103 protein-coding genes (2 of these 103 running past the window's edge) are annotated in these 114,522 nt (G+C 60.5%); 52 read left to right on the forward strand and 51 right to left on the reverse strand.

From position 1 onward, the window contains the following. The 5 genes from epd to fba form a co-directional block, all read left to right on the forward strand. Positions 1-506, forward strand: partial view of an erythrose-4-phosphate dehydrogenase gene (epd, locus tag HBO23_RS05975; protein WP_017139397.1) — the 3' portion only. It extends 550 nt beyond the left edge of the window; the window shows 506 of its 1,056 coding nt (coding positions 551-1,056); its start codon lies beyond the left edge, outside the window; the stop codon is at positions 504-506. Between the two features lie 17 nt (positions 507-523). Then, positions 524-1,687, forward strand: a complete 1,164-nt coding sequence (locus HBO23_RS05980) for a phosphoglycerate kinase (RefSeq protein ID WP_099550363.1) — start codon at positions 524-526, stop codon at positions 1,685-1,687. A 29-nt stretch (positions 1,688-1,716) separates the two neighbouring features. Next, on the forward strand, positions 1,717-1,944 hold the full coding sequence (locus tag HBO23_RS05985; RefSeq protein WP_099550364.1) for a hypothetical protein: 228 nt from the start codon (positions 1,717-1,719) through the stop codon (positions 1,942-1,944). A gap of 62 nt (positions 1,945-2,006) precedes the next feature. Further along, positions 2,007-2,342: an MliC family protein gene (locus HBO23_RS05990; protein WP_099550365.1), complete on the forward strand. Its 336-nt coding sequence runs from the start codon at positions 2,007-2,009 to the stop codon at positions 2,340-2,342. 292 nt (positions 2,343-2,634) lie between these two features. Further along, positions 2,635-3,699: a class II fructose-bisphosphate aldolase gene (gene fba, locus HBO23_RS05995; RefSeq protein WP_003177554.1), complete on the forward strand. Its 1,065-nt coding sequence runs from the start codon at positions 2,635-2,637 to the stop codon at positions 3,697-3,699. A 60-nt stretch (positions 3,700-3,759) separates the two neighbouring features. Here the strand turns inward: fba and HBO23_RS06000 are convergent, their stop codons facing one another. Continuing rightward, positions 3,760-4,047, reverse strand: coding sequence for a hypothetical protein (locus HBO23_RS06000; protein ID WP_017139393.1), 288 nt, complete (start codon positions 4,045-4,047; stop codon positions 3,760-3,762). Positions 4,048-4,699: 652 nt separating this feature from the next. Between HBO23_RS06000 and HBO23_RS06005 the strand changes: the two genes are divergently transcribed. After that, positions 4,700-5,101, forward strand: coding sequence for a hypothetical protein (locus HBO23_RS06005; protein ID WP_099550439.1), 402 nt, complete (start codon positions 4,700-4,702; stop codon positions 5,099-5,101). A gap of 43 nt (positions 5,102-5,144) precedes the next feature. Here the strand turns inward: HBO23_RS06005 and HBO23_RS06010 are convergent, their stop codons facing one another. Further along, the gene (locus HBO23_RS06010; protein WP_017139391.1) at positions 5,145-5,810 is read right to left on the reverse strand and encodes a polysaccharide lyase family 7 protein; all 666 of its coding nucleotides are present in this window, start codon (positions 5,808-5,810) and stop codon (positions 5,145-5,147) included. A 310-nt stretch (positions 5,811-6,120) separates the two neighbouring features. Between HBO23_RS06010 and HBO23_RS06015 the strand changes: the two genes are divergently transcribed. From HBO23_RS06015 to HBO23_RS06025, 3 genes are read left to right on the forward strand one after another with little or no spacing between them, the layout of a single operon-like run. Further along, positions 6,121-8,226 carry an EAL domain-containing protein gene (locus HBO23_RS06015; RefSeq protein ID WP_170036847.1) on the forward strand — a complete coding sequence of 702 codons (2,106 nt, stop codon included), beginning with the start codon at positions 6,121-6,123 and terminating at the stop codon, positions 8,224-8,226. A 42-nt stretch (positions 8,227-8,268) separates the two neighbouring features. Beyond that, positions 8,269-8,769 (forward strand): M48 family metallopeptidase, encoded by a 501-nt coding sequence (locus HBO23_RS06020; protein WP_017139389.1) that lies wholly within the window; start codon positions 8,269-8,271, stop codon positions 8,767-8,769. 18 nt (positions 8,770-8,787) lie between these two features. Beyond that, the gene (locus HBO23_RS06025; RefSeq protein ID WP_017139388.1) at positions 8,788-9,084 is read left to right on the forward strand and encodes a winged helix-turn-helix domain-containing protein; all 297 of its coding nucleotides are present in this window, start codon (positions 8,788-8,790) and stop codon (positions 9,082-9,084) included. A gap of 103 nt (positions 9,085-9,187) precedes the next feature. On the opposite strand, the gene HBO23_RS06030 is transcribed toward HBO23_RS06025, so the two are convergent. Further along, positions 9,188-9,640 carry a GNAT family N-acetyltransferase gene (locus HBO23_RS06030; protein WP_170036849.1) on the reverse strand — a complete coding sequence of 151 codons (453 nt, stop codon included), beginning with the start codon at positions 9,638-9,640 and terminating at the stop codon, positions 9,188-9,190. A gap of 198 nt (positions 9,641-9,838) precedes the next feature. On the opposite strand from HBO23_RS06030, the gene HBO23_RS06035 reads away from it, so the two are divergent. Next, positions 9,839-10,576 (forward strand): transporter substrate-binding domain-containing protein, encoded by a 738-nt coding sequence (locus tag HBO23_RS06035; protein WP_017139386.1) that lies wholly within the window; start codon positions 9,839-9,841, stop codon positions 10,574-10,576. 94 nt (positions 10,577-10,670) lie between these two features. On the opposite strand, the gene yccS is transcribed toward HBO23_RS06035, so the two are convergent. The 10 genes from yccS to betI form a co-directional block, all read right to left on the reverse strand. Continuing rightward, a complete protein-coding gene (gene yccS / locus HBO23_RS06040) occupies positions 10,671-12,854 on the reverse strand; it encodes a YccS family putative transporter (RefSeq protein WP_138451593.1) in 2,184 nt (727 codons plus the stop codon). A 232-nt stretch (positions 12,855-13,086) separates the two neighbouring features. Next, complete coding sequence (locus tag HBO23_RS06045) at positions 13,087-14,265, reverse strand: NAD(P)/FAD-dependent oxidoreductase (protein ID WP_099550370.1); 1,179 nt, start codon at positions 14,263-14,265, stop codon at positions 13,087-13,089. A 136-nt stretch (positions 14,266-14,401) separates the two neighbouring features. Beyond that, positions 14,402-15,739 (reverse strand): ATP-dependent RNA helicase DbpA, encoded by a 1,338-nt coding sequence (gene dbpA, locus HBO23_RS06050; RefSeq protein ID WP_262378161.1) that lies wholly within the window; start codon positions 15,737-15,739, stop codon positions 14,402-14,404. A 130-nt stretch (positions 15,740-15,869) separates the two neighbouring features. Then, on the reverse strand, positions 15,870-17,297 hold the full coding sequence (gene mdtD / locus HBO23_RS06055; protein ID WP_017139382.1) for a multidrug transporter subunit MdtD: 1,428 nt from the start codon (positions 17,295-17,297) through the stop codon (positions 15,870-15,872). 35 nt (positions 17,298-17,332) lie between these two features. Next, positions 17,333-18,223, reverse strand: a complete 891-nt coding sequence (locus tag HBO23_RS06060; protein ID WP_170036853.1) for an alpha/beta hydrolase — start codon at positions 18,221-18,223, stop codon at positions 17,333-17,335. Positions 18,224-18,522: 299 nt separating this feature from the next. After that, positions 18,523-19,839 carry a TldD/PmbA family protein gene (locus HBO23_RS06065; RefSeq protein WP_170036855.1) on the reverse strand — a complete coding sequence of 439 codons (1,317 nt, stop codon included), beginning with the start codon at positions 19,837-19,839 and terminating at the stop codon, positions 18,523-18,525. After that, complete coding sequence (locus HBO23_RS06070) at positions 19,839-21,281, reverse strand: TldD/PmbA family protein (protein ID WP_017139379.1); 1,443 nt, start codon at positions 21,279-21,281, stop codon at positions 19,839-19,841. The genes HBO23_RS06065 and HBO23_RS06070 overlap by 1 nt, the downstream gene beginning before the upstream one ends. 165 nt (positions 21,282-21,446) lie before the next feature. Continuing rightward, a complete protein-coding gene (gene betA, locus HBO23_RS06075) occupies positions 21,447-23,150 on the reverse strand; it encodes a choline dehydrogenase (RefSeq protein WP_017139378.1) in 1,704 nt (567 codons plus the stop codon). 144 nt (positions 23,151-23,294) lie between these two features. Beyond that, complete coding sequence (gene betB / locus HBO23_RS06080) at positions 23,295-24,767, reverse strand: betaine-aldehyde dehydrogenase (protein WP_017139377.1); 1,473 nt, start codon at positions 24,765-24,767, stop codon at positions 23,295-23,297. A 109-nt stretch (positions 24,768-24,876) separates the two neighbouring features. After that, complete coding sequence (gene betI / locus HBO23_RS06085; RefSeq protein WP_010207128.1) at positions 24,877-25,470, reverse strand: transcriptional regulator BetI; 594 nt, start codon at positions 25,468-25,470, stop codon at positions 24,877-24,879. A gap of 391 nt (positions 25,471-25,861) precedes the next feature. Between betI and HBO23_RS06090 the strand changes: the two genes are divergently transcribed. Beyond that, positions 25,862-27,796: a BCCT family transporter gene (locus HBO23_RS06090; protein WP_236447278.1), complete on the forward strand. Its 1,935-nt coding sequence runs from the start codon at positions 25,862-25,864 to the stop codon at positions 27,794-27,796. A gap of 168 nt (positions 27,797-27,964) precedes the next feature. On the opposite strand, the gene choV is transcribed toward HBO23_RS06090, so the two are convergent. The 3 genes from choV to HBO23_RS06105 all read right to left on the reverse strand — a co-directional run bounded on the left by choV (position 27,965) and on the right by HBO23_RS06105 (position 30,999). Beyond that, a complete protein-coding gene (gene choV, locus HBO23_RS06095) occupies positions 27,965-29,143 on the reverse strand; it encodes a choline ABC transporter ATP-binding protein (protein ID WP_170036859.1) in 1,179 nt (392 codons plus the stop codon). After that, positions 29,140-29,985 (reverse strand): choline ABC transporter permease subunit, encoded by an 846-nt coding sequence (gene choW, locus HBO23_RS06100; protein WP_017139374.1) that lies wholly within the window; start codon positions 29,983-29,985, stop codon positions 29,140-29,142. Before choW ends, choV begins: the two co-directional genes overlap by 4 nt. Before the next feature lie 66 nt (positions 29,986-30,051). Next, positions 30,052-30,999, reverse strand: a complete 948-nt coding sequence (locus HBO23_RS06105; protein ID WP_099550374.1) for a choline ABC transporter substrate-binding protein — start codon at positions 30,997-30,999, stop codon at positions 30,052-30,054. 414 nt (positions 31,000-31,413) lie between these two features. Between HBO23_RS06105 and HBO23_RS06110 the strand changes: the two genes are divergently transcribed. Further along, a complete protein-coding gene (locus tag HBO23_RS06110) occupies positions 31,414-32,790 on the forward strand; it encodes an L-serine ammonia-lyase (RefSeq protein WP_099550375.1) in 1,377 nt (458 codons plus the stop codon). Between the two features lie 501 nt (positions 32,791-33,291). Further along, a complete protein-coding gene (locus tag HBO23_RS06115; protein ID WP_005792167.1) occupies positions 33,292-34,395 on the forward strand; it encodes a GlxA family transcriptional regulator in 1,104 nt (367 codons plus the stop codon). A 109-nt stretch (positions 34,396-34,504) separates the two neighbouring features. Here the strand turns inward: HBO23_RS06115 and HBO23_RS06120 are convergent, their stop codons facing one another. From HBO23_RS06120 to HBO23_RS06145, 6 genes are all read right to left on the reverse strand, one after another. Then, positions 34,505-34,768, reverse strand: a complete 264-nt coding sequence (locus HBO23_RS06120; protein ID WP_017139371.1) for a hypothetical protein — start codon at positions 34,766-34,768, stop codon at positions 34,505-34,507. 296 nt (positions 34,769-35,064) lie between these two features. Further along, entirely contained in the window at positions 35,065-36,225 is a 1,161-nt protein-coding gene (locus HBO23_RS06125; RefSeq protein WP_170036861.1) for a gamma-butyrobetaine dioxygenase, read from the reverse strand. Positions 36,226-36,234: 9 nt separating this feature from the next. Beyond that, positions 36,235-36,714, reverse strand: a complete 480-nt coding sequence (locus tag HBO23_RS06130; RefSeq protein ID WP_170036870.1) for a thioesterase family protein — start codon at positions 36,712-36,714, stop codon at positions 36,235-36,237. A 117-nt stretch (positions 36,715-36,831) separates the two neighbouring features. Then, positions 36,832-37,797 (reverse strand): L-carnitine dehydrogenase, encoded by a 966-nt coding sequence (locus HBO23_RS06135; protein ID WP_170036872.1) that lies wholly within the window; start codon positions 37,795-37,797, stop codon positions 36,832-36,834. Between the two features lie 155 nt (positions 37,798-37,952). Beyond that, the gene (locus tag HBO23_RS06140) at positions 37,953-38,840 is read right to left on the reverse strand and encodes a 3-keto-5-aminohexanoate cleavage protein (RefSeq protein ID WP_017139368.1); all 888 of its coding nucleotides are present in this window, start codon (positions 38,838-38,840) and stop codon (positions 37,953-37,955) included. Positions 38,841-38,917: 77 nt separating this feature from the next. Next, positions 38,918-39,862, reverse strand: coding sequence for a choline ABC transporter substrate-binding protein (locus HBO23_RS06145; protein WP_017139367.1), 945 nt, complete (start codon positions 39,860-39,862; stop codon positions 38,918-38,920). 194 nt (positions 39,863-40,056) lie between these two features. Between HBO23_RS06145 and HBO23_RS06150 the strand changes: the two genes are divergently transcribed. Both HBO23_RS06150 and HBO23_RS06155 read left to right on the forward strand, forming a co-directional pair. Continuing rightward, positions 40,057-41,001 (forward strand): GlxA family transcriptional regulator, encoded by a 945-nt coding sequence (locus tag HBO23_RS06150; protein WP_099550379.1) that lies wholly within the window; start codon positions 40,057-40,059, stop codon positions 40,999-41,001. A 68-nt stretch (positions 41,002-41,069) separates the two neighbouring features. Further along, the gene (locus tag HBO23_RS06155) at positions 41,070-42,260 is read left to right on the forward strand and encodes an AAA family ATPase (RefSeq protein ID WP_017139365.1); all 1,191 of its coding nucleotides are present in this window, start codon (positions 41,070-41,072) and stop codon (positions 42,258-42,260) included. A 113-nt stretch (positions 42,261-42,373) separates the two neighbouring features. Here the strand turns inward: HBO23_RS06155 and HBO23_RS06160 are convergent, their stop codons facing one another. Together HBO23_RS06160 and HBO23_RS06165 are read right to left on the reverse strand one after the other, a co-directional pair. Continuing rightward, positions 42,374-42,790 (reverse strand): DUF3010 family protein, encoded by a 417-nt coding sequence (locus HBO23_RS06160; RefSeq protein WP_138451718.1) that lies wholly within the window; start codon positions 42,788-42,790, stop codon positions 42,374-42,376. 40 nt (positions 42,791-42,830) lie between these two features. Then, on the reverse strand, positions 42,831-43,232 hold the full coding sequence (locus HBO23_RS06165; protein WP_017139363.1) for a lysozyme inhibitor LprI family protein: 402 nt from the start codon (positions 43,230-43,232) through the stop codon (positions 42,831-42,833). Between the two features lie 219 nt (positions 43,233-43,451). On the opposite strand from HBO23_RS06165, the gene HBO23_RS06170 reads away from it, so the two are divergent. From HBO23_RS06170 to HBO23_RS06195, 6 genes are all read left to right on the forward strand, one after another. Further along, positions 43,452-44,429 carry a dipeptidase gene (locus tag HBO23_RS06170; RefSeq protein ID WP_014720245.1) on the forward strand — a complete coding sequence of 326 codons (978 nt, stop codon included), beginning with the start codon at positions 43,452-43,454 and terminating at the stop codon, positions 44,427-44,429. Between the two features lie 67 nt (positions 44,430-44,496). Then, the gene (locus HBO23_RS06175) at positions 44,497-45,027 is read left to right on the forward strand and encodes a DUF5943 domain-containing protein (RefSeq protein WP_008033249.1); all 531 of its coding nucleotides are present in this window, start codon (positions 44,497-44,499) and stop codon (positions 45,025-45,027) included. 16 nt (positions 45,028-45,043) lie between these two features. Beyond that, the gene (dgcA, locus tag HBO23_RS06180) at positions 45,044-47,104 is read left to right on the forward strand and encodes a dimethylglycine demethylation protein DgcA (protein ID WP_099550382.1); all 2,061 of its coding nucleotides are present in this window, start codon (positions 45,044-45,046) and stop codon (positions 47,102-47,104) included. 167 nt (positions 47,105-47,271) lie between these two features. Then, on the forward strand, positions 47,272-49,215 hold the full coding sequence (dgcB, locus tag HBO23_RS06185) for a dimethylglycine demethylation protein DgcB (protein WP_170036874.1): 1,944 nt from the start codon (positions 47,272-47,274) through the stop codon (positions 49,213-49,215). After that, the gene (locus HBO23_RS06190) at positions 49,215-50,435 is read left to right on the forward strand and encodes an electron transfer flavoprotein subunit alpha/FixB family protein (protein WP_170036876.1); all 1,221 of its coding nucleotides are present in this window, start codon (positions 49,215-49,217) and stop codon (positions 50,433-50,435) included. Before dgcB ends, HBO23_RS06190 begins: the two co-directional genes overlap by 1 nt. Positions 50,436-50,445: 10 nt before the next feature. Then, positions 50,446-51,216 carry an electron transfer flavoprotein subunit beta gene (locus HBO23_RS06195; RefSeq protein WP_017139361.1) on the forward strand — a complete coding sequence of 257 codons (771 nt, stop codon included), beginning with the start codon at positions 50,446-50,448 and terminating at the stop codon, positions 51,214-51,216. An 830-nt stretch (positions 51,217-52,046) separates the two neighbouring features. On the opposite strand, the gene gbcA is transcribed toward HBO23_RS06195, so the two are convergent. Continuing rightward, on the reverse strand, positions 52,047-53,342 hold the full coding sequence (gene gbcA / locus HBO23_RS06200) for a glycine-betaine demethylase subunit GbcA (RefSeq protein WP_017139360.1): 1,296 nt from the start codon (positions 53,340-53,342) through the stop codon (positions 52,047-52,049). A 283-nt stretch (positions 53,343-53,625) separates the two neighbouring features. Here gbcA and gbcB point away from each other — a divergent pair, with 283 nt between their 5' ends. After that, positions 53,626-54,726 (forward strand): glycine-betaine demethylase subunit GbcB, encoded by a 1,101-nt coding sequence (gene gbcB, locus HBO23_RS06205; RefSeq protein ID WP_017139359.1) that lies wholly within the window; start codon positions 53,626-53,628, stop codon positions 54,724-54,726. 515 nt (positions 54,727-55,241) lie between these two features. Here gbcB and HBO23_RS06210 read toward each other — a convergent pair. From HBO23_RS06210 to HBO23_RS06220, 3 genes are all read right to left on the reverse strand, one after another. Beyond that, the gene (locus HBO23_RS06210; protein ID WP_026013773.1) at positions 55,242-55,775 is read right to left on the reverse strand and encodes a hypothetical protein; all 534 of its coding nucleotides are present in this window, start codon (positions 55,773-55,775) and stop codon (positions 55,242-55,244) included. A gap of 135 nt (positions 55,776-55,910) precedes the next feature. Continuing rightward, complete coding sequence (locus HBO23_RS06215; protein ID WP_017137985.1) at positions 55,911-56,111, reverse strand: hypothetical protein; 201 nt, start codon at positions 56,109-56,111, stop codon at positions 55,911-55,913. 183 nt (positions 56,112-56,294) lie between these two features. Beyond that, complete coding sequence (locus tag HBO23_RS06220) at positions 56,295-57,335, reverse strand: low specificity L-threonine aldolase (protein ID WP_017137986.1); 1,041 nt, start codon at positions 57,333-57,335, stop codon at positions 56,295-56,297. Positions 57,336-57,425: 90 nt separating this feature from the next. Between HBO23_RS06220 and HBO23_RS06225 the strand changes: the two genes are divergently transcribed. Next, entirely contained in the window at positions 57,426-58,154 is a 729-nt protein-coding gene (locus HBO23_RS06225) for a TraX family protein (RefSeq protein WP_169987519.1), read from the forward strand. Here the strand turns inward: HBO23_RS06225 and HBO23_RS06230 are convergent. Then, positions 58,119-59,645 (reverse strand): NAD(P)/FAD-dependent oxidoreductase, encoded by a 1,527-nt coding sequence (locus HBO23_RS06230; RefSeq protein WP_346343054.1) that lies wholly within the window; start codon positions 59,643-59,645, stop codon positions 58,119-58,121. The two genes, HBO23_RS06225 and HBO23_RS06230, sit on opposite strands and share 36 nt — an antisense overlap. A gap of 445 nt (positions 59,646-60,090) precedes the next feature. Here HBO23_RS06230 and glyA point away from each other — a divergent pair, with 445 nt between their 5' ends. The 7 genes from glyA (at position 60,091) to fdhA (ending at position 69,070) form a co-directional block, all read left to right on the forward strand. Further along, positions 60,091-61,344, forward strand: coding sequence for a serine hydroxymethyltransferase (glyA, locus tag HBO23_RS06235; protein WP_099550385.1), 1,254 nt, complete (start codon positions 60,091-60,093; stop codon positions 61,342-61,344). 22 nt (positions 61,345-61,366) lie between these two features. Continuing rightward, positions 61,367-62,617 (forward strand): sarcosine oxidase subunit beta, encoded by a 1,251-nt coding sequence (locus tag HBO23_RS06240; protein WP_010207084.1) that lies wholly within the window; start codon positions 61,367-61,369, stop codon positions 62,615-62,617. Positions 62,618-62,632: 15 nt separating this feature from the next. Beyond that, a complete protein-coding gene (locus HBO23_RS06245; RefSeq protein ID WP_015886243.1) occupies positions 62,633-62,935 on the forward strand; it encodes a sarcosine oxidase subunit delta in 303 nt (100 codons plus the stop codon). Next, a complete protein-coding gene (locus HBO23_RS06250; RefSeq protein ID WP_099550386.1) occupies positions 62,932-65,949 on the forward strand; it encodes a sarcosine oxidase subunit alpha in 3,018 nt (1,005 codons plus the stop codon). Before HBO23_RS06245 ends, HBO23_RS06250 begins: the two co-directional genes overlap by 4 nt. Positions 65,950-66,073: 124 nt before the next feature. Next, positions 66,074-66,706: a sarcosine oxidase subunit gamma family protein gene (soxG, locus tag HBO23_RS06255; RefSeq protein ID WP_099550387.1), complete on the forward strand. Its 633-nt coding sequence runs from the start codon at positions 66,074-66,076 to the stop codon at positions 66,704-66,706. Between the two features lie 123 nt (positions 66,707-66,829). After that, positions 66,830-67,687 carry a formyltetrahydrofolate deformylase gene (gene purU / locus HBO23_RS06260; RefSeq protein WP_056857793.1) on the forward strand — a complete coding sequence of 286 codons (858 nt, stop codon included), beginning with the start codon at positions 66,830-66,832 and terminating at the stop codon, positions 67,685-67,687. A 183-nt stretch (positions 67,688-67,870) separates the two neighbouring features. Then, positions 67,871-69,070, forward strand: coding sequence for a formaldehyde dehydrogenase, glutathione-independent (fdhA, locus tag HBO23_RS06265; RefSeq protein ID WP_017137993.1), 1,200 nt, complete (start codon positions 67,871-67,873; stop codon positions 69,068-69,070). Between the two features lie 54 nt (positions 69,071-69,124). Here fdhA and HBO23_RS06270 read toward each other — a convergent pair whose 3' ends face one another. The 3 genes from HBO23_RS06270 to HBO23_RS06280 form a co-directional block, all read right to left on the reverse strand. Next, positions 69,125-69,373, reverse strand: a complete 249-nt coding sequence (locus HBO23_RS06270) for a hypothetical protein (RefSeq protein WP_032865770.1) — start codon at positions 69,371-69,373, stop codon at positions 69,125-69,127. A gap of 415 nt (positions 69,374-69,788) precedes the next feature. Continuing rightward, positions 69,789-70,466, reverse strand: a complete 678-nt coding sequence (locus HBO23_RS06275; RefSeq protein ID WP_017137998.1) for an anti-sigma factor — start codon at positions 70,464-70,466, stop codon at positions 69,789-69,791. Next, positions 70,463-71,089 carry a sigma-70 family RNA polymerase sigma factor gene (locus HBO23_RS06280; RefSeq protein WP_017137999.1) on the reverse strand — a complete coding sequence of 209 codons (627 nt, stop codon included), beginning with the start codon at positions 71,087-71,089 and terminating at the stop codon, positions 70,463-70,465. The genes HBO23_RS06275 and HBO23_RS06280 overlap by 4 nt, the downstream gene beginning before the upstream one ends. A gap of 151 nt (positions 71,090-71,240) precedes the next feature. Between HBO23_RS06280 and HBO23_RS06285 the strand changes: the two genes are divergently transcribed. After that, positions 71,241-71,813 carry a DUF2780 domain-containing protein gene (locus tag HBO23_RS06285; protein ID WP_017138000.1) on the forward strand — a complete coding sequence of 191 codons (573 nt, stop codon included), beginning with the start codon at positions 71,241-71,243 and terminating at the stop codon, positions 71,811-71,813. On the opposite strand, the gene HBO23_RS06290 is transcribed toward HBO23_RS06285, so the two are convergent. Next, positions 71,810-72,697: an acyltransferase gene (locus tag HBO23_RS06290; protein WP_017138001.1), complete on the reverse strand. Its 888-nt coding sequence runs from the start codon at positions 72,695-72,697 to the stop codon at positions 71,810-71,812. The genes HBO23_RS06285 and HBO23_RS06290 overlap by 4 nt on opposite strands. Before the next feature lie 196 nt (positions 72,698-72,893). Between HBO23_RS06290 and HBO23_RS06295 the strand changes: the two genes are divergently transcribed. From HBO23_RS06295 to creD, 4 genes are read left to right on the forward strand one after another with little or no spacing between them, the layout of a single operon-like run. Continuing rightward, the gene (locus HBO23_RS06295) at positions 72,894-73,394 is read left to right on the forward strand and encodes an ATP-dependent zinc protease (RefSeq protein ID WP_138452293.1); all 501 of its coding nucleotides are present in this window, start codon (positions 72,894-72,896) and stop codon (positions 73,392-73,394) included. Positions 73,395-73,402: 8 nt separating this feature from the next. Beyond that, entirely contained in the window at positions 73,403-74,071 is a 669-nt protein-coding gene (gene creB / locus HBO23_RS06300) for a two-component system response regulator CreB (RefSeq protein WP_017138003.1), read from the forward strand. Further along, the gene (creC, locus tag HBO23_RS06305; protein WP_170036878.1) at positions 74,071-75,510 is read left to right on the forward strand and encodes a two-component system sensor histidine kinase CreC; all 1,440 of its coding nucleotides are present in this window, start codon (positions 74,071-74,073) and stop codon (positions 75,508-75,510) included. The genes creB and creC overlap by 1 nt, the downstream gene beginning before the upstream one ends. A gap of 51 nt (positions 75,511-75,561) precedes the next feature. Further along, positions 75,562-76,914, forward strand: coding sequence for a cell envelope integrity protein CreD (gene creD / locus HBO23_RS06310; protein WP_170036880.1), 1,353 nt, complete (start codon positions 75,562-75,564; stop codon positions 76,912-76,914). A 237-nt stretch (positions 76,915-77,151) separates the two neighbouring features. Here creD and HBO23_RS06315 read toward each other — a convergent pair whose 3' ends face one another. The 8 genes from HBO23_RS06315 to HBO23_RS06350 form a co-directional block, all read right to left on the reverse strand. Next, a complete protein-coding gene (locus tag HBO23_RS06315) occupies positions 77,152-77,781 on the reverse strand; it encodes a glutathione S-transferase family protein (RefSeq protein WP_170036882.1) in 630 nt (209 codons plus the stop codon). A 155-nt stretch (positions 77,782-77,936) separates the two neighbouring features. After that, positions 77,937-78,119: a hypothetical protein gene (locus HBO23_RS06320; RefSeq protein ID WP_170036884.1), complete on the reverse strand. Its 183-nt coding sequence runs from the start codon at positions 78,117-78,119 to the stop codon at positions 77,937-77,939. Further along, positions 78,116-79,219 (reverse strand): PepSY-associated TM helix domain-containing protein, encoded by a 1,104-nt coding sequence (locus HBO23_RS06325; RefSeq protein ID WP_058420528.1) that lies wholly within the window; start codon positions 79,217-79,219, stop codon positions 78,116-78,118. Before HBO23_RS06325 ends, HBO23_RS06320 begins: the two co-directional genes overlap by 4 nt. Positions 79,220-79,282: 63 nt before the next feature. Continuing rightward, positions 79,283-81,691, reverse strand: coding sequence for a TonB-dependent siderophore receptor (locus tag HBO23_RS06330; RefSeq protein ID WP_170036886.1), 2,409 nt, complete (start codon positions 81,689-81,691; stop codon positions 79,283-79,285). A 206-nt stretch (positions 81,692-81,897) separates the two neighbouring features. Continuing rightward, positions 81,898-82,860 (reverse strand): FecR family protein, encoded by a 963-nt coding sequence (locus tag HBO23_RS06335; protein WP_170036888.1) that lies wholly within the window; start codon positions 82,858-82,860, stop codon positions 81,898-81,900. Next, positions 82,857-83,375, reverse strand: coding sequence for an RNA polymerase sigma factor (locus tag HBO23_RS06340; RefSeq protein WP_017138011.1), 519 nt, complete (start codon positions 83,373-83,375; stop codon positions 82,857-82,859). The genes HBO23_RS06335 and HBO23_RS06340 overlap by 4 nt, the downstream gene beginning before the upstream one ends. 145 nt (positions 83,376-83,520) lie before the next feature. Continuing rightward, positions 83,521-84,228: a 3'-5' exonuclease gene (locus tag HBO23_RS06345; protein WP_170036890.1), complete on the reverse strand. Its 708-nt coding sequence runs from the start codon at positions 84,226-84,228 to the stop codon at positions 83,521-83,523. Further along, on the reverse strand, positions 84,225-86,147 hold the full coding sequence (locus HBO23_RS06350; RefSeq protein WP_170036892.1) for a putative nucleotidyltransferase substrate binding domain-containing protein: 1,923 nt from the start codon (positions 86,145-86,147) through the stop codon (positions 84,225-84,227). Before HBO23_RS06350 ends, HBO23_RS06345 begins: the two co-directional genes overlap by 4 nt. A gap of 247 nt (positions 86,148-86,394) precedes the next feature. Here HBO23_RS06350 and HBO23_RS06355 point away from each other — a divergent pair, with 247 nt between their 5' ends. Then, positions 86,395-86,841 (forward strand): response regulator, encoded by a 447-nt coding sequence (locus HBO23_RS06355; protein WP_017138015.1) that lies wholly within the window; start codon positions 86,395-86,397, stop codon positions 86,839-86,841. Positions 86,842-86,969: 128 nt separating this feature from the next. Beyond that, positions 86,970-87,374: a hypothetical protein gene (locus HBO23_RS06360; RefSeq protein WP_170036893.1), complete on the forward strand. Its 405-nt coding sequence runs from the start codon at positions 86,970-86,972 to the stop codon at positions 87,372-87,374. A 249-nt stretch (positions 87,375-87,623) separates the two neighbouring features. Here the strand turns inward: HBO23_RS06360 and HBO23_RS06365 are convergent, their stop codons facing one another. Continuing rightward, positions 87,624-89,801, reverse strand: a complete 2,178-nt coding sequence (locus HBO23_RS06365; RefSeq protein ID WP_170036894.1) for a malate synthase G — start codon at positions 89,799-89,801, stop codon at positions 87,624-87,626. A 584-nt stretch (positions 89,802-90,385) separates the two neighbouring features. Here HBO23_RS06365 and HBO23_RS06370 point away from each other — a divergent pair. Then, complete coding sequence (locus tag HBO23_RS06370) at positions 90,386-90,898, forward strand: ACT domain-containing protein (RefSeq protein ID WP_017138018.1); 513 nt, start codon at positions 90,386-90,388, stop codon at positions 90,896-90,898. Between the two features lie 223 nt (positions 90,899-91,121). Here the strand turns inward: HBO23_RS06370 and rarD are convergent, their stop codons facing one another. The 5 genes from rarD to HBO23_RS06395 all read right to left on the reverse strand — a co-directional run bounded on the left by rarD (position 91,122) and on the right by HBO23_RS06395 (position 96,864). Continuing rightward, positions 91,122-92,006: an EamA family transporter RarD gene (rarD, locus tag HBO23_RS06375; protein ID WP_017138019.1), complete on the reverse strand. Its 885-nt coding sequence runs from the start codon at positions 92,004-92,006 to the stop codon at positions 91,122-91,124. Between the two features lie 178 nt (positions 92,007-92,184). Then, positions 92,185-93,159 carry a serine/threonine protein kinase gene (locus HBO23_RS06380; RefSeq protein ID WP_056857817.1) on the reverse strand — a complete coding sequence of 325 codons (975 nt, stop codon included), beginning with the start codon at positions 93,157-93,159 and terminating at the stop codon, positions 92,185-92,187. Between the two features lie 167 nt (positions 93,160-93,326). Further along, positions 93,327-95,225: a PhoX family phosphatase gene (locus HBO23_RS06385; RefSeq protein WP_017138021.1), complete on the reverse strand. Its 1,899-nt coding sequence runs from the start codon at positions 95,223-95,225 to the stop codon at positions 93,327-93,329. A gap of 79 nt (positions 95,226-95,304) precedes the next feature. Continuing rightward, the gene (locus tag HBO23_RS06390; RefSeq protein WP_017138022.1) at positions 95,305-96,069 is read right to left on the reverse strand and encodes a TOBE domain-containing protein; all 765 of its coding nucleotides are present in this window, start codon (positions 96,067-96,069) and stop codon (positions 95,305-95,307) included. Between the two features lie 57 nt (positions 96,070-96,126). After that, the gene (locus tag HBO23_RS06395) at positions 96,127-96,864 is read right to left on the reverse strand and encodes a ComF family protein (protein ID WP_138451640.1); all 738 of its coding nucleotides are present in this window, start codon (positions 96,862-96,864) and stop codon (positions 96,127-96,129) included. A 114-nt stretch (positions 96,865-96,978) separates the two neighbouring features. Between HBO23_RS06395 and bioB the strand changes: the two genes are divergently transcribed. The 10 genes from bioB (at position 96,979) to HBO23_RS06445 (ending at position 109,514) form a co-directional block, all read left to right on the forward strand. Further along, positions 96,979-98,034 (forward strand): biotin synthase BioB, encoded by a 1,056-nt coding sequence (gene bioB, locus HBO23_RS06400; RefSeq protein ID WP_017138024.1) that lies wholly within the window; start codon positions 96,979-96,981, stop codon positions 98,032-98,034. A gap of 156 nt (positions 98,035-98,190) precedes the next feature. After that, the gene (bioF, locus tag HBO23_RS06405; protein ID WP_170036895.1) at positions 98,191-99,372 is read left to right on the forward strand and encodes an 8-amino-7-oxononanoate synthase; all 1,182 of its coding nucleotides are present in this window, start codon (positions 98,191-98,193) and stop codon (positions 99,370-99,372) included. After that, the gene (locus tag HBO23_RS06410; RefSeq protein ID WP_170036896.1) at positions 99,365-100,096 is read left to right on the forward strand and encodes an alpha/beta fold hydrolase; all 732 of its coding nucleotides are present in this window, start codon (positions 99,365-99,367) and stop codon (positions 100,094-100,096) included. The genes bioF and HBO23_RS06410 overlap by 8 nt, the downstream gene beginning before the upstream one ends. Continuing rightward, a complete protein-coding gene (bioC, locus tag HBO23_RS06415; protein ID WP_170036897.1) occupies positions 100,089-100,901 on the forward strand; it encodes a malonyl-ACP O-methyltransferase BioC in 813 nt (270 codons plus the stop codon). The genes HBO23_RS06410 and bioC overlap by 8 nt, the downstream gene beginning before the upstream one ends. After that, the gene (gene bioD, locus HBO23_RS06420; RefSeq protein WP_017138028.1) at positions 100,898-101,578 is read left to right on the forward strand and encodes a dethiobiotin synthase; all 681 of its coding nucleotides are present in this window, start codon (positions 100,898-100,900) and stop codon (positions 101,576-101,578) included. Before bioC ends, bioD begins: the two co-directional genes overlap by 4 nt. Positions 101,579-101,684: 106 nt before the next feature. Further along, the gene (locus HBO23_RS06425; protein WP_017138029.1) at positions 101,685-101,966 is read left to right on the forward strand and encodes a hypothetical protein; all 282 of its coding nucleotides are present in this window, start codon (positions 101,685-101,687) and stop codon (positions 101,964-101,966) included. Between the two features lie 349 nt (positions 101,967-102,315). Then, on the forward strand, positions 102,316-104,121 hold the full coding sequence (locus HBO23_RS06430) for a phenylacyl-CoA dehydrogenase (RefSeq protein ID WP_017138032.1): 1,806 nt from the start codon (positions 102,316-102,318) through the stop codon (positions 104,119-104,121). A 206-nt stretch (positions 104,122-104,327) separates the two neighbouring features. Beyond that, positions 104,328-105,617, forward strand: coding sequence for a GGDEF domain-containing protein (locus HBO23_RS06435; protein ID WP_170036898.1), 1,290 nt, complete (start codon positions 104,328-104,330; stop codon positions 105,615-105,617). Between the two features lie 90 nt (positions 105,618-105,707). After that, positions 105,708-107,477, forward strand: a complete 1,770-nt coding sequence (locus HBO23_RS06440) for an acyl-CoA dehydrogenase C-terminal domain-containing protein (RefSeq protein WP_170036899.1) — start codon at positions 105,708-105,710, stop codon at positions 107,475-107,477. A gap of 258 nt (positions 107,478-107,735) precedes the next feature. After that, positions 107,736-109,514 (forward strand): acyl-CoA dehydrogenase C-terminal domain-containing protein, encoded by a 1,779-nt coding sequence (locus HBO23_RS06445; RefSeq protein ID WP_169987495.1) that lies wholly within the window; start codon positions 107,736-107,738, stop codon positions 109,512-109,514. A 226-nt stretch (positions 109,515-109,740) separates the two neighbouring features. Here HBO23_RS06445 and HBO23_RS06450 read toward each other — a convergent pair whose 3' ends face one another. Beyond that, positions 109,741-110,640, reverse strand: coding sequence for a LysR family transcriptional regulator (locus tag HBO23_RS06450; RefSeq protein ID WP_017138036.1), 900 nt, complete (start codon positions 110,638-110,640; stop codon positions 109,741-109,743). Positions 110,641-110,849: 209 nt separating this feature from the next. Here HBO23_RS06450 and HBO23_RS06455 point away from each other — a divergent pair, with 209 nt between their 5' ends. From HBO23_RS06455 to HBO23_RS06470, 4 genes are all read left to right on the forward strand, one after another. Then, positions 110,850-112,109, forward strand: a complete 1,260-nt coding sequence (locus HBO23_RS06455; protein WP_170036900.1) for an aminotransferase class III-fold pyridoxal phosphate-dependent enzyme — start codon at positions 110,850-110,852, stop codon at positions 112,107-112,109. A 105-nt stretch (positions 112,110-112,214) separates the two neighbouring features. Beyond that, positions 112,215-112,370, forward strand: coding sequence for a hypothetical protein (locus HBO23_RS06460; RefSeq protein ID WP_157786506.1), 156 nt, complete (start codon positions 112,215-112,217; stop codon positions 112,368-112,370). Then, a complete protein-coding gene (locus HBO23_RS06465; RefSeq protein WP_017138039.1) occupies positions 112,354-112,674 on the forward strand; it encodes a DNA-binding transcriptional regulator in 321 nt (106 codons plus the stop codon). The genes HBO23_RS06460 and HBO23_RS06465 overlap by 17 nt, the downstream gene beginning before the upstream one ends. Positions 112,675-112,768: 94 nt before the next feature. After that, positions 112,769-112,927, forward strand: a complete 159-nt coding sequence (locus HBO23_RS06470; RefSeq protein WP_003194776.1) for a YqaE/Pmp3 family membrane protein — start codon at positions 112,769-112,771, stop codon at positions 112,925-112,927. A gap of 5 nt (positions 112,928-112,932) precedes the next feature. Here the strand turns inward: HBO23_RS06470 and pqqE are convergent, their stop codons facing one another. The 3 genes in view from pqqE to pqqC are tightly spaced (each overlapping or abutting the next) and all read right to left on the reverse strand, a layout consistent with a single transcriptional unit that may run on beyond the window. Continuing rightward, on the reverse strand, positions 112,933-114,084 hold the full coding sequence (gene pqqE / locus HBO23_RS06475; RefSeq protein ID WP_026013776.1) for a pyrroloquinoline quinone biosynthesis protein PqqE: 1,152 nt from the start codon (positions 114,082-114,084) through the stop codon (positions 112,933-112,935). Further along, positions 114,056-114,331 (reverse strand): pyrroloquinoline quinone biosynthesis peptide chaperone PqqD, encoded by a 276-nt coding sequence (gene pqqD / locus HBO23_RS06480; protein ID WP_099550412.1) that lies wholly within the window; start codon positions 114,329-114,331, stop codon positions 114,056-114,058. Before pqqD ends, pqqE begins: the two co-directional genes overlap by 29 nt. After that, positions 114,328-114,522: the final stretch of a pyrroloquinoline-quinone synthase PqqC gene (gene pqqC, locus HBO23_RS06485; RefSeq protein WP_017138042.1), read on the reverse strand. The gene runs 558 nt beyond the window's last position; the window shows 195 of its 753 coding nt (coding positions 559-753); its start codon lies off the right edge, out of view; it ends in the stop codon at positions 114,328-114,330. The genes pqqD and pqqC overlap by 4 nt, the downstream gene beginning before the upstream one ends.

Below are 114,522 nucleotides of genomic sequence, written 5' to 3' on the forward strand. Positions count from 1 at the left end.
TCACCACGATTCACTCGGCGATGAACGACCAGCCGGTGATCGACGCCTATCATCATGAAGACCTGCGCCGCACGCGCTCGGCGTTCCAGTCGGTGATTCCGGTGTCTACCGGCCTGGCCCGTGGCATCGAGCGACTGTTGCCGGAACTTGCCGGGCGAATCCAGGCCAAAGCCGTACGGGTGCCGACGGTGAATGTGTCCTGTCTGGACATCACCATGCAAACCGTCAGCGACACTGACGCGACGGAGGTCAACCGGATCTTGCGCGACGCCGCCACCAGCGGCCCGCTCAAAGGCCTGCTGGCCTACACCGAGTTGCCGCACGCCAGTTGTGATTTCAACCATGACCCGCATTCGGCGATTGTGGATGCCAGCCAGACCCGTGTTTCCGGCCCCAGGCTGGTGAACATCCTGGCGTGGTTCGACAACGAATGGGGTTTTGCCAACCGCATGCTGGATGTGGCAGAGCACTATCTGCACATCGCTTCTAAACAACCTCAACAGTAATTCAGGAACTGCGACCCATGACCGTGTTGAAGATGACCGACCTCGATCTGCAAGGTAAGCGCGTACTGATTCGCGAAGACCTCAACGTCCCAGTCAAGGACGGTGTTGTCACCAGCGATGCGCGAATCCTGGCCTCGCTGCCGACCATCAAGCTGGCCCTGGAAAAAGGCGCGGCCGTGATGGTCTGCTCCCACCTGGGTCGCCCGACCGAAGGTGAGTTCAGCGCCGAAAACAGCCTCAAGCCTGTAGCCGACTACCTGAGCAAGGCCCTGGGCCGCGACGTGCCGCTGGTAGCCGACTACCTGGGCGGCGTTTCTGTTGCGCCTGGCGATATCGTGCTGTTCGAAAACGTGCGCTTTAACAAAGGCGAGAAAAAGAACAGCGACGAACTGGCCCAGCAATACGCGGCCCTGTGCGACGTGTTTGTGATGGACGCTTTCGGCACCGCGCACCGCGCCGAAGGCTCGACCCACGGCGTGGCCAAGTTCGCTAAAGTTGCCGCGGCTGGCCCATTGCTGGCTGCTGAGCTGGATGCATTGGGCAAGGCGCTGGGTGCTCCGGCACAACCGATGGCTGCCATCGTGGCCGGCTCCAAAGTGTCGACCAAGCTGGACGTGCTCAACAGCCTCAGCCAGATCTGCAACCAGCTGATCGTCGGCGGCGGCATCGCCAACACCTTCCTGGCCGCAGCCGGGCACCCGGTGGGCAAGTCGCTGTACGAGCCAGACCTGCTCGACACTGCCCGCGCCATCGCCGCCAAAGTCAGCGTGCCGCTGCCGGTGGACGTGGTGGTTGCCAAGGAATTCGCTGAAAGCGCCGAAGCCACCGTCAAGCTGATTGCTGACGTGGCGGCTGACGACATGATCCTGGATATCGGCCCGCAAACGGCGGCTAACTTTGCGCAACTGCTGAAAGCCTCCCAGACCATTCTGTGGAACGGCCCGGTTGGCGTGTTTGAGTTCGACCAGTTCGGCAACGGCACCAAAGTGCTGGCCAAGGCGATTGCCGAAAGCTCGGCATTCTCCATCGCCGGCGGCGGTGACACCCTGGCCGCCATCGATAAATATGGCGTTGCTGACCAGATCTCCTACATTTCTACCGGTGGCGGCGCATTCCTCGAATTCGTCGAAGGCAAAGTGTTGCCGGCCGTTGAAGTGCTGGAAACCCGAGCCAAAGGTTAAGGCTCGTGATCCGGAAAAGGAGCATTCCCATGATCAAGTCGTTGGCACTGGTGATCGCAGCGGGCCTGTTGGCCGGCTGCGGCAGCACGCCAAGCGCTGTGCCCGAGGCGCAAGCGCCTGGGGCTGCGCCGAAAAAAAGCTGCTACCAGGCCGACTGGCAGGCCGAAACCATGCCGGTGATCAACAAGCGCATCGGCAATGAACGGCTGGAACAATACGACGCCGCGCCCAACGGTCAGGAACAGGGTTGCCCATGACGGGTCTGATCAACTAACCGACAGCAGTGGCGGCCCTTGGGGTCGTCGTTCGAGGAGTGGCAATGAAAGGCGTTTTCGCCCTCGCAGCCCTGGCCTTGTTGGCCGGTTGCAGCAGCATGAACATGTTCAACAAGGCCGCAGAACCGGCAGACAAATGGACCACCTGGACCTGCGACAGCAAGGCCGAGGTCAACTGGCGCTTTACCAATGCGGCCCGTTCCGAAGTGGATGTACGCCTCGGTGGTTCGGACCAGGTTTATCGCCTTAAACAAGAGGTTGCCGCCTCGGGCGTGCTGTACAGCGACGGCCAGCTGGCGTTTCACACAAAAGGTGAGGAAGGCCTGGTTTACTGGGTCGCCACCGATGATTTGATTGGGCGTGGCTGTAAGGCCCAGTAAGAAGATCGAATGGGAGAGCAGATTGTGTGGCGAGGGAGCTTGCTCCCGCTGGAGTGCGAAGCGCTCCTGAAAACTTGGGGCCGCTGCGCAGCCCAGCGGGAGCAAGCTCCCTCGCCACATCAAGCCAGCTCCCACATTGATCCGGTTCCAAAGTCACTTATGTGCGAACCGGACACTGCAATAACGATTCAGCAGCTCAAGCTTAACCCCTTGATCTGCAATAACTTGAATAGCAGCCGCCGCTACGGCAGGCTTGCACGATTAACGACCCTCGACCGGGAGAGACAACACAATGGCACTTATCAGCATGCGTCAAATGCTGGACCACGCAGCCGAGTTCGGCTACGGCGTCCCAGCCTTTAACGTCAACAACCTTGAGCAGATGCGCGCCATCATGGAAGCCGCTGACAAGACCGACTCCCCCGTGATCGTCCAGGCTTCGGCCGGTGCGCGCAAATACGCCGGCGCCCCGTTCCTGCGTCACCTGATCCTCGCCGCTATCGAAGAATTCCCGCACATCCCGGTGTGCATGCACCAGGACCACGGCACCAGCCCTGACGTGTGCCAGCGCTCCATCCAACTGGGTTTCAGCTCGGTAATGATGGACGGCTCCCTGGGCGAAGACGGCAAGACCCCAACCGACTACGAGTACAACGTGCGCGTAACCCAGCAAACCGTGGCCATGGCTCACGCCTGTGGGGTTTCGGTTGAAGGCGAGCTGGGCTGCCTGGGTTCCCTGGAAACCGGTATGGCCGGCGAAGAAGACGGCATCGGCGCCGAAGGCGTGCTGGATCACAGCCAGATGCTGACCGACCCGGAAGAAGCCGCTGACTTCGTGAAAAAGACCCAAGTGGACGCCCTGGCCATCGCCATCGGCACCAGCCACGGCGCCTACAAGTTCACCAAGCCACCTACCGGTGACGTGTTGGCTATCGACCGCATCAAGGAAATCCACAAACGCATTCCGAACACCCACCTGGTGATGCACGGCTCTTCCTCGGTCCCGCAAGAATGGTTGGCGATCATCAACCAGTACGGCGGCGACATCAAAGAAACCTACGGCGTGCCGGTTGAAGAAATCGTCGAAGGCATCAAGTACGGCGTGCGCAAGGTCAACATCGACACCGACCTGCGCCTGGCGTCCACCGGCGCAATGCGTCGCCTGATGGCTACCAACCCGAGCGAATTTGACCCGCGTAAATTCTTCGGCGCTACCGTGACCGCGATGCGTGATGTGTGTATCGCTCGCTACGAAGCGTTTGGTACTGCCGGTAATGCTTCGAAGATCAAGCCGATCTCGTTGGAAGCGATGTACCAGCGTTACCTGAAAGGTGAGTTGAACGCCAAGGTGAACTGAGCCTTAAGCGTTTAAAAAGAAGCCCGCAGCGATGCGGGCTTTTTTGTGGCCGGGATTTGATCAGGCAGCGGTATCGAAACCTCGGTGCTCAATGACGCGGAACACGTCGCTCACGTCCTGCACCAGAATACGTGCGGTATTGGCCACGTTATTCAGGTCGCGCTCGGCGAAGTCCGGGAGGCTGGAGCAGGCCATCAGGTTGAGGTGTTCGAGGGCGGCGTTGAGGCGTTCGCGCAGGCAGGCGTGGAGGTCGGGCAGTGGGGCGGCGCTGTCGATCAAGAGCACCGGTGAATCGGTGGCGGATTCGGTGCAGGGGTAGAAGCGGCGGGGCGGTAATGGGTCGGTCATGGTGAATCCTTAACTCAAAAGAAGAATGACCACCGTTTGCTGCGAAACAAATTAGGTGGCAGCTGTACGCGGGTTCGCAGACCGAGGAGTTAAGACCCGGCAGACCCGAAGGTCTCCCACGCACAGCCGCCATAACAAGGACGGCCGTCGGCGGAGCGCCGGGGCCGTTTGTGACGGGTGCAGTATTAACTCGGTAGGGCTGCGAAACCCTATCGCTGTTCTCAGCGACGGGGCGAACTATAAGCGGCGATCTGTCCGCCCGCAACGGTCGTGTAGGACCAACCTCGATCCCCGAACCGATGGAGATCCAATGTGGGAGCCGGGCTTGCCCGCGATGGCGGTGTGTCAGGAACTGCTGATGGTGGCTGATACACCGCCATCGCGGGCAAGCCCGGCTCCCACAGAGTCAGGTGATGAGTTTAAGTGGTTGGATTAATCTGAGAATAGTCTTTGTGCCTGTCGGAGTTTGCCTACGAATAGTGGCGACTCAACAGTTGTTTGCGATCGGAAGCATCCTAAAGCCGGTCAGTAGAACGCACAGTGTCTTGATGGTTTTTCTGTTTTATTTGTACACCATTGAAAGTGCGCTTTTATCGCCTTCGAATCATTTAAGGTTGGGCTTTGAAATGTATTCGATGAGAGAGAAGTGATAATGAACTTTATTAAAGCTGCTGGCATTTTCATTGCATTGATGGCAGTGGGCTCTGCTGCGTCGGTCTATGGGAAAGGCAGGGTATATACAGCGTCTGTTGACGATAAGGGAACGGTCTATGCGCAATCGCCCACGTGGATTAAAGAAGTAAAATTGACTGCGCAACCTGACTACTTTTCAGAGTATAAAGTTAGATTCGTGCCCGGTGTTTTTAAAGAGGTGCCGAGCTTCTGTACGGTGTCGGTGACGGATGTGTACTCTAATGAACGTATCTTCTATGGTCACGCCAAGTTGGGTGGGCTGCCGGCGATCAATTACATTAATGTATTGACACTCATGGTTGGCGATAACAAACCCGCCGGCGATTCTTCAATGGGCTTTATGCTGATGTGCGTTGATTAAACCCACTAAGAGGCCCCGTTACTAACGGGGCTTCTTTCACGCTCTACTCGTGATCAATATCCAACTTGGCAAACGTCACCCGTGCGCCTTCCTTGCTGTCGCCGCTGTTGTCCTGCACATACACCCCTGCCTTGAAGTACAGCGGTTTCGCACCCCACGCGGCGCCTATGCGCTCGTTCCATTCGCCATCTGCGGCATACACATTGAGCAGCCCGGCTTTATTGAGGTTGATCACGTAGGTAAAGCTCTTGTTGAGTGGCACATTGGAGGCGACGGTGACCACGCGCCCCTCACCATCATCCGGGCGCATGCGCACCTTGGCGACGATGTTGCCGGTCTGGGTTTTTTCCTTGAATTGATACTCCAGTTTGATCAGCGGTTTCTGGCTGTCATACGCGTGGATCTGGCCGATGACCACTTTGCCGCTGGAGGGCACCTGGTTGACGGCCACGGTGGCGCGCAGGAAGTTGTTGGCTTCGTTGTAAGTCCAGTTGCGCAGGCGCCCATCGGCGTAGGTTTCGCGTAACTCGCTGCGTGGGTAGATGGCGTTTTCGGTGCGGGTGCCGGTCACGGGTGTCCAGAATTGCACGTTGCTGCCTTCGGCCTGGAAGTACTGGTCCTTGAAGCCGCTCAGCAGCTTGGGGGTGTCGATGGTCGTGGGCGGGGAGCCGACCGGGATGCTGAGGTTCCAGGTGGAAAGGTCGATCATGGTGTTGGCCTTTTACAGAGGGTGAAGGCTTTAGCCCGAGGGCTGTACAGGTTCTTTATAGGCGGTGGTTGTCCGGTTGTTAAACAGTTTGTGGCAAATTATTGGCGTCAGCTAAATGCCAAAAAGCCATGTTTCCCACAGGCCGTGGGCTGTAGGGCTTGACCGTTAGTCGGCTTCCTGAGCTTTGGCGCAATGATGGCATCCACGTCACTTCTGCTTTTTTTAAAGCGGGGCTAGAGTGAGCCCTCAGTGTTTGTCCGGTTTTTGTAGCAGAAGTGACCGGTGCAGCCCCTCAAGGAAGAGACGTAGCATGGATTGCGCTCCACACCCCGGCGATGGCAGTTCGGTTCTTTTGGTCGTCGATGACTACCCGGAAAACCTCATCAGCATGCGTGCGCTTTTGCAGCGTGAAGACTGGCACGTGATCACGGCCGCTTCCGGGCTGGAAGCCTTGGAGTTGCTGCTTGCCCACGAGGTCGACCTGGTCTTGCTGGATGTGCGCATGCCCGGCATGGACGGCTTTGAAGTCGCACGCCTGATGCGTGGCAGCCAGCGCACACGCATGACGCCGATTATCTTTCTGACGGCCCACGCACAATCGCCCGCCGCCGTGCAGGAGGGCTATGCCAGCGGCGCGATCGACTATCTGTTCAAACCCTTTGACCCGCATGTCCTCAAGCCCAAGGTCCAGGCCCTGCTGGAGCAGCAGCGCAACCGCCGCGCCTTGCAGCGCCTGAGCCACGACCTGGAGTTGGCGCGTGCCTTCAACGCCTCGGTGCTCGACAACGCCGCCGAAGGCCTGTTGGTGGTGGGCGAGGGCAGTGTGATCGAGTACGCCAACCCGGCGATTTCACGCTTGCTGAACGCCACCATGGCCGAGTTGCAGGGCGAGAGCTTCTTGAGTTTCCTGCAAAAGCCCCATGTGCCTGCGTGGTTGAGTTTCCCGATGTACGAGGCATACCGCCGGGGTGAAACGTGGCGTCAGCACGACGCGATTTTGCGCACCGGCCGTGGTCAGCAGGTGCCCGTGGCGTTGTCCTGTGCACCGCTGCCCGCCGAGCAGAAGGCCATGGTGGTGACCGTGCTGGACATGTCCGAGGTACGCCATCTGCATCAGCAGTTGGAGTTCCAGGCCGTGACCGATCCGTTGACGGGGCTGTTGAACCGGCGTGGCTTTCACCAGGCGGTGGAGAACATCTTGCTGCGCAGCGAGCGTAACGAGCAGTCGCTGGTGTTGCTGTATCTGGACCTGGACGGTTTCAAGCGGGTCAATGACTCGTTGGGCCACGACGCGGGTGACCGCGTGCTGCGCTGGGTCTCGGAGCAGATGCAGGCCTGCTTGCGCTCCTGCGACATTCTCGGGCGTATGGGCGGGGATGAGTTCACCGCATTGCTGGAGTTGGAGTGCCCGGAGCAGGCCGCCAAGATTTCGGAAAAACTGATCGAAAGAGTGTCTGTGTGCCAGCAAGTGGACGGTTTGGAGGTGATGCTCGGCGTCAGCATCGGCATCGCGACGTTCCCGGACTGCGGCTCCGACCTGAGCGGCCTGTTGCGTGCGGCGGATATCGCCATGTACGAAGCCAAGCGCGCGGGCCGTCAGCAATATCGCTATTACGATCAGGAAATGAACGGCCGCGCCCGTTCGCGGTTGATGCTGGAAGACAGCGTGCGCACCGCGATTCACAACAAGGACTTCACCCTGGTCTACCAGCCCCAGGTCTCGTTGGAAGACGGGCGCTTGCGCGGTGTCGAGGCGCTGCTGCGCTGGCAGCACCCCAGCGTCGGCGATGTGCCGCCGGGCTTATTCTTGCCGCTGCTTGAAGAGGCGCGGCTGATCAGCCAGTTGAGCGCCTGGATCTACCAGCAAGTCGCTGCCCAGCGCCAAGCCTGGCAAGCCACCTTCGATCAAGAGTTGGTGCTGAGCGTGAGCTTGAGTGCCAGCCAGTTCAATATGCCCAACCTCGCCAGCCAACTGCAGCAGGTCCTTGAACGACATGGGTTGCAGGGGCGCCAGCTGGAGGTGGAAATCAGCGAAGACAGCCTGATGAGTAACCTGGAAGAGACCCATAAGCAGCTCAAGTTATTGCGCCAGATTGGCGTGCGCATTGCCTTGGATGACTTCGGCCTGGGCCAATGCTCCCTGGCCCACCTTCGGGACCTGGAGTTCGATACGCTCAAGCTCGACCCGCAACTGGTGGCGCGCCTGCCAGGCTCGGTACGGGACGCGGCAATGGCGCGCAGTATCATCCAGTTATGCGCACATTTTGAGGTGTTGGTGATCGCCGAGGGTGTGGAAACCCTCGAGCAGTCAACGTGGCTCAAGGCCAATGGCTGCGCATTTATTCAGGGGCCGTTGGCTGCCCAACCGTTGGTGGCGGAGGAAGTGGCTGCCTGGTCCCACCCTCGTCTGCTGTGAATTCGCTACACTGGCGGCCTTCAAACCCTGTTGCAGAACCCCATGACCGCGCTGAAATACCTCCAGGCCTACCCCGCAGCGCTCCAGGAGCAAGTGCGCCAATTGATCGCCAAGGACCAATTGGGCGCCTACCTGGAGCAACGCTACCCCGAGCGCCACGGCGTGCAGAGCGACAAGGCGTTGTACAGCTATGCCCTGGCGTTGAAGCAGGAACACCTGCGCAACGCGCCGGCCATCGACAAAGTGCTGTTCGACAACCGCCTGGACCTCACCCACCGCGCCCTGGGCCTGCACACCACGATTTCACGGGTGCAGGGCGGCAACCTCAAAGCCAAGAAAGAAATCCGCATTGCGGCGCTGTTCAAGGAAGCCGCACCGGAGTTTCTGCGCATGATCGTGGTGCACGAGCTGGCGCACTTCAAGGAATCGGACCACAACAAGGCGTTTTATAAACTCTGTGAGTACATGATGCCGGGCTACCATCAGGTGGAGTTCGACCTGCGGGTGTACCTCACGTATCGCGACTTGCAGGGCAAGCCCTAACTTCAAAAGGCGTCGAGCATGGATGTGAGCAAGACCAAAAGCAGTTTCTACCGCCGCCTGTATGTGGCCTACCTGATCGACAGCGGCCAGGCCAGCAGCGTGCCGGCACTCACCGACGCCACCGGGATGCCACGGCGCACGGCGCAGGACACGATTGCGGCGTTGGCTGATCTGGATATTGTGTGTGAGTTTGAGCAGGAGGACGGCGCGCGCAATCATGCCGGGCGTTATCGGATTCGTAGCTGGGGCGCGATTGATCGGCGCTGGATCGAGGCGAACCTTGCGGCGGTCAAGCAGGTGTTGGGTTATCCCTGAACCGGGTGCTTGCAGCTCTGGCCTCATCGCAGGCAAGCCAGCTCCCACACTTGAAGTATTCGCAATTCAACGTGTGGGAGCTGGCTTGCCTGCGATGGCGTCCTTACTGGCGCCGCATACCAATATGGGGAATGTCATCCTCCAGGTATTCCTCACCCGCCACTTCAAACCCATACTTGCCGTAATACCCCTGCAAATGCGTCTGGGCTGACAGATAGATCGGCGTCTGCGGCCAGATGTCTTCAATGCGCTTGAGGGCTTCTTCCATCATCTGGTGCCCCAGGCCGGTACCGCGTGCCACCGGCGCGACGATCACCCGGCCAATCACCACATCACCGCCCTGGGATTCCGGGTCCAGCAGGCGCAGGTAGGCCACCAGCACGTCATCTTGCCAGGCCATCAAGTGGTGGGTATCGCCCGAAAGATCCTGCCCGTCGAGGTCTTGATAAACGCATTTTTGCTCGACGACAAACACCTCATTGCGCAGACGCATAATGGTGTACAGCTGCTCTTTGCCGAGGTCTTCGTGATGTTTGCAGACCCATTCAACCGTCATGGCGTTTTCCCTTATTAATGTCTGTGGCCGATAGTAAGCGCCGCCGCCCGTCCTGTCTAAATTGAGCATTTTTGTGAATGGCGTCAATTTGCCATCATTCAGTCCGATCGCCACAGGCTTCTTTGTGTAATCTGCAATACAGGCTCATTGATGAGCTACTGTTATCAGGCCAATGCCTGCCCGCCAAGGACTTTGAGCATGCCGCGATTTTCTCGTGCCGTTGCTTTAATAGGAGTGTTGCTGCTGGCTCAGCCGGCGGTGGCGCAGCGCCTGCGACTGGTAGCGGATGTATGGCCACCGTTTACCGATTCGACCTTGATCAACGGCGGCCTGGCCACTGATATTGTCAGTACGGCGCTGGCCCGAGCAGGCTATGCCAGTGATTTCGAACAAGTGCCATGGGCGCGGGCGCTGATGGGCGTGGGCGATGGCCGTTATGACGTGTTGATCAACGCCTGGTACGACGATGCCCGCACCAAGCTGGGCCAGTTTTCCGGCGAATACCTGATGAATCGCGTGCGGTTTATCAAGCGCCGCGACGACCCCATCGATTATCAGAACCTGGAGCAACTGCACGACGATCCCATCGCCGTGGTGCGCGGCTACGCCTATTCGGCGGCGTTCGACCAGGATGCGCAGTTGCAGAAAGTGCCGGTGCATAACTTCGCCATGGCGGTGCGTATGCTCGCGGCCAAACGCGTCAAGCTGACGCTGGAAGATGAGTTTGTGGCCCGCTATTACCTGGCGCGGGAGTCGCCACGGGTGCGCAACGCGGTGGAGTTTTTACCCAAGCCGTTGAGCGAGAACAGCCTGCATATTCTGGTGAGCCTGAAGAACCCGGAGCATGAACAGATCGTGGCCAGCTTTGATCGGGAGATTGCGCGGATGAAGGCAGATGGCAGTTATGCGCGGTTGATGAAGGAGCATGGGATGTAGTGTTTCTGCTGGCCCCATCGCAGGCAAGCCAGCTCCCACATTTTGAATGGCGAACACCTTCAAAGGTGGGAGCCGGCTTGCCTGCGATGGCGGTCTACGCTGCGCTGGTATCTTTGATCAAATGCGCCGCCAACGTGCGCAACGGCCCCAACTGCCGGCAAATCAACGCCAGTTGCGTCTGCACCAGCCGCTGCCCTTCATCGATCTCATCGGGCATCTGCTCCAGGTCCGCCGCCAACGCTTCCTCGGCATCACTCTGAATCGCGATGGGCTGCTTGTTGGCCAGCCCCGTGGCGATTTCGTCGATACTCGCCGCCAGGCTGTTACCGGCGCCGTCGATCAGATGTTCACGCACGTCGGCCGGTAATTGAGTCTCCCGATGCGCACCCAGCCCGGAAAGGTAACTGAGCAAGGTGTGCGACAGCACCAGAAAGCGGAAGCCCACATCGGCTTCCTTACGGAAATGCCCAGGTTCCATGAGCATATTCGCCAGCGTGGTCGACAGCGCCGCGTCGGCGTTGTGCGCATTGCGCCGCGCCAGCCGGTAGGCCAGGTCGTCGCGCTTGCCGGCGGCGTATTGCTGCATGATCTGGCGCAGGTAAATGCTGTTGCAGGTCAGGGTGTTGGCCAGCACTTTGTTCAGGCGCCGACCTTGCCAGTCCGGCAGGAACAGGAACACCGCCAGGCCTGCAATCAAGCTGCCCAGCAAGGTATCGAACAGGCGTGGCAGGAACAGCCCGTAACCGTCGCCCACCTGGTTGAAGCAGAACAGCACCATCAGGGTGATCGCCGCGGTGGCCAACGTGTAGCGGGTGGTGCGGTTGATAAAGAACACCAGGCCTGCGGCGATGGCGAACATCGACTGCACCAAAGGGTTTGGGAACAGATCAAACAGCGCCCAGGCCACGGTCAGGCCGATGGCGGTGCCGATGATCCGCTGGCCCAGCTTGCGCCGCGTGGCGCCGTAGTTGGGTTGGCACACGAACAGGGTGGTGAGGATGATCCAGTAGCCTTGGGACGGGTGGATCAAGTGCACCATCCAATAGCCGATACTCAGTGCCAGCGGCAGGCGCAGGGCGTGACGGAACAGCAGTGACGTCGGCGTCAGTTGCGTGCGCAGGCGCGTCCACATTTCCTTGAGGTTGCGCGGGGCACGGTCCAGCAGGCTGCTGTCGGTGGCGTCGGCCAGGGAGTCGGGGTTGCTGGCATCGCCGAGCAGGCGGTCGAGGGTGGACAGGTTGGCGGCCAACGCACGCAACGAGCGCAACAGGCCACGCCAGGCCGGGTTGCTCTGGATGCGCAGGTGTTCCAGGGAGGCGTTCAGGTCGCCCAGGGCTTCAGCGAAGCTGTCGTCATAAATGAACGGCTGGCGCAGCTGGATCGATTCGGCCAGGGCCTGGCAGGCCTTGCCTTGCTGGCGCAACAGGCGCTGGCAGCGGAACAGCACGTCGCTGTGGAAGAAGGCTTCAGCCAGGGCGTTGTAAGGGTAGTGGGACGAGCTGGCGCGTTCGTGGATATCCTGGGCCAGAAAGTACAGCTTCAGGTAACGGCTGACTTTTGAGCCGGGGCGGCCATTGCCTACGCGGTGCAGGATGATTTCTTTCGCGGCATTCAGCGCCGCCACCACCCGGCCGTTTTGCTGGGCCAGTTCCAGGCGGCGCGCTTCCACATCCAGTTGGCGGATCGGCTCGAACAGCGACGATTTAAGCTTGAGGTAACGCCCCAGCTCCCGAAACAACCGCGCCAGGCTTTGCTGCACCGGCTGGTTGGAAAACAGTGCCTGCCACAGCACCGACAGCGCGCCATACCACGCGGCGCCGGCCACCAGCAGCAACGGCTCGTGCCAGAAGTCGGTGACGGCGCCACCGCGCTGGTCCACGCCGATCATGGTGTACACCGACAGAATCAACGTCGCTGAAGCAATCGCGCCATACCGTTCGCCCAACGCGCCGAGCATGGTCAGGCAGAAGCTGGCCAGGGCCAGGGCGATGGCGAAGATCCACGGATAAGGGAACAGCAGTTCAACCGACAGTGCGGCGACACTGAAACACACCAGCGTTACCGCCAACGCATTCAGGCGGCCCTGCCAACTGTCATCGGTCTCGGCCAGGGCGCTGGCGATAATCCCCAGGAATAGCGGGATCAGCAGGGTCATTTCGTTTTGATACCAGCACAGCGCCATGCTGCCGGTGAGGGCGATGAATACCCGAACGCTGTAACTGAATTTATCCAGCGCCCACAGGCGCCGCATGGACTGCTTGAACGAGGTCGATGACATGAAGTCTGGAGTCTTCCGGGACGATGCCGCTAAATTGAGCCAGTAATGACGCCACGGCAAGCGTGGCGATCACATGTAACAGCAAAATTTATTCCAGCCAACATCCTAAGAACACCACGAAACTACTGTGGGAGCTGGCTTGCCTGCGATAGCGGCGGTGAATCCAACACCGCTATCGCAGCGGTGCGACGATTCGACGAGCCAGCTCCCACCTGTTGACTGTGTACATTCTTCAGGCGTATTGGGCGGCTGCGTAACCGGAAGCCCATGCCCACTGGAAGTTGAACCCACCCAGGTGACCGGTCACATCCAGCACTTCACCGATAAAGTACAAGCCCGGGCTTTTCAGCGACTCCATGGTCTTGGACGACACTTCCCGCGTGTCCACGCCACCCAGCGTCACCTCGGCCGTGCGATAGCCTTCGGTGCCCGCCGGTACCAACTGCCAGCTCGACAGCTTTTGCGCGATGTCGGCCACTTCGGCGTGGGTGTATTGCTTCATCGGCTTGGACACAAACCAGATCTGCGCCAACAGATTGGCCATCTTCTTGGTGAAGATCTCACCCAGCAGGGTTTTCAGCTCGCTGTTGGGGTGCTCGACCTGTTGCTGTTGCAGCCAGGTGTGCGCGTCGTGGTCGGGCAGCAGGTTGATTTCAACCGTGTCACCGGTCTCCCAGTAGGAAGAGATCTGCAAAATCGCCGGGCCACTGAGGCCACGGTGGGTAAACAAGATGTTCTCGCGAAAGCTCTGGTCGTTGCAGCTCACCAGGCAATCCACGGACGTACCGGACAACTCGCCGCACAACTCCTTGAGCTGGTCGGTGATGGTGAACGGCACCAAGCCTGCGCGGGTCGGCAGCAGTTCGTGGCCAAACTGCTTGGCCACCTGGTAACCAAAACCGGTGGCGCCCAGGGTCGGGATCGACAGGCCGCCGGTGGCGATCACCAGGGATTCGCAGCGCAGTTCACCCAAGGTGGTTTGCAGTTGATAGCCGCCGTCGACTTTGGCGATTTCCTCGATGGAGGTGTCCAGGTGCAGGCTCACGCCGGTCTGGATGCATTCATCGAGCAGCATGCCGAGGATGTCGCTGGACTTGTTATCGCAGAACAGCTGGCCGAGCTTTTTCTCGTGGTACGGCACGCCGTGCTTGGCCACCAGCCCGATGAAATCCCACTGGGTGTAGCGGGCCAGGGCCGACTTGCAGAAATGCGCGTTGTGCGAGAGGAAGTTGGCCGGCTCGGTGTACATGTTGGTGAAATTGCAGCGGCCACCGCCGGACATCAGGATCTTTTTGCCGGCCTTGTTGGCGTGGTCGATCAGCATCACCTTGCGCCCACGCCCGGCGGCGGTCAGCGCGCACATCAAGCCTGCGGCGCCGGCGCCAATGATCACAACTTCGGTCGAGCGCAAAACAGTTTCCTCATGTTCATCAGATCAGATCGTTCCCACGCTCTGCGTGGGAACGCATCCCGTGACGCTCTGCGTCACAAAGCGGACGCAGAGCGTCCATGGCGGCATTCCCACGCGGAGCGTGGGAACGATCAGGTCAGAGGATCCGCACGCGCAACGAGCGGCCTTTGATCTTGCCGTCATTCAAACGCTGCAACGCCTGCTTGGCGATCCCGCGCTCAACGGCCACGAACGCCTGGAAATCAAAGATCGCGATCTTGCCGACCTGGGCACCCGGAATCCCGGCGTCACCGGTCAGTGCGCCAAGGATGTCGCCTGGGCGCACCTTGTCTTTACGGCCGGCGGCGATGCACAACGTGCTCATCTGCGGCAGCAACGGGCCACCGCTTTGCGGCTTGAGGTTGTCCAGTTGGTCCCAGTTCAGCGGCGACTTTTGCAGTTGCTCGATGGCCTGGGCACGGTGGGCTTCGGACGGCGCCACCAGGCTGATCGCAATACCGGTCTCACCGGCGCGACCGGTACGGCCTACGCGGTGGATGTGGATTTCCGAGTCGCGGGCCAGTTCGACGTTGATCACCATGTCCAGGGAGTCAATGTCCAGGCCACGGGCGGCGACGTCGGTCGCCACCAGCACCGAAGTGCTGCGGTTGGCGAACATCGCCAGTACCTGGTCACGGTCGCGCTGCTCCAGGTCGCCATGCAGGCCGACGGCGGAAATGCCCTTGGCGGTCAGGTGATCCACAGTTTCCTGCACTTGCTGCTTGGTAAAGCAGAACGCCACGCACGACGCCGGGCGGAAGTGCGCCAGTACCTTGGTCACCGCGTCCATGCGCTCTTCCGGCGAGATCTCGTAGAAACGCTGCTCGATCTGGTCGTCGGAGTGGAAGGCTTCGGCCTTCACCTGCTGCGGCGCACGCATGAATTTGGAGGCCAGCTGCTTGATGCTCACCGGGTAGGTGGCCGAGAACAGCAGGGTTTGGCGGCGTGGCGGGGTCTTGCTGATGATGTCTTCGATGGCGTCGTAGAAGCCCATGTCGAGCATGCGGTCGGCTTCGTCGAGGATCAGCGTGTTCAAGCCGTCCAGCACCAGCGAACCTTTGCGCAGGTGTTGCTGGATACGGCCTGGCGTGCCGACGATGACGTGGGCGCCGTGTTCCAGCGAGGCGATCTGCGGGCCGAGGGACACGCCGCCACACAGGGTCAGTACCTTGATGTTGTCTTCGGCACGCGCCAGGCGACGGATTTCCTTGGCGACCTGGTCGGCCAGCTCACGCGTCGGGCACATCACCAGTGCCTGGCAGCCGAAGTAACGCGAGTTGATCGGGTTCAACAGGCCGATGCCGAAGGCGGCGGTCTTGCCGCTGCCGGTCTTGGCTTGGGCGATCAGGTCCAGCCCCTTGAGGATCACCGGCAAGCTTTGCGCCTGGATCTGCGTCATCTCGACGTAACCCAGCGAGTCGAGGTTAGCCAGCATGGCGGCGGACAGGGGCAAAGTATTAAAAGCGGTGGCGATGGTAGTCACGGGACTGGCTCTGCAAAACAAAATGTCGCGCAGTGTACCAGCCCTGTGGGATTTTCCCTGCAAGTTCTAGACGAGAAGCCTGTTAATGCTCAAGGTCGTGCTCGCGGCTGACCACCCGTTTGCCGTCTTTTGGCGACAGTTGCAGGAAGATCGCCGCCGCCAGCATGGCCATGATGCCCACGGTGAGGAAGGTCAGTTGGAACGCGCCCAGCACGCTTTCCACGCCGTCATTGCCCGCTTCGGCAGTAAAGCCGCCGAGCAGGGCACCGGCACAGGCTACGCCCAGGCTCAAGGACAATTGCGCCACCACCGAGAGCAAACTGTTGCCGCTGCTGGCCTGGGCGTCGTCGAGGTCGATCAGGGTGACGGTGTTCATCGCGGTAAATTGCAGCGAGTTGATCGCGCCCAGCACCGCCAGCATGCACAGCAGCAGCGGGTAGGGCGTGTGTTCGCTGACCAGGCCCATACTGGCCAGCATGATGCCCAGCGCCAGCGTGTTGCCGGTGAGCACAATGCGATAGCCCAGCCGCTCGATCAGTGGCCGGGCGATGGACTTGGCAAACATCGCCGCCGCCGCCAGGGGCAACATGCTCATACCGGCTTCGGAGGGCGAGTAACCCAGTGCCACCTGCAGCAGCAACGGCACCAGAAACGGCAGCGCGCCGCTGCCCAGCCGGGCGAACAGGTTGCCGAGGATGCCCACGGCAAAGGTGCGGGTCTTGAACAGTACCGGCGAGAACAGTGGGTTGTCGATATGCCCGGCACGCAGCCAGTACGCGGCCAGGCAGGCGAGCCCGCCGAACAGCAGCAACATCACCCGCAGGTGCGGCAGGTGCAGTTCGCCCAGGCCTTCCATGGCGATGGTAATCAGCACCATCGCCGCGCCAAACAGCACAAACCCTACACTGTCAAAGCGCGTGCGTTCGCTGCCGCGCAGGTCGGGGATGAGTTTCCACACGGCGTAGCAACCGACCATGCCCACAGGCAGGTTGATCAGGAAGATCCAGTGCCAGGTCAGGTATTGCACCATCCAGCCGCCCATGGTCGGGCCGAGCAAGGGGCCGAGCAGGCCGGGAATGGTGATGAAGCCCATGATACGTACGAGTTCGGAGCGCGGATAAGCACGCAAGACCACCAGCCGCCCGACCGGCAGCATCAGCGCGCCGCCCAAACCCTGGATGACCCGCGCGCCCACCAGCATGGTCAAGGTGCTCGACAAGGCGCACAGCAAGGAGCCAATGCTGAACAGCATGATCGCGCCGAAGAAGATTTTTTTGGTACCGAAGCGGTCGGCCACCCAGCCCGAAGCCGGGATCAGCAAGGCGACGGTGAGCATGTAGGCGATCACCACCCCTTGCATGCGCAGCGGGTTTTCCGCCAAGTCCCGCGCCATGGCCGGCAGGGCGGTGTTGAGAATCGTCCCGTCCAGCGACTGCATGAAGAAGGCAATCGCTACCACCCAGGGTAGCCAGCGGGCGGTCTTGGCATCGAGAGGGGCGCGATTCGGCATGTGAACCCTTTTATTAGCAGGCTATGTGTTGGCGATTATGCGCCATCCGTCGCCCCTTTTCCCACTGGCGGTTCGTCTAATTCCGACAGTGTTGCATGCTCTCCCACCAGGAAATCCAACAGCGCACGGTGCACCGACATGGCCGCTTCGCGCGACTCCAGGTCGAGCAGATGGCCGGTGTGTTCGGCGACCGCAAAGCTGCTGCGGCCGACATAGCGCTTGAACAACCGGGCCTCGGCCGCCGGCGTGTATTCATCCAGTGCGCCATTGAGGAAGTGCACCGGGGTTTCGATCCGGGTCAGCGCCGGCAGGTAATTACCATCGCCCAAGGCCAGCACCTGATGGATATGGAAACGCGCCTGGCGGTACTCGGTGGTGGCCATGCTCGACAGGTGCCGATGGTTGTTGCGCTTGAGGCGCGGCGACAGGTATTTGCCGACGGTCTCATTGAGCAAGTGGCCGACGGCGGATTTGTCATCGGCCTCGATCAACACGCGCACGCGCTCCACGTAGTCGAGCATCGCCTGGTTGAGGTTGGGCGCCAGGGCCATCACTACCGAGCTTTGGATGGAGGGTGGGTTGTGGGCCAGGGTCAGCAAGGTGGAGATGCCGCCCCAGGAGGCCGACACCAGATGGTTGACCTCGAAGCGCTCCACCAGGGCGCGCAGGATTTGCACCTCGTCGTCCTTGGTCACAAGCTCGAGGTCGGTGTTGTGCTCGCGCGAATAGCCGGAGAACGGCAGGTCGAACAGCAGCACATTGAAATGCTCCGCCAGGCATTTACTGGTTCGTGCGAAAGAGCGTGTGGTGGACAGCGCGCCGTTGACCATCAAGACAGTCTTTTTTTCCGAATCGTTTCCTAGCTGCTCAACATGAACGTTGTAGTGCTTGAACAGCTTCTCTATGACAAAACTTCCATGGTTCATGTCAACGCTCCAGCTTGCCCTTCCCGGGCAAGGTCATGCTCTCGTGGGGTGGGTGGCGGGATGCCACTAACCGTTATAACGAGGTTTTTTGCGGGCGACAACAGGCCGCACGGGGAGAAGTGTTAGATGGGATTTTGCGGTAGGAAGGGATGAAACGAGGTGTCTGAAATCAATACAAGCCTATGTGGGAGCTGGCTTGCCTGCGATGGCATCACTGCGGTGTGACTGACACACCGAGGTGACTGCATCGCAGGCAAGCCAGCTCCCACACAAGCCCGCTCCCACAGGGGCAATTGTATTTACAGCGTTAGCGTCAGGCGCTTGACCAGCGCCCCCGGCAGCAGGTTGGAGGAGGTATTGCGCTGGCTGTACGTACTCGCCGACAGCAGCAGTTCCCGTTCCGAGGTCAGCGCTTCAAGCTGCGAACCGAGCAGGCTGTAGACACTGTCATCAAACCGCATGGTGCTCACCGGCGCCTTGATCTCACCGTCTTCGACCCAGAACGTGGCAAAGCGCGTCATGCCGGTCAGGCGTGCCGCCGGCAAGTCCGAGTAGTTCAGATACCACAGGTTGCTGATGTACAAGCCAGTGCCCAATTGCTTGAGGATATCGGCCTGGGGCAGGTTACCTGCGGCCATCTGCAAGGCGCTGGGCGACTCGTCGCTGCTGGCGCCGTTGGTGCTCAGGCCATATTCGGCCGCGCTGCGCGAGTTGATCAGTTGGCCTTCGGCTTTGCCGGCGTTGATCAGGGTGACGTCGCCGCGTGGGTAACCTTCGGTGGAAAACGCCTGGCTCAGGGAGCCGCTGATCTGCTCATCGACCTTCACCAGTGGGCTCAGCGACTGCTCACCCGTGTAGAGCTTTTGCAAGCAACTGCCTTTGCTGGCGATGGCCTGGGCGGAAAATCCGCCCCACGTGACAATGCTGAAGATTTCTTCCAACGCCGCCGGGGCCAGGTAGGCGCGGTATTGGCCGGGAGGCAGCTTGTGCAGCGGGCGGCCAAGAAACTCCAGCTGCTCACGCGCCCGCTGGAAACGCTCAGTGAACTCGGCGCTGTCCCAGGTGTGCCCGGCGTAGCTGGCTTTCACCGCTTCGCCGTTGGCGTGGAACAGGCTGAAATCGAAGTTGAAGCTATTGGCCTGATGCCAGCCGAACGCGCCGTCGGAACTGGCAAAGCCACGGCTGATGGGGCCGGCAGCGTAGAAGCCCACCAGGTCCACACCTTCAGCGGCCTGACTGATATCTGCCAGCACCTGGGCCAGTTCCGGCAGCGGTCGCAGTTGTTCGTTGTGGTTTTGCCAGGCGTTGTGGTTCAGCAGCAGGTACGGATCCTGCGGCAACAATGGCAAGGTTTCGCGCAGTTGTTGCAGGCCGTCGACCAGGCGCTGGCGATCCAGCGCCGGCTCACCGGCAAGGGTGATACCGAGGTCGGCGTGACGGCCATCGTTGATCAGCTTGAGGTTGAGGCTGGCCTGTTGCACCTGGCCCGCTTGACGCACCTTGGCGTGGTTGAAGCGCACGAACTCGGACGACTCGTCAGCGTAGCCCAGGTGAAACTGTTCCTTGTCGGTGACGGCTTGCTTGAGCCAACCCACCAGTGCCTTGAAGTTATTCATCAGGCATCTCCCCCGAACACGTCGATATCACTGAACACACACGCCGGTGAAGCGTGGCCCACGCGGATCACCTGGTTGGGTTCGCCTTTGCCGCAGTTGGGCGTGCCCAACACCTGGAAGGTGCTGGCGTCGCCGACGGCGCTGAGGTTGCGCCAGAACTGCGCGGAGATGGCGCGGTAGTTGGGGTTTTTGACCACGCCCTTGAGTTCGCCGTTTTCGATCAGTTGGCCCCACTCGCAGCCGAACTGGAATTTATTGCGTGCGTCATCGATGGACCAGGAGCGGTTGGTGCTCATCAGAATGCCGTGCTCGATGCCGCTGACCAGCTCAGCCTGGGTCTTGTCGCCGGCCTCGATATTGAGGTTGGCCATGCGGTCGATGGGCGGCCGATTCCAGCCGCACGCGCGGCTGTTGGCCACGCCTGGCAAGTTCGCGCGAAATTGCGACAGCGCGCCACCCAAGGGCTTGAGCAGCAGGCCATCGCGAATCAGGAACTGCTTGCTGGCGGCCGTGCCGTCGTCGTCATGCCCATAGCTGGCGAGCTGTTCGGGGATGTCCGGGTCGAAGGTCACGTTGAGCAAGGGCGAGCCGTATTGCAGGTGGCCGAAGTCGCTGGCCTTCACAAAACTGGTGCCGGCGTAGTTACGCTCATCGCCCAGGATGCGGTCCAGTTCCAGCGGGTGGCCGATGGACTCGTGGATCTGCAGGATCATCTGGTCGGGCATCAGCAGCAGGTCACGCGGGCCATGGGGCGTGTTCGGCGCGAGCAGCAGTTGCAGGGCTTCATCGGCGACTGTGCGGGCGGCGCCGGCCAGGCCGAAGCGGCGAATCACGTTCGCACTGCCTTGCTGGCCGAAGTTGGTGCCGCCCAGGGTGCGGGTCTGGCTGTCGTTGCCGTCGAAGGCGGTGACGCTCAGGCCCGGAAAGACGAAACGCTGAGCCTGGCGCAGCTCGGCACCGGCGCTGTTGAGGTAGATCTGTTCAACCCGCGTGGTGCCCAGGCTGACTTCCCAACTGACCAGGCGCTCATCCTTGGGCACGCTGGCGGATTCATCGCCGAGCAGTTGGTAGCAGTCGCTCAGGGATGGGAAGGGCTGGTCGAGGTCGGGCGACAGGTAGTCGGCCACGTCACTGGAGACCTGTTGTGTGTGCAAGTCGAGCAGGGCATGGGGCGAAATCTGCCGGGCTTGCTGTTCGGCGCGCTCAAGGGCTGCTTGCAGGCCGGCGAGGGAAATGTCGTTGGTTGCTGCATAAGCTTCCACGCCGTTGAGGCGCACGGTGAGCATGGCGCCCTCGTCGTGGCTAAGGTGTGGCGGCTCGGCGACGTTCTTGCGTACCGACAGGTACTGGCCGGATTCGCGCACATAACGCAACGAGAAGAATTCGGCGCGGGTGCGCAGGGCACTGAAGTGTTGTTTGAGGGTGGGGTGGGCGTCGAACATCGGGACCTCCTTGAGGGCAGCGCAGTCCCAGAGGCTAGCATAGGTGATCGTTCCCACGCTCTGCGTGGGAATGCCGCCTTGGACGCTCTGCGTCCGCTTTTGAAGGTCGTGACGCAGAGCGTCACAGGATGCATTCCCACGCAGAGCGTGGGAACGATCAACGGGTTACTGCGCAGTAGGGCCGACTTCACGCATCGGCTTGCCACGCACCGGCGCATCGCCTGCGACGTAGTAGTCGGCAGTGCTGCGCGGCAGTGGCTTGCGGCCACGGATCTTGTCGGCGATTTTCTCGGCGATCATGATCGTCGGCGCGTTGAGGTTGCCGGTGGTGATGATCGGCATGATCGACGCATCCACAACACGCAGCCCCTGCATGCCATGCACGCGGCCTTCGGCATCCACTACAGCCATCTCGTCGGTGCCCATTTTGCACGAGCAGGACGGGTGGAACGCAGTTTCGGCGTGCTCGCGGATGAACTTGTCCAACTGCTCATCGGTTTGCACGTCAATACCCGGGCTGATTTCACGGCCACGGTATTGGTCCAGTGCCGGCTGCTGCATGATTTCGCGGGTCAGGCGGATGCCGTCACGGAATTCCTGCCAGTCCTGCTCGGTGGCCATGTAGTTGAAGAGGATGCTCGGGTAGTCCCGAGGGTTCTTCGACTTCAATTGCACGCGGCCACGGCTCGGCGAACGCATGGAACCCATGTGCGCCTGGAAACCGTGCTCTTTCACACCGTTGCTGCCGTTGTAGTTAATCGCGACCGGCAGGAAGTGGTACTGGATGTTCGGCCAATCGAAGTCTTCACGGGTGCGGATAAAACCGCCCGCTTCGAACTGGTTGCTGGCGCCGATACCGGTGCCGTTGAACAGCCATTCGGCACCAATGGCCGGCTGGTTGTACCAGAGCAGCGATGGGTACAGCGACACTGGCTGAGTGCAGGCGTATTGCAGGTACAGCTCAAGGTGGTCCTGCAGGTTTTCGCCGACGCCGGGCAGGTCGTGGACCACCGGGATGTCGAGGCTTTCCAGCAGTTTGGCCGGGCCCACACCGGAGCGTTGCAGCAGTTGCGGCGAAGCGATTGCACCGCTGCACACCAGTACTTCTTTACGCGCACGGGCTTCAACACGTTCTTCAGCCGCGCCGATCAGGTAACGCACGCCTACGGCACGCTTGCCTTCAAACAATACTTTGTCGGTGAGGGCGTGGGTGACGATGGTCAGCGTCGAGCGCTTCTTGGCCGTGTCCAGGTAACCGCGTGCGGTGCTGGCGCGACGGCCTTTAGGCGTGACGGTACGGTCCATCGGGCCGAAGCCTTCTTGCTGGTAGCCGTTCAGGTCGTCGGTACGCGGGTAACCGGCCTGTACGCCGGCTTCAACCATCGCGTGGAACAGCGGGTTGTTGCCGGCTTTAGGCGTGGTCACGCTGACCGGGCCGTCGCCACCGTGGTAGTCGTTGGGGCCGATGTCGCGGGTTTCGGCTTTACGGAAGTACGGCAGGCAGTCGAGGTAGGTCCAGTTTTCCAGACCTGGCAGTTTTGCCCAGTTGTCGTAGTCCATGGCGTTGCCACGGATGTAGCACATGCCGTTGATCAGCGAAGAACCGCCCAGGCCCTTGCCGCGACCGCATTCCATCCGGCGGCCGTCCATGTGTGGCTCAGGGTCGGTTTCGTAGGCCCAGTTGTAGCGACGGCCTTGAAGCGGGAACGCCAGCGCGGCAGGCATTTGGGTACGGAAGTCAAAACGGTAGTCCGGGCCGCCGGCTTCCAGCAGCAGGACGGTGACGCCTTCGTCTTCGGTCAGACGGGTCGCCAGGGTGTTACCGGCGGAGCCGGCACCCACAATGATGTAATCGTATTCTTGGGACATTGGATGCACCCTCTTTTGAGATGGTCAGGTCGGGCCTCATCGCAGGCAAGCCAGCTCCCACATTTTATTGGGTTAACACAGCACAAAATGTGGGAGCCGGGCTTGCCCGCGATGGCGGCCTCGCGGGCAGTACAGCGCTCGGATTTAGAACACCGAGGCGTAGTCGCCCAGCTCAACCTGTACCGATTTGATGCGGGTGAAGTTGTTCAGCGAGCTGATGCCGTTCTCACGGCCAACACCGGATTGCTTGTAACCACCGACCGGCATCTTGGCGTCGGATTCGCCCCAGGCGTTGATCCAGCAGATACCCGCTTCCAGCTGATGAATCACGCGGTGGGCGCGGTTCAGGTCCTTGGTCACAAGGCCAGCGGCCAGGCCGAAATCGGTGTCGTTGGCGCGGCGGATCACTTCTTCTTCGGTCTCGTAAGTGAGGATGCTCATCACTGGGCCGAAGATTTCTTCACGGACGATGGTCATTTCGTCGGTGCAGTCGGTGAACACAGTCGGGGCCACATAGGCGCCTTTGGCGAATTCGCCGTCGGTCAGGCGGTCGCCGCCGCACAGGACGCGGGCGCCTTCTTCCTTGCCTTTGGCGATGTAGCCGAGCACGCTTTCCATGTGGGCGAAGCTGACCAGCGGGCCGAAGTTGGTGTTTTCGTCTTGTGGGTTGCCAACACGAATGCGCGCAACACGCTCAACGATCTTGGCTTCGAACGCCGCTTGCAGGTGTTTCGGCACGAACACGCGAGTGCCGTTGGTGCAGACCTGACCGGAGCTGTAGAAGTTGGCCATCATGGCGATGTCGGCGGCGCGATCCAGGTCGGCATCTTCGAACACGATCAGCGGCGACTTGCCGCCCAGTTCCATGGTCACTTCTTTGAGCGAGGAGCTCGAAGCGCTTGCCATAACTTTTTTGCCGGTGTCGGTGCCGCCGGTGAACGAGACTTTCTCGATGCGCGGGTGCTCGGTCAGCCAGGTGCCGACTTCACGGCCGCTGCCGGTCAACACGTTGAACACGCCTGCCGGAACGCCGGCTTCGGTGTAGATCTCGGCCAGTTTCAGGGTGGTCAGCGAAGTGACTTCGCTTGGCTTGAAGATCATCGCGTTACCCGCCGCCAGGGCCGGTGCGGATTTCCACAGGGCGATCTGGATCGGGTAGTTCCACGCGCCGATACCGGCTACTACGCCCAGCGGCTCGCGGCGGGTGTAGACGAACGAAGTGTCGCGCAACGGGATCTGCTCGCCTTCGATGGCTGGCACCAGGCCTGCGTAGTATTCCAGCACGTCGGCGCCGGTGACGATGTCGACGTATTGGGTTTCGGAGAAGGCTTTACCGGTGTCCAGGGTTTCCAGGGCGGCCAGCTCATCGTTGCGCTCGCGCAGGATGTCGACGGCACGGCGCAGGATGCGCGAACGCTCCATGGCGGTCATGGCAGCCCAGATTTTCTGGCCTTTTTCGGCGCTGACCACGGCGCGTTCCACGTCTTCCTTGGTGGCGCGTTGCACTTGGGCGAGAACTTCACCGTTAGCCGGGTTGATGGCTTCGAAGGTGGCATCGCTGCCAGCGTCGCTGTAGCCGCCGTCAATGTAGAGTTTTTGCAGTTCGAAACGGGCCATAAAGTCCTCGCAAGTGCATAAGTGGTTGGCGTTACCTGCCGCCAGTGGGCCATGGGGTTGTGGCAACACTGAGCGGCAGACGTTCAGGGGTTGAGCGTTTATGTGTGCTCTAACTCACCTGCTTGGCCAATTGGAAATCCATGTATTCGTAAGCGATCCGTTGCGCCTGCTCCGTGTCGAAAGCGTCTCCCGACAGGGCGCCGCGCAACCACAAACCGTCGATCAGGGCCGCCAGGCCTCTGGCTGCTTTGCGTGCGTGCGGCAGCGGTAGCACTCGGCGGAACTGGCAGCACAGGTTGGAATACAGACGTTGATCGTTGATCCGCTGCAACCTGTGCAATGACGGGTGGTGCATGCTGGTGGCCCAGAAGGCCAGCCAGGTTTTCATTGCCGGTCCGTTGACCTGGCTGGCGTCGAAGTTGCCCTCGATGATCACCCGAAGGTGCGCCCGTGGGCTGTCGTCCTTCAGCGCAAGCCTGCGTTCGTGGACGTTCTCGATCAGCACATTCATCAAGTACCGCATCGTTGCGGCGATCAGGCCGTTCTTGTCCTGAAAGTAGTGACTGATGATGCCGTTCGAGACGCCGGCCAAACGGGCGATCAGCGCAATGCTGGCATCTCCCATTCCAACCTGATCGATGGCCGTCAAGGTGGCTTCGATCAACTGCTGGCGGCGTATGGGTTGCATACCGACCTTGGGCATGTAGCACCTCTCCTTAGGCCTGCCGTTGGGCGTTAAACGTCCGTCGGCTTGATGGCCAGTCTATTTTGTTTTGATTGAACGTTCAATCAACAAAGAATAAGATCTGCGACAAATGGTCGCTGCCTACAGATTTTTCCTACCTGTGAGCAACGTCCTCTGACACCTGCAAAAACCCTTGAAACAGGCCGTATCAGGGCCTGGCCACTGCCTAGGCGCGGCTCAAGAATTTTCGGGGTGTCTTTATAACACCCGTCCGTCGACTGCCGAAAAATCGATGTCCCGGGATAACCGTTGCCTTGTGTTTCTCTCTCGCACTGCCCGGAGCATCTGCGCCATGAGTTCTGCCTCTCTTATAAAGACCCCGCCGGAAAAGGTCAGGGTCAACGGTTGGGTGTTTTACACCTCCACCGCGCTCATTCTGTTGTTGACCGCCATTCTGATCATCGCCCCGCAGGAGGCCGGGCGCATGCTCGGCGTAGCCCAGGCGTGGCTGTCGAAAAGCTTCGGTTGGTACTACATGGTGGTCATCGCGGCCTACCTGGTGTTTGTGGTCGGCCTGGCGTTTTCGTCCTACGGTAAATTGAAACTGGGCAGCAAGGACGACACCCCGGACTTCAGCTACGGCGCCTGGGCCGGCATGTTGTTCTCGTCGGGCATCGGCATCTCGCTGCTGTACTTCGGTGCTTCCGAGCCTTTGGATCACTACTTCAACCCGCCCGAAGGCGCCGCCGCCAGCAATGGCGCAGCCCGCCAGGCGTTGCAGTTGACGTTCCTGCACTGGGGCCTGCACGGCTGGGCGATTTATGCGCTGGTCGGCCTGGCCGTGGCGTACTTCGCGTACCGTCATAACCAGCCGTTGGCCTTGCGTTCGGCGCTGTACCCGCTGGTGGGCGAGCGTTGGGTCAAAGGCGCGGCCGGCCACGCGGTGGACGGCTTCGGCATGTTCGTGACCCTGCTGGGCCTGGTGACGAACCTGGGGATTGGTTCGATGCAAGTGTCGTCGGGGCTTGAAAACCTGTTCGGCATGCAGCACAGCAACACTAACCTGCTGATCGTGATCATCGTGATGAGCACCGTGGCGACCATCGCTGCCGTGTCGGGTGTGGAAAACGGCATTCGCCGCCTGTCCAACCTCAACATTGTGCTGTTCAGCGGCTTGCTGATCTTTGTGCTGTTGTTTGGCCCGACCTTGCACCTGCTCAATGGCCTGGTGCAGAACACCGGTGACTACCTCAACGGTATCGTGCTGAAAACCTTCGACCTGTATGTGTACGAAGGCGACGCCGACAAGACTGAACGCTGGATGGGCCTGTGGACCCTGTTCTACTGGGCCTGGTGGATTTCCTGGGCGCCATTTGTAGGCATGTTCATCGCGCGTATCTCCCGTGGTCGCACGGTGCGTGAACTGGTGGCCGGCGTGCTGCTGATCCCGCTGGGCTTCACCCTGGCGTGGTTGTCGATCTTCGGTAACTCGGCGCTGGACCTGGTGCTGAACCACGGCGCAGTGGAGTTGGGCAAGACGGCGCTGGAGCAACCGTCGATGGCCATCTACCAGCTGCTTGAGCATTACCCGGCGTCGAAAATCGTGATCGGCGTGTCGATCTTCGTGGGCTTTGTGCTGTTCCTGACCCCGGCGGATTCCGGCGCGGTGATGATGGCCAACCTTTCGTGCAAGGGCGGCAATGTGGATGAAGATGCGCCGCACTGGCTGCGGATCTTCTGGTCGGCGGTGATCACCCTGGTGACCATCGGCCTGCTGTTCGCGGGTAACTTCGAAGCCATGCAAACCATGGTGGTGCTGGCGGGGCTGCCGTTCTCGGTGGTGCTGATTCTGTTTATGTTCGGTTTGCACAAGGCGATGCGCCAGGATGTGGCCATCGAACAGGAGCAGGCGCAATTGGCCGAACGTGGTCGTCGTGGTTTCAGCGAGCGTTTGACCGCCTTGGACCTGCAACCGAGCCAGGGCACGGTACAGCGCTTTATGGACAAACACGTTACGCCTGCGTTGGAAGAAGCGGCGAGTGTGCTGCGTGACCAAGGGCTGGAAGTGCAGACGCTGCTGGGTAAATCCAAGCGCTGCATCGGTGTGCGTATCGAGATGGAAGAGGGTAACCCGTTTGTCTATGAAGTGAGCCTGGATGCTTACTCCTCGGCACCGAGCGACCTGCCCGAAGAAGAGCGCACCCGTTACTACCGGGCCGAGGTCTACCTGCACAACGGACCTCAGGAGTATGACCTGATGGGCTTCGCCCAGGAACAGATCACCCGGGACGTGCTCGATCAGTTTGAAAGCCATCGGCAGCTCCTTGGCCGTGTCTATAGCTGATAGTTGAGCCGAGCGGCGCCGTCACTGGCGCCGCTGTTCCAGGCTTGGAATGAGGTCAAATGTGGGAGCTGGCTTGCCTGCGATAGCGGTGGTGAATTCACAAAAGCTATCGCAGGCAAGCCAGCTCCCACATTGACCCAGTTTCTTCAGTTGGTTTTGCGGTGCCGACTAGCCCAGGTTCTTGCCCAGCAGGGCATGGTACAGCTCGCTATCCCCCAGAATCCCCACCACCTGGTTGTTGTTATGCAACACCAGCTTGTTCCCCGTGTGATACCGGATCTGCAACGCATCGCGCATGCCGATATTGGAATCCACCAGCGTCGGTACCCGGCCCAAACCTTCCACCGGTTGCCCCGGCGCCCAGTTCTGCAGGTTCAACGGCGTGCCGTTCTGGCGTGCGCCCTTGATCACATTGCCTTCGGCCAGGTCCAGCCACGAATCGCCGCCCGGGTCCAGGCTGATGGAGCCGTTGACGTGGGTGCAGTTCGCTACGGTACGCATCAGGCTGCGCCCGCACAGCACGTTCAGCGGGTTGGTATGGGCGACGAAGGTGCGCACATAGTCGTCCGCCGGGTTCAGCACAATCTCTTCCGGCACGCTGTACTGGATGATCTTGCCGTCTTTCATGATCGCGATGCGGCTGCCTAGTTTCAGCGCCTCATCCAGGTCGTGGCTCACGAACACGATGGTCTTGCTCAGCTTGCGTTGCAGCTCCAGCAGCTCATCTTGCAGGCCCTGGCGGATCAGCGGGTCGAGGGCCGAGAAGGGTTCGTCCATCAGCAGGATATCGGCGTCCATCGCCAACGCGCGGGCCAGGCCGACGCGCTGCTGCATGCCGCCGGAGAGCTCGTCGGGCTTCTTGTTACGCCATTGGGCCAGGCCCACCAGTTCAAGTTTTTCATCCACCAGCGCGCGCCGTTCTTTCTCCGGGCGGCCCTGCATCTCCAAGCCAAAGCTGATGTTCTCGCGCACCGTCAGCCACGGCATCAGCGCGAACTTCTGGAACACCATGGCGATGCGCTTGGTGCGCATCATTTTCAGCTCGGCGGGCGTGCAGGACGCAATGTCGATCTGGCGGCCTTCGTGCTCCACAAACAGCTGGCCGCGGCTTACGGTGTTGAGGCCGTTGATGCAGCGCAGCAGGCTCGACTTGCCGGAGCCGGACAGGCCCATCAGCACGCAGATCTCGCCCTTCTCAATGTCCAGGCTGGCTTTTTCAACGCCGACGATCTGCCCGGTCTTTTTCAGAATCTCGTTACGGCTCATGCCCTGGTCCAGCAGCTTGAGCGCTTCGCGTGGGTCTTTGGAGAAGATCACGTCGACATTGTCGAATCGGATAATGCTCATGCATCACCCCCTACTTTGGCGTCGGGTTGTTTGCAGATGCGGTCGAGCATGATGGCCAGCAATACGATTGCCAGGCCGGCTTCAAAGCCCAGGGCAATGTCGGCGGTGTTGAGTGCGTTGACCACCGGCTTGCCGAGGCCGTCGGCGCCCACCAGGGCCGCGATCACCACCATCGACAACGACAGCATGATGCATTGGGTAATGCCGGCGGCAATGCTCGGCATGGCGTGGGGCAGTTCAATGCGTGAGAGCAACTGACGGCGCGAGCAGCCAAAGGCCTTGCCGGCGTCCATCAACTCTTGCGGTACATCGCGGATACCCAGGTAGGTCAGGCGGATAGGCGCGGCAATCGCGAACACCACCGTGGAGATCAAGCCAGGCACCACACCCAGCCCGAAGAGGGTCAGGGTAGGGATGAGGTAGACGAAGGTCGGTACGGTCTGCATCAGATCGAGCACCGGCCGCATCATGGTGTAGAACAGCGGTTTGTGTGCGGCAACAATGCCCAGCGGCACACCGATGACCACGCAGACCAGGGTGGCGAACAACACCTGCGCGAGGGTCTCCATGGTTTCCTGCCAGTACCCCAGGTTGAGGATCAGCAGGAAGGAGGCGATGACAAAAACGGTCAGGCCCCATTTACGTTGAATAAAGTGAGCCAGCAGCGCAATCAGACCGATCAATGCCAGCGGATTGAACCAGGTCAGCGCGAACGTCACGCCGTGGATCATCGTTTCCAGGGTCGATGCGATGGCGTCGAAGTAGTTGGCACCATGTTTGGTCAACCATTCGACGAAGGCAGCGATGTACTGGCCTAGTGGGATTTTCTGTTCAGTCAGCATGGTAGTGAATGTCCACATGCGAAGGGGAAAACATCCCGGGGCAGCGCACCGCCCCGGGGTCAGCACTTACTTGGCGAGGTATTCCTTGACGGCCTCCAGACCGGGTTTGCCATCAACCGTGGTCACACCGGCGAGCCAGGTGTCGAGCACTTGCGGGTTCTTCTTCAGCCAGGCTTTGGCTGCGGCGTCGGGCTTCATCTTGTCGTCGAGGACGTTACCCATCAGGGTGCTTTCCATGTTCAAGGTGAACGACAGGTTTTTCAGCAACTGGCCGACGTTGCTGCATTCCTGGGTGTAGCCCTTGCGAACGTTGGTGTAGATGGTGGCCTGGCCGTAGTTGGGGCCGAACGAGTCGTCTCCGCCGGTCAGGTACTTCATCTTGAAGCGGGTGTTCATCGGGTGCGGTTCCCAGCCCAGGAACACGATGGCCTGGTCACGCTTGGAGGCGCGTTCCACCTGCGAGAGCATCCCGGCTTCGCTGGACTCAACCACTTTGAAACCCGCGGTTTTCAGGCCGAAGGCGTCTTTGTCGATGAGGGTCTGGATAGTGCGGTTGCCGTCGTTACCCGGCTCGATGCCGTAGATCTTGCCGCCCAGCTCATCCTTGAATTTGGCGATGTCGGCGAAGTCTTTGAGGCCCTTGTTGTACAGCGCCTCCGGGACCGCCAGGGTGTACTTGGCGTTTTCCAGGTTGGCGCGCACGGTTTCCACGGTGCCGGCATCACGGTATTGCTTGATGTCGTTTTCCATGGTCGGCATCCAGTTGCCGAGGAAGATGTCCATGTTCTTGCCGTCGGCCAGGGACTTGTAGGTCACCGGTACCGAAATCATCGTGGTGCGCGGTTTATAGCCAAGGCCCTTGAGGACTTCGCTGGTGGTCGCGGTGGTGACAGTGATGTCGGTCCAGCCGACATCGGAGAAGTTAACGGTCTTGCACTGTTCCGGTTCTGCAGCGTGTGCCAGGACTGGCAGACTCAGCATGGCGGCCAACAACAACGAGGGTGAACCTTTCATCGGGGTAGACTCCTGTGTCTTTTCTGGCGGCATTCGCCGCGCTTTATAAGTGTTGCGGTTGGGGCGTGCATCGAGGCGACGGCACGGTGCCTTGCAAACGAGTCGAGACTGATCATGTACCAGTGAAAATCTGACGCCTACAGGGGGCGTCGTATCCAGTACAGGGATGGTCGTATCCAGTGTCGGTGACGTCGCTTACAGATTTTTCCAATGGCAAAACCGCAGTTTTTACCGATCTGAACCGCTAAAAACGGCCAAAATGCCCGATCACACGAGAGCGGCGTTGTTGAGCATGGTTACGTCGGTGTGAGACGCCGTGAAGGCAAGCAAAAGCTTGATGATGCCGCCATCTGGGCGATCTGAGCGTAGCACCTCGTTCAAGCCTGGCCGTGCTTATCGAGGAGTTCTACCGCAATGGCTATCAGTGTTTTCGACCTGTTCAAGATCGGCATCGGGCCTTCTAGTTCTCACACCGTCGGCCCCATGCGCGCCGCAGCGTTGTTCGTTCAGCACTTGCGTGAACGTGGAGTGTTGGAACAAGTACGTCGCGTTGAAGTTCAGCTATATGGCTCGTTGTCGGCCACCGGCATCGGCCATGGCAGCGACACGGCGACCATCATGGGCCTGATGGGCGAGTGGCCGGACGCAATCGACCCGGCGCAAATCGGCCTGCGTATTCACACCCTGCGCGAGACCGACACGCTCTTGCTCGACGGCCGCCTGCCGGTGCCCTTCGTCTGGGCACGCGATATGCGCCTGCTCGACGAAAACCTGCCGTTCCACCCCAACGCCATGACCCTGGTGGTGTTCGATGATGACGGCGAACTGCACCGCGGCACCTACTATTCAGTCGGTGGTGGTTTTGTGGTGGACGAGGCCCAGGCGCAGAGCGGCGTGGCCGATATGGACCGTACCGAACTGCCGTATGATTTTTCCAGTGCTGTGGAGCTGTTGCAGTTGTGCAAGACCCACAACCTGCGCGTCGCCGAACTAATGTTGGCCAACGAAAAAACCTGGCGCAGCGAAGACGAAATCCGCAGTGGCCTGATGAAGCTCTGGCGCGCCATGCAAGACTGCGTGGAGCAGGGCCTCAAGCACGAAGGCATCCTGCCCGGTGGCCTGAATGTGCGTCGCCGCGCCGCCAAGTTGCACCGCAGTTTGCAGGAGCTGGGCAAACCGAACGTGATTGGCTCGACCTTGAGCGCCATGGAGTGGGTCAACCTCTTCGCCCTGGCGGTCAATGAAGAAAACGCCGCCGGTGGGCGCATGGTCACCGCCCCCACCAATGGCGCGGCGGGGATTATTCCTGCGGTGCTGCACTACTTTATGAAGTTCAGCGAAGAAGTCACCGAAGCCAACGTGGTCGACTATTTGCTGAGCGCTGCGGCCGTCGGGATTCTGTGCAAGAAAAACGCCTCGATTTCCGGCGCCGAAGTCGGCTGCCAGGGTGAAGTCGGTTCAGCCTGTGCCATGGCCGCTGCGGGACTTGCCGAGATCCTCGGCGCCACGCCGGAGCAACTGTGCAACGCCGCCGAAATTGGCCTGGAACATAACCTCGGCCTGACCTGCGACCCGGTCGGCGGGCTGGTGCAAGTGCCGTGCATCGAGCGCAACGCGATTGCGGCGGTGAAGGCGATCAACGCCGCGCAGATGGCGCTGCGCGGTGATGGTCAGCACTTCATTTCCCTTGACCGGGTGATCCGCACCATGCGCGATACCGGCGCGGATATGCATGACAAGTACAAAGAGACTTCGCGGGGTGGTTTGGCCGTCAGCGCAGTAGAGTGTTGATTCACTAATGCCGCCATCGCAGGCAAGCCAGCGCCCACATTTGGAATGCATTCCCCTGTGGGAGCTGGCTTGCCTGCGATGGCGGTAGTTGCAGCACCACTGCTCATAAAGTGAACACCGGAACCCAAAAGCGCCACCTTTTAGCGCGTCGCAAATAGATAAGTAGCTTGCGAACGATTCCGTGCCTCACCACTCGTCACCCGTGCGTGCGGTGACAGACTTTTCCCACGCCCGCAAAGCGCCTTCCCACAAGTGCTACCGATCTGCTCACACCCCAGAGCAGGGCCGGTCTGACGTCCATTTCTGGCCATATTCCGCACTCCCCGCGCGGGCTTATATAGACGCGTCATCAGGTCGTTTTTAGGAGTTATTGGATGGCCATTCAATTTTAGGCATGGCATTTGCTCTACCCATTCAAAGCCTCGCTCCTTGCTGGAGACGAACGCAATAACAAGAGCCTCGCCTGAGGCCATCACCCGCTTTGTGTGAGGAGATACCGCGATGACGTCGTTCAACTCCGGGGCCCAACCCCAGAACCGTGCGCCTCAATCCATCGGCTTTTTGCTGCTGGACAATTTCACGCTGATTTCCCTGGCTTCGGCAGTGGAACCGCTGCGCATGGCCAACCAGCTGTCCGGCCGCGAGCTGTATCGCTGGACAACCCTGAGTGTCGACGGCAACCAAGTGTGGGCCAGCGACGGTCTGCAAATCACCCCCGATGCCTCCATGCACAAAGCCCCGGCCCTGGACACTGTGATTGTGTGCGGTGGCGTGGGAATCCAGCGTACCGTTACCCGTGAGCACGTGTCGTGGCTGCAAAGCCAGGCGCGCCAGTCGCGTCGCCTCGGCGCCGTGTGCACAGGCAGTTGGGCCCTGGCCTGCGCCGGTTTGCTCGACGGTTTCGATTGCAGCGTGCACTGGGAATGCCTGGCGTCGATGCAGGAAGCCTTCCCGCGCGTGGCCATGAGCACGCGCCTGTTCACCCTCGACCGTAACCGCTTTACCAGCTCGGGCGGCACCGCGCCGCTGGACATGATGCTGCACCTGATCAGCCGCGACCACGGCCGTGAATTGTCGGCGGCCATCTCCGAGATGTTTGTGTACGAGCGCATCCGCAATGAACAGGATCACCAGCGCGTGCCGCTCAAGCACATGCTCGGCACCAACCAGCCGAAACTGCAGGAAATCGTCGCGCTGATGGAAGCCAACCTCGAAGAGCCGATCGACCTGGACGAACTGGCGGTGTACGTCGCCGTGTCGCGCCGCCAGCTGGAGCGGCTGTTCCAGAAATACCTGCACTGCTCGCCATCGCGCTACTACCTCAAATTGCGCCTGATCCGTGCACGGCAGTTGCTCAAGCAAACGCCGATGTCGATCATCGAAGTAGCGTCGGTGTGCGGGTTTGTGTCCACGCCGCACTTCTCCAAGTGCTACCGCGAATACTTTGGCATTCCGCCACGCGATGAGCGCGTAGGTTCCAACACCACCCAGCAAGTGGCGATGATGCCGATTCCGCAGGCGCTGGTGTTGTCACCGTTGTCGGGGCCGATGTCGGCGTTGAGCCAGGCGCGTAATGAGTCGACGTTTGCCAGTGTAAGGCTTTAGACCGAGGTGGCTTTATCGCAGCGATGCGGCGACCCGACAAGCCAGCTCTCCCATTTGAATTGTGAACCCAGTCAAATGTGGGAGCTGGCTTGCCTGCGATAGCGGTCTATCAGGCGCCCGAGCTTTGTTTGAACTGCACCAAAGCCGGCAACAACTGCTTGTCGATCGCCTGGCGCACCGCCGGCAAAATCGTCGCGCTGCCGGTGTACATCTGCTCCACCATGCCCTTGAGTGCCTTGGCCCGTGCGGCACTCAAACCGCGCACCGCACACTCGCAAGCCTGCTCGGCGCTGGCGCCGCTGGATACCTCAAAACCCAGCGAGCGCAGCTGGCTCAGCAGGTCATCCTGGTCAATCAAGTCCGCGTGCATCATGACGTTTATCCTGGTGTAGGGAACGGGATTGAATGGGATTCTGGTAGGCCCTCGGCCGGTCGGCAAGGGCAGAATCGGCGAATGGCTCAGATGGCTATGAACAGGTCGTTTTCGGGTCATTTACCGATAGCAACAATAGGCACACTGGAGGCCAGGCACGCACCTTGAAGGTTTGGTCACCCTCGGGATGTCACGCTCACACCAAGCACTCTGCCCCGATCCAGTCACGGCTGGCCCGGGGCTTTTTTTGCCGGGGTTTGTGGGAGCTGGCTTGCCTGCGATGGCCGCACCCCGGTCTACCTCTGCAACACCAATATCCGGGACAACAACTCATCCCGATCAATGTAACAACCCTGAAAATGCCGCGCTCCCGAAGCCGGGTCAAACGCATTGCGCGCATGCAAGGTGCGGCGGTTATCAAAGCACCACAACTCACCCGGATTCAGGCGTTTGACCAGTCGAAAACGGTCTTCCCGCGTCATCGCAATAAAGCGCCGATACGCCCGATACAACAACGGCATCTGCTCCACCGGTGCCTCAAACGGCCCGCGCAAAAAGTTGGCCATGCGGATCTCCGCCACATCGCCCAAGGCATCCAGCGCAATGATCGGGGCCAGGCGGCGGTAGTCGCTGTGCCGGTCTTTATTGCGAAACTCCACCGGGATTTCACACAGGGCGCGAAACGCCTCGGGGTCTTCCGTGCGCAGCGCCTGGGCGATGGCAAACCCATCGACAAAAATGCTCTCGCCACCGTCAGCGTCGTTCACCAGGCAATGCAAAAATTGCAGCCCCGGTTGCAGCTCCCGTGTCGGCAAATCACTGTGCAGCGGCAGGTTGAAAGCGGTGTAAGCATTGCTGTCGGCATCGGCCTTGGACTGCACGTTGAACAGCACGCCGAAGTTGCTCTCGCGGATAAACGAAATACGCTTGGCGATCAGTGCCAGCGAGCCTGGTTCGGTGGGCACGCCACGGATTTGCGTAAGGCCGCCGTCACGCAAGGCCAGCAGCCATTGCAACAGGGCGTTGGGGTCTTCCATCACCGCTGAGTATTCAAATATGGGCAGTTCGAAGGTGCTGCCCCACAGTTGCGACTGGGGTTTGGCAGCGCGGCGTTCGGCGCGTGATTGATCGTCATAGGCATGGGCGCGCAACCAGCCTGGATCGTACTGGCTGCGATGGCCGCCGTACCATTCCACGCACAGAAAACCTTGATCTATGCGCGCGCTGACTGCGCGCAGATGCTCGTCCACATCGACAATTTCCAGCACCTGCTCGCGGGTCACGCTGTACACGCATTGGGCACAGGGGCAGTTGTCCCGCAGCCACTGATGATGGAACGGGCTGACCCGCCCATCGGCCCACTGCACGCGAATCTGGTTGTCCAGTACCTGCGCCTCGGCAAGGTCGCAGATCTTCGGGTAAGTACGGAAATCGGCAACAGCGGCGGCGGTTTGCATGGTGATTCCTTATTGTTTTTTGGGTGGTAATCCGATCACTCGGCCCAGCAAGGCAGGGCGCGGCAGATCGGCCTGTTCGGCACTGATGGTTGCCAGTTTCTCCAGCGTGGCCTCGGTAAACGGCGCTGAATGCGGCCCCGCCAGATCGACGTGCAGCAGCATCTGCTCGTTGCCGGCCAACTCCTTCGCGTCGCCCACAAGGTGCAGGCTGTGATAGAGGTGCAACCGCTTGGCGTCGTGGGCGATCAGTTGGGTGTGCACCTCCACCTCGGCGCCGAGTTTTACTTCGTGCAGGTAGTTCAGGTGCAGTTCCAGGGTGAACAGCGAGTGGCCGCTGGCTTCGCGGTTTTCGCTGTCCAGCCCGAGGGTGTCCATCAGCGCGTCCGTGGCGTAGCTGAAGATCAGCAGGTAAAACGCATCACGCAGGTGGCCGTTGTAATCCACCCAGTCGGGCTGGATGTGGGTGGTGTAGGTGGTCAGTGCAGGCATCACATATATTCCAGAATGTATGCAGTCAAAATGTGGGAGCTGGCTTGCCTGCGATGGCGATGGTGAATTTTGCATCGCTATCGCAGGCAAGCCAGCTCCCACACAGATCAACAGCGGTTATTCAGCGAAGCTCATGCCGTGTTTGGCTTTGGTGGTTTTCACCGCTTCCAATACCGCCAGCAAGCAATCATCACGATAGCGCTCCAGCGCCGAAATGCTGTGCTTACCCAGCTGATCGCTGGTGCCGTCGACCACATCGTCAATCAACTTGTCGGTCAGCTCCGGCGCCGGTAAATACGTCCACGGCAACTGCAACGCCGGGCCGAACTGGGCCATGAAGTGGCGCATTCCGGCATCACCGCCCGCGAGGGTGTAAGTCAGGAATGTGCCCATGAACGACCAGCGCAAACCGGCGCCAAAACGAATCGCGTCATCGATCTCGCCCGTGGTTGCCACGCCATCATTGACCAGGTGCAACGCCTCACGCCACAGCGCTTCGAGCAAGCGGTCAGCGATAAACCCCGGCACTTCCTTACGCACATGCAGCGGGCGCATGCCGAGGGATTCATACACCTTGATCGCCGCCTGAATTGCCTCCGGCGCGGTGTTCTTTCCGCCCACCACTTCCACCAGCGGCAACAGGTAAACCGGGTTGAAGGGGTGGCCGACCACGCAGCGTTCCGGGTGGGTGGAACCTTCGTAGAACTCGCTCGGCAACAGACCTGAAGTGCTCGAGCCAATCAGCGCATTCGGCTTGGCCGCTGCACTGATCTTGCTGTGCAGTTCGAGTTTCAGCTCCAGGCGTTCCGGGGCGCTTTCCTGGATGAAGTCGGCGTCTTTTACACATTCCTCAATGGTGGTTACAAAGCGCAGGCGATCCTGAGAGGCGCCCGGCGCCAGGCCTTGTTTCTCCAAGGCGCCCCAGGCGTTGGCAACACGTTTGCGCAGCGCTGCTTCAGCGCCAGGCGCCGGGTCCCAGGCCACCACATCCAGGCCGTGGGCCAGGGCGCGGGACACCCAGCCGCTGCCGATAACACCGCTGCCGAGGGCGGCGAAGGTTTTGATTTCGGTGATAAAGCTCATGTCGACAATCCCTGAATAATTCGGTGATCAATGTGGGAGCTGGCTTGTCGAATCGTCGCACCGCTGCGATATCGGTGTATCAGTTGGTGCATTCGGTGCAGGTGTACCGCTATCGCGGGCAAGCCCGGCTCCCACAGGGTTTTGTGGTGTCTGAGTTAGCCGCGCTTGGTCAGGCCCATCTTGATTCGGCCCTCCGCCGGGGTCATGACCCGCGCGCCCAGGCGGCTGAGGATTTCACTCGCGCGCTCCACCAGTTGGCCATTGGTGGCGAGCACGCCTTTGTCCAGCCACAGGTTGTCTTCCAGGCCGACCCGCACGTTGCCGCCCAGCAGCACCGCTTGCGCCGCCATGGGCATTTGCATGCGGCCGATACCGAAGCCGGCCCACACGGCGTCGGCAGGCAGGTTGTCGACCATGGCTTTCATGGTGGTGGTGTCGGCCGGTGCGCCCCATGGGATGCCCAGGCACAGCTGGAACAGCGGGTTGTCGAGCAAACCTTCCTTGATCATCTGCTTGGCAAACCACAGGTGGCCGGTGTCGAAAATTTCCAACTCGGCCTTAACGCCCAGCTCTTGAATACGCTTGGCGCCCGCCCGCAGTTGCGCCGGGGTAGAGACGTAAATGGTGTCGCCATCGCCGAAGTTGAGCGTGCCGCAGTCCAGGGTGCAGATCTCCGGCAGCAACTCCTCAACATGGGCCAGGCGCGTCAGCGGGCCGACCAGGTCGGTGTTGGGGCCGAACTCCATCGGGTTCTCGCCGCCGCCGATTTCCAGGTCGCCGCCCATACCGGCGGTGAGGTTGACGATGATGTCGATGTCGGCCTCGCGGATGCGCTCCATCACTTCGCGATACAGCGCCACGTCGCGGCTGAACTTGCCGGTTTGCGGGTCGCGCACATGGCAGTGCACCACGGTGGCGCCGGCCTTGGCGGCTTCCACCGCGGCTGCGGCGATTTGTTTGGGAGTGACCGGCACGTGCGGGCTGCGGCTGGTCGTGTCGCCAGCACCGGTGAGTGCGCAGGTGATGATGACGTCGTGGTTCATGAGGCGGTTCCTTACAGGCGGGCGTAGTGATGCCGTTCGCAGCCAACAGCGACTGCGATACGGTGATGCGAATCAGGTTATTTGCTGGTCAGTTGCAGGTTGGCCGCAGCCGGTTTGCCGTCGAAGGTGGTCACGCCTTCGAGCCAGCGCTGCTGGTCTTGCGGGTGGTCCTTGAGCCACTGCTTGGCCGACTCGAGGGCATCTTTGTGATCCAGCAACGGCTGCATCATTCGGCTCTCGTCGGCGGCGGTGAACGTCAGGTTGGTCAGCAGTTTGTGCACGTTGGGGCACTGCTCGGCGTAGGTCGGCGAAGTGACGCTCCACACCGTGGCCATGCCTTCGTTCGGGCCAAGGGCGTCGTCGCTGCCGGTGAGGTAAGTCATGGCGACGTTGACGTTCATCGGGTGCGGCGCCCAGCCGAAGAACACCACGGCCTCCTTGCGGCGCACGGCGCGGTCGACGGCGGCGAGCATCCCCGCTTCGCTGGACTCCACCAACTGGAACTTGCCGAGGCCGAACTGGTTCTTGGCGATCATCGCCTTGATCTGGGTATTGGCGCCCGAGCCTGGCTCGATGCCGTAGATCTTGCCGCCCAGTTCTTTTTCAAACTTGGCGATATCGGCGAAGGTTTTCAGGCCTTTATCCGCCAGATAAGTCGGCACCGCGAGGGTGGCGCGCGCATCTTCCAGGCTGGGTTTGTCGAGGACTTTGACTTGCTTGGCGTCCACAAACGGCGTGATGGTCTGGGTCATCAGCGGGTTCCAGTAGCCCAGGAACATATCCAGGCGCTGGTCGCGGATACCGGCGAAGATGATTTGCTGGGAAGCGCTGGTTTGTTTGGTCTTGTAGCCGAGGCCGTCGAGCAACACTTGGGTCATGGCGCTGGTGGCGATTACGTCGGTCCAGTTCACCACGCCCATGCGCACGTTCCGGCAAGACTCTGCGTCGGCCGCGAATACGCTGGTGCTTAAGATGGCGCTGGCGCTGAGTGCAAGCACGCAGCGGCTGATCAGTCGGTTCATGGTGGATCCCTCGGCAGGTCGTTATTGTGGGTGCCGGCGTCTTTGTGCGCCGTGGGATCAAGTTACGCAGCTTGAGGGGAGGCAAAGCGCACGGCGGCGACCAGCTCTTGCACTGCAGCGACCTGTGCTCTTGAATGGCCCGTTGAACTGGCGTATCACAGTGAGCACGCTGCCCGTCCTACGAGAGCGCCACCATGTCCCAGGATTTCTACTTTCTGCTGATGCCGGGTTTCTCGGCCATCGGCTTTATCTCCGCGCTGGAACCGCTGCGCGTGGCCAACCGCTTTCGCGGCGAGTTGTACCGTTGGCACGTGTTGAGTGCCGATGGCGGCGCGGTGTTGGCGAGCAATGGCATGTCGGTGAACGCCGACGCCGCATTGGAGCCGCTGAAAAAAGGCGCGACGCTGATGGTGGTCGCAGGCTTCGAACCCTTGAAGTTCACCACGCCCGCACTTGAACACTGGCTGCGCCGCCTCGACCTCGACGGCGTCACCCTCGGCGCCATCGACACCGGCGCCTGCGTGCTCGCCGAAGCAGGCTTGCTCGACGGCCACCGCTTGACCTTGCACTGGGAAGCCATCGACGCGTTCAAGGAATCTTATCCACAGCTCACCGTGACCCAGGAACTGTTCGAGATTGACCGCCGGCGCATCACCTGCGCCGGTGGCACCGCCTCCATCGACCTGATGCTCGACCTGATCGCCCAGGCCCACGGCCCGGACCTGGCCATCCAGGTGTCCGAGCAATTCGTACTCGGGCGCATCCGCCCGCGCAAGGACCACCAGCGCATGCAGATCGCCACGCGCTATGGCATCAACAACAAGAAGTTGGTGCAGGTGATCGGTGAAATGGAGCAACACACCGAGCCGCCACTGAGCACCTTGGCGTTGGCCGATGCAATTAAAGTCACCCGGCGTCAGCTGGAACGGCTATTCCGCCTGCACCTGAACGACACGCCAAGTAACTTCTACCTCGGCCTGCGCCTGGAAAAAGCCCGGCAGTTGTTGCGCCAGAGCGACATGAGCGTGCTGGAAGTGAGCATTGCGTGCGGGTTTGAGTCGCCGTCGTACTTCACCCGCAGCTACAGGGCGCGGTTTGCCAAGTGCCCGAGAGAGGATCGGCGACGGGAGGTGGTTTGACCGGCAATTATAGTCAATTATACTCACGACTATAATTTATAGTGCTTCCAATAATTGAGTATAAAACCATGTCCAAGCACAGCGGCTTTGTGTTTCGCCGCCCGACGCTGGCTCGCAGCATTGCTGATGGCTTGGTGGGCGCCGGGATTCAGGATTTCACTTCAGGCCTGTTCCTCGCAGCACCTCGACGCACCGGCAAAAGCACCTTTTTGCGCGAAGACTTGATCCCGGAGTGCCAGTTGCGGGGTTGGCTGACGGTGTATGTCGATCTCTGGGCTGACAAAGAAAAAGACCCCGCGGAGTTGATTGCCAGCGCGATTGCTGCGGCGCTGGTGCCCTATGAAAAGGGCATTCGCAAGCTGGCCAAGAACATTGGAATCGAGAAACTAAGCTTCCTGCGTACCCTTTCCTGGGACTTCAGCAAGCCACAATTGCCGGTTGGCGCGACGCTGACCCAAGCCTTGGAGTTGCTCCACAGCGCAGCCGAAAAGCCTGTCGTGCTGGTGATTGACGAAGCGCAGCACGCATTAACCACCGAGCCTGGTATCAACGCGATGTTCGCGTTGAAAGCTGCCCGGGATCAGCTCAACCAGGGCCGTGACGAGGAGGGCAGTGGCTTGCGCCTGGTATTCACTGGCTCCAATCGCGACAAGCTTGCGCATTTGGTCCTCGGTAAAAGCCAGCCATTCTTCGGCTCCAGCATTACCCCGTTCCCTTTGCTCGGCAAAGAGTTTACCCAGGCCTACACCCTGCACCTCAACGCGCATTTGGCCAAAACCAATCAGTTCAACGCGGCGGACATCGACGAAGCCTTTGAACTGGTCGGCCGGCGCCCGGAGATGCTGCGTACCATCATCGGCGAAGTGGCGCTGGAGTTGGGCGAGGCGAGCAACCTGGGCCAACTGCTGCACAGCCGCGCCGAACTGTTGCGTGCCGGCGTGTGGACCGAATTTGAAAGCGCGTGGAACAACCTCACCATTCCCCAGCGTGCTGTGTTGGAGGTGATGGTGGTGCGTTCGCAGAACAACGAGCCTTTTGCGCCGTTTACCGACAGTACACTCACGGCGGTCAGCAAGGCACTGGAGGACATGGGCAGCGACGTGGTGCCGGGCACCCAGACCATTCAGGCCTGTATCGATGCCTTGCGTGACAAAGAGCTAGTGTGGAAGTCGAGTCGCGGCGGGTATGCCCTGGAAGACAAATCCTTTGGCGATTGGCTGCTGCACAGAAGCCGTACAGCGAATTCAAAGACACCATAAATCAAATGTGGGAGCTGGCTTGCCTGCGATAGCGGTAGATCAGGCAGTACAGCGTTATCTGACAAACCGCCATCGCAGGCAAGCCAGCTCCCACAGGGGATTGGTGGTGTGGCTTACTTTTTTACCAGCGCCGAACACGCCGCCTTGAAGGCCTCATGCTGATACTTGTTCAGCGAGGCCGGCAGGGCAAAATCGTGCTTTTTGTTCTGCGCATTGATGGTCTGCGGCGACAGCAATGCCACCTCAACACCGTCGAGCAACTGAAACACCCCTTCAATCTTGAACGTGGTCGGGCCACCGGCGAATTCGCCTTTCTTGCTGCGTTTTTTGATCGCGATGCGGGTGATGGCGTTTTCTTGCACAAACGCCTTCACTTGGGCGGCGAAGGCTTTGACGTTGGCCGCCTCATCGTCGTCTTCAAGCGCGATTTTCTTGGTGGCCAGGGCCACATGGGTCAGCGCCTGGTTGTCCAGGGAGGCGACAGCGATGATGGCTTCGCTGCCTTTGATTTCGATGCCGCAGATAGTCATGGATAGCCTGGTTTCAGAGAAAAAGTGACGGGATTGTCGCTTATTCCTGCCCGATCGACTCCAAAAACTCCGACCGCTCATCACTCATTCGCGCCAGGCAGTCATTCTGTTGAATCGCGTAGTCCTTGCTGCCATTCACCGCCGGGAAGGTGTCCACCGCGCAATCGGCATCGCGCAGTTTTTCCCATTTTTGCTGGGCATCCTTCAGACGAGCGGTAATGTCGGCCAGTTGCGACTTGTTGCTGCCATAGGTCGAACCCATGCGTTCCAGCAAGCCCTGGTAGTTATCCTTGAGCAATTGCTCGGCGGTGGTTTTGTTATAGGTGGCGCATTCCAGGGTTTGTTTGTCGTTTTCGATGCCATCGCAGGGCGTGCTGTCGGTGTCTTCAGCGGCGTGTACGCCGGTTGCGATGAGTGCCAAAGCCAGGAAAATCGATTTCATTGCGCCGTCTCATATCAGGTGATGAGCAAATTCTGGCTCAAGCGTGGGACAAAGAACAGCCACCTGTCAGCTATGTCATGTAGGCCTTTGTCGCTGATTGACGCTTTCGGCAATTCCCCTGTCGTTTTTGCACCCGGCTCCGTCGGCCCCTGAGCATATGCTGGCCCCAAAGCGCCGGCAGACGATTCGGCGCATGAATCGCCAATAAGGGGACGCCTGATGAGCCCAGCCGAGTTGCACGCCGACAGCATCGTTATCGACGGTCTGATTATTGCCAAGTGGAACCGCGACCTGTTCGAAGACATGCGCAAAGGTGGCCTCACCGCCGCTAATTGCACGGTGTCGGTGTGGGAAGGCTTCCAGGCCACGATCAACAACATCGTTGCCAGCCAGACCCTGATCCGTGAAAACAGCGACCTGGTGATCCCGGTGAAAACTACCGCCGACATTCGCCGTGCAAAAGAGCAGGGCAAGACCGGCATCATCTTCGGCTTCCAGAACGCCCATGCGTTTGAGGACCAACTCGGCTACGTCGAGATCTTCAAGCAGCTCGGCGTGGGTGTGGTGCAGATGTGCTACAACACCCAGAACCTGGTCGGCACCGGTTGCTACGAGCGTGACGGCGGGCTGTCGGGCTTTGGTCGTGAGATCGTCGGTGAGATGAACCGTGTCGGCATCATGTGCGACCTGTCCCACGTCGGTTCCAAGACCAGCGAAGAAGTCATCCTCGAATCGAAAAAGCCGGTGTGCTACTCCCACTGCCTGCCGTCGGGCCTTAAAGAACACCCGCGCAACAAGTCCGATGAAGAACTCAAGTTCATCGCCGACCATGGCGGTTTTGTCGGCGTGACCATGTTCGCGCCGTTCCTGGCCAAGGGCATCGATTCGACCATCGACGACTACGCCGAAGCCATCGAATACACCATGAACATCGTCGGCGAAGACGCCATTGGCATTGGCACCGACTTCACCCAGGGCCATGGCCAGGATTTCTTTGAAATGCTGACCCATGACAAAGGCTACGCCCGCCGTCTGACCAGCTTCGGCAAGATCATCAACCCGCTGGGCATCCGCACCGTGGGCGAGTTCCCCAACCTCACCGAGACCTTGCTCAAACGCGGCCACAGCGAGCGCGTGGTGCGCAAGATCATGGGCGAGAACTGGGTCAATGTCTTGAAAGACGTCTGGGGCGAATAAGCCACCGCATTTCTCCCCGACCGTTCGCGTCGGGGCATACCTGAGAATTTTCTGGAGTTAAGTTTCCATGGCCAAAATCGCCCCGCAATTGCCTATCGAAGTCGACAGCGAAACCGGTGTCTGGACCTCCGACGCCCTGCCGATGCTATATGTGCCACGGCATTTCTTCGTCAACAACCACATGGGCATCGAAGAAGTGCTGGGCGCCGACGCCTACGCCGAAATCCTCTACAAGGCCGGCTACAAATCTGCCTGGCACTGGTGTGAAAAAGAAGCTGAGTGCCACGGCCTGGAAGGCGTTGCGGTGTTCGAGCACTACATGAAGCGCCTGTCGCAACGCGGCTGGGGCCTGTTCAAGATCCAGGACATCGACCTCGATAAAGGCACCGCCAGCGTCAAGTTGGAACACTCGGCGTTTGTCTACGTGTACGGCAAGGTCGGGCGCAAAGTGGACTACATGTTCACCGGTTGGTTTGCCGGTGCCATGGACCAGATTCTGCAGGCGCGCGGCAGCAAGATTCGCACCGTAGCCGAGCAAGTTTACGGAGGCTCCGAAGAGGGCCATGACGACGGCCTGTTCACCGTCAAGCCGTTGTAAGTCGAGGAACCGTGCCATGGCTTTCGAAGCAATGTTTGCGCCGATCCAGATCGGCAAACTGACCATCCGCAACCGCGTGCTCAGTACCGCCCACGCCGAGGTGTATGCCACCGACGGCGGCATGACCACCGACCGCTATGTGAAGTACTACGAAGAGAAAGCCAAGGGCGGTATCGGCCTGGCGATCTGTGGCGGCTCCTCGGTGGTGGCCATCGACAGCCCGCAGGAATGGTGGAGTTCGGTGAACCTGTCCACCGACCGCATCATCCCGCACTTCCAGAACCTGGCCGACGCCATGCACAAGCATGGCGCCAAGATCATGATCCAGATTACCCACATGGGCCGTCGCTCGCGCTGGGACGGCTTTAACTGGCCAACCCTGATGTCACCGTCCGGCGTGCGTGAGCCGGTGCACCGTGCTACCTGCAAGACCATCGAGCCGGAAGAAATCTGGCGCGTGATCGGCAACTACGCCAGCGCCGCCAAGCGCGCCAAGGCCGGTGGCCTGGATGGTGTGGAACTGTCCGCGGTGCACCAGCACATGATCGACCAGTTCTGGAGCCCGCGGGTCAACAAGCGTACCGACGAATGGGGCGGCACCTTCGAGGGCCGCATGAAGTTCGGCCTGGAAGTACTCAAGGCCGTGCGCGCCGAGGTCGGTGACGACTTCTGCGTGGGCATGCGCCTGTGTGGCGACGAGTTCCACCCGGACGGCTTGTCCCACGAGGACATGAAGCAAATCGCCAAGTATTACGACGACACCGGCATGCTCGATTTTATCGGCGTGGTGGGCTCGGGTTGCGACACCCACAACACCCTGGCCAACGTGATCCCCAACATGAGCTACCCGCCGGAGCCGTTCCTGCACCTGGCGGCCGGTATCAAGGAAGTGGTCAAGGTTCCAGTGCTGCACGCACAGAACATCAAGGACCCGAACCAGGCCACGCGCATTCTGGAAGGCGGCTATGTGGACATGGTCGGCATGACCCGTGCGCACATCGCCGACCCGCACCTGATCGCCAAGATCAAGATGGGCCAGATCGACCAGATCAAACAATGCGTCGGCGCCAACTACTGCATCGACCGCCAATACCAGGGCCTGGATGTGCTGTGCATCCAGAACGCCGCGACCTCCCGTGAATACATGGGCGTGCCGCACATCATCGAGAAATCCACCGGGGCCAAACGCAAAGTCGTGGTGGTCGGTGCCGGTCCGGCCGGGATGGAAGCGGCGCGGGTCGCGGCCGAACGTGGCCACGACGTGACCCTGTTGGAGAAGAAAGAGTTTATCGGCGGGCAAATTACCACCGCCTCCAAAGCCCCGCAGCGTGACCAGATTGCTGGTATCACCCGCTGGTTCCAGCTGGAGTTGGCGCGCTTGAAAGTCGACCTGCGCCTGGGCGTGGCGGCGGATGCCGAGACCATCCTCGACCTGCGCCCTGACATCGTGGTGCTGGCCGTCGGCGGGCATCCGTTTATCGAGCAGAACGAACATTGGGGCGCCGCTGAAGGCCTGGTAGTCAGCAGTTGGGACGTGCTCGACGGCAAAGTCGCGCCGGGCAAGAACGTGCTGGTGTACGACACCATCTGCGAGTTCACCGGCATGTCGGTGGCGGACTTCCTGGCCGACAAAGGCAGCCAGGTGGAAATCGTCACCGACGACATCAAGCCTGGCGTGGCGATTGGCGGTACGTCGTTCCCGACTTACTACCGCAGCATGTACCCCAAAGAAGTGATCATGACCGGCGACATGATGCTGGAAAAGGTTTACCGCGAGGGCGACAAGCTGGTGGCGGTGCTGGAGAACGAATACACCGGCGCCAAGGAAGAACGCGTGGTTGACCAAGTGGTGGTCGAGAACGGCGTGCGCCCGGACGAAGCTATCTACTACGGGCTCAAGGAAGGTTCGCGCAACAAGGGCCAGATTGACGTCGAAGCCTTGTTCGCGATCAAGCCGCAGCCGTGCTTGAGCGAAGCGGGTGACGGCTACTTGCTGTTCCGCATTGGTGACTGTGTGGCGCAGCGTAATACCCACGCCGCTATCTATGACGCCCTGCGCTTGTGCAAGGATTTCTAGGCAACCACCGAACCACTGTGGGAACCGGTCAATGTGGGAGCCGGGCTTGCCCGCGATGCAGGCGACTCGGTCTTGAGTGACACCGAGGCGATGCCATCGCAGGCAAGCCAGCTCCCACCTTTATCCGGTTCCCATGCAAGACCTGTGTGGTCTTTGGGAGCTTCACCATGTTGAACACCTTGCTTCCTATTCTCTTGTTTGCAGCCATCGGCCTCGCCGCCCTAGGCGCCCTGCGCCGGGTCAACATGTGGCGCCGTGGCCGCGCGTCCAAGGTCGACCTGCTGGGCGGCCTGCTGGCCATGCCCAAGCGCTACATGGTCGACCTGCACCACGTGGTGGCCCGCGACAAATACATCGCCAACACCCACGTCGCTACCGCCCTGGGCTTTGTGCTGTCGGCGCTGCTGGCTATTTTGGTGCACGGTTTTGGCCTGCATAACCGTATCCTCGGCTATGCCTTGCTGCTGGCCTCGGTGCTGATGTTTGTCGGCGCCACCTTCGTCTATCTACGTCGGCGCAACCCGCCATCACGCCTGTCGAAAGGCCCGTGGATGCGCCTGCCGAAAAGCCTGATGGCGTTCTCGGTCAGCTTCTTCCTAGTGACCTTGCCGGTGGCCGGGATTCTGCCCGCCGACTTCGGCGGCTGGCTGCTCGCCGCGCTCTTGAGCCTGGGCGTGCTGTGGGGCGTAAGCGAAATGTTCTTCGGCATGACCTGGGGCGGGCCGATGAAGCACGCCTTCGCCGGTGCCCTGCACTTGGCCTGGCACCGCCGCGCCGAGCGTTTTGGTGGCGGCCGCTCTACAGGTTTGAAGCCGCTCGACCTCAGCGATAAAACCGCGCCATTGGGCGTGGAAAAACCCAAGGATTTCACCTGGAACCAACTGCTCGGCTTCGACGCCTGCGTGCAGTGCGGCAAGTGCGAAGCGGCGTGCCCGGCGTTCGCCGCCGGCCAGCCGCTGAACCCGAAAAAACTCATTCAGGACATGGTGGTCGGCCTGGCCGGTGGCACCGATGCCAAGTTCGCCGGCAGCCCTTATCCAGGTAAACCGATTGGCGAGCACGGCGGCAACCCGCACCAGCCGATCGTCAACGGCCTGGTTGATGCCGAAACCCTGTGGTCGTGCACCACCTGCCGCGCTTGCGTGGAAGAGTGCCCGATGATGATCGAGCACGTCGACGCCATCGTCGACATGCGCCGCCACCTCACCCTGGAAAAAGGCGCCACGCCGAACAAGGGCGCCGAAGTCCTGGAAAACCTGATCGCCACCGACAACCCCGGCGGCTTCGCACCGGGCGGTCGCCTCAACTGGGCAGCGGACCTGAACTTGCCGTTGCTCAGCGAAAAAGGCAGCAGCGACGTGCTGTTCTGGGTCGGCGACGGCGCTTTCGACATGCGCAACCAACGCACCTTGCGCGCCTTCGTCAAAGTGCTGAAAGCGGCCAAGGTCGATTTTGCAGTACTGGGCCTGGAGGAGCGCGACAGCGGTGACGTCGCTCGCCGCCTGGGTGATGAGGCCACGTTCCAATTGCTCGCCACACGCAACATCCAGACCCTGGCCAAGTACAGCTTCAAGCGTATCGTCACCTGCGACCCGCACAGCTTTCACGTGCTGAAAAACGAATACGGCGCCTTCAACGGTAATTATGTCGTGCAGCACCACAGCACCTTCATGGCCGAGCTGATCGGTGAAGGCGCGCTGAACCTGGGCCAGCACAAGGGCAACAGCGTGACCTACCACGACCCTTGTTACCTGGGCCGTTACAACGGCGAATACGAGGCGCCGCGCCAAGTCCTGCGGGCGATGGGCATTGAGGTCAAGGAGATGCAACGCTCGGGCTTCCGTTCGCGCTGCTGCGGCGGCGGTGGCGGCGCGCCGATCACCGATATTCCCGGCAAGCAGCGGATCCCGGATATGCGCATGGAAGACATCCGTGAAACCGGCGCCGAGCTGGTGGCCGTGGGTTGTCCACAATGCACCGCGATGCTTGAGGGCGTGGTCGAGCCACGACCCCTGATCAAGGACATCGCCGAACTGGTCGCCGACGCGTTGCTTGAAGAAGCCGCACCTGGCAAGGCACCTATCAAGCGTCAACCTGCGGAGGTGCACTGATGAGCGACATTATCCGCCGCGACCCACGGGCCGAATGGATCGCCCGCAACCGCCTGCACCCGTTGCACGCCGCCATGCAGCCGCTGCAACACAGTTGGATGGGGCCGAACGGCGTCATCCGCAAAAATGTACATGGCGTGGGTTTTATCGGCCCCAACGGCATCAAGCGTATCGACCGCAGCGGCGCCCAGCAGGGCGGCGCGGCCAAGCGCACGGCGGCGGTGCAAGTGCAGTTGCCGTTGCACCAGGTGCCAGCGCCGGCGTTCTACATCAACGTGGTGCCGGACATGGTTGGTGGTCGCCTGAGCAGCCACGACCGCGACGTGCTCGGCCTTGCCCGGCAACTGGCCGGCAGTGACGGCGCGGTGCTGGCGGTGGTGTTTGGCGAACATAAAGAAAGTGCTTTTGCCACGGCGGGCGTCGATCGCCTGCTGGTGCTGGAAGGCCACGAATTCGAGGGTTATTCACCGGAGCAACGCGTCCAGGGCCTGCGGGCTGTGGATAGCCAGTTCAACCCACGCCATTGGTTGCTGCCCGACAGCCGCAGTGGCGGCGGTGAATTGGGCCGGCGTTTTGCCGCGAGCCTCAAGGAGCGCCCGGCCACCCGTGTGTGGCAGATCAAGGGCGAGGAGTGCATAGGCCGTGCCGGTGCGGGCCAGGAGGATTTGGCCCGGCCACTGCCACGCCTGATTCTGGCAGCGGTGGAATGCGCCGAGCCGGTCAGCGAAACCCGTCACGAGGTCTTGCCCGTGGAGTTATCCACAGTCTTGGCGCGCAGCTTGCCGCGAATCGAGGATCTCGGCGCAGTGGCGGTGGACCCAGGGGCGATTCCGATGGCCGAGGCGGAGTTTATTTTCTCTGGCGGCAATGGCGTAAAAGATTGGGCACTGTTCCACCAGACCGCCGCCGCCTTGGGCGCCACCGAAGGCGCGTCACGGGTGGCAGTGGATGATGGCTTTATGGCGCGTGATCGCCAGGTCGGTGCCAGCGGTACTTGGGTGACGGCACGGGTGTATGTGGCTGTGGGTATTTCCGGGGCGATCCAGCACCTGCAAGGCATCGGTGCCTGCGACAAGGTGGTGGCGATCAACCTCGACCCTGGCTGCGACATGATCAAGCGTGCCGACTTGTCGGTGATCGGCGAAAGCGCCGCGATTCTGCAAGCCTTGATCGAGGCGGTGCAGGTGTACCGCAACGGCGCCAAGCGCGACGCAGCCTAGGGACATGACCATGACCACGAATGTAATCAGCCTGGTGTCAATCGGCGCCCACCCGACCTCCGGCCGCCCACGCCGTGCGGAGCAGGATGCACGCGCCGTCGAGCTGGGCCTGCAGCTGGCTGGGGATAAGTTGCAGGTGTTGCATGCCGGTGACGTTAACGAGCCGACGTTGCGCAGCTACCTGGGCATGGGCCTGCCGCAATTGCATGTGCTGGAACAACCGGCGGGCAGCGACGCCTTGCCGGTGCTCAGTGATTATCTGCGCGAGACTGGCGCCCACGTAGTGCTCACCGGCAGCCAGGCGGAAACCGGCGAAGGCTCAGGCATGTTGCCGTTTCTTTTGGCCGAGCAATTGGGTTGGCCATTGATAGTCGGGCTGGCGCAAGTGGAATCTATCGATGGCGGCATTGCCCATGTGCTGCAAGCCTTGCCGCGCGGGCAGCGGCGGCGCCTGAAGGTGCGCCTGCCGTTTCTGGCGACTGTGGATAACGCCGCGCCCAAACCACGGCAAAGCGCCTATGGCCCGGCGCAACGCGGTGAACTGGCGGCCCATGAGGTCGAAATCGAGACGGACGAGTTACTCGCAGACGCAGTGTTGCAACCGGCCAAGCCCCGGCCCAAGCGCCTCAAGGTGATTAAGGCCAAGAGCGGCGCGGACCGGATGAAGGCGGCGACCGCCAAGGCCAGCGGCGGCGGAGGGCAAGTGCTCAAAGGTCTTAGCCCCGAGGCGGGCGCGGAAGCGATTCTGAAGCTACTCATTGAAGAAGGCGTGGTGCGCTGATTACCTGTGGGAGCTGGCTTGTGTGGGAGCTGGCTTGCCTGCGATAGCATCACCTCGGTCTGACTGATGGACCGAGGTGCCTGTATCGCAGGCAAGCCAGCTCCCACAGAAAAACTCGCCCTCACACTGTTTTTGCAGTGCATCGTCCGGATTACCCACAATCCCTGTTGATCCGCCTGTGGATAACCTGTTCGCGGTTGTCCACACCTCCGGCTAATCAAGCTCTGCAGCCCTCTGTACGAAAAACAACCAGGCTAACTGACGGTTTTGCTTGGGTTTTTTCCTGGATAAGTTTGAAACCCTGCACAAACTTGCCCCCAAAGTCTGTTGGCGCTTCTGTGGATAAGATGTTCGCTACTGGCTGTGAGCCTTATAAATAAAGGCTTTCAGTGGTGTGGTCAAAATATGATCAATTTGGCTTATTGGCTCGCTGAAACCCCTGGATGCCCCGATTTGTGAAGGTTTGACGCGGTTTTCCACAACGCCGGCGAAGTTGCCCCCAAAGTCTGTTGGTGCTTCTGTGGATAAGGTGTTCGCGTACTGCTGCAGGCCACGTATTAAGAGGCTTTCAAGGGGTTGATCAATAAGTGATCAGGTGTGGCTAAAACCGCACGACTTGAATAAGTCACGGATTTTCTTCAGTTAATTTAGAGGGCCGGGCACACTTGCCCACAATTGCTGTGGGTGGCTTTGTGGATAAGTTGTTGGGCGAAGGCTGGAGGGTAGATCGGCAAAGGGCTGTAAGGAGGGTGATCATTATTTGAACAGTGATCAATATACATGTGGGAGCAGGCAAGCCAGCTCCCACAGTTTGATCTTTGGTGTGTCAGCTATTCGTGCGCCGCTACACCCTTAAGGTAAGGCGCTGGCGCCGCGCCCAGGTTGTTCAACAAACGCTCGCTGTACCAATCGACAAAGTTCACCACACCAAACTCATAGGTCTTGGAGTACGGGCCCGGCTGGTACGCGGTGGAGTTGATCCCGCGCTGGTTTTCTTCGGCGAGGCGGCGGTCCTGGTCATTGGTGGCGTCCCAGACCTGGCGCATACGTTCCACGTCGTAGTCCACACCTTCGACGGCGTCCTTGTGCACGATCCACTTGGTGGTGACCATGGTTTCCTGGGCGCTGATCGGCCACACGGTGAACACAATGATGTGGTCGCCCATGCAGTGGTTCCACGAATGCGGCAGGTGCAGGATGCGCATCGAGCCCAGGTCCGGGTTCTTGATGCGGCCCATGAGCTTGGCGCAGCCTTGCTTGCCGTCCAGGGTCATCGACACGGTGCCTTTGAGCAACGGCATGCGTACGATGCGGTTGCGCAGGCCGAAGCTGGCGTGAGCGTAAGGGATCTTTTCGGCGTCCCACGCAGCGGCGGAGGCGGCAACGTGGTCCTTGAAGGCCTGGTCGGCACGCGGGTCGGTGACGTCGTCCCATTCCAGCAGGGTTTTCAGCAGTTCCGGGTGCGACGCGTTGCAGTGGTAGCACTCGCGGTTGTTTTCCAGCACCAGCTTCCAGTTGGCCTTTTCGAACAAGGTGGTTTGAATCGCCACCTTGGTGTTCTCCATGTCGTAGGGTTCCATGTAGTGGTTCAGCGTCGACAGGAAGTCATCGATGGCCGGCGGGTTTTCGGCCAGGCTGATGAAGATGTAGCCGCCAGCCGTTTTCACGTTCACAGGCTTCAGGCCGTACTGCTTCATGTCGAAGTCGGCGCCCATCTCGGTGCCGGCGAACAACAGGCGGCCGTCCAGTTCGTAGGTCCACTGGTGGTAGTGGCAAACGAGCTTGGCGACCTTGCCCTTGTCGCTGGTGCACAGGCGCGAGCCCCGGTGGCGGCACACGTTATGGAAGGCATGCACCACGCCGTCGGCACCACGGATCACGATGATCGGGTTCTTGCCGATTTGCAGGGTGATGTAGTTGCCCTTGGTGGGGATCTCGCAGGTCATGCCGGCGATCAACCACTCTTTCTGGAAGATCTCCTGCATGTCGATATCAAACAACCGCTCATCAGAGTAGAACGGCTGCGGCAGCGAAAAAGTGCGCTCGCGCTCTTGCAGCATTTGCGCGGTGGCCTTGCGTGCGGGTTCCAGCGGATCGCCCAAGCTTAAGGTTGCGGTGACGTCCATCGTGTGTGTCCTCATGGCCATTCTGTGTGGCCGGCGAAAGTGGCTGATCAGGTTTTGCAGCAAGGCGTAAAGAAAGCGTAGTTGTTGGCAGCGAGTGTGGGGCCGCCGATGCGCCGAACCTTGTCCATTAACGACATGGCCCACTCTGATCCCGACGCGCAAGCCCCGTGGTATGGGGGCTGGTCGCGATAAGTATGTGAATGTCGCAGATAGGTAAATGGGCGGTTCCGGCGTTACGCAGAATCGCCACCATAAAGCCGAGCATCGGCAGTGGAGAGCAAGCATGTCCAACAATTTCCTGAACCCGGTAACCACCCAGACCTGGGCCAATGGTCGGCACATCGTCCGTTGCGTCAAAGTCATCCAGGAAACCTGGGACGTGCGCACCTTTTGCTTCATGGCCGACCAGCCGATCCTGTTCTTTTTCAAGCCGGGGCAGTTTGTGACCCTGGAGCTTGAGATCGAAGGCCAGCCGATCATGCGCTCGTACACCATTTCCAGTTCGCCGTCGGTGCCGTACAGCTTCTCGGTGACCATCAAGCGCGTGCCGGGGGGGCGGGTTTCCAACTGGCTGCACGACACCCTGCATGAAGGGCAAGAGCTGGCGGTGCACGGGCCGGTCGGGCTGTTTAATGCCATCGACTTCCCAAGCCCCAAAGTGCTGTACCTCAGTGGCGGTGTCGGCATCACGCCGGTGATGTCCATGGCGCGCTGGTTCTACGACACCAACGCGAATGTCGACATGACGTTTGTCCACAGCGCCCGTTCGCCCAAAGACATCATTTACCACCGCGAGCTGGAGCACATGGCGTCGCGGATCGACAACTTCAGCCTGCACCTGATCTGCGAAAAACACGGATTGGGCGAGCCTTGGGCGGGTTATCGCGGTTACTTGAACCACAAGATGCTGGAATTGATGGTGCCGGACTTCCTTGAGCGCGAAGTGTTCTGCTGCGGCCCTACGCCGTACATGAGCGCAGTTAAACGCCTGCTGGAGGCCGCCGGCTTCGACATGACGCGCTATCACGAGGAGTCCTTCGGCGCCACGCCGCCGGAAGCCCGCGCCGATGCGGTGGAACAAGCCGAGCAAGCAGCGGACGCGCCAGAGATCGACCTGGCAGACCTGCATCAAGTGGAATTTATCGCCTCCGGCAAAAGCATCCGCGTGGCACCGGGCGAAACCGTGCACGCAGCCGCGGCCAAGCTTGGCCTGCTGATCCCTAAAGCGTGCGGCATGGGCATTTGTGGAACATGCAAGGTGATGAAGCTGGGCGGGGAGGTCGAGATGGACCACAACGGCGGGATCACCGAGGAAGACGAAGCCGAAGGCTACATCCTGTCGTGCTGCAGCGTGCCGAAGGGCGACGTGCGCATCGAGTTCTAATAGGGCGGGACGCGGAGCGCCCCAGGAGGCATTCCCACGCAGAGCGTCACTAGTGTCCGGTAAACATGTTTCCCCGATCGTTCCCACGCTCCGCGTGGGAATGCAGCCCGTGACGCTCCGCGTCACACAGTGCCCAGTATTCAAGTCATGCGCATAGAGCGGGACGCGGAGCGCCCCAGGAGGCATTCTCACGCAGAGCGTGGGAACGAGCTGGTTGAGTGTCCCGGATCGTTCCCACGCTCCGCGTGGGAATGCAGCCCGTGAAGCTCCGCGTCACAAAGTGCCCAGTATTCAAGCCATGCGCATAGAGCGGGACGCGGAGCGCCCCAGGAGGCATTCCCACGCAGAGCGTGGGAACGAGCTGTTTGAGTGCCCCCGATCATTCCCACGCTCCGCGTGGGAATGCAGCCCGTGAAGCTCCGCGTCACAAAGTGCCCAGTATTCAAGCCATGCGCATAGAGCGGGACGCGGAGCGCCCCAGGAGGCATTCCCACGCAGAGAGGGGGCGGCGGGCACTAGTGCCACTGTTGAATTTCGATGAGCCCTTCCTGCCCTGCGTAATTGCGCGCACTGGAATACCGCCAGTGTTCGGCTAGGTCCACATATCCTCGTTTCACCGGGTTGTGGTGAATGTAATCAAGTTTCTGGTGCATCACCCCCTCGCTGTACACCAACTCAGCGTGTGCGCCTTCCTGCCAAAGTTGATAAGCCCGGTCTACCTTGTGCGCCCGTTTGCTGAACCGCAGGCGTTGTAATAAACGCTCTGCGCCTCGGCGCTGCAAATCATCAATGATGGTACGGGCGGTAAAGGATTTGAATTGGCTCACGCATTTGCCAAGGTCGGGAGCCTGAGCGACGAAGTGCAAGTGGTTTTCGAGAACGACGTAGCCGAAGAGATTCAGGGCGTGGTGGTTTTGTTGATATCGCCAGCAGTCCAAAAGATGACCAACGATGTAGTCACGGGTGAACAGCGGTAGCCACTCCATGACGGTGCAGGTGAGGAAGTGCGGCTTTTCGGGTTCGGTGATGACGTAGCGGCTTCTGCCCATGGATTCGTCCTTGAATCTGGGTGCGGCTTGGACGCAGAGCGTCCGGGGATGCATTCCCACGCAGAGCGTGGGAACGATCATGTACATTCAGTTAATCGCGCCCGCGCGAGCGTGGGAGCGATCGGGTCAGCTTGGTTAGCGTGCGTATATCTGTATGGCGAACTGCTCACCTGATGCTGTCAGTTCAAAGGTTTTTTCGGTGATGACCAGGGTTCTTGAAGGCTCCCTGATGGTGTCACCGACTTTCGCCAGTTTCCTGAACTCATCCCAGCTCACAAACGTGGTGCTGAGACTGCCTTCCTGCAACGCTTTAGTGTTGTAGCATTGAACTTCCATGGTCTAACCCTCTGCTGGATTTCCGTTTCCGACCGATTATTCGGCAGGCAGTTGTGCCCGAAAGGTGGCCGCTGCAGCGGCGTTTTCCTTTCGGGTTCCAAGAGGCTAGACGATGAAAGTGGACTGTGATGCTGTCGGAAATACCAAATAACAGTCTCGGCAATGCGCCAGTATTCGTGAGGCTTAAGCGTTCATCACTTCCCTAATGTCTGCGGCTAATTCTCTTACGCGTTCTTCTTCGGTATCCCACGCACACATGAACCGTGCGCCACCTTTGCCAATGAAGGTGTAGAAGCGCCAGCCCTTGGCCGTCAGCGCTGCGATGGCCGGTTCCGAGAGTTGCAGGAACACGCCGTTGGCCTGTACCGGGAACATCAGTTCCACGCCGGGAATGTCCGCCACCAGGCTGCTGAGCAATTGGGCGCATTGGTTGGCGTGGCGGGCGTGTTTGAGCCAGGCATCGTTTTCCAGCAGGCCCACCCATGGGGCGGAGAGGAAGCGCATTTTCGAGGCCAGCTGGCCGGCCTGTTTGCAGCGGTAATCGAAGTCTTCAGCCAGTTTGTGGTTGAAGAACAGGATGGCTTCGCCTACTGCCATGCCGTTTTTGGTGCCGCCGAAACACAGTACATCCACACCGGCTTTCCAGGTCAGGTCGGCCGGCGAGCAGCCCAGGAACGCGCAGGCGTTGGAGAAGCGCGCGCCGTCCATGTGCAGGTTCAGGCCCAGCTCTTTGCAGGTGACGCTGATGGCGCGGATTTCTTCCGGGGTATACACGCTGCCCACTTCCGTGGCTTGGGTGAGGGTGACCACGCGCGGTTTGGGGTAGTGGATGTCCTGGCGCTTGAGGGCGATCTCGCGGATCGATTCGGGCGTCAGCTTGCCGTTTTCGGTGCGGGCGGTGAGCAGCTTGGAGCCGTTGGAGAAGAACTCCGGCGCACCACATTCGTCGGTTTCGACGTGGGCGGTTTCCGAGCAAATCACGCTATGGTAGCTCTGGCACAGCGAAGACAGCGCCAGGGAGTTGGCGGCGGTGCCGTTGAAGGCGAAGAACACTTCACAGTCGGTTTCGAACAAATTGCGGAAACCGTCGGCGGCACGGTGGGTCCACTCATCGTCGCCGTAGGCGCGTTGATGGCCCTGGTTGGCTTGTTCCATGGCGGCCCAGGCTTCCGGGCAGATGCCGGAATAGTTGTCGCTGGCGAATTGTTGGCTATTGTCGGTCATGGCCCATTCCTGTGGTCGATGTTGGTGCGCACTGTAACCAAGATTGTCGCGGGTGCGCACGCACTGTAAATGCAAAGTCACTGGGGAATTATGCACGGTACACACACGTTGGCTGTCGGACGCGTCCGCGATGGCGCACTGGATCTGCTCAAGTGGCTGGCGCTGCTGAGCATGGTGCTCGACCACTTGCGTTATGTCGGTTTGAGCCTGGACGGCCTGTACGTGCCGGGGCGCCTGGCGTTTCCGTGGTTTTGCCTGGCGATTGCAGCCAATTTGCACCGGGTCGCCAATGCTCCCGTCACGGGCCAGTGGCGCTACCTGGGCTGGCTGTTGCTGTTCAGTGTGATCAGTGAAGTGCCCTACCGGATGTTTATCGAAGATGCCGATACATTGAACGTCTTGCCGACGTTGGCGCTGGGGTTGCTGGTTGCCCGAGGATGGCAGCAGAAGGTGCTTTTTGATCGAGGATTGGCGCTGATTGCCCTAGTCATCGCGGCGCTGTTTTCTGCCCAGCTGATGTTCGGGTTTTTCGGTGTGTTACTGCCGCTGGCGATGCTGCTGGTGTTTAACCGGCCATGGTATTTCAGCGTGTTGCCGGGTTTGGTCTGCGTGGCCGCCAATCAATGGCAGATTCTGCTCAATAGCGGCACGCCTGTGGCGCTGATGGGGTTGGCCGCTTGCCTGATTGCGCCATTGGCGGGTTTGGTCTTGTTGCGACACGCCAAAAACGTCTCGCCACCGGCGATGCGCCGCTGGGCTTACGCGCTGTATCCGTTACATTTTTTACTTTTGTTGGGGGTTCGAAAGGCCATTGGCTGACATCGACTCGAGCCAACAAGGTGGGAACGGATGAGCCGCGTAGAAATCGCGCATTTTTTGTACGTCGCGCTCGAACCAACCTCGCAGCCACTGGCAATATTGAAGTGAAATAGCCTGCCTGTACATTGGGTTGAGGCTTTCGTCGGCAATACATTGCGCAGCCATCATTCCTGACATCAGCGCCTTGAGTACGCCATGAGAGGCGCCCGGGTCCAACCTGCTGGCTGCGTCTCCGATGATGAAATAGCCGTTACCCGCTGCCTGATCACAGATTGACCAAGTGACATCTGCCCCCCGGATCGTTCCTTCACAGGGTAAGTGTTCAAAACAGGCTGGAACAGCCGCCATCTTCGGTGATTTATCTTGCACAAAGTGCAGTCTCGTCCAGTGATAAAGCTGCTGGCCGATGTGAGCCGTCCAATACCAGCCCGATGGGTCTGCGAAGATGCCGAGCGTATTTTCCTGGACTGTTCCTCGCTTATAGCCATACACGGCGGTCAGCGGGGGCGAGCAGCGACGCGATGTCAGCCTTAATTGGCGTGCAAGCCAGCCGTGAGCGCCACTGGCATCAATAAGGTGCCTGCAAAACAGTTGCCCGGCCTGGGTCTGGAGGCCCACCACTCGATCTTTTATCTGCAACACGGTCTTTGCCTGGCAGGGTTGCAGGACGTGGACACCTGACGCGGCTGCTCGATCCAGCAGCAACCCGTCCAGCATTGCTCGGGGAATCTGAAACCCCCGCCAAGGTCCATTTTGGTCTTGCCCGAAAGGCACAAAGTGTCGTTCAGTGTCCCACCTCACCCAAGTACCCGCAGGCCGGACGAAGGCGTCGCCGCGGATTTTTTCAGCCACACCCAGTTGCTGAAGCAGAGGCTCTAAGCCGGGGTGCAGGGTTTCACCCGGGCGGTGGCGCGGAAAAGACAGGCGCTCAATCAGTGCCACTTTCAAGCCCTGTTGAGCGCAGCAAATGGCCGCCGAGCAACCCGCCGGGCCGGCACCTATTATGATCACGTCATAGCGGCCTGCGCTGTCGGGCGTTGCCATGCTGAATGTGTCGATAAACCAATTTCCAGGTGTGGTGCTCAATGACAGTTTGACGCGCCGGAAAGCATCGATTCGCCGTTGATATTCCTGCGAGTCGACTTTGCCTGTGAGTGCCAATGAGAACTTCCCGTTCAGCGCGTTCTCTGTGTAGTCGGTATAGAAGTAAGTTTCGTACGCTCTATGGGGCGCGTAATTGGCGACGTATTTTTTCGGAGCGGGTACGCCATCCCACGGGAAACCGGCACTTTTGCCGATCTCCTGATCCAGCATTGGTTTTACGGTCGGACCCGCCCCGACGTTTGGTGGATAGGCTTGTGCTGAGTCTGATGCAACTGCAGGCCAGAATGAACTCAACGCTGCGCAGAGCTTGGCATCCTCGGGGAATGGGCTGCCCAGCCTGTACGCTGCCAGGTGCGCCACGCTGCCCAATTCGGGGTCAGTCGTCACAAGGCCAACATCCCAGCCTGGCGCGAATATCCCTGCGCTCGCATCGGGGAAGGCACCACGCGCACCGTGCAGGTGTAACGCTTTGCGTCAGCGGCGTGGCCAGGTTGGGCGAAGAGTCGAGCGCCATGCCCGCGTTCCTCAACGGTGTAGGGCGTTCAATCTGTTGGACTGAGCAGTGAAAGCGTCGAATACATGAGCTGGCGCTGTTTGAGTGGCAAGCGTAGCCAAGTTTTCAGGCGTGTGAGGCTTAAAGTGTCAGGTTTCTGTTTCTAAATCTTCAGGCGGCCCGAGCCATCTGCGTGTTTTATCGCCCACCCGCGAAGCCATGTCGTAAACGCACCTTTGCGTGGCGTGCGTAGGCATTTGACCTCGCTGCGCCAGCCCTACCATCGCATCAAAGGGCCCTGCGAGGGCCTCAACAATACGAAAGGCTGGGAGAGACGCGATGTTCAGCAAAAAAGACCAGATCCAAGGGTATGACGACGCATTGCTGGCGGCGATGAATGCCGAGGAGCAGCGTCAGGAAGACCATATCGAGCTGATCGCGTCAGAGAACTACACCAGCAAACGCGTCATGGAAGCCCAGGGCAGCGGCCTGACCAACAAATACGCCGAAGGCTACCCAGGCAAGCGCTACTACGGCGGCTGCGAGCATGTGGACAAGGTTGAAGCCCTGGCCATCGAGCGCGCCAAACAACTGTTCGGCGCTGATTACGCCAACGTGCAGCCACACTCCGGTTCGTCCGCCAACAGCGCGGTGTACCTGGCGCTGATCAATGCCGGTGACACCATCCTGGGCATGAGCCTGGCCCACGGCGGCCACTTGACCCACGGCGCCAAAGTGTCGTCCTCGGGCAAGCTCTACAACGCCGTGCAGTACGGCATCAACACCGACACCGGCCTGATCGACTACGACGAAGTTGAGCGCCTGGCCGTCGAATGCCAGCCGAAAATGATCGTGGCCGGTTTCTCCGCTTACTCCAAGACCCTCGATTTTCCGCGCTTCCGTCAGATCGCCGACAAGGTTGGCGCACTGCTGTTCGTCGACATGGCCCACGTCGCCGGCCTGGTTGCCGCGGGCCTGTACCCGAACCCGCTGCCTTACGCCGATGTGGTCACCACCACCACCCACAAAACCCTGCGCGGCCCACGTGGCGGTTTGATCCTGGCCAAGGCCAACGAAGCCATCGAGAAGAAACTCAACGCTGCTGTGTTCCCCGGCGCCCAGGGCGGCCCGCTGATGCACGTTATCGCCGGCAAGGCCGTGTGCTTCAAGGAAGCGCTGGAGCCCGGTTTCAAGGCTTACCAACAACAGGTGATCGACAACGCCCAGGCCATGGCAGACGTGTTTATCAAGCGCGGCTACGACGTGGTGTCCGGCGGTACCGATAACCACCTGTTCCTGGTCAGCCTGATCCGCCAGGGCCTTACCGGCAAAGACGCGGACGCTGCCCTCGGCCGCGCCCACATCACCGTCAACAAGAACGCCGTGCCGAATGACCCGCAGTCGCCGTTCGTGACCTCGGGCCTGCGCATCGGCACCCCGGCGGTGACCACGCGGGGTTTCAAGGTGCCGCAATGCATCGAGCTGGCCGGCTGGATCTGCGACATCCTCGACAACCTCGGCGACGCCGATGTCGAGGCCAACGTGGCCAAGCACGTGTCTGCCCTGTGCGCTGATTTCCCGGTTTATCGCTGAGCGCGGTTTTGGAGTAATGACTATGCAACGCTACTCGGGCTTCGGCCTCTTCAAGCACTCACTCAGCCACCACGAAAACTGGCAGAAGATGTGGCGCACGCCCACACCGAAAAAGGTCTACGACGTGGTTATCGTCGGCGGCGGCGGGCATGGTCTGGCGACGGCTTACTATTTGGCCAAAGAGCACGGCATCACCAACGTGGCCGTGGTCGAGAAAGGCTGGCTGGGCGGCGGTAACACCGCTCGCAACACCACCATCGTGCGTTCCAACTACCTGTGGGACGAGTCGGCGCACCTGTACGAACACGCGATGAAACTGTGGGAAGGCCTGTCCCAGGACCTGAACTACAACGTGATGTTCTCCCAGCGTGGCGTCTACAACCTGTGCCACACCCTGCAAGACATCCGGGACTCCGAGCGTCGCGTGAGCGCCAACCGCCTCAACGGCGTGGACGGCGAGTTGCTCAACGCCAAACAAGTGGCCGACGAGATCCCGTACCTCGACTGCTCAAAAAACACCCGCTACCCGGTACTCGGCGCCACCGTGCAACGGCGCGGCGGCGTAGCCCGCCACGATGCCGTGGCCTGGGGCTTCGCGCGCGCCGCTGACGCACTCGGCGTGGACCTGATCCAGCAGACCGAAGTGATCGGCTTTCGCAAGGAAAACGGCGTGTGCATCGGCGTCGAAACCAACAAGGGTTTTATTGGCGCCAAGCGCGTGGGTGTGGTCACTGCCGGTAACTCCGGGCACATGGCCTCGCTCGCCGGCTTCCGCCTGCCAATCGAATCCCACCCGCTGCAAGCGCTGGTGTCCGAGCCGATCAAGCCGATTATCGACAGCGTGATCATGTCCAACGCCGTGCACGGTTACATCAGCCAGTCCGACAAGGGCGACCTGGTGATCGGCGCCGGTATCGACGGCTACAACGGCTACGGCCAGCGCGGCTCGTACCCGGTAATCGAACACACCATCCAGGCCATCGTCGAGATGTTCCCGGTGCTGTCGCGGGTGCGCATGAACCGCCAGTGGGGCGGCATCGTCGACACCACGCCGGACGCCTGCCCGATCATCTCCAAAACCCCGGTGCCGAACATGTTCTTCAACTGCGGCTGGGGCACCGGCGGTTTTAAAGCCACTCCAGGCTCAGGCAACGTGTTTGCCGCCAGCCTCGCCAAGGGTGAAATGCACCCATTGGCAGCGCCATTCTCCATCGACCGTTTCCACAACGGTGCGTTGATCGACGAACACGGCGCTGCGGCCGTCGCCCACTAACAGGAGAAATTCCCTATGTTGCATATCTTCTGTCCTCACTGTGGCGAACTGCGCTCCGAAGAGGAATTCCACGCGTCCGGCCAAGCGCACATCCCGCGCCCGCTGGACCCGAACGCCTGCACCGATGAAGAGTGGGGCGACTACATGTTCTTCCGTGACAACCCACGCGGGCTGCATCACGAGCTGTGGATCCATGCCGCCGGTTGCCGTCAGTACTTCAACGCCACCCGCGACACCCTGACCTACGAAATTCTTGAAACCTACAAGATCGGCACCAAGCCGCAATTCACCGCCAAGGCTGCTGGAGAGAAGGTATGAGCCAGATCAATCGCCTGTCCAACGGTGGCCGCATCGACCGCAACAAAGCCCTGACGTTTACCTTCAACGGCCAGAGCTACAAGGGCTTTGAGGGCGACACCCTGGCCGCAGCCCTGCTGGCCAACGGCGTCGACATCATCGGCCGCAGCTTCAAGTACTCGCGCCCGCGCGGCATCTTTGCAGCGGGCGCCGAAGAACCGAACGCGGTGCTGCAGATCGGCGCCACCGAAGCCACCCAGATTCCCAACGTGCGCGCCACGCAACAGGCGCTGTACCAAGGTTTGGTCGCCACCAGCACCAACGGCTGGCCGAACGTTAACAATGACGTGATGGGCATTCTTGGCAAAGTCGGCGGCAAGCTGATGCCGCCGGGTTTCTACTACAAAACCTTCATGTACCCGCAATCGTTCTGGATGACTTACGAGAAGTACATTCGTAAGGCTGCGGGCCTTGGCCGCTCGCCGACCGAGAATGACCCGGACACCTACGACAACTTCAACCGTCATTGCGACGTGCTGATTGTCGGTGCCGGCCCTGCTGGCCTGGCCGCGGCATTGGCCGCTGCGCGCAGCGGTGCCCGCGTGATTATTGCTGACGAACAGGAAGAATTCGGCGGCTCCTTGCTGGACTCACGCGAAAGCCTCGACGGCAAGCCGGCGACCGAATGGGTTGCCAGCGTGATCGCGGAACTCAAAGCCCTGCCGGACGTGGTGTTGCTGCCGCGTGCCACCGTCAACGGCTACCACGACCACAACTTCCTGACCATTCACGAACGCCTCACCGACCACCTCGGTGACCGTGCGCCGATTGGCCAGGTGCGCCAGCGCATCCACCGTGTGCGTGCCAAGCGTGTGGTGCTGGCGACCGGTGCGTGCGAGCGTCCGTTGGTGTACGGCAACAACGACGTGCCGGGCAATATGCTCGCCGGTGCAGTCTCTACCTACGTGCGCCGCTACGGCGTGGCACCGGGCAAAAAACTGGTGCTGTCGACCAACAACGACCACGCCTACCGCGTCGCGCTGGACTGGCTTGATGCGGGCCTGCAAGTGGTCGCCGTGGCTGATGTGCGTCACAACCCACGCGGCGCCCTGGTGGAAGAAGCCCGCGCCAAAGGTATTCGCATCCTCACCGGCAGCGCCGTGATCGAAGCCCGTGGCAGCAAGCACGTGACCGCTGCACGCGTGGCGGCGATTGACGTCAAAGCACACAAAGTCACCAGCCCCGGCGAGTGGCTGGACTGCGACCTGGTGGCCAGCTCCGGCGGCTACAGCCCAGTGGTTCACCTGGCTTCGCACCTGGGCGGCAAGCCGACCTGGCGTGAAGACATCCTCGGTTTTGTGCCAGGCGAAGCCCCGCAAAAACGTGTGTGCGTCGGCGGTATCAATGGCGTCTACGGCCTCGGCGATTCCCTGGCCGATGGTTTTGAAGGCGGCGTGCGCGCAGCCAGCGAAGCCGGGTTTGCACCGGTGGAAGGCACGCTGCCAAAAGCTTTGAGCCGTCTGGAAGAGCCAACCCTGGGCATTTACCAGGTGCCCCATGACAAGCCGACCGCACGGGCGCCGAAGCAATTTGTCGACCTGCAAAACGACGTCACCGCCGCTGCGATTGAGCTGGCGACCCGCGAAGGGTTCGAGTCGGTCGAGCACGTCAAGCGCTACACCGCGCTGGGCTTCGGCACTGATCAGGGCAAGCTCGGCAACGTCAACGGCCTGGCCATTGCGGCCCGCTCGCTGAACGTGACCATCCCGCAGATGGGCACCACGATGTTCCGCCCCAACTACACGCCGGTGACCTTCGGCGCCGTGGCGGGCCGTCACTGTGGGCACATTTTCGAGCCGGTGCGCTACACCGCGCTGCAAGCCTGGCACGTTAAAAACGGCGCCGAGTTTGAAGATGTCGGCCAATGGAAACGCCCTTGGTACTTCCCGCGTAACGGTGAAGACCTGCACGCCGCCGTGAAGCGCGAATGCCTGGCGGTACGCGACAGCGTCGGCCTGCTGGATGCATCCACCCTCGGCAAAATCGACATTCAAGGCCCGGATGCCCGCGAGTTCCTCAACCGCATCTACAGCAACGCCTGGACCAAGCTCGACGTGGGCAAGGCCCGCTACGGCCTGATGTGCAAGGAAGACGGTATGGTCTTCGACGACGGCGTCACCGCCTGTCTCGCCGACAACCACTTCCTGATGACCACCACCACCGGCGGCGCCGCCCGCGTGCTGCAGTGGCTGGAAATCTACCAGCAGACCGAGTGGCCAGACCTCAAGGTGTACTTCACCTCGGTCACCGACCACTGGGCGACCATGACCTTGTCCGGCCCCAACAGCCGCAAACTGCTGGCCGAAGTCACCGACATCGACCTGGATAAGGACGGTTTCCCGTTCATGACCTGGAAGGAAGGCCTGGTTGGCGGCGTACCGGCGCGGGTGTTCCGTATCTCGTTTACCGGCGAGCTGTCGTACGAAGTCAACGTGCAGGCCGACTACGCCATGGGCGTGCTCGAACAGATCGTCGCTGCAGGCAAGAAGTACAACCTGACCCCGTATGGCACCGAGACCATGCACGTACTGCGCGCCGAGAAGGGTTTCATCATCGTCGGGCAAGACACCGACGGCTCGATGACCCCGGACGACCTGAACATGGGCTGGTGCGTAGGCCGTACCAAACCGTTCTCGTGGATCGGCTGGCGTGGGATGAACCGTGAAGACTGCGTGCGTGAAGAACGTAAGCAGTTGGTGGGCTTGAAGCCGATTGACCCGAATGTATGGCTGCCGGAAGGCGCGCAGTTGGTGTTCGACCCTAAACAGTCGATCCCGATGAAGATGGTCGGCCACGTGACCTCAAGCTACGCGCATAACTCGCTGGGTTATTCGTTTGCGATGGCGGTGGTCAAGGGCGGCTTGAAGCGTATGGGTGAGCGAGTGTTCTCACCGCAGGCGGATGGCAGCGTGATCGAGGCAGAGATTGTGTCCTCGGTGTTCTTCGACCCGAAAGGCGAGCGGCAGAACATCTGATAGACCGAGTCGCCTGCATCGCAGGCAAGCCAGCTCCCACATTTGGAATGCGTTCCCCTGTGGGAGCCGGGCTTGCCCGCGATGAGGCCAGAGCAGTCACCACAGAATTCAGAACAGGTGCTTTATGACAGCAGCCAATGTTTACCAACAACGCCCCACCACCGGCGCCAAGGCCGAGTCGTCGCTGCACCATGCCGACCTCGCCAGCCTGGTCGGCAAGGGCCGCAAGAACGCCGGCGTGACCGTGCGTGAAAAGAAACTCCTCGGCCACCTGACGATTCGTGGCGATGGCCATGACGCCGCGTTCGCCGCCGGTGTGCACAAAGCCCTCGGCATCGAACTGCCTGGCGCCTTGCAAGTGATCGTCAAAGGCGAAACCAGCCTGCAATGGCTCGGCCCGGATGAGTGGCTGTTGATCGTGCCAAGCGGTGAAGAGTTTGCCGCCGAACAAAACCTGCGCGCTGCCCTTGGTGAGCTGCATATCCAGATCGTCAACGTCAGCGGCGGCCAGCAGATCCTCGAACTCAGCGGCCCGAACGTGCGCGACGTGCTGATGAAGTCCACCAGCTACGACGTGCACCCTAATAACTTCCCGGTGGGCAAGGCGGTGGGCACGGTGTTCGCCAAGTCGCAGCTGGTGATCCGCCACACGGCTGAAGACACCTGGGAGCTGCTGATTCGTCGCAGCTTCTCGGATTACTGGTGGCTGTGGCTGCAGGATGCGTCCGCCGAATTTGGCCTGAATGTCGTTGCATAACGATCGTTCCCACGCTCTGCGTGGGAATGCATCCCGGGACGCTCCGCGTCCCAAGAGGGGACGCAGAGCGTCCATGGCGGCATTCCCACGCAGAGCGTGGGAACGATCAAGGAGTCACGCACAATGAGCCGCGCACCCGACACATGGATTTTGACCGCCGACTGCCCCAGCGTGCTCGGCACGGTGGACGCGGTCACCCGCTACCTGTTTGAGCAGGGCTGCTACGTCACCGAGCACCATTCGTTCGATGACCGTCTCTCGGGCCGGTTTTTTATCCGCGTGGAATTTCGTCAACCTGAGGGTTTTGACGAGCAAGCCTTCCGCGATGGCTTGGCCACGCGCGGTGAAGCCTTTGGCATGATCTTCGAGCTGACGGCGCCGAACTACCGGCCAAAAGTGGTGATCATGGTGTCCAAGGCCGATCACTGCCTGAACGATTTGCTCTACCGCCAACGCATCGGCCAGCTGTCGATGGACGTGGTCGCGGTGGTGTCCAACCACCCTGATTTAAAACCTTTGGCCGACTGGCACCAGATTCCCTACTACCATTTCCCCCTCGACCCCAACGACAAACCGTCCCAGGAGCGTCAGGTGTGGCAAGTGATTGAAGAGACCGGCGCCGAACTGGTGATTCTTGCGCGCTATATGCAAGTGCTGTCGCCGGAGCTGTGCCGCAAGCTCGATGGCAAGGCCATCAACATTCACCACTCGTTGCTGCCCGGTTTCAAAGGCGCCAAGCCGTATCACCAGGCCTACAACAAGGGCGTGAAACTGGTGGGCGCCACGGCGCATTACATCAACAACGATCTGGATGAAGGCCCGATCATCGCCCAGGGCGTGGAGGTGGTGGATCACAGCCACTATCCCGAGGACTTGATTGCCAAGGGGCGTGATATTGAAGGGCTGACGTTGGCGCGTGCAGTGGGGTATCACATTGAGCGGCGGGTGTTTTTGAACGCCAATCGAACTGTCGTTCTTTAGATTGCTATCGCGGGCAAGCCCGCTCCCACATTTGATGTGTGAATACCTTTGAATGTGGGAGCTGGCTTGCCTGCGATGAGGCCATCAGCAACAACACAAGGAAACAGCATCTGTACCCGAGCACTTAAACGCGCCGCCTGCCTGGGCGACGCGGTTCCATAAAAACAACAGCGAGGTGAAAGCATGTCTGGTAATCGTGGTGTCGTGTATCTCGGCAACGGCAAGGTCGAAGTACAGAAAATCGACTATCCCAAAATGCAGGACCCCCGTGGCAGGAAGATTGAGCACGGCGTCATCCTGCGCGTGGTCTCCACCAACATCTGCGGCTCCGACCAACACATGGTGCGCGGCCGCACCACTGCCCAGACCGGCCTGGTACTGGGGCATGAAATCACCGGCGAAGTGATCGAGAAGGGCAGCGACGTCGAGAACCTGAAGATCGGTGACCTGGTGTCGGTGCCATTCAACGTGGCGTGCGGCCGCTGCCGCTCGTGCAAAGAACAACACACCGGCGTGTGCCTCACCGTCAACCCGGCCCGTGCCGGTGGCGCCTACGGCTATGTCGACATGGGCGACTGGACCGGCGGCCAGGCCGAATACGTGCTGGTGCCGTATGCCGACTTCAACCTGCTGAAACTGCCGGACCGCGACAAGGCCATGGAGAAAATCCGTGACCTGACCTGCCTCTCCGACATCCTGCCGACCGGCTACCACGGCGCCGTCACTGCCGGCGTTGGCCCAGGCAGCACCGTCTACATCGCAGGCGCCGGCCCTGTTGGCCTGGCCGCTGCCGCCTCCGCCCGCCTGCTCGGCGCAGCGGTAGTGATCATCGGCGACGTCAACCCGATCCGCCTGGCCCACGCCAAGGCCCAGGGTTTTGAAATTGCCGACCTGTCCAAAGACACCCCACTGCACGAACAAATCGCCGCCTTGCTGGGCGAGCCGGAAGTGGACTGCGCGGTAGACGCCGTAGGCTTCGAAGCCCGTGGCCACGGCCATGAAGGCGCCAAGGCCGAAGCACCGGCCACCGTGCTCAACTCGCTGATGGGCGTGGTGCGTGTGGCGGGCAAAATCGGTATCCCTGGGCTGTACGTTACCGAAGACCCAGGTGCTGTTGATGCTGCCGCGAAAATGGGCAGCCTGAGCATTCGCTTTGGTTTGGGCTGGGCCAAATCCCACAGCTTCCACACCGGGCAAACGCCGGTGATGAAGTACAACCGCGCACTGATGCAGGCGATCATGTGGGATCGCATCAACATTGCGGAAATCGTCGGTGTGCAGGTGATCAGCCTGGATGACGCGCCACGTGGGTATGGCGAGTTTGATGCGGGTGTGCCGAAGAAGTTTGTGATTGATCCGCATAAGATGTTTAGCGCAGCGTAAGGCTTGGGGCAAATAAAAGGGCGACCTGTGGGTCGCCCTTTTTGCGTCTGGTGTTTAGGCCTGTAGGCGTCGGCTGATCACATCCAGCAAATCACAGCCATCACGCAACGGAATGGCGCAGAGCAGGGCGAAGTCCTGGAGCACGAGGTTGTCGGTGTTCAGGCCTTCGCGAAACGCCAGGTTTTCCATGACTTGGGTGACGGCGCGAATGCGGTAGACGGCGGCGTCGTGGAGCACGTCGAGCGGGACTTGGGTGTCGATGAGCAGGGAGGGCGTGGTGGCGTCGTGGCCGGTGAGCGGCATGTATCGGTTCATGTTTTAACCTTTATTTCAGAGAGTGAGGCTACCACTCACACGTCGCCAAACGAATGGGTGGCAGCTGTACGCAGGTTGGCGAACCGGTGAAATAAAGCAAAGGCCGGCAGACCCGAAGGTCTCCCGCGCACAGCCGCCATAAAGCAGCCTTACGCGTGCAAAAGCACCAGCAAAGGAGCAGGTGCTTTTGCATGCATTATTTCAATCGAGTCGCCAAACCCGTGTCGCCATATGGACGACCGCCGAACTATAAGCGCCATCCTCCGCCGGGAGCAAGTCGCTCGGCCAATGAAGCTCAAATGTGGGAGCTGGCTTGCCTGCGATGGCGGCGGGCCAGTCAACTTATCCTTGGCTGACCCACCGCCATCGCAGGCAAGCCAGCTCCCACAGGTATTGAGTTGTGTCAGCGAGTGGCCAGGGCGCCTTGGTACAGCACGGGGCCGGTGGGTTGTCCGGTGGGTGAGCCGCCTTGTGGCTCCAGGCTGACGGCGAGGGTCGCGGGTGCAGTCAACAGCGCCTGCTGTTCCTTGCTCAGCTGGATTCGGCCTTTACCCGAGCTCGGCACCAGGCCCAGGGAGACGGGTTTGCCACCGGCCGCAATGACCCACAGTTCCAGGGCGCGCGTCGGCTCTACAGCCGCCAACGTCAGCGGCTCCACTTGCAGATGATCGCCAAACGCCTGGACCTGCAACGCCGGTTGCTGGTTGGCCGCGACCAGCGTGGCGTTGTATTCGGCGCCGATATCACGCTGATACAGCACGCCCACCAGCACTGCGACAACTACCGCACAGGCAGCGGCCAGCAGGCGAAAACTCATCCAGAACGGTTTCTTCGCCGGCACGTGCAGCACTTGCGGCTCAATGCGTGCCTTGATGCCTGCCCACACATGATCCGGCACCGGCCGCTCGGGCACGGCGCCAGTCAGGCTGGCGAGGGCATCCTGCCAATGGCCGAGTTCGACGCGCAGCGCGGCATCGTCCAGCAGCAGGTTTTCAAAGCGCCGACGGGCAGTGGCGGGCATCAGCCCGATGGCGTAATCGGCAGCGAGGGCGCGGCGCAGGGTGGTGGTTTGGTAGTTCATGATTCAAGGCACCTGCGCAGGCGCTCCATGCCGCGGCGAATCCAGGATTTGACCGAGCCCAGGGGCGCCGCCAAGTGGTCGGCCAGTTCCGAGCACGACAGGCCCTGGAAGTAAGCCACGGTAATCGATTGGCGTTGCATGCCGTCGAGGGTGTCGAGGCAGCGGTTGAGGGCGCGGGCTTCGCGCTCACTGTCGAGCTGTTCGTAGGCGCTGGGGCTGTCGTCGAGCATGGCGTCTTGCTGGCCCTCAGCTAATGGCTGTTCGCGGTGTTTGCGCAATTGGTCGATGGCCAGGTTGCGGGTGATGTTGACCATCCAGGTCATCGGCGCGGCCAAATGGGCCTCGTAGCGCGAAGCGTTGTACCAGATACGCACAAAGGCCTCCTGCAGCACTTCTTCGGCCAGGTCTGCGCGCCCCATGAAACGAAACGCGACACCGTGCAGCCGTGGCGAAACACTGCGGTAAAGGGTCTCGAACGCCTGTCGGTTGCCCAGGGCACATTGGGCCAGCAAGGGCTGCAACGGGTCAGCATCATGAATGGAAATAGGGCTTCTCCAGGCTCTCGTTCGAGGGCGACGGGACTGCGCACGGTAGGCAGAGGGTAGTCCAGCTTGAGCATTCATTCCATCCGACTCCGGGCGGCGCTTGTGGGATATACGCGCGCGGGGAACATTTGGATGCAGATTTTTCTGAACTAATCTGCAGGTGGGAACATTCCTTCGGGACTGTCAGTCAAACGCCTGCTTTTAGCTCCTACATTCAGAGGTTGTCTTGATGAAGATTTCACGCGGTTTTGCCCTGTCCTGCCTGTTGACCGTGGCCGCCAGCCCGGTGTTTGCCGCAGGTTTCAGCCTCGGTGACGTGGCCAATGCCGTCTCCGGTGCCCAGGGCAGCAACAACAAGGCGGCGGCTGCGGCGCCTAGCTCTGAGACCGCCGGCCTGCTGAGCGCCTTGACCTCGCAACTGAACATCACCCCCGAACAAGCCGTGGGCGGTACCGGCGCCATGCTGGGCCTGGCCAAGAACAAACTGAGCGGTACCGACTACTCGCAACTGGGCAAGAGTGTGCCGGGCCTGGATCAACTCTCGGGCAGCAACTCCCTGGGCAGCCTCGGCGCGTTGAGCGGGATGCTCGGCCAGAGCGGCGGCAGCAAGACCAGCGGCCTGGACGGGTTGTTGGGTAACGTGAAGAGCACCAACGACCTGAACACCGCCTTCAGCGCGTTGGGCATGGACAGCGGCATGGTCAGCCAATTTGCCCCGGTGATCCTCAAGTACCTGGGCGGCCAGGGCGCCAGCGAATCGGTACTGGGCAAGCTGGCCTCGGCCTGGGGTACTGGCAGCTAAAGCGACTCTGCGCGCAGTTGTGCGATGCGCGCATCCTTCTCCATCCAGAGCTGGTTCACCCAGTTCTGGACGGTCTGGCGAAACGCCGGGTCATTCTCGTAATCCCCTTGCCACAACGCCGGGTCCAGCTCACGGGTGCGGATATCAATGATCACCTTGGGCACTGTGCCGCAGATCAAGTCCCAGAACCCCGGGATCTTCTGCTGCGGGTAGACCACCGTCACGTCGAGGACCGCGTCCAATTGCTCACCCATGGCCGCCAGCACAAACGCCACGCCACCCGCCTTGGGCTTGAGTAAGCGGGCAAATGGCGAATCCTGCTGCTTGCGCTTGGCCTCGCTGAACCGTGTGCCCTCCAGATAATTGACCACCGTCACCGGTTGGCGCTTGAACAGCTCGCACGCCTGCTTGGTGATCTTCAAATCCTGGCCCGCCAGTTCCGGGTGTTTGGCCAGAAAGGCCTTGGTGTAGCGCTTCATGAACGGGTAATCCAGCGCCCACCAGGCCAGGCCGAGGAAGGGCACCCAGATCAGCTCTTTTTTCAGGAAGAATTTGAAGAACGGCGTACGCCGGTTGAGCGCCTGGATCAGCGCGGGAATGTCGACCCAGGATTGGTGATTGCTGATCACCAGGTAAGACGTATCGCCGCGCAGTTCGTCGCCGCCACGAATGTCCCATTGGGTGGGGATGCACAGCGCGAAAATCAGTTTGTCGATCTCGGCCCAGGTCTCGGCGATCCACATCACGGCCCAAGAGGCGTAGTCGCGAAAGCGGCCGGGCGCTACCAGCTTGAGCAGGGCAAACACCATCAACGGGCCGAACAGCACCAGGGTGTTGAGCAATAACAGCAGTGTGACAAAACAGCCGGTGAGCAGGCGGCGCATAAGTAACTCTTGGAGTCGGGTGGACGGGCCATGATAAGCAAGCTGAGTCTAGAGGCCAAATCGCAAATTGCTGCACGAATGTGAGCTGACGCGGAGCGTCCAGAGCTGCATTCCCACGCAGAGCGTGGGAACGATCTAACTAAACAACGCTTTTGCGGTCTAGAATCCGCCTACTTCTTTCCAAGGAAATCACTTCGTGAAACTGCTCCTTGCCTTACTCGCCCTGGCTGCCGTGCCTGTCATGGCCGCCGAACCGACCCTCTACGGTCGCTACGAATACATCCAACTGCCGGAGATCGGCCAAACCTTCAAGGCCAAGATGGACACCGGCGCGCTGACCGCTTCGCTGTCGGCCCGCGATATCGAAACCTTCCAGCGCGATGGCGACGACTGGGTGCGCTTCCGCCTCGGCGGCAAGGACGCCAGCGACAAGGTCTACGAACACAAAGTCTCGCGCATCAGCAAAATCAAAAGCCGCGCCGATGAAGACGAGGACAAGGACGAAGCCACCGTGGCCAAGCGCCCGGTGATCGACCTGGAAATGTGCCTGGGCAACGTCAAGCGCACCGTCGAGGTCAACCTCACTGACCGCAGCAGTTTCAACTACCCGTTGCTGATCGGCGCCAAGGCCCTGCGTGAGTTCGGCGCGGCGGTTAACCCGGCCCGTCGTTACACTGCCGACAAACCGGACTGCTGATCGAGCCTATGCCGCACATCCTGATTGTCGAAGACGAAGCGGCGATAGCCGACACGCTGATCTTTGCCCTGCAAGGCGAGGGGTTCACCACTACCTGGCTGAGCCTTGGCCAGGAGGCGCTGGCGCATCAACGCCAGACGCCTGCCGACCTGATCATCCTCGACATCGGCCTGCCGGACATCACCGGCTTTGAGACGTGCAAGCAACTTCGCCGCTTCAGTGAAGTGCCGGTGATGTTCCTCAGTGCGCGCGACGGCGAGATTGACCGGGTGGTGGGCCTGGAGATCGGCGCCGACGATTATGTGGTCAAGCCGTTCAGCCCACGGGAAGTGGCGGCGCGGGTTCGGGCGATTCTCAAACGCGTCAGCCCAGGTGCCGCGCCGGCCGTGTTTCAGGTCGACCTGGAGCGCATGCAGATCAGTTATCGCGGCCAGGCTTTGAGCCTTACGCGGCATGAATTCCGCCTGCTGCAAAGCTTGCTGGAGCAGCCCGAGCGGGTGTTCAGCCGCGAGCAATTGCTCGACGCGGTGGGCGTGCCGGCCGATGCCGGCTACGAGCGCAATATCGACAGCCATATCAAAAGCCTGCGCAGCAAACTGCGGGGCATTGCGGCGGATGCCGAGCCGATCCAGACCCATCGTGGCCTCGGCTACAGCTACAGCCCGAGCCACAGCTGATGCGCCTGGGGCTGCGGATCTTCCTGGTGTATGCGCTGTTTATCGGCCTCACCGGTTACTTTGTGCTCAACACGGTGATGAAGGAAATCCGCCCCGGCGTGCGCCAGTCCACCGAAGAAACTTTGGTGGACACGGCGAACCTGCTGGCTGAGATCCTGCGCGATGACGTAAAAAATCATACCCTCGGCCAAAGCCACTGGCCTGAGTTGCTCAAGGCCTACGGCAATCGCCAGCCCGGCGCGACCATCTGGGGCCTGCCGAAAAACCAGGTTAACCACCGCATCTACGTGACCGACGCCAACGGCATCGTGCTGCTCGATTCCACGGGCGAAGCGGTGGGGCAGGACTATTCACGGTGGAACGACGTGTACCTCACCTTGCGGGGTGAGTACGGCGCCCGGTCCACCCGCAGCGAGCTGGACGATCCCACTTCGTCGGTGATGCACGTGGGCGCGCCGATCCGCGACAAAGGGCAAATCATCGGCGTGGTAACGGTGGCCAAGCCCAACAGCTCGTTGCAGCCTTATGTGGATCGCACCGAGAACCGCTTGCTCTGGTACGGCGCCGGGTTGGTGGTTTTGGGCCTGCTGTTGGGCGCATTGCTGTCGTGGTGGCTGAGTGTGGCGCTGCATCGGCTCACGGCCTATGCGCAGGCGGTGAGCGAAGGTCGACGGGCCGAGTTGCCACATTACCGTGGCGGCGAACTCAAACAGCTGTCCACCGCTGTGGAGCACATGCGCACGCAGCTGGAAGGCAAAGCCTACGTCGAGCATTACGTGCACACCCTGACCCACGAATTGAAAAGCCCGCTGGCCGCCATTCGCGGCGCGGCGGAATTGTTGCAGGGCGATATGAGCCGCGAGCAGCAGCAGCGTTTTATCGGCAATATCGACAGCGAAAGTGCGCGCTTGCAGCAGTTGATCGAGCGGCTGCTCAACCTTGCCCAGGTGGAGCAGCGCCAGGGTTTGGAAGAACAGACCCGCATGCCGTTGGCGGCCCTGGTCGACGAGGTACTCAAGGCTCAATGTGCACGAATCGAAGGCGCCGGCCTGCAGGTCGAACAGACGATAGCGGCGGACGTGAAGGTGTTCGGTGAGCCTTTCCTGTTGCGCCAGGCGCTGGGCAACCTGCTCGATAACGCCTTGGACTTCACACCGCCCGGCGGCACCTTGCGATTCAGCGCACAGGCGCAGCATAACGACGTCCAGGTCAGCCTGTTCAATCAGGCTGCGCCGATTCCCGACTACGCTTTGCCGCGCTTGAGCGAGCGTTTCTACTCGTTGCCGCGCCCGGTCAGTGGGCGCAAAAGCACCGGCCTGGGCCTCAATTTTGTCGAAGAAGTGATGAAGCTGCACGGCGGCGCATTGCAGATCGGCAATGTGCAAGGCGGCGTGCAGGTGGTGCTGCATCTCCACACAGTCTCCACAGTGCCCACATAAATCTCCCACAGGCGCGGTTCACGCTCTGCCCATCCAAACAGGGAGAGCCCCATGAACCGAAGCCTGCTGTTCAAACTTGGCGCCATTGCGCTGCTGATGCTGCTGTTGCTGATTCCGCTGCTGATGATCAACGGCATCATCAGCGACCGCCAGCAACTGCGAGACGGCGTATTGATGGACATCGCCCGCAGCTCCAGCTACAGCCAGCGCATTACCGGCCCGGTCATGGTAGTGCCCTATCGCAAGACCGTGCGCGAGTGGAAACTCAATGAAAAGCTCAACAAACGCTACGAGGAAACCCGTGAAGAGCGCGGCCGTCTGTATTTTTTGCCGGACCGCTTTGAACTCGACGGCAAGGTGCAAACCGAACTGCGATCGCGTGGCATCTACCAGGCGCGACTGTTCCATGCAGACAACCGCATCAGTGGGCGTTTCGAGTTGCCAGCGCAGTTGGGCATTACAGAAAACTTTGCCGATTACCGTTTTGAGCCTGCGTTTCTGGCGGTGGGTATCAGCGATATTCGTGGCATCGAAAACGCCCTGAAGCTTGAGCTGGGCAGCCAACGGCTGGCGTTCTCGCCAGGCTCGCAAGTGGACTGGTTGGGCGAGGGCGTGCATGTGACGCTGCCCGAGCAGGACAGCAAACAACCGGGCGTGGTGGACTTCGCTTTTGACCTGCGCCTGCAAGGCACCGAACAGTTGCAAGTGGTGCCGGTGGGCAAGACCAGCCAGGTGTCACTCGCGTCCAACTGGCCGCACCCCAGTTTTATCGGCAACTTCCTGCCGGCGCAGCGAGAGGTCACTGACAAGGGCTTCAGCGCCAATTGGCAGACTTCGTTTTTCTCCACCAACCTCGAACAAGCCTTGCAAACCTGCCTGGATCGCCAGGGCTGTGAAGACTTCAGCAACCGTAGCTTTGGCGTGAACTTCATCGACCCGGTTGACCAGTACCTCAAGAGCGACCGCGCGATCAAATACGCGCTGCTGTTTATCGCCCTGACGTTTGCCGGTTTCTTCCTCTTCGAAGTACTGAAGAACCTCGCGGTACACCCGATTCAGTACGCGTTGGTGGGCTTCGCGTTGGCGTTCTTTTACCTGCTGCTGTTGTCGTTGTCCGAACACCTGGGCTTTGCGTTGGCCTACCTGATCTCGGCGAGTGCCTGTGTATTGTTGATCGGCTTTTATGTGTGCCATGTGCTGCGCAGTGTTGTGCATGGCCTGGGCTTTTCGGTGGGGTTGGCGGCGTTGTATGGCTTGTTGTACGGGCTGCTGAGCGCTGAAGATTACGCGCTGCTGATGGGCTCGCTGCTGCTGTTCGGGCTGCTGGGTACGGTGATGGTGCTGACGCGCAAACTGGATTGGTATGGCGTGGGCAAGCGCAAAGGTCGGGAGGTGGCGCAATGATTGGGTTGCGTGAAGATCAGCAGGTGTGCGCGCAATTGGTCGGAAAAATCAATGCGTTATTTTATGCGGCAAATGGGCTGTGTGTGGCAAGCGGGCTTGCCCCGCGCTGGGCTGCGCAGCAGCCCCATAACCTGCCACAGGGGCGTTTCTGGTACACCGCGTTTTGCTTGACTGGGGCCGCTTCGCGGCCCAACGCGGGGCAAGCCCGCTCGCCACAAGGGAGCGTGGTTCACCCCGTTAGAGCGGTGGCTGAGTCTCCAGCATGGAAGCCCGTTGGCTGACCTCGGCATACCAGTCGGCAAGCTTGGGGTTGCTGGCGCGCCATTGCAGGTCGGGGTGGCGAAAGTCCAGGTAACCCAGGGCGCAGGCCACGCTGATGGCGGCGATGTCGAAGTGGCTGGCCAGTTCGGCAATCGCATCGCTTTCCAGCTCGGCGAGGGTGCGGTGGATCTTGTTGCGCTGCTCCTCCAGCCATTGGTCCCAGTGTTTTTCTGCCGGGCGCATGGCGGTCTCGTAACGCACCAGCACGGCGGCATCCATGATGCCATCGGCCATCGAGGCGAGGGTGAGGCGGCGCCAGCGGGCCGAGCCGTCACGCGGGATCAGCGGGTTGCCGACGTGCTGGTGGTCGAAGTAATCGAGGATCACCCGGCTGTCGTGCAGCACCGAACCATCGGCCAGGCGCAGGGCCGGGATCTTGCCCACGGGGTTGTCCTGCACCACCTGTGCGTCGGGGTTGACCGGCGTCGGCATGCAGCCATGCAAGGCCACGCGGTGCTGCTGGCCGGTCTCGATCAGCAGCACGCGGACTTTGCGAACAAAGGGTGACGCGGGGTTGTGAAACAAGGTCATGCTGGGCGCGGACATGGGCATTCCTCGGAAATGGCAGGGCTAGCCTAGTAGGATTGTGGTTGTTTTTGAAGGCCCTATCGCAGCGGTGCGACGACTCGACAAGCCAGCTCCCACACTTGACTGCGTACACACATCAACCTGTGGGAGCTGGCTTGCCTGCGATGAGGCCTTCAGCCACGCCGCTTAAGCAAGGCCCAAGCCCCAATGGCAGCAGGAATACCCAACCCCACCCAACTCAACGAATCCCACAGCCCGTCACCCAACAGCGCCGCAAACAACCCGGCAGCGCTGAGCAGGCCAATCCCCAGCGGAATGCCGAATACCTTCCAGAAACTCGATTGGCGCGGCTTCATGACTTGGCCGCCTTACGCCGCACAATCCACAGGTAAACACCGCTGCCCAACACGATGATGGTCAGTACATCCAGCACCGCCCAGAGGATCTTCATCGGCATGCCGCCATAGTCGCCAAAGTGCAGCGGCTGGGACATGCCCATGGCGTCCATGTACCACGGCCGTTCGGCGATGGCGGTGACGGCCAGGGTGCTGGCGTCGATCAGCACCGGCGTGAGCAGGTGTGAGGTCAGATGCGTGCTGCCCTTCATGAACACCGCGTAGTGGTGTTCGCTGGAAAAGCGCGTACCGGGGAAGGCGATAAAGTCCGGCTCCATGCCGGGCGCGGCCTTGGCGGCGATGCTCAGCAGTTCGGTGGCCGGTGCGCGTTGGGTCAGCGGCGGCGCGTTTTTGTACGGCTCGATCATGGCGCTGAGGCTGTCCTGGCGCCAGGCGGCGATGATCAAATCGGCGCAGGCGCTGATCACGCCGGTGACACCCACCACCAGCGCCCAGGTCAGCGTGACCACGCCGATCAGGTTGTGCAGGTCGAGCCAGCGCAGACGGGTGGATTTGTCTTTACGCACGGTGGCGAACTTCAACCGGCGCATAAACGGCAGGTACAGCACCGTACCCGAGACAATTGCCACCACAAACAGAATGCCCATGAACGCCAGCAGCAACTTACCTGGCAGCCCGGCGAACATATCCACGTGCAAGCGCAACAGGAACAGGGTCAACCCGCCATTGGCCGCCGGGGTTTCCACGGCCTCACCGGTGCGCGCATCCAGCATGAAGGTGTGGGACGAGTTGGGCTCGGTGCCGGCCGTGGCAGCCATGATCGCGATCACACCGTTTTTGTCGTCTTCGTCCCACGCCAGGTACTGCATGGCCTCGCCGGGGCGATGAGCCTGGGCTTTGGCCACCAACTGCTCAAGGTTCAGCTGCGGCGTGTCGGCGGGCATCTGTGCCAGTTCCGGCTCGTTGCCCAGCAGGTGGTCGATCTCGTGGTGAAACACCAACGGCAGGCCGGTGAGGGCGAGCAGCAGCAGAAATACCGTGCAGATCAGGCTGGTCCAGGTGTGGATGAAGGACCAGCGGCGGATGGTTTTGCTTTTCATGGTTCATCCAAATGCAAAAGGGCCACGGCGTTGCCGTGACCCTTGGGTGACCGTGTCAGTGGTTTACCACTTGTAGTTCACAGCCGCCACGACATTGCGTTCATCACCGTAGTAGCACCAAGCGCCGTCGCAGGTCGACAAGTAGTCCTTGTTGAAGATGTTCTTGGCGGTGACATCCACCGAGACACCAGCAAGTACTGGGTTAAGGCGGCTCAAGTCGTAATGCACTGCAGCGTCATACACGGTGTACGAACCTACGTGGCCGTTGGCTGTGTTCGCAGTGTTGCCGTAGGTGTCGCCCACATAGCGCACGCCAGCACCAACGCCGAAACCATCCAATACACCCGAATGCCAAGTGTAATCAGACCACAGCGACGCCTGATTACGTGGCACCAACTTCATGCGGTTGCCCTTGTCGTCCCCCTTGAGGATTTCGGTGTCGGTGTACGTGTACGAGCCCACCAGTTTCAGGTTGTCGGTTACTTCAGATGTGGCCTCCAGCTCCAGGCCACGCACGCTGATTTCGCCGATCTGGCTGGTGATGTTGTTTTGTGTCACCGAAACGTTTTGCTGGCGCAGGTCAAACACGGCTGCGGTCAGCAGGGTTTTGCTGCCTACTGGCTGGTACTTCACACCCACTTCAGTCTGTTTGCCCTGGGTCGGCTTGAACGATTCCGTAGCGCTCGCACTGGCGCCAGCAGTGGGCTGGAACGACTCGGTATAGGAGATATAGGGCGTGATGCCTGAGTCGAACACATAGCTCAGACCTGCGTTGCCACTGAAGGCCTTGTCGCGTTGCGTGTTGGTGGCGTCATTCAGGTTGAAGAAAGTGGTGCCGGTGTGAATCCAGTCTTCACGGCCGCCCAAGGTCAGGCGCCATTTTTCCAAAGCGATCTGGTCCTGTACGTAGAGCCCTGTCTGCACGGTTTTCTGGTTGTAATCGTAGAACGTGAACGGAGCGCCAGCCGGGCGTGGCTGGTTATAGATCGGGCGGTTCGGATTAATGCTCGCCGCACTACCTTCGACCCAGTGGTAGTCGGTGTTGGAGCGCTGGTGGTCCAGGCCCAGCAGCAGTGTGTGGCTTAGGGCCCCGGTTTGGAAATCGGCTTGGAAGTTGTTGTCTACGGCCAGTTGGGCGATGTCTTCATCCACTTTGTCGTAGATACGTTTCAGCATGCCATCTGCACCTACGGCAGTGTCGCCGTAGCTGGAGTAGGTAGTGTTGAAGGCTAGTTCGCTTTTGGTGTAACGCAGGTTTTGCTTGAACTGCCAGGTATCGTTGAAACGATGGTCGAAGGCATAACCGAGGGCGTAGTAGGTGCGGTCGTAGTAGTCCTGATCCGGCTCGCCAAGGTTTTTGTGATGCGAAATCTTGCCTGCTGGCGACCCCAGTTTAGTGCCTTGCAACGGCAGGAACTGGCCACTGATACCGGTATCGTCGCGGGTAAATTGCGAGAGCAGGGTAAGGTGGGTGTCGTCGTTGATATTCCAGGTCAGGCTCGGCGCGATGTTATAGCGCTTGTCTTCGATATGGTCGATGGGCGTGCCGCTATCACGCACCACACCGTCGACGCGGTACAGAAATTGGCCTTGATCATCGATCTTGCCGGTGCTGTCGAAGCTGATTTGCTTACGGTTGTTGCTGCCGACTTCGGCGCGTACAGCGTTGCTGCTTTCCGCTCGTGGGCGGCGGCTGACCATGTCTAGCATCCCGCCCGGTGGCGTTTGACCATATACCGAAGAAGCAGGGCCGCGCAGTAGAGTAATGCGGTCCAGGTTCCAGGTTTCCTGTTTTGGGTTGGCATAGGAGCCTTTTGGCAGTGGCAGGCCGTCCAGGAACTGAGTGGGTTCGAAACCACGTACCCGCAGCCAGTCGGCACGGGAGTCGCTGCCATAACTGCTTGCGATCACACCGGGCATGTAGCGTACGGCGTCATCCAGGTTCTGCACGCCACGGTCTTCCATCTGAGCACGGGTAACCACAGACATGGAGCGCGGTGCCTCAATGATCGGCGTATCCGTTTTGGTGCCTGCCGCGGTGCGAGTCGCGACATAGCCATCCACCGGTCCCCACGCACTTTCATAGCTGCCTGCGCCAATGATGCTGGTCTCTGGCAACGCCACGACACCTTCCGGGACAGGCACCAGCGTAAACGTCCCGGCACTGCTTTGCTCCAATTGCAACCCGGTGCCACGCAACGCCTCGCGCAACGCGGCCTGGGCATCGAATTGGCCTTTGACCGGTGCTGAGGTCTTGCCCGCTGCCAGCGAAGGGTTCAGCGTCAGGGCCAGGCCCGACTGGCTGGCGATCTGGTTCAGGGTGCTCGCCAATGGCGCAGCCGGCAGGTTGTAGGCGCGCACGTTGCTAGCCTGTTCGGCGGCGATCAGCGCGGTGCTCGTCAGCGGGGCGCTGAGGGCAATGGCCATGGCTAACAGGCTGGGGCGCAACAAGGTGTCTAGCGTGCGGGACATGGGGCGGCTCCTGAATGAAAATATTTCTCAATTGCCTAGGTGCCGGATGAGAATCAGAAAGTGATAGGGCTGGGTGAAAATATTTTTTTGAGGTGGCTTTGAGGGCCTCATCGCAGGCAAGCCAGCTCCCACCTTTAACGGTGTTCACAATTCCAAAGGTGGTAGCTGGCTTGCCTGCGAAGGCGATCGGCCAGGCACTGAAAAACCTAAGGCTTAGCCTTCACGGTCACCCACCACGGCGTGTGCTGCTCGATCTGCACCGGCAAGGTCGGCAGCAGGGCATTCAGCGCCAGGGTGGTGTCGTGCAGCGGGAAGCTGCCGGTGATGCGCAGGTCGGCCACGGCTTTATCCACGCCCAGGTAGCCGGTGCGGTAACGACTCAGCTCGGCAACCACATCGCCCAGGCGGGCGTTGTCGACCACCAGCATGCCGCGTGTCCAGGCGTCTGCGGCGGGTTCGACCACCCGCGCAGGGCCGAGGCCGTCGCTGCGCATCAGCACTTGCTGGCCTTGCTTGAAAATCTGCTCCTGATGCAGCGCCTCAGGCTGGGCGGCCACGGCAGACTGCAGCACGCTCAGGCGCGTGGCGTCGCCTTCGCGCTTGACGATAAACCGCGTACCCAGGGCTCGCAGGCTGCCATCACTGGTTTTCACATAGAACGGTCGGGCATCGTTGTGGCCGGTTTCGACCAGGATTTCGCCTTCCTGCAACACGATCAGCCGGCGTTTTTCATCGAAGCGCACGTCAATGGCGCTGTGGGTGTTGAGGTTGATCAGCGTGCCGTCGGCCAGCTTCAGCGTGCGTTGCTCGCCGGTAGCGGTGCGCTGGTCGGCCAGCCAATAGTGGATCGGCACGTAACGCTCGCCGGCAAACAGCGCCAGGCCGATCACCAGCGCGATGCTGGCCAAACCGCCGCCCAACTTGCGCACGCGCTGGCGAATGCCTTGGCGTGACTGCAACAGCGCCGCCCGCGCCGGGCCAGAAGCTACGCTGAAGCGCTGGTCGAGCATGCCCAACTGACGCCAGGCGCGTGCGTGTTCTTCATCACTGGCCAGCCATTTGGCGAACTCTTCCTGTGCAACCAGGCTGCCGTCGCCTGAGCCCAGCGAGAGTTGCCAGGCAATCGCCGCATCCAGCACACGGGCCGTGACCGGTTTGGAGCCTGTCACAGCGGCTCGCCATACAGTGCGATGTAGCACTGGCGAATGCCTTGGGCCAGGTACTGGCGCACACGTGGCACCGACACACCCAGGCGCTGGGCGATTTCGGCGTGGCCCAGGCCGTCGAGGCGGTTATAGAGGAAGGCAGCGCGGGCCTTGCTCGACAGCTTGCCGAGCAGGCGGTCGATGGCCTTGAGGTCTTCGAGGATCAGTTGCTGTGCTTCGGGCGAGGGGTGTTCGCTTTCCGGGATCAGCATCAGCTCGCTGAGGTACGCCTGCTCCAGCGCCGCGCGGCGGAAGTAGTCGAACAGCAAGCCTTTGGCGATGGCCACCAGGAACGCACGTGGCTCGCGCGGTTCGCGCAGCTCGTCCCGGCCCAGCAGGCGTATGAAGGTGTCCTGGCTCAAGTCTTCGGCGCGGCTCGGGCAGGCCACATTGCGTCGCAGCCACGCCAACAACCAGCCACGATGGTCGCGATACAACGCGCCAACAAGCTCACTGTGTGGGGTTTGGACCGACGACAAGGCATCACCGAATAAACAAGGGGTTTAAACTAACGAGAATTATTCGCGATTGTGTCAGAGGCCGGGAATGCGCGCAATTGGCGTCTGTCGGACGATCGTTCCCACGCTCTGCGTGGGAATGCCTCCTGGGACGCTCCGCGTCTCGCTAGAAAGATGGTGTTTGTTTGCGCCGTGTCCATTGGCTCAAGCGCTCTTGCAGCACCTGTGGGCTGTCGATTCCCTGTTGGCGCGCACGGCTGAAAAGGATGAGCATCAGCTCTGCCGTGGCCAATGCATCGGCGCTGGCGTGATGGCGTTCGCCCACGTGCAGCTTGAAGTGGTTGATCCAGTCATCGAGCCCGGCTTCACGGATATTCGCGTCGGGGCACAACAGCGGGGCGATGTCGGCGACATCGAGGAACGGATGGGCCAACCGATAACCCAGGCTGTCCTTGAGCGCCCGGCACAGCATGTGTTGGTCGAACGGCGCATGGAACGCCAGCAACGGGCTGTCGCCGACAAAGGCCATAAAGTCCAGCAAGGCTTCGGCCGGGTCGCTGCCGGCGGCAATCGCGCTGGGGCCGAGGCCGTGGATCAACACGCTGGGGCCAACCTTGGTGTTGGCCCGTAGCAGGGTGCGCTCGAACATCTGCGAAAAATCCACCGCGCCATCCTCGATCACCACCGCGCCGATGGACAGCACTTGGTCGCGGTTGAGGTTCAGGCCGCTGGTTTCCAGGTCGACCACCACCCAACGTTGGCTGCGTAACGACCCTTCGCCCAGCAATGCGGGCTTGGGCAATTGTGCCAGCCGCTGCTGCTGAGCCGCGTCGAGCCCGGGCTTGTTCTTGCGCAGCCAACTGAACAGGCTCACAGCTGATACCGTAGCGTCAGGCTGCTTTGCAGGCGTTGGGCCTGGCGCAGGGATTCACGCAGGATGCGCCGGTCCAGGTGGTTGAGGCTGTCGGGGTCGACGCGGTTGGAATACGGCAGGTTCTCGCGGGTTTGCAGCTGATGCTGCTGCATGCGGGTTTGCTGGATAAAGTGATAGGCCTCCTCATAGGCAGCGCCATCCAGCGGATCAATGACCTCCTTGACCACCAGTTGGCGCAGGCGCTCCAAGGTATTGTTGGCGTGGATACCGTTGGCCAGGGCCAACAGGCGCGCGCCATCGACAAAGGGCGTAAGGCCCTGCACCTTGAGGTCGAGCGTGGCCTTTTCGGCGCCTTTGCGCGTCAGCACAAAGTCGCGGAAACGCCCGACCGGCGGGCGCTGGCGCAAGGCGTTCTCGGCCAGCATGCGTTGGAATAAGCGGTTATCGGCCACCTGATCCAGAATGCCCTGGCGCAGTTGCTCGCAACCGCGCTCGTCACCCCACACCACGCGCATATCGAAATAGATGCTCGACCCGAGCAGGTTCTCCGGCGTGGCCTCGCGAATAAATGCACCGAAGCGTCGCGCCCATTCGGCCCGTGACAGGCACAGCTCGGGGTTGCCGGCCATGATATTGCCCTTGCACAGGCTGAAGCCGCACAACGCCAGGCTTTGGTTGATCTGCTGCGCCAGGGGCAGCAGGCGGCCGCGGATCTCGGCGGCTTCGGCGGCGTCCTTGGCTTCAAACAGGATGCCGTTGTCCTGGTCGGTAAACAGGGTTTGTTCGCGGCGCCCTTCGCTGCCGAAACACAGCCAGCTGAAGGGCACGCCAGGGTCGCCTTTGTCGGCCAGGGTCAGTTCGATCACCCGGCACACGGTGTGGTCGTTGAGCAGGGTAATAATGTGGGTGATCTGAGTCGAGGAGGCACCATGGGCCAGCATGCGTTCGACCAGTTGGCCGATTTCACCGCGAATCGCCACCAGGTTTTCCACCCGGGGTGCGTTTCGAATGGTGCGGGCCAAGTGCACCAGGTCGACCCGTTGCAGGGAAAACAGGTCGCGCTCGGACACCACGCCACACAGGCGCTGGTCTTTTACCAGGCACACATGGGCGATGTGTCGCTCGGTCATGGCGATGGCGGCATCGAAAGCGCTGTGGTCCGGGCTTAAAAAGAACGGCGCCTGGGTCATATGGCCGGCGATGGCTTGATTGAAATCGCCGGTGCCATCGGCGACCACCTGGCGCAGGTCGCGCAAGGTGAAAATCCCCAGCGGCGCCTTGTGCTCGTCGACGATCACGATGCTGCCCACTTGTTGCTCATGCATCAGTGTCACTGCCTCGCGCAGCGGCGTGGTCGGGCTGCAGGTGACCGGGTGGCGCATGGCCAATTCACCCAGGCGGGTGTTCAGTGAATACTGGGTGCCCAGGGTTTCCACGGCCTTTTGCTGCACCTGCTGGTTGACCTGATCCAACAGGCTGCTGACTCCGCGCAGGGCAAAATCGCGAAACGGGCTGGAAAGGGCGAACAGCTTGATAAACGCCGGCTTGTTCAGTTGCAGGCAGAAGGTGTCTTCGGCGGCTTTGTGCTCGGTGCGTGTCGCACGCTCACCCAGCAACGCGGCAAGAGGGAAGCACTCGCCGGTTGTGATCTCGAAGGTGGCTTGCGTCGAGTCCGGCCGCTCGCCGACTACGCGGCCCTGCTTGACGATATAGAAGTGCTCCACCGGCCCGCCGGACGGTTTGAGAATGCTGTCGCCGGGGCCGTAGAAACGCAGCTGGCACTGTTCGACCAAGAACGCCAGGTGGGCGTTTTCCATCTGGTTGAACGGTGGGAAGCGTTGCAGGAATTGCAGGGTGCCGTGGATGTTCTGCAACACGGCGGTTTTTCCCGCGTGCGTGAAAGCATCAGCTTTACTCATAACAGTGACCGCAGTTTTTTTGTCGTTATCGTCCTGCATGGTCGACTCCCGCGCGGCGGGTGCCCATTGGACGTAAGTCTAGGTCTGGGAAAAACCATTCACGACTAGGGAAAAACCTTACATGACTATCGTCCAAACCCCGTAGAACGCCCACTAGGCAAACTTTCCGACGAAGTGCACATTGTTCGCCCTTCCGCAGATGTCTGACGAGTGTGCTGGGAGATTGAATAGAACTGCTGAGAAACGTATGTCCGACCACGATATTTTGAGTGATGCCGAGCGCGAGGCGCTGAGCGCCGTGATGCTGGAGCCCGATTTGCCGCCACAGCGGGTGTTGATTGTCGACGACGACAAGGACGCTCGTGAATTGCTTGCGGAGATCCTGGGTCTGGACGGCATTCGCTGCATGACCGCCGACAGCGGCGAGACAGCGTGGGATTTGTTGAGCTCCAGCAGTTCCATCGGTTTGCTGATCACCGATTTGCGCATGGCGCCGAGCAACGGCCTGCAATTGATTCGCAAAGTGCGCGAGTCAACCCGTGCGGCGTTGCCGATCATCATCATGTCGGGAGACGCGGAAGCGCCGGATGTGATTGATGCGATGCATTTGAGCGTGGTGGATTTTTTGCTCAAACCGATCGATAGCGTGAAGTTGGCGAAGATGGTCAAGCGGGAATTGGGGATGGCGCAGTAGCTACCGCTGGTCGGACTTCTGTAAGAACTGTCAACTTTGACAGTAGCGGTGGTATGAGCATCGCTGTTCACTTGGTTTGAGGGCGGTCGGAATCACCGCCTCAACTTACTAGAGAACAGAGGCCAGTCATGAGCACAAATGGAAGTTACACCACTGCCAATTTTATGAAGCTGGAAATCACCAAGAAAGGCAGCTTTTATAAAAGTTTTGATTCTCACGATGTTAATGTTGAAATTGCGGGCGAAGACTCCGGGCTCTACAGCTATCGGGGGGCTGATACCTTCTCTGTGTTTTTTAAGCCTCAAACTGAGGATGGGGTCGCTACTTATAAATTTGAAAGCAAGGATGAAAAATTTATTTGGACCTTGAAGGACGGTATTAGCAATAAATATTTTTTTATGAGCGGTACTTTGAAGGAAACTGTCACCCACTCCCCGAGCAAACGGTTGTATGAGCTGAATGGGATGTTTGCAGATAAGGGTGGGGTCGAATATAAAGTTGTAGGCACTGCTGAGTGGAATGATGATTTGTAATTGATTGAGTTGTTCTGTAAATATTCCAGGTTTTTTGGAATGCAGGTATCTGCGGTTTTACTGCGATATACAGCACTTTGTAAGTGCGCGAGAGGGGGCTCATTGTGGCGATTGATTAATGAGCCTTGATGAAGATAGATGTCAGACAGTTATGTTTTTTCGAACGGCAGTCCCATCGTTTAACTCATTGCATGAAGTGCAATGGCTAAAACAGTAAAGCCCTGATCTTGCGATCAGGGCTTTTTTCATTTACAGGCCGTTTTTAGCCTTGAACTCACGACGCCTGCGATGCAACACCGGCTCCGTATACCCATTCGGCTGCTTAGTCCCTTCAATCACCAACTCCACCGCCGCCTGGAACGCGATGTTGCTGTCGAAATCCGGTGCCAGCGGGCGATACAACGCGTCACCGGCATTCTGACGGTCCACCACCGGCGCCATGCGCTTGAGGCTTTCCATCACCTGGGCTTCGTTGACGATGCCGTGGCGCAGCCAGTTGGCGATGTGCTGGCTGGAGATGCGCAGGGTGGCGCGGTCTTCCATCAGGCCCACATCGTTGATGTCCGGCACTTTCGAGCAACCGACGCCCTGGTCGATCCAGCGCACTACATAACCGAGGATGCCCTGGGCGTTATTATCCAGTTCGTTGCGGATTTCTTCGTCAGACCAATCGGTGTTGCTGGCCAGAGGAATGGTCAGGATATCGTCTACCGAGGCGCGCTCGCGCTTGGCCAGTTCGGCCTGGCGGGCGAACACATCAACCTTGTGGTAGTGCAGCGCATGCAGCGCAGCCGCCGTCGGCGATGGCACCCAGGCGGTGTTGGCGCCGGCCAGTGGGTGAGCGATTTTCTGTTCGAGCATCGCCGCCATCAGGTCGGGCATGGCCCACATGCCTTTACCGATCTGTGCACGACCTTGCAGGCCGGTGCTCAAGCCGATATCGACGTTCCAGTTTTCGTAGGCACCGATCCATTTTTCCGCCTTCATGGCGGCCTTGCGCACCATCGCGCCAGCTTCCATGGAGGTGTGGATTTCATCGCCGGTGCGGTCGAGGAAGCCAGTGTTGATAAACACCACGCGCTCGCTGGCCGCCTTGATGCAGGCCTTGAGGTTGACCGTGGTGCGGCGCTCCTCGTCCATGATCCCGACTTTCAGCGTATTACGCGGCAGGTTCAACACGTCTTCGATGCGGCCGAACAGCTCATTGGTAAACGCTGCTTCTTCGGGGCCGTGCATCTTCGGTTTTACGATATAGACGGAACCGGTGCGGCTGTTCTTGCGGCTGCTGTTGCCGTTGAGGCTGTGGATCGCCGACAGGCTGGTGAGCAGGCCGTCGAGGATACCTTCCGGTACTTCGTTGCCGTCTTTATCCAGGATCGCGTCGATGGTCATCAAGTGGCCAACGTTACGCACGAACAGCAGCGAACGGCCGTGCAGGGTCACGTCCTGGCCATCCACGCCGGTGTAGACGCGGTCGGCGTTCATGGTGCGGGTGAAGGTCTTGCCGCCCTTGGCCACTTCTTCGGCCAGGTCGCCTTTCATCAGGCCGAGCCAGTTGCGGTAGATCACCACTTTGTCATCGGCATCGACGGCGGCGACGGAGTCTTCGCAGTCCATGATGGTGGTCAGCGCGGCTTCCATCAGCACGTCTTTGACGCCGGCGGCGTCGGTCTGGCCGACCGGGGTGCTGGCGTCGATCTGGATTTCGAAGTGCAGGCCGTTGTGTTTAAGCAGGATCGCAATCGGCTCGGCCGCAGGGCCCTGGAAACCGATCAGTTGTGCGTCGTCGCGCAGGCCACTGTTGCTGCCGCCCTTGAGGCTGACGATGAGCTTGCCATCCACCATCTTGTAACCGGTGGAATCGACGTGGCTGCCGGCGGTGAGCGGCGCGGCTTCGTCGAGGAAAGCACGGGCGAAGGCAATTACCTTGTCGCCACGCACTTTGTTGTAACCCTTGCCCTTCTCGGCGCCGTCGGCTTCGCTGATGGCATCGGTGCCATACAGCGCGTCGTACAGCGAGCCCCAGCGTGCATTGGAGGCGTTGAGGGCGAAGCGGGCATTCATGACCGGCACCACCAGCTGCGGGCCGGCCATGCGGGCAATTTCGTCATCGACATTTTGGGTCGAGGCCTGGAAATCTGCAGCTTCTGGCAGCAGGTAACCGATATCTTGCAGGAAGGCTTTGTAGGCCACTGGGTCGTGGGCTTTGCCTGCGTGGGTCTGGTGCCAGGTGTCGATCCGCGCCTGGAAATCATCGCGTTTGGCGAGTAGGGCTTTGTTCTTCGGTGCCAGGTCGTGGATGACCTTGTCGGCGCCGGCCCAGAACTGGTCGGCAGTGATGCCGGTGCCGGGAATGGCTTCGTTGTTCACGAAGTCGAACAGGACTTTGGCGACCTGCAGGCCACCGACTTGAACGTGTTCAGTCATTGCTTGCCTCACTCTGCGGAGCTTATGCGCTGTTTCAGATTTTCATTATGTAGTGCACGGGTGGGCATACTACATGATGACTTGCGGTTGTGAAAATTAGACTAAATACGTCGTTTAGCGACTCATTTTGGTCGTACGGTCACAGCGGAGAATCGGATGTTCTCAAAAAACTATTGGATTGTTCCAGATAAATATAAAAATGGTACACGATTTGTTCCTGGCCGCTTCCGTAGGCAATGGCTTCATGTGGGAGCGGGCTTGCCCGCGATAGCGATAGCTCAGCCAACCGATGTGTAACTGACAGGCCCCAACGCGGCATAAATATCGACACAACTTTTGAAGGCAGCCAATTTCTCCTGTGGCGAGCAGGCTTGTCCTGCGTTGGGCTGCGAAGCAGCCCCAAACTCAGACGCTGAGTTCCAACAGGAAAATTGCAGTGCCTTTACTGGGGCCGCTTCGCAGCCCAACGCAGGACAAGCCTGCTCGCCACAACAGCCCACTTGCAACATACGCCCATCGCGGGCAAGCCCGCTCCCACAGGGTGTGTGCCTATAATCGATGATCAACCCACCGAGGGCTTCGCCATGGACCATCTTGTACTCACTATTATCGCCGCCGACAAACCCGGCCTGGTTGAACGCATTGCGCAGAACATTGCCGCCCACGGCGGTAACTGGCTGGAAAGCCGCATGGCGCACATGGCCGGGCAGTTTGCCGGGATTTTGCGGGTCAGCGTGCCGACGGAACAGCGTCAAGCCCTGGTCGGCGCGCTGGAGGACTTATCCACACATGGCATTCGTGTGCTGGTGGGCGAGGGCAGCAGCGGGCAGGCCTCGGCGTCCAAATCGATCATGATGACGTTGGTGGGCAATGACCGCGCAGGCATCGTGCGCGAAATCACGGCGCTATTGAGCAAACAAGGCGTGAACCTGGCGAGCCTGAGCACGGATGTGCGTCCGGCGCCCATGAGCGGTGATCCCTTGTTTAGCGCCGAAGCGTTGTTGCAGGTGCCGGCCGCGTTGTCCCTGGATACCTTGCAGCTGTCCCTGGAAACCTTGGCCGATGATTTGATGGTGGAACTGCACCACGAGGAATAATCGGTCCACAAGGTTATGCATGGAAATCTTGCATGGGCCTGTGGATAACCTGTAGAGACCCGGCGCCAGGCCATGCCGGCCGGGCTTCTTCGTCGATTGAGCAAAAAACGAGCAGTTTCAATGGCTTGTGCACAAATGGCGGGGATCAGGGTGTGGATAACCTTGGGGTGAATGCCTGCAAGCCACGTGCACTGTGGCTTGCAGAGGTTTGTACGTTATTTGATCAGCGTTTGCGCACCGTCAGCCATGCATCCAGGCTGTAAACCACCAGGCCCGCCCAGATAAATGCGAAAGCAATCAGCGTGCTGGTCGCCAGGTGTTCACCGAACAGCAGCACCGCTTCCAACAGCACCAGCGTCGGCGCCACGTATTGCAAAAAGCCCAGTGCGGTGTAGGGCAAATGCCGTGCGGCGGCGTTGAAACACACCAGCGGAATCAGCGTAACCGGGCCTGCGGCCACCAGCCACCAGGCTTCGGAGGTGCTCCAAAATTCAAGCTGCGCACTATGGGCCGACGGGTTGAACAACAACCAGGCGACGGCGATCGGCACCAGCATCCAGGTTTCCACCACCAGCCCTGGCAGCGCCTTGACCGGCGCCTGTTTGCGGATCAAACCGTAAAAGCCGAAGGTCAACGCCAGCACCAGCGACACCCACGGCAGACTGCCGACTTGCCACACTTGCTGCGCCACACCCACCGCCGCCAGCCCGACGGCGATCCATTGCAGGCGGCGCAGGCGCTCGCCCAGGATCAGCATGCCCAGCAGCACATTCACCAACGGGTTGATGTAGTAACCCAGGCTCGCTTCCAGCATGCGCCCGCTGTTCACCGACCACACATAGGTCAGCCAGTTGGCCGCAATCAACGAACCGCTGAGTGCCAGAATCGCCAGGCGCTTGGGGTTGTCGCGCAGTTCACGGAACCAGCCGGGGTGCTTCCATACCATCAACAGCAAACCGCCGAACAGCGCCGACCACAAGACGCGGTGCACGATGATTTCGGCGGCGGGAACACTGGCGATGGCTTTGAAATAAAGTGGGAAAAGACCCCAGATGACATAGGCACTCAGGCCCAGGATGTACCCTTTGCGGGGGTTGGCGGCGTGCATTGCAGAATCCTTGCTCAGGCAGCTTACAAAGCGCGATTGTAAGGATTTTTGTCAGGCAAGGCAGGGGCTTTTCTGTGGGAGCTGTCTTGCCTGCGATGAAATCACCTTAGTACCACTGATACACCGAGTTGTCTGAATCGCAGGCAAGCCAGCTCCCACACCGGTGGTGTACTGCTCTTTAGAAGAGTTTGAGGGGTTCTTCATTGAGCGCCGACAGTTGCTCACGCAACGCCAACACCTGGTCGCCCCAATACCGCTCGCTGCCAAACCACGGAAAGCTGTGGGGGAATGCCGGGTCATCCCAGCGCCGGGCCAGCCAGGCGCTGTAGTGCATCAGGCGCAAGGCGCGCAGGGGTTCGATCAAGGCCAGTTCGCGTGGGTCGAAGTCGTGGAACTCCTGGTAGCCGTCCATCAATTCCGACAGCTGGCCCAGGCATTCCTGACGGTCGCCCGCGAGCATCATCCACAGGTCCTGCACGGCCGGGCCCATGCGGCAGTCGTCCAGGTCGACGATGTGGAACATCTCGTCGCGGCACATCATGTTGCCGGGGTGGCAGTCACCGTGCATGCGGATGTTCTTGTGCGGTGTGGCCTTGTACACCTCTTCCACGCGCTTGAGCAGGTCGCGCGCGACAGACTCGTAAGCGGGCAGCAGGCTCTTGGGAATGAAATTGCCTTCAAGCAAGGTGTTGAGGGAATCGTGACCGAAGTTCTTCACCCCCAAGGCTTCGCGGTGTTCAAACGGGCGGGTGGACCCCACGGCGTGCAAACGGCCAAGCAATTGCCCGAGGCGATACAGCTGATCCAGGTTGCCCGGCTCCGGCGCACGCCCGCCACGGCGTGGGAACAGGGTGAAGCGAAAGCCCGCGTGTTCGAACAGGCTTTCGCCGTTATGCACCAGCGGTGCAACCACCGGCACTTCGCACTCGGCCAGTTCGAAGGTGAAGCGGTGTTCTTCCAGGATCGCTTCGTTGGTCCAGCGCTGCGGGCGGTAGAATTTGGCGATCAGCGGCTCGGAGTCTTCGATGCCCACCTGATACACGCGGTTTTCGTAGCTGTTAAGCGCCAACACGCGCGCGTCGCTGAGAAAGCCGATGCTTTCGACGGCGTCGAGTACTAAATCGGGGGTGAGTGTTTCAAACGGGTGGGCCATGCGAACTCCTGCGCGCAGCAGGGCGCCGCGTCCGGCCGGGTATGGTAACGCACCAACGCTGAGATAGGTGGCGACTGTGCCATTGCCATCGCAGGCAAGCCAGCTCCCACACTTGAGCGTGGAATGCGCTCAAAGGTGGGAGCTGGCTTGCCTGCGATGAGGCCCTGTCAGGCGCCGACTATCCCACCATCATCCCGCCGAATCGCCATCACCGACGAGCGCGGCTTGCCGTTGGGCAGATGCTCCGGCCAGGTCGAACCCCCGGTTTCCCCCGGATGCTGAATCCCCACAAACAGGGTCTTCTGGTCCGGCGAAAAGCTGATGCCCGTGACCTCGCACGCCACCGGCCCAACCATGAAACGGCGGATTTCCCCGGTGTTGGGGTCGGCGCACAGCATCTGGTTATTGCCCATGCCGGCGAAGTCGCCCTTGTTGCTGTAGTCGCCGTCGGTGAGGATCCACAAGCGCCCGGCCTTGTCGAACCCCAGGCCGTCGGGACTGTTGAACATGTTTTGCGGGTTGATGTTGGACGAGCCGCCTTTTGGCGTACCGGCATGCACACCGGGGTTGCCGGCCACCACAAACAAATCCCAGGTGAAGGTGTTGGCGCCGTGGTTATCCGCGTCGGCTTTCCAGCGCAGGATCTGGCCATACACGTTTTTCTCACGCGGATTCGGCCCGCCCACCGGCTGGCCGTCTTCACCGCGTTTGGCGTTGTTGGTGAGCGTGCAATACACCTGGCCGTCGGTGGGGCTGACCACGATCCATTCGGGGCGGTCCATGCGTGTGGCTTTCACCACACTGGCGGCCAGGCGCGCGTGGATCAGCACTTCGGCCTGGCTGGCAAACCCCGAGCTGGCGTCGATGCCGTTTTTGCCGTGGGTGAGTTCGACCCATTCGCCTTTGCCCTTGGGGTGGTCGGCATTGCCGTCGCCGGCATCGAAAATCGCCACGTACAGGGTGCCGTGGTCGAGCAGGTTCTTGTTGGCTTTGGGGTTGTGGTGGTTGATCGGATCGCGGCTGACGAACTTGTAGATGAACTCGCCACGCTCGTCGTCGCCCATGTACACCACGGCGCGGCCATCACGGGTTTCTGCCAGTGCGGCGTTTTCGTGTTTGAAGCGGCCCAGGGCAGTGCGCTTGACCGGTGTGGATTGCGGGTCGAACGGGTCGATTTCCACCACCCAGCCGTGGCGATTGAGTTCGTTGGGGTTCTTGGCCATGTCGAAGCGCGGGTCGTGCAGGTGCCAATTGATCTCGCGGCTGGCGGCCACCACGCCGTAGCGTTTTTGCCCGGCGTCGAAGCTTTGTTGCGGGTTGCTGCTGCCAAAGCAGTCGGTGAAGTTCTCTTCGCAGGTCAGGTAAGTGCCCCATGGCGTCTTGCCGTTGGCGCAGTTCTGGAAGGTGCCGAGGGCTTTTTTGCCGGTTTTGTCGGCGCTGGTTTTCAGCCAGGCATGGCCGGCAGCGGGGCCACCCAGGCGGATCGGCGAGTTACCGTGGATGCGGCGGTTGTAGCGCGAGTCCTGCACGAACTGCCAGGTGTCGCCCTTGCGCCGCACCTCTATCACCGACACACCTTCGCTGGCCTGGGCCTTGCGCACGTCTTCAGCCGATTGCGGCGCGCCGCCATGGGCGTAGAGGTAGCGGTAGTTGGTGTATTCGTTGTTGATGGCCATCAGCGCACGGTTGTTGTCACCGGGGAAGGCGAACAGGCTCATGCCGTCGTTGTTGTCACCGAACTGCTGTTCCTGGGCCTTGGCAGTGCCATTGCCGGACGGGTCGAAGGCTGGCGCGTTCTTGTGCAGCGGCTGGCCCCAACTGATCAGTACCGAGGCGGAGTAACCCGGCGGCAAGGTGATGGCGTCGCTGGTGGCCGCAGCGATGCTGGCAAAGCCCAGCAAGGGGCTGGCGGTGGCAGCGTTCACGGCCATTGCGCTGCGGGTGAGCAGGTTGCCACCCAGGAACATCGCGGCACCGCACAGGGCGCCGGCGCCGATAAAACGGCGGCGGGTGAGGCCGACCATCTGTTCAAGGTCGGTGGCTTGGTTTTCTTCTAATAGGCTCATTTCAGGCTCCCTGCGGTTTTTGCAGACACCTTAAGGAGCGCTCGTGACGAATTTGTTGCAGCTTAAAGATGGCGGGCGCCTAAACCGGTGTGCCGAGCAGCACATTGTTGGGTGAGAATTGCACCTGGACTTGGCCGCCTTCGACGACACCCAGTACCTGGAGCGCGGCGGGCTGCGCCAGGGCGCATAAAACCTGGCCGTTGGGCAGGGTGATGCGCACTTCGCTGGGGCCGTCATCGGCGTCGAGAATCGTCTCGATCACACCGCTCACGCAATTGTGTCCAGGTGTTGCAGCCTGCCCGATGGCGAGCAATTCCAGCCATCCGGCCTTGATCAAGGCGACCACTTCAACGCCGGTTTCCAGCTCCAGCCGCTGCGTGCTGTCGTGAGTGATCTGCGCACTCAGGCTCAAGCCGCCCGAGAGTTGCAGGCGAATCAAGTCATTGCGGCCCTGGTGTTCGATGGCGCTGACCTGGCCGTGCAGTTGGTTGCGCGCGCTGGTGCGCAACATCAGGCGGCCGAGCAGGTTGAAGTCGCTCGCGTCCTCATCCGAACCCAGCACCTCGGCCTGCAACACTTGCAGGCGTTGGTACAGGCGCAGCACGCGCTCACCTTCGGCCGTCAGCTTGGCGCCGCCGCCGCCTTTGCCGCCGACGCTGCGCTCCACCAGCGGCTTTTGCGCAAGGTTGTTCAACTCGTCGATCGCATCCCACGCGGCCTTGTAACTCAGGCCAGCGCTCTTGGCCGCGCGGGTAATCGAGCCCTGCTCGGCAATATGCGCCAACAGGGCGATGCGCTGGGGGCGGCGGATGATGTGTTGGCTGAGGGAGGTCGGCAGAGACATGTGGATACGCTTCGATAAGGTCAGCGGACGTTGCAGGCGCGGCGCACGCGAGTCAAGTCATGAGCCTGGTTTTGGCGTGCGGGCCAGACAGTACACATCGACCTGACGAGCGCCAGCGTCCATCAATAGGCGGGCCAGGCTGTGGGCGGTGGCGCCGGTGGTGAGTACGTCGTCCACCAGCGCAAAGTGGCGGCCCTGCACCTGGGCGCCGGGTGCCAGCGCAAACGCGGTGAGCAGGTTGCGTTGGCGGGTCTTGGCGTCGAGGGCTTGTTGCGCGACGGTTTCATGGGGGCGTAACAACAGGTGTTCATCGTGTGGGAGGTCGAGGTCTTCGCTGAGCCAGCGGGCCAACATCAACGATTGGTTGAAGCCGCGCTCACGCAGACGCTTGCGCGCCATGGGCACCGGCAGCAGGCAGTCGGGGCGGGTGAGTGCGGTGTTGTCGAAACGGTGTTGCAGATACTGGCCCAGCAAGTGTGCGAGCAGATGACCCAGCGGCCAGCGCGACTGGTGTTTGAAGCGGCTGATAAGGGTGTCGACGGGGAAACCGTAGGTCCAGGGTGCGATCACCTGTTTATAGGCAGGCGGCTTTTTTTGACAGGGGCCGCAAATCAAACCCTCCATCGGCAGGGGCAGGGCGCACACCTCGCAATGCTCCAGCAGCCAGGGCAGCTCGGTTTCGCAGGCGTTGCACACAGTGTGGTTGGAGTTTGTTGCTTCATCGCAAATTAAACAGGTCTGGTTGTTTTCTAACCAGATGTAAACCTGATGTTTGTATCTGAGTTGACAGTGCATGAATCTTCCTTAAATATGCCGAGCATCCGTGTCGTGACTGACTGTGGGTATTGCGGGTATTGCCGGTATTGCCCTTCCCACAGCGTAAGCCCAAGCATAATCAAGGAATCGCCCATGAGCGCCAGCACCTCTGCCACCCTGCGTCACGATTGGTCTTTAGCCGAAGTCAAAGCGCTGTTTGTGCAACCCTTCAACGACCTGTTGTTCCAGGCGCAGACCGTGCACCGCGCGCATTTCGACGCCAACCGCGTGCAGGTCTCGACCTTGCTGTCGATCAAAACCGGCGCCTGCCCGGAAGATTGCAAATATTGTCCGCAGTCGGGCCACTACAACACCGGTCTGGAAAAAGAAAAGCTGATGGAGGTGCAGAAGGTCCTCGAAGAGGCCGCTCGCGCCAAAGCCATCGGTTCGACGCGCTTCTGCATGGGCGCCGCCTGGAAGCACCCGTCGGCCAAAGACATGCCCTACGTGCTGCAGATGGTCAAAGGCGTGAAGGCCATGGGCCTGGAAACCTGCATGACCCTCGGCCGTCTCGACCAGGACCAGACCGAAGCCCTGGCCCAGGCCGGCCTGGACTACTACAACCACAACCTCGACACCTCGCCTGAGTTCTACGGCAGCATCATCACCACCCGCACCTACGGCGAGCGCCTGCAAACCCTGGCCTACGTGCGTGATTCGGGGATGAAGATCTGCTCGGGCGGCATCCTCGGCATGGGCGAGTCCCTCGACGACCGCGCCAACCTGCTGATCCAACTGGCCAACCTGCCGGAGCATCCGGAGTCGGTGCCGATCAACATGCTGGTGAAAGTCGCCGGTACGCCGCTGGAAAACGCCGAAGACATCGACCCGTTTGACTTTATCCGCATGCTCGCCGTGGCGCGCATCCTGATGCCGCAATCCCATGTGCGCTTGTCGGCCGGCCGTGAAGCGATGAACGAGCAGATGCAGGCCCTGGCGTTTTTCGCCGGTGCCAACTCGATCTTCTACGGCGACAAGTTGCTGACCACCGCCAACCCGCAGGCCGACAAGGACATGCAACTGTTCTCGCGCCTGGGGATCTTGCCGGAGGCGCGTGAAGAGCACGCCGATGAAGTGCATCAGGCAGCGATTGAGCAGGCGTTGGTGGAGCAGAAGAGCAGCGAGCAGTTCTATAACGCGGTGGTTTAACGCCTCTCTCCACATTTGAAACGCAATCCAACTGTGGGAGCTGGCTTGCCTGCGATAGCGGTCGTCCAGACATATTGATACTGAATGTGCTGCCGTCATCGCAGGCAAGCCAGCTCCCACATTGGATCGGGTTCAACCTGAACTGCCGAGGCCTGCATGTCTTTTGATCTCGCCGCGCGCCTCGCTGCCCGCCGGGCCGAACACCTTTATCGCCAACGCCCTTTGCTTGAGAGCCCGCAAGGCCCGCAAGTGGTGGTGGATGGCCAGCCGCTGCTGGCATTCTGCAACAACGACTACCTGGGCCTGGCCAATCACCCGCAAGTGATCGAAGCCTGGCGCGCCGGGGCCTCCCGATGGGGCGTGGGCGGTGGCGCTTCGCACCTGGTGATCGGCCATGCCACGCCGCACCATGAGCTGGAAGAAGCACTGGCCGACCTCACCGGACGCCCGCGTGCACTGCTGTTTACCACCGGCTATATGGCCAACCTGGGCGCGGTCACCGCGTTGGTGGGGCAGGGCGATACGGTGCTGGAGGACCGGCTCAACCACGCCTCGCTGCTGGACGCCGGCCTGTTGTCCGGGGCGCGTTTCAACCGCTATCTGCATAACGACGCCAGCAGCCTGGCCAAACGCCTGGAGAAGGCGACCGGCAATACGTTGGTGGTCACCGATGGTGTGTTCAGCATGGACGGCAATCTGGCCGACCTGCCTGCGCTGGCCAGTGAGGCACGCGCCAAAGGCGCCTGGTTGATGGTCGATGACGCCCATGGCTTCGGACCGTTAGGTGCTACGGGCGGCGGAATTGTCGAGCATTTCGGCTTGAGCCAGGAAGACGTGCCGGTATTGGTCGGCACCCTTGGCAAAGCGTTCGGTACCGCCGGGGCGTTTGTGGCAGGCAGTGAGGAGCTGATCGAAAGCCTGATCCAGTTCGCCCGGCCCTACATCTACACCACCAGCCAGCCACCGGCATTGGCCTGCGCCACTTTGAAAAGCCTGGAGCTGCTGCGCACCGAGCACTGGCGGCGTGAGCACCTCAATGGCCTGATCCGCCAGTTCCGCCAGGGCGCCGAGCAGCTTGGCCTGCGGTTGATGGACAGCTTCACGCCGATCCAGCCGATCCTGATTGGCGACAGCGCCACCGCCATGCGCCTGTCGCAGATGCTGCGCGAGCGCGGCCTGATGGTGACAGCCATCCGCCCACCGACTGTGCCGGCCGGCAGTGCGCGTTTGCGCGTGACACTGACAGCGGCCCACAGCGCGGCCCAGGTGCAGCTATTGTTAAGCGCATTGGAAGCGTGTTTCCGGTTGTTAAGTATTACGGAGCCCGACCATGCGTGATCGACTGGTATTACTGCCCGGTTGGGGGCTCGGCGTTTCACCGCTGGAGCCTTTGGCTGCCGCCTTGCAGGGTTTGGACGAACACCTGCAAGTGCATATCGAACCGTTGCCGGTGCTGGCTTCCAGCGATCTGGATGAATGGCTCGACGAACTCGACGCCACACTGCCGGACAACGCCTGGTTGGGCGGCTGGTCCCTGGGCGGCATGCTCGCTTCCGAGTTGGCGGCGCGGCGCGGCGAGCGCTGCTGCGGGCTGCTGACATTGGCGAGCAACCCGTGTTTTGTCGCCCATCAAGGCTGGCCCAGTGCGATGCCTGCCGAGACGTTCGATGCGTTCCTCGCGGGTTGCCATGCCGATTCTCAGGTCACGCTCAAACGCTTTGGCCTGCTGTGTGCCAAGGGCGCTGCCGACCCGCGCGGGCTGTCGCGCCTGTTGGTCAGCGGGGCGCCGAATACGTTGTCGAGTGTGTTGATGCCGGGCCTGGAACTGCTTGCTCAACTGGATACCCGCGCCGCTTTGCAAGCGTTTCGTGGCCCGCAACTGCACCTGTTTGCGGGGTTGGACGGTTTAGTGCCCGCTGAAGCCGCGGGTGATCTATTGGCCCTGCTGCCCGATGTAGAAATCGGCCTGATTGAACAGGCCGGTCACGCTTTTCTTCTGGAAGACCCTCACGGTGTAGCGGGGGCCATCCAGGCTTTTTTGCATGAGTGTGTTGATGACTGATTTATCCCAGCCCCCACTGCCGGGCGGTTTGCCGGACAAGCGCCAGGTGGCGGCCTCGTTTTCCCGCGCAGCAGCCAGCTACGACAGCGTCGCCGAGTTGCAGCGCGCAGTCGGGCATGAGCTGTTGTCTCGCCTGCCAGCTGCCATCGCGGCCAGACGCTGGCTGGATGTGGGCTGCGGCACGGGTTATTTCAGCCGTGCACTGGGCGAACTGTTGCCAGCAAGCCAAGGCGTAGCGCTGGATATTGCCGAGGGCATGCTCAACCATGCGCGGCCTTTAGGGGGCGCGCAGCACTTTATTGCGGGGGATGCAGAACGCTTGCCGCTTGCAACTGAGAGCTTCCAGCTGCTGTTCTCCAGCCTGGCGGTGCAGTGGTGCGCGAATTTCGACGCGGTGCTCAGTGAGGCCTGTCGTGTGCTGCAACCCGGGGGCGTCTTCGCATTTGCGAGCCTGTGCGTGGGCACCCTGGACGAGTTGCGCCAAAGCTGGCGTGCGTCGGATGGCCTGGTTCACGTCAACCGCTTTCGCACCTTCGAGGCTTACCAACAGCTGTGTGCTGCCAGCGGTTTGCGGGTGCTGAGCCTGGAGCGCCAGCCTCACGTGTTGCATTACCCGGATGTGCGCAGCCTGACCCACGAACTCAAGGCGTTGGGCGCGCATAACCTCAACCCCGGTCGCCCGGGAGGGTTGACGGGGCGCGCGCGGATTGTTGCACTGGTGCACGCTTACGAGCAGTTCCGCCAGGCCCAGGGCCTGCCCGCCACGTACCAAGTGGTGTACGCCGTACTGGAGAAACCGTTATGAGCGCCGCTTATTTCATCACCGGCACCGATACCGATGTGGGCAAAACCACCATCGCCGCCGGGCTGCTGCATGCCGCGCGGCTGGCGGGTAAAAGCACCGCCGCCGGAAAACCGGTGGCCTCAGGCTGCCAGCTCACCCCAAAAGGTTTGCGCAACGCCGACGCCTTGGCACTGCTGGCCGAATGTTCGCTGCCGTTGACCTATGCCGAGGTCAACCCGGTGGCCTTTGAACCCGCGATTGCGCCGCACCTGGCCGCGCGGGAGGCGGGTGTGGCGCTCACGGTGCAATCACTGTTGAAGCCGATGCAGCACATACTCGCGCAACACGCGGATTTCACCTTGATCGAAGGCGCAGGCGGCTGGCGGGTGCCGTTGGCCGATCAGGACAACCTGTCGGACCTGGCCATGGCGCTCAAGCTGCCGGTGATCCTGGTGGTGGGCGTGCGTCTGGGCTGTATCAGCCATGCGCTGCTCACCGCCGAAGCCATCGCGCGGGACGGTTTGCCGTTGGCGGGTTGGGTGGCAAATATCATCGACCCCAAGACCTCTCGTCTGGAAGAGAACCTCGCCACCCTGGCTGAGCGGTTGCCTGCGCCGTGCCTGGGGCGGGTGCCAAAGCTCAAGCAGGCCAGCGCGAAAGTGGTGGCCGAGTACCTGGAGTTGGACCTGCTTGACTGATTTTGGCTATCGCTAAGGCATTATGCCATTAGTGTTTTTGACGGGCGTTTTGCCAGGATGTCTGCTTCAATTCAAGTTCACGATTCTCTAAAGGCAGGCTTACGCCATGGAAATCTCTGGAAGCAGCGCGTTTTATTCGGGGCTGAGCACTATTCAGGCCGGGCAGAACCGCGTCGACCAGGCCGCCGGCAAAATTGCCGGCGCCGCGACGACCCAGCCCTCGGACGCACAAAGTGATCGTCTACAAGCCAACGATCGCGCCCAGCCGTCCAACTCGGCGAGCAACATGGTCGAAATGGCCCAAGGCAAGTTTCAAGTGGAGCTGGGCGCGAAAGTTGCCAAGGCTTCGGATGAAATGCTTGGCACGTTGATCGATACCTACGCTTAACTTTCTATCGGCACACGCCGGCTCTTCTGTGGGAGCTGGCTTGCCTGCGATAGCATCGACTCAATCTTCCTGATATACCGCGGCGCCTGTATCGCAGGCAAGCCAGCTCCCACACAAGCCAGCTCCCACATTGTCCTGTGTCATCTCGTTGAACTTCTAAACTCCTTTTAAGCGTGGCATCCCGCCGCAGGCCTTGCCGTGCGTGGCATTGATGCGCGTCATGACAAACGGCTTCGGCGCGATGCTTGACAACCTCAGGTCGTAAACGTATGTTTCAAACACCTGTTTGACCGCCATAACAAATCCACGCGGTTGTTCATCCCAGATACATCAGCAGAGGTTTATCGCTATGCCTGACTACAAGGCCCCCTTGCGTGATATTCGCTTCGTTCGTGACGAACTGCTCGGTTATGAAGCGCACTATCAGAGCCTGCCGGCTTGCCAGGACGCTACCCCGGACATGGTTGACGCCATTCTTGAGGAAGGCGCCAAGTTCTGTGAGCAAGTGCTGGCACCGTTGAACCGCGTGGGTGACATCGAAGGGTGTACCTGGAGCGAGTCAGGCGTAAAAACCCCTACTGGTTTCAAAGAAGCCTACAAGCAGTTCGTCGAAGGCGGCTGGCCAAGCCTGGCCCACGACGTGGAGCACGGTGGCCAAGGCCTGCCGGAATCCCTGGGCCTGGCCGTGAGCGAGATGGTCGGCGCCGCCAACTGGTCGTGGGGCATGTACCCTGGCCTATCCCACGGTGCGATGAACACCATCTCCGAGCACGGCACCCCGCAACAGCAAGACGCTTACCTGACCAAGCTGGTTTCGGGTGAGTGGACCGGCACCATGTGCCTGACCGAGCCGCACTGCGGCACCGACCTGGGCATGCTGCGCACCAAGGCCGAACCTCAGGCTGATGGTTCCTACAAAGTCTCCGGCACCAAGATCTTCATCTCGGCCGGTGAACACGACATGGCCGACAACATCGTCCATATCGTACTGGCCCGCCTGCCGGACGCACCGGCCGGCACCAAGGGTATTTCGCTGTTCATCGTGCCTAAATTCCTGCCGAACGCAGACGGCTCGATCGGCGAGCGCAATGCGGTGACCTGTGGTTCCCTGGAACACAAGATGGGCATCCACGGTAACGCCACCTGCGTGATGAACTTCGACGCGGCCACCGGTTTCCTGATCGGCCCGGCGAACAAAGGCCTGAACTGCATGTTCACCTTTATGAACACCGCTCGCCTGGGCACCGCGCTGCAAGGCTTGTCCCACGCCGAGATCGGCTTCCAGGGCGGCCTGAAATACGCTCGCGACCGCCTGCAAATGCGCTCCCTGACCGGCCCGAAAGCGCCAGACAAAGCCGCTGACCCAATCATCGTGCACCCTGACGTGCGCCGCATGCTGCTGACCATGAAAGCCTTCGCTGAAGGCAACCGTGCGATGGTGTACTTCACCGCCAAGCAAGTGGACATCGTCAAGTACGGCACCGACGACGAAGCCAAGAAGCAAGCCGACGGCCTGCTGGCGTTCATGACCCCAATCGCCAAGGCGTTCATGACCGAAGTCGGTTTTGAATCGGCCAACCACGGCGTGCAGATCTACGGCGGCCACGGCTTTATCGCCGAGTGGGGCATGGAGCAGAACGTTCGTGACAGCCGCATTTCGATGCTGTACGAAGGCACCACCGGCATCCAGGCACTCGACTTGCTGGGCCGTAAAGTGCTGATGACTCAAGGCGAAGCGCTCAAGGGCTTCACCAAGATCGTGCACAAGTTCTGCCAGGCCAACGAAGGCAACGAAGCCGTTAAGGAATTCGTTGCACCGCTGGCGGCACTGAACAAAGAGTGGGGCGAGTTGACCATGAAGGTCGGTATGGCCGCGATGAAAGACCGTGAAGAAGTCGGTGCCGCCTCGGTGGACTACCTGATGTACTCCGGCTATGCGTGCCTGGCTTACTTCTGGGCCGACATGGCACGCCTGGCTGCTGAAAAACTGGCTGCCGGCACCACCGAAGAGGCGTTCTACACCGCCAAGCTGCAGACGGCGCGCTTCTACTTCCAGCGCATCCTGCCGCGTACCCAGACCCATAAGGTCACCATGCTGTCGGGCGCCAACAACCTGATGGACATGAAAGAAGAAGACTTCGGCCTGGCTTACTAAGCCCTGCCGGTCTCCTGAAAACCGCCGCTTCTTTTGGAAGCGGCGGTTTTTTTATGTGCGGCGATAAAAAACACAGCACAGCACTCAGGGATTGCGCCTGGCTGCCGTTACAGTGATGGCAATGTGATACAGGTCACATTGAATGTGCTTAACTGTGCTCAGTGAAGGCACTGTGCCATCTTTCTGGGCGGGTCGGAGCTTTACCCTTGTCGCGCGTGTCCGCTGTACGGTTCAGTCATTTTCTTCCTTCGTTACTGCTATTGATGGCCGGGCTCTCGGCTGCGTATGTCAAAGACCTCAGCGTGTTCTTCACCTCGCTGTTCAATGTGCTGCCGACCTTGGTGCTGTTGCTCGGCGGCGCGTACTGCGCGGTGTATCGGCGCCAGCGTGAGCTGTTTCTGATGATCACGGTGTACGTCGTTTACTTCCTGCTTGACACCCAGACCGATTATTACCGCGATAACGGCCGCGTCCGTGAAGACGCCGCGGTGGTGTTCCATCTGTGTTGCTTGCTGTTGCCGTTGCTGTTCAGCATTTACGCGCTGTGGCAGGAGAAAACCCACCTGTTCCGCGACTTTGTGGCGCGCTGCGCCGTGCTTTTTGCGTTTGGCAGCGTAGCCCTGGCGCTTGAGCAGAGTTTCCCCCAAGCCTTGCTGAACTGGCTGGCGGAGATTCGCTGGCCGGCGCTGCATGGCAGTTGGATGAGCCTGATCCAGCTGTCGTACCCGATGTTCCTGATTGGTTTTGTCACCCTGGCGGCGCAGTACTGGTATCAGCCGCGGCCCTTGCACGCGGCGCAACTGGTGGGTTTGCTGGGGCTGTTCTGGATGTTGCCGCAAACCTTTATCCTGCCGTTCACGCTGAACATCATGTGCAGCCAGGTAATGCTGATGATTGCCGCCGGCGTGGCGCACGAGGCTTATCAGATGGCCTTTCGCGATGAACTCACCGGCTTGCCGGGGCGGCGCGCGCTCAATGAGCGCATGCAACGGTTGGGGCGCAATTATGTGTTGGCAATGAGCGACGTCGATCACTTCAAGCGCTTTAACGACACCCACGGCCACGATGTCGGTGACCAAGTGCTGCGGCTGGTGGCCAGCAAATTGTCGAAGGTCAATGGCGGTGGGCGTGCCTATCGTTATGGCGGGGAAGAGTTTGCCGTGGTGTTCGCCGGCAAGACGTTGGACGAGTGCATGCCGCACCTGGAAGAGATTCGCGAGATCATCGCCAACTACGCCATCAAGCTGCGCAACCCGGACCGTCCCCACGACGACCAGCAGGGCCGCCAACGCCGGGTGGGCAGTGGCGCCTCGAGTGTGTCGGTGACGGTCAGCATCGGCGTGGCCGAGCGCCAGGTCGAGCAGCGCACGCCTGAAGAAGTGCTCAAGTCCGCCGATCAGGCGCTCTACGCGGCCAAGGGCGCGGGGCGTAACTGCGTGGTCGCTGCCGGGCAAACCCGGCGCGGCGCGGTGCGCATGGAGAGCGCTGCCGGTTGAGTGATGGCGGTGTATTCAGCGGTTCTACAGTAATTGTTCGAGGCGATGACCGGCAGTAGGTTGAAAGTATCTGCTGCCGGAGACATTGCCATGCCTGAGTACAAAGCTCCCCTGCGCGACATGCGCTTTCTGATCGACAACGTGTTTGATTTTCACGGCCACTACGCCGCCTTGGGCGCCACCGACGCGAGCCCGGATATGGTCAGCGCGATTCTCGAAGAAGGCGCCAAATTCTGCGAAAACGTGCTGTCGCCGCTCAATCGCAGTGGCGATGAAGAAGGCTGCCACTTCGACAATGGCGTGGTCACCACGCCCAAGGGCTTCAAGGAAGCTTTCGCCCACTACGTGGAAGGCGGCTGGCATGGCGTGGCGGCGGACCCGGTCTACGGTGGCCAGGGCTTGCCGCTGTCCCTGGGCCTGGTGCTCAGCGAAATGATCGGCTCCAGCAACACCTCCTGGGGCATGTACCCGGGTCTCACCCACGGTGCAATGTCGGCGATCCACGCCCACGGCACCGAGGAGCAGAAAGCCACCTACCTGACCAAACTCACCGCCGGCGAATGGACCGGCACCATGTGCCTCACCGAAGCCCACTGTGGCACCGACCTGGGCCTGATCAAGACCCGCGCCGTGCCCCAGGCGGACGGCAGTTACGCGGTCACCGGCAGCAAGATCTTTATCTCGGCCGGCGAGCACGACATGAGTGCCAATATCATTCACTTGGTGCTGGCCAAACTGCCGGACGCCCCGGCGGGCACCAAAGGTATCTCGTTGTTTATCGTGCCCAAGTTCCATGCCGATTCAGGCGAGCGCAACGCGGTGCACTGTGGTTCCATCGAGCACAAGATGGGCATCAAGGCCTCGGCCACCTGCGTGCTGAACTTCGACGGTGCCAAGGGCTTTTTGATTGGCGAGGCGAACAAAGGCCTCAATTGCATGTTCACCATGATGAACCACGCGCGCCTGGGCACTGGCATGCAGGGTTTGTGCAATGGTGAGGCGAGTTTCCAGGGCGCGATCAAATACGCCAACGACCGCCTGCAAATGCGCTCGCTGACCGGCGCCAAGGCCCCGGATAAAGCCGCTGACCCGATCATCGTGCACGCCGACGTGCGGCGCATGTTGCTGACCATGAAGGCCTTCAATGAAGGCAATCGGGCGCTGACCTACTTCACCGCGCAACTGCTCGACACCGCGCACTTGAGCAGTGACGCCGCCCAACGCCAGGAGGCCGAAGATCTGTTGGCGTTCCTCACACCTATCTGCAAAGCCTTTATGACCGAAACCGGGCTGGAGGTGACCAACCACGGTATGCAGGTGTTCGGTGGCCATGGCTACATTCGCGAATGGGGCATGGAGCAACTGGCGCGTGATGCGCGGATTGCGCCGATCTATGAAGGCACCAATGGCATTCAGGCGCTCGACTTGCTGGGCCGTAAGGTACTGGGCAGCCAGGGCAAGTTGCTGCGCGGGTTTACCAAACTTGTGCATAAGTTCTGCGCAGCGAATGCCGAGCACCCGCAGCTCAAGGCCCAGGTTGAGCAGCTCAACCAACTGAACCAGCAATGGGGCGAGCTGACGATGAAGGTCGGCATGGCTGCCATGAAAAACCCGGATGAAGTGGGCGCGGCGGCGGTGGATTACTTGATGTACAGCGGTTACATCATTCTGGCGTACCTGTGGTTGCGCATGGCCATTGCGGCCCAATCGCATGACGACGCAGCGTTCGCCCAAGCCAAATTGGCCACCTGCGATTTCTACTTCAAGCGCTTGTTGCCGCGTACTGCAACGCACCGCGCCGCTGTGGAGGCGGGCAGTGAGTGCTTGATGAGCTTGCCTGCGCAGTTGTTTGCGCTTTAGGTGCGATTGATTCACTGCGGTCAAAATGTGGGGCTGGCTTGCCTGCGATGGCATCAACTCGGTGTAACTGATCAACCGAGGTGCCCGCATCGCAGGCAAGCCAGCTCCCACAGAAGTCCATATTGGATTCGTGATGTGACCATTAAATACCTAATGGTCACTAACGGACCCTATGTGTCTCAAATGTTGTTCGGTTACACTCGAAGCCTGTAAAACCGATCCTATCGAATCACTTTTCCTGTTCTCACGAGGTTTGCCATGGCTGATTACAAAGCGCCGCTGCGTGATATGCGCTTCGTCCTCAACGAAGTTTTTGAGGTCGCCAACACCTGGGCCCAATTGCCGGCATTGGCAGACACCGTAGATGCCGAAACCGTTGAGGCAATCCTTGAAGAAGCCGGCAAGGTCACGGCCAAATCCATCGCGCCGCTCAGCCGTAATGGCGACGAGCAAGGTTGCCGTTGGGCGGACACTGCCGTCAGCACGCCGGATGGTTTCCCACAGGCTTATAAGACCTACGCCGAAGGTGGCTGGGTGGGCGTCGGCGGCGACCCGATCTTCGGCGGCATGGGCATGCCCAAGGCCGTCTCGGCGCAAGTTGAAGAGATGATCAACTCATCGAGCCTGGCGTTTGGCCTTTACCCGATGCTGACCTCCGGCGCCTGCGTCTCCATCAACACCCACGCCAGCGAAGCGCTCAAGGCTACCTACCTGCCGAAAATGTATTCGGGTGAGTGGGCAGGTTCCATGTGCCTGACGGAAGCGCACGCCGGGACTGACCTGGGCATTATCCGCACCAAGGCTGAGCCTCAGGCGGACGGGTCCTACACCATCAGTGGCACCAAGATCTTTATCACCGGCGGCGAGCATGACCTCACCGACAACATCATCCACCTGGTGCTGGCCAAACTGCCGGATGCACCGGCCGGGCCAAAGGGCATTTCGCTGTTTCTGGTGCCGAAGTTCATGGTCAATGCCGACGGCAGCCTGGGCGCGCGCAACCCGGTGAGTTGCGGCTCCATCGAACACAAGATGGGCATCCAGGCATCCGCGACCTGCGTGATGAACTTCGATGCAGCCGTGGGTTACCTGGTGGGCGAGCCGAACCGTGGGTTGGCGGCGATGTTCACCATGATGAACTACGAGCGTTTGGGTGTGGGTATCCAGGGCCTGGCGTCGGGTGAGCGCTCTTATCAAAACGCGATTGAATACGCGCGCGACCGTCTGCAAAGCCGCTCGCCGACCGGCGCCCAGGCCAAGGACAAAGTGGCCGACCCGATCATCGTGCACCCGGATGTGCGCCGCATGTTGCTGACCATGAAAGCCTCGAACGAAGGCGGTCGTGCGTTCTCCACCTATGTGGCCACGCAATTGGACATCGCCAAGTTCAGTGAAGATGCCGCCGCTCGCGAACGTGCAGACAACCTGGTGGCGCTGCTGACACCTGTTGCCAAGGCCTTCCTCAGCGACCTTGGCCTGGAAACCACCGTGCTCGGCCAGCAGATCTTTGGCGGCCACGGCTACATCCGCGAGTGGGGCCAGGAGCAGTTGGTGCGGGATGTGCGCATCACGCAGATCTACGAAGGCACCAACGGCATTCAAGCGCTGGACTTGATGGGGCGCAAGATCGTTGGCAGTGGCGGGGCGTTCTACACCTTGTTCGCTGACGAGATCCGCCAGTTCATCGCGGCTTCAGGCGCCGAGTTGAGCGAGTTCACCCAACCGCTCAGCGCTGCCGTGGATAACCTGGATGAGTTGACCGCCTGGGTGCTGGACCGCGCCAAGACCAACCCGAATGAAATCGGCGCGGCTTCGGTTGAGTACCTGCACGCCTTTGGCTACATGGCCTATGCCTATATGTGGGCGCGCATGGCCAAGGCCGCGCTGGGCAAAGAGGCTGAGGAAGACTTCTACGCCAGCAAGCTGGGTACCGCGCGCTTCTACTTTGCCCGCCTGCTGCCGCGCATTCATTCACTGAGTGCGTCGGTAAAAGCCGGTAGTGAATCATTGTTTTTGCTGGATGAAGCACTGTTCTAAGGGCTTGGAGGGCGTGTAAGCATTCTCTTACATGACGTGCTGCTATTCGTCCTCTATCGCCAAATTGGATCCACGGATAATCTACTTCACATGGACGTCGCGCAGGAAGCGCAAAGCAACAACACGGACACGTAGGATTCTGCCAGGATGGCGGAGTGAAATGGATGTCAGGGAAACAGTCTGCAAAGCCCCGCTTCGGCGGGGTTTTCTTTTGCCCGCGAAAAAGTCAGGCGCCTGCCTGTGGGGCATTCATTACGTCTTCGAGCAGGGTGCGCAATAACGCCACCGTCGCTTGTTGGCGCTGCACATCGCGGCACACCAACCCCACTTTCAGCGGCACCCTGGGTTCACTCAAGGGCTTCCACAGCAGTGCCTTGCTGTTGTGTTCATCCTGGGAGCGCCCCGGCAATACGGTGGCGAGCTGGGTATGAGGCAGGCTATCGAGAATCCCTGCCATCGTATTCAACTCCGCCTGCACTTGTGGCCGTCGTCCTAAATTGGATAACTGGCCTTGCCAGATCTGGCGCACCTGAAACTCTTCCCCCAACAGCAGCATCGGCAACTCCGCCGCCTGTTTCAGCGAGACTTTCTTGAATTCCCGCAATGGGTGGTCTTCGGGGATGACGACCTTCAGTTCATCTTCGTACAGCAACACGCCGGTTAACCCCGGCTGACGGGGAGGCAAGTAGCTGATGCCGATATCCAGCGAACCGTTGAGCAAACGCCGCTCAATTTCAATCCCGGTCAACTCATAGATCTGCACCACCAGATGCGGTTGGGCTTTGCGCACGCGCTCGAGCATCTGCGGGACCAGGCTGGTGTGCACGGTTTGCAGCACGCCAATGGCCAAGGTGCGCATCGCCTGGCCCTTGAAGTTGCGCAAGGCCTCGACGGCTTGCTGCATGCCGTCGATCAGCGGCAAGGCGTGGTTGTACAAGGTGTGTGCCGCCAGTGTCGGCAACAGGCGCTTGCTGCTGCGCTCGAACAGGCTGACATCCAGGTTCTGCTCCAGCTGGCGAATCTGTTGCGACAAGGCCGGTTGCGAGATCGACAAACGCTCGGCGGCACGGCCCACGTGGCCTTCCTCATACACCGCGACGAAATAACGCAGTTGCTTGAAATCCATAAGACTTACTTATCGAAAAAGCTGGAAAATCGAAATGGCCGATGGCCCCTCGGACGCCTAGTCTAGCGCCTATTCGCAGGGCTTACAGGGCCGGATCGGGCAATGAACAGCGTTTATGTTGATAGCATTTACATAGGCAAGGCAAAAAACCTCAAGGGTGTGTTTGTACGGGGCGTCGACCAAGGCCCGGTTGCTATTGGGGGTGAGCTGTGAATCTGTTTCGTCGCCCTGCGCCGAGCCTGGACGATTTGATCGTGAACGCGCGCCATGACGGCTTCAGTAAATCCCTGATGCCGACTGTGGCAAGGCCCGCGCAGGTGTTTGTGCGTGGCCAGGGCTCCTGGCTCTGGGACAGCGACGAGCGCGCCTATCTGGATTTCAGCCAGGGCAGCGCCGCCAACAGCCTCGGTCATAGCCCGCAGGTATTGATCAAAGCCCTGGCCGATCAGACTCATATGCTGATCAACCCTGGCAACGGCCTGCACAACCGCGCCCAACTGAACCTCGTCGATCGGCTGTGCGATCACACCGGCAGCGACCAGGGTTACCTGCTCAACAGCGGCTCGGAAGCCTGTGAAGCCGCGATCAAACTGGCGCGTAAATGGGGCCAGCTGTATCGCGGTGGTGCCTATCACATCATCAGCGCCAGCAGCGGTTGTCATGGTCGAAGCTTTGCGGCATTGGCAGCCTCGGCTAATGCTGGCGGCAACCGTTTTGAGCCGCAACTATCGGGCTTCAGCCATGTGCCCTTCAACGATTTGCCGGCGCTGCATGCAGCCGTCGATGCCCAAACAGTTGCCATCATGTTAGAGCCGATCCAGAGTGAAGCTGGCGTTATTCCTGCTACCGAGCACTATTTGAAGGGCGTCGAGCGCCTGTGCCGCGAACTGGGGATCCTGCTGATCCTCGATGAAGTGCAAACCGGCATTGGCCGTTGCGGCAGCCTGCTGGCTGAACAACAGTACGGCGTGCGTGCCGACATCATCACCCTCGGCAAAGGCTTGGGCGGCGGTGTGCCGTTGGCGGCGTTGCTGGCGCGCGGCAAGGCTTGTTGTTTCGAAGCGGGGGAACTGGAGGGTACGCATCACGGCAATGCATTGATGGCGTCTGCCGGTGTTGCCGTACTCGACACCGTGCTGGAAAGCGGTTTTCTTGAACAGGTACGCGAATCCGGCCTGTACCTGGGAGAAGGCCTTGCCCGGCTGGCCTATCGATACGGCCATGGGCAACTACGCGGCAACGGACTCCTGTGGGGCCTGACGCTGTCAGATGATTCTGCGGATGCGGTGGTAAAGGCTGCATTGCACGAACACTTGCTCCTGACCACGCCGAAACCCGACTGTTTGCGTTTTACTCCAGCCTTGAACATCAGCAAAAGCCACATCGACGAAATGCTCCTGCGCCTGGCGCGCGCGTTCTCCCGCGTGCGCACCGCCCAACTGCAATGTCGCAAGGGCATCGCCGTTTAACCTCTTATTCCTGAACCGTCTCGCGGCATACGCGGCGCCTCCAGCCTGATTCTTTTGGCTGGGGGCGTTTTTTTGTTCGTGAAATTTTTGGATTGAAAACGTTGATTGAGCATCCGTGAAAACAATGGCTTTATCAGTCAAAAAGATTTGATTTGGTTTCGGGCGATGGCAAAAACTTATGAAAGCTTAAACGACACACAAGTCCAGCAATTACTGGATTTAAGGGAGTTTGTGGAGATTCATCATGATCAAAAAATATGAAAGTGAAGCGCTGGAGTCGATTCATAAATCTGCCGTAGCACTTCATTCAATTGGAGCAATCAGCAAAACCACCCTCCGAGAATATGACGAAGCGTGCTTATCGGCCGTCCCTGAACAAATTCCGGCCGAGCAGATCAAGCAGCTGCGTGAAAGCAGTCATGTCAGTCAGCCCGTTTTCGCTCGCTACCTCAACACCAGCGCCTCCACCGTGAAAAAGTGGGAGTCCGGCGAAAAACAACCCAGCGGCATGGCGCTCAAGTTACTGAGCATCGTACAGAAACACGGCCTGGAGATTCTGGCCTGAAGATGGCCCAATGCCAGATCCCACTGAACCCTCACGAACGCCCAAGGTCGATTAGCTACACGGCTCACACGAGCCGATTTTTTGGAGCTTACCCATGGACATCATTCGTATCATCATCGCTATCCTGCTGCCGCCATTGGGTGTGTTCCTGCAAGTGGGTTTCGGCGGCGCGTTCTGGCTGAACATCCTGCTGACCCTGTGCGGTTACTTCCCCGGTATCATCCACGCGGTGTACATCATCGCCAAGCGCTGAGGCCGTCAGCCTTTTGCGATGAGCCGTGAATTGCGCTCGTTGCGAAAGGCCAACTGCTCGATGGTCTGGGTGGCATGCTCGGCTTCTTCCCGCGCCTTGAGGATGATGCCGTGCTGCTCGGACTTGCTGCACACCGGGTCGGCATTGCTCGCATCGCCCGTGAGCATGAACGCCTGGCAACGGCAGCCGCCGAAGTCCTTTTCCTTTTCATCGCATGAACGGCACGGCTCGGGCATCCAGTCGTAGCCGCGAAAGCGGTTGAAGCCAAACGAGTCGTACCAGATGTGCTGCATGCTGTGGTCGCGCACATTGGGAAATTGCACCGGCATCTGTCGGGCGCCGTGGCAAGGCAGGGCGGTGCCGTCCGGCGTCACTGTCAGAAAGATGCTGCCCCAGCCGTTCATGCAGGCTTTCGGGCGTTCCTCGTAGTAATCCGGTGTCACGAATATCAGCTTGCACGGGTGGCCTTCGGCTTCGAGCTTGGCGCGGTATTCGTTGGTGATGCGTTCGGCGCGTACCAGTTGTTCCTGGGTCGGCAGCAAGCCCACACGGTTGAGTTGCGCCCAGCCGTAGAACTGGCAGGTGGCAAGCTCGACGAAATCTGCCTCCAGTGCGATGCACAGCTCGATAATGCGGTCGATCTTGTCGATATTGTGCCGATGGGTAACGAAATTCAGCACCATCGGATAGCCGTGGGCCTTCACCGCGCGGGCCATTTCCAGCTTTTGCGCGAAGGCTTTTTTCGAGCCGGCGAGCAGGTTGTTCACCTGTTCATCGCTGGCCTGGAAGCTGATCTGGATGTGGTCCAGGCCCGCCTTCTTGAAGTCGCTGATCTTCTGCTCGGTGAGACCGATGCCCGAGGTGATCAGGTTAGTGTAGAAACCCAGCTTGCGCGCCTCGGCGATCAGTTCGGCAAGGTCCTGGCGCACCAGCGGTTCACCGCCGGAAAACCCCAGTTGCGCGGCGCCCATTTCCCGCGCTTCGCGAAACACCTTGATCCACTGCTCAGTGCTCAGCTCTTTACCCTGCTCGGCAAAATCCAGCGGGTTGGAGCAATACGGGCACTGCAACGGGCAGCGATAAGTCAGCTCGGCGAGCAGCCACAGTGGCAGGCCGATCGGTGGCTTTTCAGGCAAGTTCGATCCAGTGCTCAGCACGGGCGACCTCCATGAAATCCTCAATGTCTTTACCGAGTTCAGGCACGCCGGGGAATTGTTTATCCAGCTCGGCGATGATGGCGGCCACGTCGCGCTCGCCGTCGATCAGCCCGCCGATCAAGGCGGCGCTGTCGTTGAGCTTGATCATGCCTTCGGGGTAGAGCAACACGTGGCCTTTTTGCGCGGGCTCGTACTGGAAACGATAGCCCTGGCGCCAGGTTGGTGTTTTGCTGCGATCAAAGCTCATAGGGTGATCCCTTTATGCCAGACCCGCTGCTCGGTCACGCTGTGATACGGCGGGCGTTTGAGTTCGTAGGCCATGCTCATGGCATCCAGCATGCTCCACAGAATGTCGAGTTTGAACTGCAGGATTTCCAGCATGCGTTCCTGGCCTTCGCGAGTGGTGTAGTGCTGCAGCGTGATCGCCAAACCATGCTC

The organism is Pseudomonas sp. WS 5532 (assembly GCF_012985445.1).
Classification (GTDB): domain Bacteria; phylum Pseudomonadota; class Gammaproteobacteria; order Pseudomonadales; family Pseudomonadaceae; genus Aquipseudomonas; species Aquipseudomonas edaphica.

Excerpts from the sequence above, each read along its gene's own strand:
- HBO23_RS06465 (WP_017138039.1), top strand. The coding sequence starts at position 112,354 with ATGATCAAAAAATATGAAAGTGAAGCGCTGGAGTCGATTCATAAATCT.
- HBO23_RS06450 (WP_017138036.1), bottom strand. The coding sequence starts at position 110,640 with ATGGATTTCAAGCAACTGCGTTATTTCGTCGCGGTGTATGAGGAAGGC.
- HBO23_RS06220 (WP_017137986.1), bottom strand. The coding sequence starts at position 57,335 with ATGACCGACAATAGCCAACAATTCGCCAGCGACAACTATTCCGGCATC.
- HBO23_RS06175 (WP_008033249.1), top strand. The coding sequence starts at position 44,497 with ATGGCCAAAATCGCCCCGCAATTGCCTATCGAAGTCGACAGCGAAACC.
- bioF (WP_170036895.1), top strand. The coding sequence starts at position 98,191 with ATGTCTTTTGATCTCGCCGCGCGCCTCGCTGCCCGCCGGGCCGAACAC.
- creB (WP_017138003.1), top strand. The coding sequence starts at position 73,403 with ATGCCGCACATCCTGATTGTCGAAGACGAAGCGGCGATAGCCGACACG.
- yccS (WP_138451593.1), bottom strand. The coding sequence starts at position 12,854 with ATGTCATCGACCTCGTTCAAGCAGTCCATGCGGCGCCTGTGGGCGCTG.
- HBO23_RS06390 (WP_017138022.1), bottom strand. The coding sequence starts at position 96,069 with ATGTCTCTGCCGACCTCCCTCAGCCAACACATCATCCGCCGCCCCCAG.
- HBO23_RS06020 (WP_017139389.1), top strand. The coding sequence starts at position 8,269 with ATGACCGCGCTGAAATACCTCCAGGCCTACCCCGCAGCGCTCCAGGAG.
- HBO23_RS06130 (WP_170036870.1), bottom strand. The coding sequence starts at position 36,714 with ATGCCTGCACTGACCACCTACACCACCCACATCCAGCCCGACTGGGTG.
- mdtD (WP_017139382.1), bottom strand. The coding sequence starts at position 17,297 with ATGCCGAATCGCGCCCCTCTCGATGCCAAGACCGCCCGCTGGCTACCC.
- HBO23_RS06165 (WP_017139363.1), bottom strand. The coding sequence starts at position 43,232 with ATGAAATCGATTTTCCTGGCTTTGGCACTCATCGCAACCGGCGTACAC.
- HBO23_RS06170 (WP_014720245.1), top strand. The coding sequence starts at position 43,452 with ATGAGCCCAGCCGAGTTGCACGCCGACAGCATCGTTATCGACGGTCTG.
- HBO23_RS06440 (WP_170036899.1), top strand. The coding sequence starts at position 105,708 with ATGCCTGAGTACAAAGCTCCCCTGCGCGACATGCGCTTTCTGATCGAC.
- HBO23_RS06385 (WP_017138021.1), bottom strand. The coding sequence starts at position 95,225 with ATGAGCCTATTAGAAGAAAACCAAGCCACCGACCTTGAACAGATGGTC.
- HBO23_RS06115 (WP_005792167.1), top strand. The coding sequence starts at position 33,292 with ATGACGTCGTTCAACTCCGGGGCCCAACCCCAGAACCGTGCGCCTCAA.
- HBO23_RS06140 (WP_017139368.1), bottom strand. The coding sequence starts at position 38,840 with ATGAACCACGACGTCATCATCACCTGCGCACTCACCGGTGCTGGCGAC.
- HBO23_RS06470 (WP_003194776.1), top strand. The coding sequence starts at position 112,769 with ATGGACATCATTCGTATCATCATCGCTATCCTGCTGCCGCCATTGGGT.
- HBO23_RS06355 (WP_017138015.1), top strand. The coding sequence starts at position 86,395 with ATGTCCGACCACGATATTTTGAGTGATGCCGAGCGCGAGGCGCTGAGC.
- pqqD (WP_099550412.1), bottom strand. The coding sequence starts at position 114,331 with ATGAGCTTTGATCGCAGCAAAACACCAACCTGGCGCCAGGGCTATCGT.
- dgcA (WP_099550382.1), top strand. The coding sequence starts at position 45,044 with ATGGCTTTCGAAGCAATGTTTGCGCCGATCCAGATCGGCAAACTGACC.
- HBO23_RS06195 (WP_017139361.1), top strand. The coding sequence starts at position 50,446 with ATGACCACGAATGTAATCAGCCTGGTGTCAATCGGCGCCCACCCGACC.
- HBO23_RS06070 (WP_017139379.1), bottom strand. The coding sequence starts at position 21,281 with ATGTTCGACGCCCACCCCACCCTCAAACAACACTTCAGTGCCCTGCGC.
- choV (WP_170036859.1), bottom strand. The coding sequence starts at position 29,143 with ATGAGCATTATCCGATTCGACAATGTCGACGTGATCTTCTCCAAAGAC.
- bioC (WP_170036897.1), top strand. The coding sequence starts at position 100,089 with ATGACTGATTTATCCCAGCCCCCACTGCCGGGCGGTTTGCCGGACAAG.
- HBO23_RS06370 (WP_017138018.1), top strand. The coding sequence starts at position 90,386 with ATGGACCATCTTGTACTCACTATTATCGCCGCCGACAAACCCGGCCTG.
- betB (WP_017139377.1), bottom strand. The coding sequence starts at position 24,767 with ATGGCCCGTTTCGAACTGCAAAAACTCTACATTGACGGCGGCTACAGC.
- HBO23_RS06280 (WP_017137999.1), bottom strand. The coding sequence starts at position 71,089 with ATGAATGCTCAAGCTGGACTACCCTCTGCCTACCGTGCGCAGTCCCGT.
- gbcB (WP_017139359.1), top strand. The coding sequence starts at position 53,626 with ATGTCCAACAATTTCCTGAACCCGGTAACCACCCAGACCTGGGCCAAT.
- gbcA (WP_017139360.1), bottom strand. The coding sequence starts at position 53,342 with ATGGACGTCACCGCAACCTTAAGCTTGGGCGATCCGCTGGAACCCGCA.
- HBO23_RS06285 (WP_017138000.1), top strand. The coding sequence starts at position 71,241 with ATGAAGATTTCACGCGGTTTTGCCCTGTCCTGCCTGTTGACCGTGGCC.
- HBO23_RS06270 (WP_032865770.1), bottom strand. The coding sequence starts at position 69,373 with ATGCCGCTCACCGGCCACGACGCCACCACGCCCTCCCTGCTCATCGAC.
- HBO23_RS06410 (WP_170036896.1), top strand. The coding sequence starts at position 99,365 with ATGCGTGATCGACTGGTATTACTGCCCGGTTGGGGGCTCGGCGTTTCA.
- HBO23_RS06365 (WP_170036894.1), bottom strand. The coding sequence starts at position 89,801 with ATGACTGAACACGTTCAAGTCGGTGGCCTGCAGGTCGCCAAAGTCCTG.
- bioD (WP_017138028.1), top strand. The coding sequence starts at position 100,898 with ATGAGCGCCGCTTATTTCATCACCGGCACCGATACCGATGTGGGCAAA.
- HBO23_RS06275 (WP_017137998.1), bottom strand. The coding sequence starts at position 70,466 with ATGAACTACCAAACCACCACCCTGCGCCGCGCCCTCGCTGCCGATTAC.
- HBO23_RS06035 (WP_017139386.1), top strand. The coding sequence starts at position 9,839 with ATGCCGCGATTTTCTCGTGCCGTTGCTTTAATAGGAGTGTTGCTGCTG.
- HBO23_RS06445 (WP_169987495.1), top strand. The coding sequence starts at position 107,736 with ATGGCTGATTACAAAGCGCCGCTGCGTGATATGCGCTTCGTCCTCAAC.
- HBO23_RS06325 (WP_058420528.1), bottom strand. The coding sequence starts at position 79,219 with ATGAAAAGCAAAACCATCCGCCGCTGGTCCTTCATCCACACCTGGACC.
- HBO23_RS06015 (WP_170036847.1), top strand. The coding sequence starts at position 6,121 with ATGGATTGCGCTCCACACCCCGGCGATGGCAGTTCGGTTCTTTTGGTC.
- HBO23_RS06360 (WP_170036893.1), top strand. The coding sequence starts at position 86,970 with ATGAGCACAAATGGAAGTTACACCACTGCCAATTTTATGAAGCTGGAA.
- HBO23_RS06120 (WP_017139371.1), bottom strand. The coding sequence starts at position 34,768 with ATGATGCACGCGGACTTGATTGACCAGGATGACCTGCTGAGCCAGCTG.
- HBO23_RS06145 (WP_017139367.1), bottom strand. The coding sequence starts at position 39,862 with ATGAACCGACTGATCAGCCGCTGCGTGCTTGCACTCAGCGCCAGCGCC.
- HBO23_RS06030 (WP_170036849.1), bottom strand. The coding sequence starts at position 9,640 with ATGACGGTTGAATGGGTCTGCAAACATCACGAAGACCTCGGCAAAGAG.
- HBO23_RS06330 (WP_170036886.1), bottom strand. The coding sequence starts at position 81,691 with ATGTCCCGCACGCTAGACACCTTGTTGCGCCCCAGCCTGTTAGCCATG.
- HBO23_RS06060 (WP_170036853.1), bottom strand. The coding sequence starts at position 18,223 with ATGAACCATGGAAGTTTTGTCATAGAGAAGCTGTTCAAGCACTACAAC.
- HBO23_RS06215 (WP_017137985.1), bottom strand. The coding sequence starts at position 56,111 with ATGGAAGTTCAATGCTACAACACTAAAGCGTTGCAGGAAGGCAGTCTC.
- fba (WP_003177554.1), top strand. The coding sequence starts at position 2,635 with ATGGCACTTATCAGCATGCGTCAAATGCTGGACCACGCAGCCGAGTTC.
- HBO23_RS06105 (WP_099550374.1), bottom strand. The coding sequence starts at position 30,999 with ATGAAAGGTTCACCCTCGTTGTTGTTGGCCGCCATGCTGAGTCTGCCA.
- HBO23_RS06395 (WP_138451640.1), bottom strand. The coding sequence starts at position 96,864 with ATGCACTGTCAACTCAGATACAAACATCAGGTTTACATCTGGTTAGAA.
- HBO23_RS06135 (WP_170036872.1), bottom strand. The coding sequence starts at position 37,797 with ATGAGCTTTATCACCGAAATCAAAACCTTCGCCGCCCTCGGCAGCGGT.
- HBO23_RS06250 (WP_099550386.1), top strand. The coding sequence starts at position 62,932 with ATGAGCCAGATCAATCGCCTGTCCAACGGTGGCCGCATCGACCGCAAC.
- HBO23_RS06290 (WP_017138001.1), bottom strand. The coding sequence starts at position 72,697 with ATGCGCCGCCTGCTCACCGGCTGTTTTGTCACACTGCTGTTATTGCTC.
- HBO23_RS06225 (WP_169987519.1), top strand. The coding sequence starts at position 57,426 with ATGCACGGTACACACACGTTGGCTGTCGGACGCGTCCGCGATGGCGCA.
- HBO23_RS05980 (WP_099550363.1), top strand. The coding sequence starts at position 524 with ATGACCGTGTTGAAGATGACCGACCTCGATCTGCAAGGTAAGCGCGTA.
- HBO23_RS06350 (WP_170036892.1), bottom strand. The coding sequence starts at position 86,147 with ATGAGTAAAGCTGATGCTTTCACGCACGCGGGAAAAACCGCCGTGTTG.
- betA (WP_017139378.1), bottom strand. The coding sequence starts at position 23,150 with ATGTCCCAAGAATACGATTACATCATTGTGGGTGCCGGCTCCGCCGGT.
- purU (WP_056857793.1), top strand. The coding sequence starts at position 66,830 with ATGAGCCGCGCACCCGACACATGGATTTTGACCGCCGACTGCCCCAGC.
- HBO23_RS06005 (WP_099550439.1), top strand. The coding sequence starts at position 4,700 with ATGAACTTTATTAAAGCTGCTGGCATTTTCATTGCATTGATGGCAGTG.
- HBO23_RS05985 (WP_099550364.1), top strand. The coding sequence starts at position 1,717 with ATGATCAAGTCGTTGGCACTGGTGATCGCAGCGGGCCTGTTGGCCGGC.
- HBO23_RS06025 (WP_017139388.1), top strand. The coding sequence starts at position 8,788 with ATGGATGTGAGCAAGACCAAAAGCAGTTTCTACCGCCGCCTGTATGTG.
- dbpA (WP_262378161.1), bottom strand. The coding sequence starts at position 15,739 with ATGCTGGCTAACCTCGACTCGCTGGGTTACGTCGAGATGACGCAGATC.
- HBO23_RS06150 (WP_099550379.1), top strand. The coding sequence starts at position 40,057 with ATGTCCCAGGATTTCTACTTTCTGCTGATGCCGGGTTTCTCGGCCATC.
- HBO23_RS06315 (WP_170036882.1), bottom strand. The coding sequence starts at position 77,781 with ATGTCCGCGCCCAGCATGACCTTGTTTCACAACCCCGCGTCACCCTTT.
- HBO23_RS06320 (WP_170036884.1), bottom strand. The coding sequence starts at position 78,119 with ATGAAGCCGCGCCAATCGAGTTTCTGGAAGGTATTCGGCATTCCGCTG.
- HBO23_RS05990 (WP_099550365.1), top strand. The coding sequence starts at position 2,007 with ATGAAAGGCGTTTTCGCCCTCGCAGCCCTGGCCTTGTTGGCCGGTTGC.
- HBO23_RS06155 (WP_017139365.1), top strand. The coding sequence starts at position 41,070 with ATGTCCAAGCACAGCGGCTTTGTGTTTCGCCGCCCGACGCTGGCTCGC.
- HBO23_RS06160 (WP_138451718.1), bottom strand. The coding sequence starts at position 42,790 with ATGACTATCTGCGGCATCGAAATCAAAGGCAGCGAAGCCATCATCGCT.
- dgcB (WP_170036874.1), top strand. The coding sequence starts at position 47,272 with ATGTTGAACACCTTGCTTCCTATTCTCTTGTTTGCAGCCATCGGCCTC.
- choW (WP_017139374.1), bottom strand. The coding sequence starts at position 29,985 with ATGCTGACTGAACAGAAAATCCCACTAGGCCAGTACATCGCTGCCTTC.
- rarD (WP_017138019.1), bottom strand. The coding sequence starts at position 92,006 with ATGCACGCCGCCAACCCCCGCAAAGGGTACATCCTGGGCCTGAGTGCC.
- HBO23_RS06210 (WP_026013773.1), bottom strand. The coding sequence starts at position 55,775 with ATGGGCAGAAGCCGCTACGTCATCACCGAACCCGAAAAGCCGCACTTC.
- glyA (WP_099550385.1), top strand. The coding sequence starts at position 60,091 with ATGTTCAGCAAAAAAGACCAGATCCAAGGGTATGACGACGCATTGCTG.
- soxG (WP_099550387.1), top strand. The coding sequence starts at position 66,074 with ATGACAGCAGCCAATGTTTACCAACAACGCCCCACCACCGGCGCCAAG.
- HBO23_RS06245 (WP_015886243.1), top strand. The coding sequence starts at position 62,633 with ATGTTGCATATCTTCTGTCCTCACTGTGGCGAACTGCGCTCCGAAGAG.
- creC (WP_170036878.1), top strand. The coding sequence starts at position 74,071 with ATGCGCCTGGGGCTGCGGATCTTCCTGGTGTATGCGCTGTTTATCGGC.
- HBO23_RS06430 (WP_017138032.1), top strand. The coding sequence starts at position 102,316 with ATGCCTGACTACAAGGCCCCCTTGCGTGATATTCGCTTCGTTCGTGAC.
- fdhA (WP_017137993.1), top strand. The coding sequence starts at position 67,871 with ATGTCTGGTAATCGTGGTGTCGTGTATCTCGGCAACGGCAAGGTCGAA.
- HBO23_RS06240 (WP_010207084.1), top strand. The coding sequence starts at position 61,367 with ATGCAACGCTACTCGGGCTTCGGCCTCTTCAAGCACTCACTCAGCCAC.
- HBO23_RS06125 (WP_170036861.1), bottom strand. The coding sequence starts at position 36,225 with ATGCAAACCGCCGCCGCTGTTGCCGATTTCCGTACTTACCCGAAGATC.
- creD (WP_170036880.1), top strand. The coding sequence starts at position 75,562 with ATGAACCGAAGCCTGCTGTTCAAACTTGGCGCCATTGCGCTGCTGATG.
- betI (WP_010207128.1), bottom strand. The coding sequence starts at position 25,470 with ATGCCCAAGGTCGGTATGCAACCCATACGCCGCCAGCAGTTGATCGAA.
- HBO23_RS06000 (WP_017139393.1), bottom strand. The coding sequence starts at position 4,047 with ATGACCGACCCATTACCGCCCCGCCGCTTCTACCCCTGCACCGAATCC.
- HBO23_RS06065 (WP_170036855.1), bottom strand. The coding sequence starts at position 19,839 with ATGAATAACTTCAAGGCACTGGTGGGTTGGCTCAAGCAAGCCGTCACC.
- HBO23_RS06010 (WP_017139391.1), bottom strand. The coding sequence starts at position 5,810 with ATGATCGACCTTTCCACCTGGAACCTCAGCATCCCGGTCGGCTCCCCG.
- HBO23_RS06190 (WP_170036876.1), top strand. The coding sequence starts at position 49,215 with ATGAGCGACATTATCCGCCGCGACCCACGGGCCGAATGGATCGCCCGC.
- HBO23_RS06425 (WP_017138029.1), top strand. The coding sequence starts at position 101,685 with ATGGAAATCTCTGGAAGCAGCGCGTTTTATTCGGGGCTGAGCACTATT.
- bioB (WP_017138024.1), top strand. The coding sequence starts at position 96,979 with ATGAGCGCCAGCACCTCTGCCACCCTGCGTCACGATTGGTCTTTAGCC.
- HBO23_RS06380 (WP_056857817.1), bottom strand. The coding sequence starts at position 93,159 with ATGGCCCACCCGTTTGAAACACTCACCCCCGATTTAGTACTCGACGCC.
- HBO23_RS06110 (WP_099550375.1), top strand. The coding sequence starts at position 31,414 with ATGGCTATCAGTGTTTTCGACCTGTTCAAGATCGGCATCGGGCCTTCT.